The organism is Mesorhizobium sp. B2-4-18, from assembly GCF_006441385.1.
GTDB lineage: Bacteria > Pseudomonadota > Alphaproteobacteria > Rhizobiales > Rhizobiaceae > Mesorhizobium > Mesorhizobium australicum.
Genome location: NZ_VFUW01000002.1, coordinates 55,921 through 171,263, shown reverse-complemented (window position 1 = coordinate 171,263; position 115,343 = coordinate 55,921). Strand labels below are relative to the sequence as shown.

The 115,343-nt window shown below is 63.2% G+C and carries 98 protein-coding genes and 1 riboswitch (2 of these 99 only partly in view); of the genes, 57 read left to right on the top strand and 41 right to left on the bottom strand.

Annotated elements, in window-relative coordinates; all coding sequences use genetic code 11:
- Together FJ527_RS04325 and parE are read right to left on the bottom strand one after the other, a co-directional pair.
- Positions 1 to 1,372, bottom strand: partial view of an FUSC family protein gene (locus FJ527_RS04325; RefSeq protein WP_140821877.1) — the 5' portion only. The gene continues 698 nt to the left of window position 1, outside the view; only the first 1,372 of its 2,070 coding nucleotides appear in the window; it begins with the start codon at positions 1,370 to 1,372; its stop codon lies off the left edge, out of view.
- Between the two features lie 44 nt (positions 1,373 to 1,416).
- Positions 1,417 to 3,474, bottom strand: coding sequence for a DNA topoisomerase IV subunit B (parE, locus tag FJ527_RS04320; RefSeq protein ID WP_023770024.1), 2,058 nt, complete (start codon positions 3,472 to 3,474; stop codon positions 1,417 to 1,419).
- Positions 3,475 to 3,712: 238 nt separating this feature from the next.
- Between parE and cpaB the strand changes: the two genes are divergently transcribed.
- The 9 genes from cpaB (at position 3,713) to FJ527_RS04275 (ending at position 12,954) form a co-directional block, all read left to right on the top strand.
- Positions 3,713 to 4,639: a Flp pilus assembly protein CpaB gene (gene cpaB / locus FJ527_RS04315; protein ID WP_246677680.1), complete on the top strand. Its 927-nt coding sequence runs from the start codon at positions 3,713 to 3,715 to the stop codon at positions 4,637 to 4,639.
- Between the two features lie 30 nt (positions 4,640 to 4,669).
- Positions 4,670 to 6,115, top strand: coding sequence for a type II and III secretion system protein family protein (locus tag FJ527_RS04310; protein WP_140821875.1), 1,446 nt, complete (start codon positions 4,670 to 4,672; stop codon positions 6,113 to 6,115).
- A gap of 3 nt (positions 6,116 to 6,118) precedes the next feature.
- The gene (locus FJ527_RS04305) at positions 6,119 to 6,388 is read left to right on the top strand and encodes a hypothetical protein (RefSeq protein ID WP_140821873.1); all 270 of its coding nucleotides are present in this window, start codon (positions 6,119 to 6,121) and stop codon (positions 6,386 to 6,388) included.
- Between the two features lie 33 nt (positions 6,389 to 6,421).
- Positions 6,422 to 7,630 (top strand): response regulator, encoded by a 1,209-nt coding sequence (locus tag FJ527_RS04300; protein WP_140791003.1) that lies wholly within the window; start codon positions 6,422 to 6,424, stop codon positions 7,628 to 7,630.
- A complete protein-coding gene (locus FJ527_RS04295) occupies positions 7,627 to 9,045 on the top strand; it encodes a CpaF family protein (RefSeq protein WP_140661161.1) in 1,419 nt (472 codons plus the stop codon). The genes FJ527_RS04300 and FJ527_RS04295 overlap by 4 nt, the downstream gene beginning before the upstream one ends.
- Positions 9,046 to 9,050: 5 nt before the next feature.
- On the top strand, positions 9,051 to 10,016 hold the full coding sequence (locus tag FJ527_RS04290) for a type II secretion system F family protein (RefSeq protein ID WP_140616157.1): 966 nt from the start codon (positions 9,051 to 9,053) through the stop codon (positions 10,014 to 10,016).
- Position 10,017: 1 nt separating this feature from the next.
- A complete protein-coding gene (locus FJ527_RS04285) occupies positions 10,018 to 10,980 on the top strand; it encodes a type II secretion system F family protein (protein WP_140616159.1) in 963 nt (320 codons plus the stop codon).
- A 151-nt stretch (positions 10,981 to 11,131) separates the two neighbouring features.
- Complete coding sequence (locus tag FJ527_RS04280; protein WP_140821871.1) at positions 11,132 to 11,605, top strand: tetratricopeptide repeat protein; 474 nt, start codon at positions 11,132 to 11,134, stop codon at positions 11,603 to 11,605.
- A gap of 173 nt (positions 11,606 to 11,778) precedes the next feature.
- A complete protein-coding gene (locus tag FJ527_RS04275; protein WP_140661164.1) occupies positions 11,779 to 12,954 on the top strand; it encodes a GGDEF domain-containing protein in 1,176 nt (391 codons plus the stop codon).
- Here the strand turns inward: FJ527_RS04275 and gcvP are convergent, their stop codons facing one another.
- Genes gcvP through gcvT form a run of 3 tightly spaced genes read right to left on the bottom strand, consistent with a single transcriptional unit; the run spans position 12,955 to position 17,258 of the window.
- Positions 12,955 to 15,765 carry an aminomethyl-transferring glycine dehydrogenase gene (gcvP, locus tag FJ527_RS04270; protein WP_140821869.1) on the bottom strand — a complete coding sequence of 937 codons (2,811 nt, stop codon included), beginning with the start codon at positions 15,763 to 15,765 and terminating at the stop codon, positions 12,955 to 12,957.
- Positions 15,766 to 15,783: 18 nt separating this feature from the next.
- Positions 15,784 to 16,152, bottom strand: a complete 369-nt coding sequence (gene gcvH / locus FJ527_RS04265) for a glycine cleavage system protein GcvH (RefSeq protein ID WP_140821867.1) — start codon at positions 16,150 to 16,152, stop codon at positions 15,784 to 15,786.
- 5 nt (positions 16,153 to 16,157) lie between these two features.
- Positions 16,158 to 17,258: a glycine cleavage system aminomethyltransferase GcvT gene (gcvT, locus tag FJ527_RS04260; protein ID WP_140821865.1), complete on the bottom strand. Its 1,101-nt coding sequence runs from the start codon at positions 17,256 to 17,258 to the stop codon at positions 16,158 to 16,160.
- Positions 17,259 to 17,407: 149 nt separating this feature from the next.
- Positions 17,408 to 17,494: riboswitch (glycine riboswitch) on the bottom strand.
- A 174-nt stretch (positions 17,495 to 17,668) separates the two neighbouring features.
- Between gcvT and FJ527_RS04255 the strand changes: the two genes are divergently transcribed.
- The gene (locus FJ527_RS04255; protein WP_140821863.1) at positions 17,669 to 18,670 is read left to right on the top strand and encodes a hypothetical protein; all 1,002 of its coding nucleotides are present in this window, start codon (positions 17,669 to 17,671) and stop codon (positions 18,668 to 18,670) included.
- Here the strand turns inward: FJ527_RS04255 and FJ527_RS04250 are convergent.
- From FJ527_RS04250 to FJ527_RS04220, 7 genes are all read right to left on the bottom strand, one after another.
- Positions 18,667 to 19,065, bottom strand: coding sequence for a GNAT family N-acetyltransferase (locus FJ527_RS04250; protein WP_140821861.1), 399 nt, complete (start codon positions 19,063 to 19,065; stop codon positions 18,667 to 18,669). The two genes, FJ527_RS04255 and FJ527_RS04250, sit on opposite strands and share 4 nt — an antisense overlap.
- A 38-nt stretch (positions 19,066 to 19,103) precedes the next feature.
- Positions 19,104 to 19,895 carry a molybdopterin-binding protein gene (locus FJ527_RS04245; protein WP_140821859.1) on the bottom strand — a complete coding sequence of 264 codons (792 nt, stop codon included), beginning with the start codon at positions 19,893 to 19,895 and terminating at the stop codon, positions 19,104 to 19,106.
- A 1-nt stretch (position 19,896) separates the two neighbouring features.
- On the bottom strand, positions 19,897 to 20,778 hold the full coding sequence (locus FJ527_RS04240) for a cytochrome b/b6 domain-containing protein (RefSeq protein ID WP_140821857.1): 882 nt from the start codon (positions 20,776 to 20,778) through the stop codon (positions 19,897 to 19,899).
- A 97-nt stretch (positions 20,779 to 20,875) separates the two neighbouring features.
- Positions 20,876 to 21,553, bottom strand: coding sequence for a DUF1345 domain-containing protein (locus FJ527_RS04235; RefSeq protein WP_140723599.1), 678 nt, complete (start codon positions 21,551 to 21,553; stop codon positions 20,876 to 20,878).
- Positions 21,554 to 21,583: 30 nt separating this feature from the next.
- On the bottom strand, positions 21,584 to 22,051 hold the full coding sequence (locus tag FJ527_RS04230) for a YaiI/YqxD family protein (protein ID WP_015317609.1): 468 nt from the start codon (positions 22,049 to 22,051) through the stop codon (positions 21,584 to 21,586).
- A 64-nt stretch (positions 22,052 to 22,115) separates the two neighbouring features.
- Complete coding sequence (gene gfa / locus FJ527_RS04225; protein ID WP_015317610.1) at positions 22,116 to 22,685, bottom strand: S-(hydroxymethyl)glutathione synthase; 570 nt, start codon at positions 22,683 to 22,685, stop codon at positions 22,116 to 22,118.
- A 68-nt stretch (positions 22,686 to 22,753) separates the two neighbouring features.
- Positions 22,754 to 23,881 (bottom strand): S-(hydroxymethyl)glutathione dehydrogenase/class III alcohol dehydrogenase, encoded by a 1,128-nt coding sequence (locus FJ527_RS04220; RefSeq protein ID WP_140821855.1) that lies wholly within the window; start codon positions 23,879 to 23,881, stop codon positions 22,754 to 22,756.
- A gap of 249 nt (positions 23,882 to 24,130) precedes the next feature.
- Here FJ527_RS04220 and FJ527_RS04215 point away from each other — a divergent pair, with 249 nt between their 5' ends.
- From FJ527_RS04215 to FJ527_RS04205, 3 genes are all read left to right on the top strand, one after another.
- Positions 24,131 to 26,143 carry an acetyl/propionyl/methylcrotonyl-CoA carboxylase subunit alpha gene (locus FJ527_RS04215; protein ID WP_140821853.1) on the top strand — a complete coding sequence of 671 codons (2,013 nt, stop codon included), beginning with the start codon at positions 24,131 to 24,133 and terminating at the stop codon, positions 26,141 to 26,143.
- A 107-nt stretch (positions 26,144 to 26,250) separates the two neighbouring features.
- Positions 26,251 to 29,778, top strand: a complete 3,528-nt coding sequence (dnaE, locus tag FJ527_RS04210) for a DNA polymerase III subunit alpha (RefSeq protein ID WP_140821850.1) — start codon at positions 26,251 to 26,253, stop codon at positions 29,776 to 29,778.
- 55 nt (positions 29,779 to 29,833) lie between these two features.
- Positions 29,834 to 30,637, top strand: a complete 804-nt coding sequence (locus tag FJ527_RS04205; RefSeq protein WP_140723585.1) for a potassium channel family protein — start codon at positions 29,834 to 29,836, stop codon at positions 30,635 to 30,637.
- Positions 30,638 to 30,646: 9 nt separating this feature from the next.
- On the opposite strand, the gene FJ527_RS04200 is transcribed toward FJ527_RS04205, so the two are convergent.
- Positions 30,647 to 31,528 (bottom strand): DMT family transporter, encoded by an 882-nt coding sequence (locus FJ527_RS04200; protein ID WP_140821848.1) that lies wholly within the window; start codon positions 31,526 to 31,528, stop codon positions 30,647 to 30,649.
- Between the two features lie 191 nt (positions 31,529 to 31,719).
- On the opposite strand from FJ527_RS04200, the gene FJ527_RS04195 reads away from it, so the two are divergent.
- A complete protein-coding gene (locus FJ527_RS04195) occupies positions 31,720 to 32,226 on the top strand; it encodes a hypothetical protein (RefSeq protein WP_140821846.1) in 507 nt (168 codons plus the stop codon).
- Between the two features lie 6 nt (positions 32,227 to 32,232).
- Here FJ527_RS04195 and FJ527_RS04190 read toward each other — a convergent pair whose 3' ends face one another.
- Positions 32,233 to 33,561: a DNA polymerase IV gene (locus tag FJ527_RS04190; RefSeq protein WP_041163442.1), complete on the bottom strand. Its 1,329-nt coding sequence runs from the start codon at positions 33,559 to 33,561 to the stop codon at positions 32,233 to 32,235.
- 65 nt (positions 33,562 to 33,626) lie between these two features.
- Here FJ527_RS04190 and FJ527_RS04185 point away from each other — a divergent pair, with 65 nt between their 5' ends.
- A complete protein-coding gene (locus FJ527_RS04185; RefSeq protein WP_015317617.1) occupies positions 33,627 to 34,214 on the top strand; it encodes a GNAT family N-acetyltransferase in 588 nt (195 codons plus the stop codon).
- A gap of 93 nt (positions 34,215 to 34,307) precedes the next feature.
- Positions 34,308 to 35,867 (top strand): hypothetical protein, encoded by a 1,560-nt coding sequence (locus tag FJ527_RS04180; protein ID WP_140822380.1) that lies wholly within the window; start codon positions 34,308 to 34,310, stop codon positions 35,865 to 35,867.
- Positions 35,868 to 35,941: 74 nt separating this feature from the next.
- On the opposite strand, the gene FJ527_RS04175 is transcribed toward FJ527_RS04180, so the two are convergent.
- Together FJ527_RS04175 and FJ527_RS04170 are read right to left on the bottom strand one after the other, a co-directional pair.
- A complete protein-coding gene (locus FJ527_RS04175) occupies positions 35,942 to 36,595 on the bottom strand; it encodes a hypothetical protein (RefSeq protein ID WP_140661176.1) in 654 nt (217 codons plus the stop codon).
- Positions 36,592 to 36,891 carry a DUF3572 domain-containing protein gene (locus tag FJ527_RS04170; protein ID WP_140661177.1) on the bottom strand — a complete coding sequence of 100 codons (300 nt, stop codon included), beginning with the start codon at positions 36,889 to 36,891 and terminating at the stop codon, positions 36,592 to 36,594. Before FJ527_RS04170 ends, FJ527_RS04175 begins: the two co-directional genes overlap by 4 nt.
- Positions 36,892 to 37,153: 262 nt before the next feature.
- Between FJ527_RS04170 and FJ527_RS04165 the strand changes: the two genes are divergently transcribed.
- From FJ527_RS04165 to ugpC, 9 genes are all read left to right on the top strand, one after another.
- Positions 37,154 to 37,510, top strand: coding sequence for a response regulator (locus FJ527_RS04165; RefSeq protein WP_280110242.1), 357 nt, complete (start codon positions 37,154 to 37,156; stop codon positions 37,508 to 37,510).
- Between the two features lie 33 nt (positions 37,511 to 37,543).
- Positions 37,544 to 38,917 carry a PleD family two-component system response regulator gene (locus FJ527_RS04160; RefSeq protein ID WP_015317622.1) on the top strand — a complete coding sequence of 458 codons (1,374 nt, stop codon included), beginning with the start codon at positions 37,544 to 37,546 and terminating at the stop codon, positions 38,915 to 38,917.
- Between the two features lie 550 nt (positions 38,918 to 39,467).
- Positions 39,468 to 41,003 (top strand): FAD-dependent monooxygenase, encoded by a 1,536-nt coding sequence (locus FJ527_RS04150; protein WP_181166276.1) that lies wholly within the window; start codon positions 39,468 to 39,470, stop codon positions 41,001 to 41,003.
- 85 nt (positions 41,004 to 41,088) lie between these two features.
- The gene (locus tag FJ527_RS04145; RefSeq protein ID WP_140661178.1) at positions 41,089 to 41,823 is read left to right on the top strand and encodes a FadR/GntR family transcriptional regulator; all 735 of its coding nucleotides are present in this window, start codon (positions 41,089 to 41,091) and stop codon (positions 41,821 to 41,823) included.
- Positions 41,820 to 43,007, top strand: coding sequence for a PLP-dependent transferase (locus FJ527_RS04140; protein WP_140821844.1), 1,188 nt, complete (start codon positions 41,820 to 41,822; stop codon positions 43,005 to 43,007). Before FJ527_RS04145 ends, FJ527_RS04140 begins: the two co-directional genes overlap by 4 nt.
- 29 nt (positions 43,008 to 43,036) lie before the next feature.
- Positions 43,037 to 44,314 (top strand): sugar ABC transporter substrate-binding protein, encoded by a 1,278-nt coding sequence (locus FJ527_RS04135; protein WP_140821842.1) that lies wholly within the window; start codon positions 43,037 to 43,039, stop codon positions 44,312 to 44,314.
- Between the two features lie 183 nt (positions 44,315 to 44,497).
- Positions 44,498 to 45,421: a sugar ABC transporter permease gene (locus FJ527_RS04130; protein WP_140821840.1), complete on the top strand. Its 924-nt coding sequence runs from the start codon at positions 44,498 to 44,500 to the stop codon at positions 45,419 to 45,421.
- Positions 45,421 to 46,269 carry a carbohydrate ABC transporter permease gene (locus tag FJ527_RS04125; RefSeq protein ID WP_015317628.1) on the top strand — a complete coding sequence of 283 codons (849 nt, stop codon included), beginning with the start codon at positions 45,421 to 45,423 and terminating at the stop codon, positions 46,267 to 46,269. Before FJ527_RS04130 ends, FJ527_RS04125 begins: the two co-directional genes overlap by 1 nt.
- A 4-nt stretch (positions 46,270 to 46,273) precedes the next feature.
- Entirely contained in the window at positions 46,274 to 47,341 is a 1,068-nt protein-coding gene (ugpC, locus tag FJ527_RS04120; RefSeq protein ID WP_140821838.1) for a sn-glycerol-3-phosphate ABC transporter ATP-binding protein UgpC, read from the top strand.
- 207 nt (positions 47,342 to 47,548) lie between these two features.
- Here ugpC and rpmG read toward each other — a convergent pair whose 3' ends face one another.
- The 8 genes from rpmG to FJ527_RS04080 form a co-directional block, all read right to left on the bottom strand.
- Positions 47,549 to 47,716 carry a 50S ribosomal protein L33 gene (rpmG, locus tag FJ527_RS04115; protein ID WP_006201775.1) on the bottom strand — a complete coding sequence of 56 codons (168 nt, stop codon included), beginning with the start codon at positions 47,714 to 47,716 and terminating at the stop codon, positions 47,549 to 47,551.
- A gap of 154 nt (positions 47,717 to 47,870) precedes the next feature.
- Entirely contained in the window at positions 47,871 to 48,329 is a 459-nt protein-coding gene (locus FJ527_RS04110) for a hypothetical protein (RefSeq protein WP_140821837.1), read from the bottom strand.
- Between the two features lie 113 nt (positions 48,330 to 48,442).
- The gene (locus FJ527_RS04105; RefSeq protein ID WP_140616205.1) at positions 48,443 to 49,621 is read right to left on the bottom strand and encodes an MFS transporter; all 1,179 of its coding nucleotides are present in this window, start codon (positions 49,619 to 49,621) and stop codon (positions 48,443 to 48,445) included.
- Positions 49,622 to 49,698: 77 nt separating this feature from the next.
- Positions 49,699 to 50,439 (bottom strand): NUDIX hydrolase, encoded by a 741-nt coding sequence (locus FJ527_RS04100; protein WP_140821835.1) that lies wholly within the window; start codon positions 50,437 to 50,439, stop codon positions 49,699 to 49,701.
- 73 nt (positions 50,440 to 50,512) lie between these two features.
- On the bottom strand, positions 50,513 to 50,947 hold the full coding sequence (locus tag FJ527_RS04095) for a DUF983 domain-containing protein (protein WP_181166275.1): 435 nt from the start codon (positions 50,945 to 50,947) through the stop codon (positions 50,513 to 50,515).
- Complete coding sequence (rnr, locus tag FJ527_RS04090; protein ID WP_140821831.1) at positions 50,947 to 53,253, bottom strand: ribonuclease R; 2,307 nt, start codon at positions 53,251 to 53,253, stop codon at positions 50,947 to 50,949. The genes FJ527_RS04095 and rnr overlap by 1 nt, the downstream gene beginning before the upstream one ends.
- Before the next feature lie 6 nt (positions 53,254 to 53,259).
- The gene (gene topA, locus FJ527_RS04085; RefSeq protein ID WP_140716782.1) at positions 53,260 to 55,881 is read right to left on the bottom strand and encodes a type I DNA topoisomerase; all 2,622 of its coding nucleotides are present in this window, start codon (positions 55,879 to 55,881) and stop codon (positions 53,260 to 53,262) included.
- Between the two features lie 344 nt (positions 55,882 to 56,225).
- The gene (locus FJ527_RS04080) at positions 56,226 to 56,603 is read right to left on the bottom strand and encodes a hypothetical protein (RefSeq protein ID WP_140716784.1); all 378 of its coding nucleotides are present in this window, start codon (positions 56,601 to 56,603) and stop codon (positions 56,226 to 56,228) included.
- A 168-nt stretch (positions 56,604 to 56,771) separates the two neighbouring features.
- Between FJ527_RS04080 and FJ527_RS04075 the strand changes: the two genes are divergently transcribed.
- The 4 genes from FJ527_RS04075 to FJ527_RS04060 all read left to right on the top strand — a co-directional run bounded on the left by FJ527_RS04075 (position 56,772) and on the right by FJ527_RS04060 (position 61,923).
- Complete coding sequence (locus FJ527_RS04075) at positions 56,772 to 57,518, top strand: cytochrome c biogenesis CcdA family protein (protein WP_140726755.1); 747 nt, start codon at positions 56,772 to 56,774, stop codon at positions 57,516 to 57,518.
- Positions 57,519 to 57,676: 158 nt separating this feature from the next.
- On the top strand, positions 57,677 to 59,053 hold the full coding sequence (gene glmU, locus FJ527_RS04070; RefSeq protein WP_140821829.1) for a bifunctional UDP-N-acetylglucosamine diphosphorylase/glucosamine-1-phosphate N-acetyltransferase GlmU: 1,377 nt from the start codon (positions 57,677 to 57,679) through the stop codon (positions 59,051 to 59,053).
- Positions 59,054 to 59,254: 201 nt separating this feature from the next.
- A complete protein-coding gene (gene glmS / locus FJ527_RS04065) occupies positions 59,255 to 61,078 on the top strand; it encodes a glutamine--fructose-6-phosphate transaminase (isomerizing) (protein ID WP_140821827.1) in 1,824 nt (607 codons plus the stop codon).
- Between the two features lie 92 nt (positions 61,079 to 61,170).
- A complete protein-coding gene (locus tag FJ527_RS04060) occupies positions 61,171 to 61,923 on the top strand; it encodes a DUF502 domain-containing protein (protein ID WP_031240956.1) in 753 nt (250 codons plus the stop codon).
- Here FJ527_RS04060 and recG read toward each other — a convergent pair.
- Entirely contained in the window at positions 61,875 to 63,983 is a 2,109-nt protein-coding gene (gene recG, locus FJ527_RS04055) for an ATP-dependent DNA helicase RecG (protein ID WP_140821825.1), read from the bottom strand. The genes FJ527_RS04060 and recG overlap by 49 nt on opposite strands.
- A gap of 92 nt (positions 63,984 to 64,075) precedes the next feature.
- Between recG and FJ527_RS04050 the strand changes: the two genes are divergently transcribed.
- The 3 genes from FJ527_RS04050 to FJ527_RS04040 all read left to right on the top strand — a co-directional run bounded on the left by FJ527_RS04050 (position 64,076) and on the right by FJ527_RS04040 (position 69,464).
- Positions 64,076 to 64,363: a succinate dehydrogenase assembly factor 2 gene (locus FJ527_RS04050; protein WP_023783257.1), complete on the top strand. Its 288-nt coding sequence runs from the start codon at positions 64,076 to 64,078 to the stop codon at positions 64,361 to 64,363.
- A gap of 71 nt (positions 64,364 to 64,434) precedes the next feature.
- Entirely contained in the window at positions 64,435 to 67,932 is a 3,498-nt protein-coding gene (gene mfd / locus FJ527_RS04045; protein ID WP_140821823.1) for a transcription-repair coupling factor, read from the top strand.
- 158 nt (positions 67,933 to 68,090) lie between these two features.
- A complete protein-coding gene (locus FJ527_RS04040; protein ID WP_140616228.1) occupies positions 68,091 to 69,464 on the top strand; it encodes a 3-deoxy-7-phosphoheptulonate synthase class II in 1,374 nt (457 codons plus the stop codon).
- A gap of 114 nt (positions 69,465 to 69,578) precedes the next feature.
- On the opposite strand, the gene FJ527_RS04035 is transcribed toward FJ527_RS04040, so the two are convergent.
- The gene (locus FJ527_RS04035) at positions 69,579 to 70,649 is read right to left on the bottom strand and encodes a diguanylate cyclase (RefSeq protein WP_140821821.1); all 1,071 of its coding nucleotides are present in this window, start codon (positions 70,647 to 70,649) and stop codon (positions 69,579 to 69,581) included.
- Between the two features lie 397 nt (positions 70,650 to 71,046).
- On the opposite strand from FJ527_RS04035, the gene FJ527_RS04030 reads away from it, so the two are divergent.
- The 3 genes from FJ527_RS04030 to FJ527_RS04020 all read left to right on the top strand — a co-directional run bounded on the left by FJ527_RS04030 (position 71,047) and on the right by FJ527_RS04020 (position 72,529).
- Positions 71,047 to 71,463 (top strand): GFA family protein, encoded by a 417-nt coding sequence (locus FJ527_RS04030; RefSeq protein ID WP_015317647.1) that lies wholly within the window; start codon positions 71,047 to 71,049, stop codon positions 71,461 to 71,463.
- Between the two features lie 78 nt (positions 71,464 to 71,541).
- Positions 71,542 to 71,901: a diacylglycerol kinase gene (locus FJ527_RS04025; RefSeq protein ID WP_015317648.1), complete on the top strand. Its 360-nt coding sequence runs from the start codon at positions 71,542 to 71,544 to the stop codon at positions 71,899 to 71,901.
- A 40-nt stretch (positions 71,902 to 71,941) separates the two neighbouring features.
- Positions 71,942 to 72,529 carry a hemerythrin domain-containing protein gene (locus tag FJ527_RS04020; protein ID WP_140716800.1) on the top strand — a complete coding sequence of 196 codons (588 nt, stop codon included), beginning with the start codon at positions 71,942 to 71,944 and terminating at the stop codon, positions 72,527 to 72,529.
- 3 nt (positions 72,530 to 72,532) lie between these two features.
- Here FJ527_RS04020 and FJ527_RS04015 read toward each other — a convergent pair whose 3' ends face one another.
- Positions 72,533 to 73,120 carry a DedA family protein gene (locus tag FJ527_RS04015; RefSeq protein WP_140821819.1) on the bottom strand — a complete coding sequence of 196 codons (588 nt, stop codon included), beginning with the start codon at positions 73,118 to 73,120 and terminating at the stop codon, positions 72,533 to 72,535.
- Entirely contained in the window at positions 73,117 to 73,677 is a 561-nt protein-coding gene (locus tag FJ527_RS04010; RefSeq protein ID WP_015317651.1) for a DUF1003 domain-containing protein, read from the bottom strand. Before FJ527_RS04010 ends, FJ527_RS04015 begins: the two co-directional genes overlap by 4 nt.
- Positions 73,678 to 73,868: 191 nt before the next feature.
- Between FJ527_RS04010 and FJ527_RS04005 the strand changes: the two genes are divergently transcribed.
- From FJ527_RS04005 to FJ527_RS03980, 6 genes are all read left to right on the top strand, one after another.
- The gene (locus tag FJ527_RS04005; protein ID WP_140821817.1) at positions 73,869 to 74,585 is read left to right on the top strand and encodes a DNA-3-methyladenine glycosylase I; all 717 of its coding nucleotides are present in this window, start codon (positions 73,869 to 73,871) and stop codon (positions 74,583 to 74,585) included.
- A 63-nt stretch (positions 74,586 to 74,648) separates the two neighbouring features.
- Positions 74,649 to 76,325 (top strand): NAD+ synthase, encoded by a 1,677-nt coding sequence (locus FJ527_RS04000; RefSeq protein ID WP_015317653.1) that lies wholly within the window; start codon positions 74,649 to 74,651, stop codon positions 76,323 to 76,325.
- Positions 76,326 to 76,380: 55 nt separating this feature from the next.
- Positions 76,381 to 76,797 (top strand): GNAT family N-acetyltransferase, encoded by a 417-nt coding sequence (locus FJ527_RS03995; protein WP_015317654.1) that lies wholly within the window; start codon positions 76,381 to 76,383, stop codon positions 76,795 to 76,797.
- A 386-nt stretch (positions 76,798 to 77,183) separates the two neighbouring features.
- Entirely contained in the window at positions 77,184 to 78,989 is a 1,806-nt protein-coding gene (locus FJ527_RS03990) for an ABC transporter ATP-binding protein (RefSeq protein WP_140821815.1), read from the top strand.
- Between the two features lie 63 nt (positions 78,990 to 79,052).
- Entirely contained in the window at positions 79,053 to 80,363 is a 1,311-nt protein-coding gene (locus FJ527_RS03985; RefSeq protein WP_245262880.1) for a hypothetical protein, read from the top strand.
- 177 nt (positions 80,364 to 80,540) lie between these two features.
- On the top strand, positions 80,541 to 81,914 hold the full coding sequence (locus FJ527_RS03980; protein WP_015317657.1) for a glutamate--tRNA ligase: 1,374 nt from the start codon (positions 80,541 to 80,543) through the stop codon (positions 81,912 to 81,914).
- Here FJ527_RS03980 and FJ527_RS03975 read toward each other — a convergent pair.
- From FJ527_RS03975 to FJ527_RS03960, 4 genes are all read right to left on the bottom strand, one after another.
- Positions 81,832 to 83,031: a DUF2865 domain-containing protein gene (locus FJ527_RS03975; RefSeq protein WP_015317658.1), complete on the bottom strand. Its 1,200-nt coding sequence runs from the start codon at positions 83,029 to 83,031 to the stop codon at positions 81,832 to 81,834. The two genes, FJ527_RS03980 and FJ527_RS03975, sit on opposite strands and share 83 nt — an antisense overlap.
- A 140-nt stretch (positions 83,032 to 83,171) precedes the next feature.
- A complete protein-coding gene (locus FJ527_RS03970; protein ID WP_140716816.1) occupies positions 83,172 to 83,849 on the bottom strand; it encodes an outer membrane protein in 678 nt (225 codons plus the stop codon).
- Between the two features lie 193 nt (positions 83,850 to 84,042).
- Positions 84,043 to 86,367, bottom strand: a complete 2,325-nt coding sequence (locus tag FJ527_RS03965) for an NADP-dependent malic enzyme (protein WP_015317660.1) — start codon at positions 86,365 to 86,367, stop codon at positions 84,043 to 84,045.
- A gap of 175 nt (positions 86,368 to 86,542) precedes the next feature.
- Entirely contained in the window at positions 86,543 to 87,322 is a 780-nt protein-coding gene (locus FJ527_RS03960) for an SDR family oxidoreductase (protein WP_140664287.1), read from the bottom strand.
- A gap of 120 nt (positions 87,323 to 87,442) precedes the next feature.
- Here FJ527_RS03960 and FJ527_RS03955 point away from each other — a divergent pair, with 120 nt between their 5' ends.
- Together FJ527_RS03955 and FJ527_RS03950 are read left to right on the top strand one after the other, a co-directional pair.
- Complete coding sequence (locus FJ527_RS03955) at positions 87,443 to 88,258, top strand: UDP-2,3-diacylglucosamine diphosphatase (protein WP_140821813.1); 816 nt, start codon at positions 87,443 to 87,445, stop codon at positions 88,256 to 88,258.
- Positions 88,259 to 88,388: 130 nt separating this feature from the next.
- On the top strand, positions 88,389 to 89,603 hold the full coding sequence (locus FJ527_RS03950; RefSeq protein WP_140716820.1) for an MFS transporter: 1,215 nt from the start codon (positions 88,389 to 88,391) through the stop codon (positions 89,601 to 89,603).
- Here the strand turns inward: FJ527_RS03950 and dgcA are convergent.
- On the bottom strand, positions 89,574 to 90,557 hold the full coding sequence (gene dgcA / locus FJ527_RS03945) for an N-acetyl-D-Glu racemase DgcA (protein ID WP_140716822.1): 984 nt from the start codon (positions 90,555 to 90,557) through the stop codon (positions 89,574 to 89,576). The genes FJ527_RS03950 and dgcA overlap by 30 nt on opposite strands.
- 77 nt (positions 90,558 to 90,634) lie before the next feature.
- Here dgcA and FJ527_RS03940 point away from each other — a divergent pair, with 77 nt between their 5' ends.
- The 5 genes from FJ527_RS03940 (at position 90,635) to FJ527_RS03920 (ending at position 95,095) form a co-directional block, all read left to right on the top strand.
- Positions 90,635 to 91,822 (top strand): ABC transporter permease, encoded by a 1,188-nt coding sequence (locus FJ527_RS03940; protein WP_140716824.1) that lies wholly within the window; start codon positions 90,635 to 90,637, stop codon positions 91,820 to 91,822.
- A gap of 4 nt (positions 91,823 to 91,826) precedes the next feature.
- On the top strand, positions 91,827 to 92,636 hold the full coding sequence (locus FJ527_RS03935; RefSeq protein WP_015317666.1) for an ABC transporter ATP-binding protein: 810 nt from the start codon (positions 91,827 to 91,829) through the stop codon (positions 92,634 to 92,636).
- Positions 92,637 to 92,650: 14 nt separating this feature from the next.
- Positions 92,651 to 94,024, top strand: a complete 1,374-nt coding sequence (locus FJ527_RS03930; RefSeq protein WP_140716826.1) for an MlaD family protein — start codon at positions 92,651 to 92,653, stop codon at positions 94,022 to 94,024.
- Positions 94,025 to 94,133: 109 nt separating this feature from the next.
- Positions 94,134 to 94,712 carry an ABC-type transport auxiliary lipoprotein family protein gene (locus FJ527_RS03925; protein WP_181166274.1) on the top strand — a complete coding sequence of 193 codons (579 nt, stop codon included), beginning with the start codon at positions 94,134 to 94,136 and terminating at the stop codon, positions 94,710 to 94,712.
- A gap of 53 nt (positions 94,713 to 94,765) precedes the next feature.
- A complete protein-coding gene (locus FJ527_RS03920) occupies positions 94,766 to 95,095 on the top strand; it encodes a hypothetical protein (RefSeq protein ID WP_140716830.1) in 330 nt (109 codons plus the stop codon).
- Positions 95,096 to 95,197: 102 nt separating this feature from the next.
- On the opposite strand, the gene FJ527_RS03915 is transcribed toward FJ527_RS03920, so the two are convergent.
- Entirely contained in the window at positions 95,198 to 101,551 is a 6,354-nt protein-coding gene (locus FJ527_RS03915; protein ID WP_140821811.1) for a kinesin, read from the bottom strand.
- A 274-nt stretch (positions 101,552 to 101,825) separates the two neighbouring features.
- Here FJ527_RS03915 and FJ527_RS03910 point away from each other — a divergent pair, with 274 nt between their 5' ends.
- The 3 genes from FJ527_RS03910 (at position 101,826) to FJ527_RS03900 (ending at position 103,778) form a co-directional block, all read left to right on the top strand.
- The gene (locus FJ527_RS03910; RefSeq protein ID WP_015317671.1) at positions 101,826 to 102,194 is read left to right on the top strand and encodes an Hpt domain-containing protein; all 369 of its coding nucleotides are present in this window, start codon (positions 101,826 to 101,828) and stop codon (positions 102,192 to 102,194) included.
- A gap of 143 nt (positions 102,195 to 102,337) precedes the next feature.
- Positions 102,338 to 102,658: a 2Fe-2S iron-sulfur cluster-binding protein gene (locus tag FJ527_RS03905; protein ID WP_015317672.1), complete on the top strand. Its 321-nt coding sequence runs from the start codon at positions 102,338 to 102,340 to the stop codon at positions 102,656 to 102,658.
- A gap of 88 nt (positions 102,659 to 102,746) precedes the next feature.
- Positions 102,747 to 103,778 carry an NAD(P)/FAD-dependent oxidoreductase gene (locus tag FJ527_RS03900; protein WP_140616266.1) on the top strand — a complete coding sequence of 344 codons (1,032 nt, stop codon included), beginning with the start codon at positions 102,747 to 102,749 and terminating at the stop codon, positions 103,776 to 103,778.
- Here the strand turns inward: FJ527_RS03900 and FJ527_RS03895 are convergent, their stop codons facing one another.
- Entirely contained in the window at positions 103,779 to 105,260 is a 1,482-nt protein-coding gene (locus tag FJ527_RS03895; protein WP_140726807.1) for an MDR family MFS transporter, read from the bottom strand.
- 230 nt (positions 105,261 to 105,490) lie between these two features.
- Positions 105,491 to 106,111: a DUF922 domain-containing protein gene (locus FJ527_RS03890; protein ID WP_140821809.1), complete on the bottom strand. Its 621-nt coding sequence runs from the start codon at positions 106,109 to 106,111 to the stop codon at positions 105,491 to 105,493.
- A gap of 114 nt (positions 106,112 to 106,225) precedes the next feature.
- Between FJ527_RS03890 and folP the strand changes: the two genes are divergently transcribed.
- From folP to folK, 3 genes are read left to right on the top strand one after another with little or no spacing between them, the layout of a single operon-like run.
- Positions 106,226 to 107,074, top strand: a complete 849-nt coding sequence (folP, locus tag FJ527_RS03885; RefSeq protein ID WP_140821807.1) for a dihydropteroate synthase — start codon at positions 106,226 to 106,228, stop codon at positions 107,072 to 107,074.
- A gap of 3 nt (positions 107,075 to 107,077) precedes the next feature.
- Positions 107,078 to 107,437, top strand: coding sequence for a dihydroneopterin aldolase (folB, locus tag FJ527_RS03880; protein ID WP_140821805.1), 360 nt, complete (start codon positions 107,078 to 107,080; stop codon positions 107,435 to 107,437).
- Positions 107,421 to 107,933 carry a 2-amino-4-hydroxy-6-hydroxymethyldihydropteridine diphosphokinase gene (gene folK / locus FJ527_RS03875; protein WP_015317678.1) on the top strand — a complete coding sequence of 171 codons (513 nt, stop codon included), beginning with the start codon at positions 107,421 to 107,423 and terminating at the stop codon, positions 107,931 to 107,933. The genes folB and folK overlap by 17 nt, the downstream gene beginning before the upstream one ends.
- An 8-nt stretch (positions 107,934 to 107,941) precedes the next feature.
- On the opposite strand, the gene FJ527_RS03870 is transcribed toward folK, so the two are convergent.
- Together FJ527_RS03870 and FJ527_RS03865 are read right to left on the bottom strand one after the other, a co-directional pair.
- On the bottom strand, positions 107,942 to 108,487 hold the full coding sequence (locus tag FJ527_RS03870) for a DUF924 family protein (protein ID WP_015317679.1): 546 nt from the start codon (positions 108,485 to 108,487) through the stop codon (positions 107,942 to 107,944).
- 11 nt (positions 108,488 to 108,498) lie between these two features.
- Complete coding sequence (locus FJ527_RS03865) at positions 108,499 to 110,334, bottom strand: monovalent cation:proton antiporter-2 (CPA2) family protein (RefSeq protein ID WP_015317680.1); 1,836 nt, start codon at positions 110,332 to 110,334, stop codon at positions 108,499 to 108,501.
- A 159-nt stretch (positions 110,335 to 110,493) separates the two neighbouring features.
- Between FJ527_RS03865 and FJ527_RS03860 the strand changes: the two genes are divergently transcribed.
- The 3 genes from FJ527_RS03860 (at position 110,494) to FJ527_RS03850 (ending at position 113,190) form a co-directional block, all read left to right on the top strand.
- On the top strand, positions 110,494 to 111,483 hold the full coding sequence (locus tag FJ527_RS03860; protein ID WP_015317681.1) for an AraC family transcriptional regulator: 990 nt from the start codon (positions 110,494 to 110,496) through the stop codon (positions 111,481 to 111,483).
- A 59-nt stretch (positions 111,484 to 111,542) separates the two neighbouring features.
- Positions 111,543 to 112,751 carry an MFS transporter gene (locus FJ527_RS03855; protein WP_140821801.1) on the top strand — a complete coding sequence of 403 codons (1,209 nt, stop codon included), beginning with the start codon at positions 111,543 to 111,545 and terminating at the stop codon, positions 112,749 to 112,751.
- Positions 112,752 to 112,923: 172 nt separating this feature from the next.
- Positions 112,924 to 113,190 carry a hypothetical protein gene (locus FJ527_RS03850; RefSeq protein WP_015317683.1) on the top strand — a complete coding sequence of 89 codons (267 nt, stop codon included), beginning with the start codon at positions 112,924 to 112,926 and terminating at the stop codon, positions 113,188 to 113,190.
- A gap of 135 nt (positions 113,191 to 113,325) precedes the next feature.
- On the opposite strand, the gene FJ527_RS03845 is transcribed toward FJ527_RS03850, so the two are convergent.
- The 3 genes from FJ527_RS03845 to FJ527_RS03835 all read right to left on the bottom strand — a co-directional run.
- Complete coding sequence (locus FJ527_RS03845) at positions 113,326 to 113,877, bottom strand: hypothetical protein (protein WP_140821799.1); 552 nt, start codon at positions 113,875 to 113,877, stop codon at positions 113,326 to 113,328.
- A 123-nt stretch (positions 113,878 to 114,000) separates the two neighbouring features.
- Positions 114,001 to 115,086, bottom strand: coding sequence for a TIGR01620 family protein (locus tag FJ527_RS03840; RefSeq protein WP_140821797.1), 1,086 nt, complete (start codon positions 115,084 to 115,086; stop codon positions 114,001 to 114,003).
- Positions 115,083 to 115,343 carry the 3' portion of a YcjX family protein gene (locus FJ527_RS03835; protein ID WP_140821796.1) on the bottom strand. Its footprint extends 1,218 nt past the window's final position, so only the last 261 of its 1,479 coding nucleotides appear in the window; the start codon falls outside the window, past its right edge; the stop codon is at positions 115,083 to 115,085. Before FJ527_RS03835 ends, FJ527_RS03840 begins: the two co-directional genes overlap by 4 nt.

Genomic DNA, 115,343 nt, shown 5'->3' with positions numbered 1-115,343 from the left:
TGAACCAGCCGAAGCCGGGCAGAGCGGGGAGCGCAACCTGGCCGACGAGAAAGGCAAAAGGCAAAGCGAGCAGCGTTCCCTTGAAGAACCCCCAGGATACCTGCACGGGGTCGGGGCGAGCGGCAAACAGGCTCGACACGACGGCAACGAGGATGACGGTGCCGGCCGCCTCCGACCACTTCGTCGTCAGCCAGAAAGCCGCCACCAGCAGCGTGGCAACGGCCGCGCGGATGGCGTTGCGCGCTGCACCGGGATAATCGCGATGCACCACCAGGGCCGGCTGCTGGCTGCCGGGACCTGGACGGCGCGTGACCGGCGCGCGCAAGGCGTCGAGGCCACGCAGCACCTGTTTCAGCGCCTCGGCGAAATCGGCCGCTATGGTAAGGCGGGTAATGGTGCCGACCCTGTCCTCACCCGGCTCTATCGAGGCGTCGGGCATTTGCCTGGCCCTGATCGAGATCGCGTCGAGCCGCGCCACCCAGGATGAGGTATCGTCCAGCGCTCCCGGCTTGGCTGCCAGTTCGCTGACAAGGGCCTGCAGTTCCGAGCGCACCGGGATGAGGGCGGCGTTTTTGGGAGCGGCATGCGAATAGAGCGCGCGCGCCGCCGAAAGTGCCGAAAGCAGTTGTCCGATAGTGCGCCGCACCGGATGCGCGCGCGGCGCGAAGCTCGGCGCTTCGAGCCTGGCATAGGCGCGCATCTCGCCAAGCGTCTGGGTATCGGCGACAAGCTTCCGGTGCAGGCCGATCAGCGTTGCCCGGTCGCCGCCTGAAAACGCACCGCCGGCATAGGTGGCGAGGTCGAGAATGCAGCGTTTCAGCCGCGAGACGATGGCGTCGCTGGCCAGTTTTGGCAGGATCAGCCGGCTGGTGAGGCCGGCGCAGACGATGCCGAGCACGATCTCGGCACAACGCGCGACCGCGAGGTCTACGACCAGATGCGGTTGTCCGAAAGCGGGCAGGCCGATGATCATTGCGGTGTAGCCTGCAAGAGCCGCGCCATAGGCTTCGGGATTGCGCAGCAGCGACGAGACGAAGGTGCAAATGCCAATCCAGATAGCAAGCACCGTCACCAGAATCCACGGGCCGGTGCCGAATGCCGTGGTGATGCCGATTGCCGCGACACCGCCGGCCAGCGTGCCGAGCAGGCGGTAGAAGCCTTTCGCCAGCACCATGCCGGCAACCGGCTGGGCGACGATGAACACCGTCATCATCGCCCATTGCGGATGGTCGAGCTTCAGCGCGTAAGCGGCCAGCAATGCGATCATGCCGGCCGAAACGGTGCGCAGCGCGAAAATCCAGTCCGAGCGTGTCGGTTGCGTCAGCCCGGCCAGGCTCGTCTCGAAATAGGTTTTCAGCCGCGCCCAGGTCACATGCTGGTCTCCATGTCAGGAACGCAAGCTAAACGCGCCAGCGGCTAGATATCCAGCACTTCCGTCTCGGCGAACTCGGCGCGTTCCTGGATGAAGCGGAAGCGGGCTTCGGGTTTGGTGCCCATCAGCTCGTCGACCCTGTCCTTGGTGGCGGAATCGATTTCGTTCACATCGACCCTGAGCAAGGTGCGCTTCCTTGGATCCATGGTGGTTTCCTTGAGCTGCGCGGCCATCATTTCGCCCAGGCCCTTGAAGCGGCCAAGCTCGACCTTGCCGCGCCCGGTGAATTCGGTGCGCAGAAGCTCGTCCTTGTGGGCGTCGTCGCGGGCATAGGCGACCTTGCCGCCTTGCCTGATCGAGTAAAGCGGCGGCACCGCCAGATAGAGATGGCCGCCGCGCACCAGCGCCGGCATCTCCTGGTAGAAGAAGGTGATCAGCAGCGAAGCGATGTGTGCGCCGTCGACGTCGGCGTCGGTCATGATGATGACGCGGTCGTAGCGCAAATCCTCGTCACGGTATTTTGACCGCGTGCCGCAGCCGAGCGCCTGGATCAGGTCCGATATCTGCTGGTTGGCGGCCAGCTTGTCATTGCCGGCGCTGGCGACGTTGAGGATTTTTCCGCGCAGCGGCAAGACGGCCTGGCTGGCACGATCGCGCGCCTGCTTGGCCGAGCCGCCGGCGGAATCGCCTTCGACGATGAAGAGTTCGGCACCCGCCGCCGCGTTCTGCGTGCAGTCGGCGAGCTTGCCCGGCAAGCGCAGCTTGCGCACCGCGCTCTTGCGCGACACTTCCTTTTCCTGGCGGCGGCGCACCCGTTCGTCGGCGCGCGCGATCACCCAGTCGAGCAGCTTCGAGGCTTCCTGCGGATTGTCGGCCAGCCAATGGTCGAACGGGTCGCGGATCGCGGTCTCGACGATGCGTATCGCTTCGATCGTCGCCAGCCTGTCCTTGGTCTGGCCGACGAATTCCGGCTCGCGGATGAACACCGACAGCATGCCGGCGGCCGAAATCATGACGTCTTCCGAGGTGACGATCGAGGCGCGCTTGTTGCCGACGAGGTCGGCATAGGCGCGCAGACCGCGCGTCAGCACGTTTCGGAAGCCGGCTTCGTGGGTGCCGCCTTCACCGGTCGGGATGGTGTTGCAGTAGGAATTGATGAAGCCGTCGCCACCGAACCAGGTGACCGCCCATTCGAGCGAGCCATGGCCGCCTTGCTTGTCGCTCTTGCCGGCGAAGATTTCGCGCGTCACCTGGAAATCGTCGCCGAGCGACGCCTTCAGATAATCCTTGAGGCCGCCTGGGAAATGGAATTCCGCCTTGGCCGGTGTCTGATCCTTTTCCTTGATGAGGGAGGGATCGCAGGTCCAGCGGATCTCGACGCCGCCAAACAGGTACGCCTTCGAACGCGTCATGCGGTAGAGACGCGCCGGCTCGAAGGCCGCGCCCTTGCCGAAAATCTGCTCGTCGGGATGGAAGCGGATTTTTGTGCCGCGCCGGTTGTGGACTTCGCCGAGCTGCTCCAGTCCGGTCACCGGGACGCCGCGCGAAAAGCGCTGGCGATAGAGCTGGCGCCCACGTGCCACCTCGACCTCAAGATGATCCGACAGGGCGTTGACGACGGAGACGCCAACGCCGTGCAGGCCGCCTGATGTCTCGTAGACCTTGGAGTCGAACTTGCCGCCCGAATGCAGCGTCGTCATGATGACTTCGAGCGCCGGCTTCTTGAATTTTGGGTGCATGTCGACCGGAATGCCGCGGCCATTGTCGGTAACCGTGAGATGGCCGTCGGCGGAGAGTTCGACATCGATGAAGGTGGCGTGGCCGGCAACCGCTTCGTCCATCGAATTGTCGATGACCTCGGCGAACAGATGGTGCATCGCCTTGTCGTCGGTGCCGCCAATATACATGCCTGGCCGGCGGCGCACCGGCTCAAGGCCCTCAAGCACCTCGATGTCGGCGGCGCTGTAGCCCTCGCTGCCATCCTTGGTTGCGGCTGGACGCCTGGCGGCCGCCTGTACCAGCGGATCCGCCGGGCGCGCCGGCGTGCGAACCGGCTGCGGCTGTTTTTCCAGATTGCCGAAAAGATCGTTGTTGTCGTCCATGCCTGCCATAGAGTCCAAGCTGCGAATCACCCCGTCGATACTGCCACGCTTTTCAGCGCCAAGCGACGGAGGTTCCTGTTACGTTCGGGGATTTAACTGCTCTTACCCTAAAACCATTCGATAACCAAGCGGGCGGAAATAGGTCAAATGCCGCCGCGCAATATTCCTGATTCTTTAACAATGCCGCCTAGCCTGAGCCCAACATAACAAGAAACGACGGGCATCAGGGGTTTTCGGCGTGAGGGGCAAGGCCATAACGATGATCGGCATCGCCGCCGTTTTCGGCGCGATCTCGATCTTTGCCGCGGATTTCTGGGTCAAGAGCCAAGCGAAGGCCGATGCCCAGGAGAAAACGGCCTCGATCGCCGCTCCGGCCGCGCCCAGGATCGAGTTCAAGACCATCGTGGTGGCGAACGCGCCGTTGCGCTACGGCATGGAGCTCGACCGCGCCAAGCTCAGCGAAATCCCGTGGCCGCAGGATTCCCTTCCGCAGGGCGCCTTTGCCACCATCAATGGATTGCTCGGCGAAGGCGGCCGGGTCGCGCTGTCGCCGATCGAGATCAACGAGCCGGTGCTGCTTACCAAGCTGTCGGGACCGAACGGCCGCGCAACGCTGTCCAACATGCTGACGCCCGGAATGCGGGCGGTCACCATCCGCACCGACGAGATCGCCGGCGTCGGTGGCTTCGTGACGCCGGGCGACCGGGTCGATGTCGTGCTGACGCGCGATGCCGGCGAAATCCAGGAAGTCGCCAAGAACGCGCAAGGGGCTGCCGGTTCGACCATCACCTCGGAGATCGTCGTTGCCGACGCCAAGGTGCTCAGCGTCGGGCAGGGCGCCGACGAGCGCCAGACGACGCCGCAGGTGGCCAATTCCGTGACCCTCGAGGTGACGAGCGACGGCGCGCAGAAAGTGGCGCTTGCCCGCACCGTCGGAACGCTGTCGCTGTCGCTTCGCTCCGCCAGCGAAGGCGGCGATGGCAAGAACGGCGTCACCACCATCTCTTCCTTCGGCGGATCCGTCGCTTCCAAGACGCAGGCCGTGGCCGGCTCCTTGTTCGATGCCATAGCGAAGGAGCCGGAGAAGCCGAAATTCAAGACGATCATCGTGACGCGCGGCACGCAGGCCGAGGAATATCAGGTTCCAACGCGGGACCAGAAGTAAAGACCGGTGGGGACCGGGCGGGACGGGACAATGTTGATGCGTACCCTATATCGAATGACGGCTCGGTCGCGCTTGGTGCGCGCCCTGGCGATGGCGTTTACCCTGGCTGCGAGCGGCGTGCTTGCCTTGCCCGGAGCGGCGAAGGCGGACAACGACATCGTCTATGTCTCGTCGACCAAGAATGCGTCGATCAAGGTTGCCAAGGGCAAGCCCAAGACGATCATGACGAGCGCGGCCTTCTACCAGATCGTCATCGGTGATCCGGAGATCGCCAACGTCAACCCGCTGACCGACAAATCCTTCTATGTGCTGGGCAACAATCTCGGCACCACCGGCATTGCGCTGTTCGACCAGAACAAGCAGCTCGTCGGCACCGTGGACATCGAGGTGACGCTCGACACCGACCAATTGGCGAACACTATCCGTGCCAGTGTGCCGGACGCCAAGATCAAGGTCGGCTCGGCCAACGGCCGTGTCGTGCTGTCGGGTGAGGCGGATGACGCGGTTGCAGCGGATAAGGCAAGCAAGATCGCCAGCCGCTTTTCCGGCAATGAGGAAGTGATCAACTCGGTCAATATCTCTTCGTCGCAGCAGGTTCAGCTCAATGTCCGGTTCGTCGAGATCAACCGCCAGGCAGGGCAGGACCTGGGCGCGAAATACAGCGCCAATTTCGCCTACGGCTTCGGCGGTCGCGACATTTCACTGGATCCGGGCACGGTCCCAGCGGCGGGGACCGGCGAGATCATCGGCCGACTGCTGTCGAACGGCGTCTCGATCGACATTGCCATCAAGGCGCTGGAAGAGCGCGGCCTTGCCCGTCGGCTGGCTGAGCCGAACCTGATCGCGCGTTCAGGGGAGACAGCGAGCTTCCTGGCCGGCGGCGAATTTCCGATCCCGGTTTCGGAGGACAACGGCAAGATTTCGGTCAGCTACAAGAAATATGGCGTTAGCCTGGATTTCAAGCCGACCGTACTCAAGGACGGGCTGGTCAGCCTCGACATCGCGCCGGAAGTCTCCTCGATCGATGCGTCGGCGTCCTACAATATCGGCAACATTTCCGTGCCCGGCTTCATCGTGCGCCGCGCCAAGACCTCGGTCGACCTGAAGAACGGCCAGAGCTTCATGATCGCCGGGCTTTTGCAGTCCCAGAACGACATCACCACGTCTCGCATTCCCGGCCTTGGCAAGATGCCGGTGCTTGGAGCGCTGTTTTCGTCGAAATCCTATCAGCGGCGCGAGACCGACCTGGTCATCATCGTCACGCCCTACCTGGTCAAGCCGGTCGATCCGTCGAAGAAAATGGTTGAGCCGACCGATGGCACGCAGCCAGCCAGCAATGTCGACTATTTCCTCAACAACACCGAGGAGGTGAAGGCGCCGGATACGGGCCGCGCGCTGGCGCTGGCCGACGGCAGTGCCGCACGGGCCGCTCCTGCCACCAAAGTCGGTCATTTCCTCGACCTGCCGAAGGACTGAGCCATGCGTCTGATCCTGAGATCGTGCATCGCCCTGCTTCTTGCCGGTCTGGCAAGCGGCTGCACCAGCGACGACTATGTGCGCAGCGAGGGGGTGACGTCCGGCGCCGGCGAGGCGCAGGCCGCCAACACCGTCATGCAGATGGTCGACCCGTGGAAGTACGGCGTCCAGAACACGAGACTTCTCGTGCCTGCCAAGCGTGGCAGTGCCGGACCCGTCACGCCCGATCAGGCGGCCGGTGCCAAGGCAGCGCAAACGACCACCGACAACTGATCCAGACGGCGATCGACCTCACAGGCGGCGAGAATGGCAAACAGCACCAAGAAAATCCTGCTCGTGTCGACAGACCGGGCCTTCGCGCAGGACACGAAGACGGCCTTTGCCGCCTCCGAGATCATCCAGCTCATGACGGTGGAGAAGAACGTTACCGAGCTGCGCGGCGAGGTCCAGGAGGCCGAGTTCGGCGTCGTCATCGTCGACATGGATGCAGCGAAACTCGAGGAGATCGAGTCCCTGCAGCGCGTCATGCGCCGGCTCGAGGGCAAGGCACCGGTGGTCGTGGTCACCCAGGAGTTCAACGCCGCGGCCGTGCGCATCCTGGTGCAGCTCAAGGTCGCCGATTTCCTGGTCAAGCCAATCACCACGGCCGATCTGGTGCGTTCGGTCGTGCGGGCTCTACAGGGGCCCGGGCGCGAGGAAAACACCGAGTCGCAGATCTATACCTTCATGCCCGCCGCCGGCGGCGTCGGCACCACGACGTTGGCACTGCAGACCGCGTTCCAGCTGCATCATTCGGTGACGCGCGGCGCCTCGACCTGCGTGGTCGACCTCAATTTCCAGCAAGGTGCCTGCGCCGAATATCTCGATCTCGAGCCGCGTTTCGACATCACCGAAATCGAGAACCAGCCTGAGCGCCTCGACCGGCAACTGCTCGATGTGATGCTGTCCAAGCACGCCAGCGGACTGTGTGTGCTGGCGGCGCCGACGCATCCGTCCGAAATGCGCTCATTCAAGACCGATGTCGTGGTGCGCATGCTGGACCTCGTTTCGGCCTATTTCGACAATGTCGTCATCGACATGCCGCGCACCTGGTTTCCGTGGACGGAAACTGTGCTGCTCGGTTCCAACAAGCTTTACATCGTTGCCGAAATGACGGTGCCGTGCCTGCGCCATACGCAGCGGCTGATCCAGGCCGTCTACGAGACCGCCGGCAAGGAAGTGAAGCCGAACGTGATCGTCAACCGTTTCGAGCAGAAGATGTTCGACAACGGCATCAAGCAGGCGGACGTCCAGGAAATCCTTGGCGAGCATTTTGTCGGCGGGATCGCCAACAACTACCGGCTGGTGCGCGAGGCGGTCGACCGCGGCGTGCCGCTGCACGAGATCGATCCCAATGCCAATGTCGTCAACGACCTGAAGAAGATCATCCTTCCGGAAGAGGCGGTGGCAACCGCGGGCAAGTCGAAGTCGCTGTTCGGCTTCGGCAGGGGCCTCTTGAAAAGGAAAGCTGGATGACCAGCCGTTTTTCCACCCTGCAGAATCGTGACGCGCGTCCGCGCCCGGCTGAATCGACGCCGGTCGCGCATCATGCAGTCGTCATCCCGACCAGCCGGAAGGCTTTGCCGGCGAAGGCGGAGGCGGCGCCGGCAAAGAATGCCAACAAGGTGCTCGATGCCCGCGTGCGCATCCACCGGATGCTGCTCGAGGAGATCAATCTCGTCGCGCTGGAGCGCTTGCCCAAGGAGGAGATGCGCCGGCAAGTGCATGATTTCGTATCGGAAAAGACCCGCCAGGAGCGGATGGCGATCAACACCGCCGAACTCGACGCGCTGGTTGACGACATCGTCGACGAGATGGTCGGCCTCGGCCCGCTCGAGCCGCTGCTCAAGGATCCCGATATCAACGATATCCTGATCAACGGCCATCAGAACTGCTTCGTCGAAAAGAAGGGCAAGCTGCAGCAGGTCCATATCCCGTTCAAGGACGAGGCGCATCTGCTCAGAATCGTCAACAAGATCGTGGCCGCCGTCGGCCGCCGCGTCGATGAATCGCAACCGATGGTCGACGCTCGCATGCTGGACGGCTCGCGGTTCAACGCAGCCATCCGCCCGGTGGCCGTCGACGGCCCGCTGGTGTCGATCCGCAAGTTCTCCAAGAACAAGCTTGGCCTGCACAGGCTCGTCGAATTCGGCGCCATCACACAGAACATGGCCGAAGTGCTGGCCGCGGCCGTCCACGCCCGCAAGACGACGATCATTTCGGGCGGCACCGGCACAGGCAAGACGACGATGCTCAACGCGCTGTCGGCGTTCATTCCCGAAGACGAGCGACTGATCACCATCGAGGACGCGGCGGAACTTCAATTGCAGCAGCCGCATGTCGCACGCATGGAGACGCGTCCCGCCAACATCGAAGGCCATGGCGAGCTCAAACAGCGCGACCTGGTCAAGAACGCGCTGCGCATGCGTCCCGACCGCGTCATCCTCGGCGAGTGCCGCGGCGAGGAAGCCTTCGACATGCTGCAGGCCATGAACACCGGCCACGAAGGCTCGATGGCGACCATCCACGCCAATACGCCGCGCGACTGCATTTCGCGCCTCGAGCAGATGCTGGGCATGACCGGCATGCCGATGACGGTGCAGTCGATCCGCAGCCAGATCGCCAGCGCCATCGACATCATCGTCCAGCTGACCCGACTTTCCGACGGCAAGCGCAAGGTGACGAGCGTCGCCGAGGTGACCGGCATGGAAGGCGATGTCATCCAGATGCAGGAGATCTTCCGCTTCGTGCGCACCGGCATGGAGGCCGATGGCAAGATCCTTGGCTACTACGAGGCGACCGGCATTCGGCCGCGTTTCCTGGAAGACCTGCGCGCCATGGGCATCGACTTTCCCGGACGTTATTTCGAACCCGGCCGGCCGCAGGAGTAGCCGGCGTGTTCGACGGGTTCAGCGCGATATACGTCGTCTATGCCGGAGCCGCACTGACCGGCATCATGGTGGCCGAGGCGATCTACCTGCTCTATGCCGGACGCAGCGACAAGCGCACCGCAATCAACCGGCGCATGAAACTGCAGGAAAACAAGATCAGCCAGGAGCAGGTGCTGATCCAGCTGCGCAAGGAGCGCGGTCTCGACGCGGGAACGTCGCTGTTTTCTCCCGACCGGTTCCGTGCCCTGCGCACGCAGTCGGGCATGGTGATGCCGCTTTCGAAATTCCTGACGATCACCTGCGGTGTGGCGACGGCCGTTGCCCTGGCCGCGATCTGGCGCGGGCTGCCGCTGCTGATGGGGCTCATCCTGTTCGTCGTGCTGGTGCCGTTGCTGCCGGTCATGGCGATGCGCTCCATGCGCAAGCGCCGGCTGAAGCGTTTCGGCATGCAACTGCCGGAAGCGCTGGAGCTGATCACGCGCGGCCTCAAGGCCGGTCATCCGGTGCCGGTGGCCATCGCCATGGTGTCGCGCGAGATGCCCGATCCGATCGGCACGGAATTCGGCGTCATTGCCGACGAAGTCACTTATGGTTCCGACCTGGTCACGGCGCTGAATGCACTGTTCGACCGGGTCGGCCACGAGGATCTGCCGCTGTTCATCACCGCCGTGTCGATCCAGACCAGTTCGGGCGGCAATCTGCGCGAGATCCTTGATGGGTTGTCGACGACGATCCGCGAACGCGGCAAGCTGCGACGCAAGGTGCGCGCCATTTCGACGGAAGGCCGCCTCTCGGCCTACATTTTGACGGCCGTACCGGCGCTGCTGTTCACCGCCATCATGGCCATGATGCCGGGATATTACAGCGACGTCTGGGGCGTGCCGAAGACATGGTACATGATCGGCGGCTCGGTCAGCTGGCTGATGCTGGGCAATCTGATCATGTTCAAAATGTCGAATTTCAAGTTCTGACATGCAAAGCGTCATTGAATTCCTCGCTTCCCTCGCGCCGACCTCGCTGATGCCGGTGGCCGTCCTCCTGCTTGCCGCGGGAGCGGCCGCTGTCGCCTGGCCGATGCTGGTGGCGAAGGGCGACCGCAACGACGTCAAGCGCCGGCTCAAGGTCGACCAGGGTCCCGTGGCCGCCAGGCCCGAACCTGTGCAGAAGAAGAATAGCGGCGTCGTGCGCGAGCAAGCGGTGAAGAGGGCGCAGGAATTCTATGCCAAGAGCGACCCGGAAAATGTCGCTCGGCTGCGCCTGAAGCTCATCCAGGCGGGCTACATGGAGCCGCGCGCCGTCGGCATGTTCTTCCTCATCCGGTTCACGGCAATGATCGGCACGACGTTCGCGGTCTTCGTGCTCAACCGGTGGATGGCCAGTCCCGACGCGACCATGACCAGCCGGTGGACCTTCATCATCCTGTCGGGGGCCGCAGGCTATTTTTTGCCGGGCCTGGTGCTGACCCAGAAGGTGCGCGAGAAGATGCGCGAATACCGCAACGGCTTCCCCGATTTCATGGACCTGATGATCGTCTGTTCGGACGCCGGCATGAGCATGGAAGCCGGCGTCGAGCGCGTTTCGAAAGAACTCGCCAAGAGCTATCCGTCGCTCAGCCAGAACCTGCAGCTCGTGTGCTTGGAACTTCGGGCGGGGCGCAGCTTGGACGACGCGCTGAAGGCGCTCGCCGATCGCCTCAGCCTGGACGAGGTACGCTCCTTCGCCACGCTCCTGCAGCAGTCGAAGGAACTCGGCACCAGCCTGTCGGGCGCGCTCAGGGTGTTTTCAGACGAAATGCGCCACAAGCGCATGTCGCTGGCCGAGGAGAAGGCCCATGCCTTGCCGGCCAAGATGTCCGTGCCGGTCGTGGTCTGCATCCTGCCGGTGGTGCTGATGATCGCGGTCATTCCCATCATCGTCAAAATGACGGCCCATTAGCTCTACTTTGGAGTGAGATGGCACGCCCGGTGGTTAATGATCGGTATTCCGGAAACTGAAAGTTAGCTGCATTTCGGCACCGAAGCTTAATCGCTGTCTTGTAGTCTCTTTCCCGAAGAACGACCCGGCAAATCGGGCGACGGGGCAGGGCATGCGTCAGATAAAATTTGCGGCGATGGCCATGATGGCAGCCGTCCTAATGATCAGCGGGTGTACGACGAACAATAACGTCGACACGACCAAGACCACTGCGATCAAGCCTGCAGGGAAGGATGTCGCCACATCCGACCTGGCGGAAGGCAAGGCACAGTTTCGCGATGCCAATTATGGTCTTGCCGAAGCGCATTTCCGCAAGGCCGTCGAGCTGAAGGCCGACAATGCCGAGGCCTGGATGGGGCTTGCGGCTTCCTATGACGAACTTGGCCGCTTCGACTTCGCCGACCGCGCCTACGGCCAGCTCCTGAAGGTTGCCGGCCGCAAGCCGCAGATCGTCAACAATATGGGTTATTCGCAGTTGTTGCGCGGCAACAAGAAGAAGGCCCGGGCGCTGCTGCTCGAGGCGAAGGCCGGCATGAACGATCCCACCGTTGTCGACGCCAACCTCGCCTTGCTGAACAAGGGCTGATGCCGGTTGATGGTCGCCCCGTCAAGGGGTGCGATTTTGGTACAGGTGGCATCGACGCTTTGTAAACCCTATCCGCAGCTTGGGTCGAGAGATCGCCCGAAAACCATGTCCGAGGGCTGCCGCTGACCTAGAATGCGGCGCAACCGCCGACGCTCGAGAGGCCTCCGCCTGATATGCTGGATTTCAGTTCGCTCCTGCTCGCAGCCGCGCTGTCGGGTACCTGTCTAGCCGCTACCATGGTTGCGATCTGGCTCACGGCGCCGCGGGCGGGCTTCGTGCTGACAGTGGCGTGCGGCATTATCGTGCTCGTCGCGCATGTGATCCTGTTCTGGCGCTATACCAGGGAGCCCGATCCGCTGCTTTGCCAGATCGCGCTGGCGCTACTCAGCCTGGGTTTTCTCATCATCTGCATTTCGGCCATGCAGTATCTCGGCGTGCGCGAGCACAGGCGTGCGATCGCGCCGACATTTGCCGCCATGGCTGTCTGCGCGGCCGTGACCTTCATGGGCCTTGACGGGGTCGGCTTCGTGATCACCTACGCGACGGTTACCGCGCTGCTCTCGACGATCGGGGCCATGTTCTGGATCAATGGCAGTCACGATCGCCGTATTCTCCTGGTGGTATCGGTCCTGAGCGGCACCTGTGCGCTGTCGTTTGCCCTTTGCGGCGTGGTTCTGATGGCCAAAGGCCAGTGGACGCTCGGCGTCGCGCCCGACAATTGGGCCGAACGCCTTAACTCGGTCGTGGCGGTGGCCTGTATGACAGGCCTTGGCGCGTTGACGCTTTCGCTCCACCATCTGCAGGCGCAGATCGAGCTCAAGGCCGAGACCATGACCGACCCGTTGACCGGACTGATGAACCGTCGGGGGCTAGCGTCGCTTTATGGCGAGCGCACCTTCGGCCCGTTCATGGCGATCGTCATGTTCGATCTCGATCATTTCAAGCGGACGAACGACATCTATGGACACCCGGTCGGGGACCAGGTCCTGTGCCGCTTCGCCGCCGTCATCAGGAGATATGCCAGAACCGGGGTCGACGCCTTTCGCCTGGGCGGCGAGGAGTTCGCAATCGTCATGTCGCGCGTGACGGAAGAGCGGGCCTATGACCTCGCCAGCAAGATCGGCGTCGCTTTCGGCACGGAAGTCGTGCCCACCGCGCTCGGGCCCTTGCGCAGCACGGTCAGCGGCGGGATTGGCTTCGGCGAGGCCGACGGCAGCACCCTCGATGAGGTGCTGGCCAGGGCCGACGCCACGCTCTATGCCGCCAAGCGTGCGGGGCGAAATTGCGTCATCGGCCGCAAAAAGACGGGCAGGGCCGACGCGGTCGAGCCGGCCTTGCGTTCCGCGTAGCTATTCGGCCGCGCCCAGGTAATCCGACAGCGGCGGGCAGGAGCAGACCAGATTACGGTCGCCGGCGACATTGTCGATGCGCGACACCGGCGGCCAGTACTTCGTCGCCGTGTCGGCATCGCCGGCGGGATAGGCCGCCTCCAGACGCGAATACGGATGGGTCCATTGACCGGCCAGCGCCTCGGCCGATGTGTGCGGTGCGTTGACCAGCGGATTGTCGGCCAAGGGCCATTCGCCTTTGGCCACTTTCGCCGCTTCGTCGGCAATGGCGATCATGGCCTCGCAGAAGCGATCCAACTCGCGCTTGGGTTCGGACTCGGTCGGCTCCACCATCAGCGTGCCGGCGACCGGAAACGACATCGTCGGCGCGTGGAAACCGTAGTCGATCAGGCGCTTGGCGATGTCCTCGACACCGATGCCGGCGCTCTCCTTGAGCACGCGGGTGTCGAGGATGCATTCGTGGGCGACGCGATCGCTCCTGCCCTTGTAAAGTAGCGGGAAATGCGGGGCGAGCCGCGTCGCCACATAGTTGGCCGAAACGATCGCTGTCTCGGTCGCCTGCTTCAGGCCGGAAGCGCCCATCATGCGGATGTACATCCAGGTGATCGGCAGGATGGAAGCGCTGCCGAAGGGAGCGGCGGCCACGGCATGAGCCGAGCCTTCGCTGACATGGCCGGGCAGATAGGGCTTCAGATGCGCCCCGACACCGATCGGACCGACACCCGGGCCACCGCCGCCATGCGGGATGCAGAAGGTCTTGTGCAGGTTCATGTGACAGACGTCGGCGCCGATGTCGCCTGGCCGGGCGAGGCCGACCAGCGCGTTGAGGTTGGCGCCATCGAAATAGACCTGGCCGCCATGCTCGTGGATGAGGGCGCAGAGGTGGCGCGCGCCTTCCTCGTAAACGCCATGGGTGGAGGGATAGGTGAACATCAGCGCCGCGAGATTCTTGGAATGCTCGTTGGCCTTGGCGCGCATATCGTCCATGTCGATGTTGCCGTCTTCCAGGCAGCGCACGACGACGACGCTCATGCCGGCCATCGCGGCACTCGCCGGATTGGTGCCATGCGCGGAAGACGGGATCAGGCAGACGGTACGATGGCCCTCGCCGCGCGAGCGGTGATAGGCGCGAATGGCGAGCAGCCCGGCATATTCGCCCTGGCTGCCGGCATTGGGCTGCAAGGTCACGGCGTCGAAACCGGTGATCTCCGACAGCCAGCCTTCCAGTTCGCCGATCATGGCGCGGTAGCCGGCCGAATGGCTTGCCGGCGCGAAGGGATGCAAATTGGCGATGCTTGGCCAACTCACCGGCATCATTTCCGCCGCGGCGTTGAGCTTCATGGTGCAGGAGCCCAGCGGGATCATGGCGCGGTCGAGCGCCAGGTCCTTGTCGGCCAACCGGCGCAGAAAGCGCATCATCTCGGTTTCCGACTTGTTCTCGTGAAAGACCGGCTGGGTCAAAAACTCCTTGCCACGCGGCTTGCCGGGCACCGTGCTGTCGGCGGAAGCGGCAGCCTTGGCATCGAACAAGGCCGCGATCGCGTCGAGATCGGTGTCGGTCGAGGTCTCGTCGAAACTGATGCCGACATGGTCGGCATCGAGCACACGCAGCAGCCGGCCGGTCTTTTCGGCGGCGACCGCGATCTGGGCCGCCTTGCCGTTGGTCTCCACCGTCACCGTGTCGAAGCGGCTGGAGCCGAGCACCGATACGCCCGCCGCCTCGAGGCCGCTTGCCAAGCGGTTGGCCAGCGCGTGTATGCGCCCGGCGATCGCCTGCAGGCCGACCGGGCCGTGCCAGATGGCGTAGGCGGTGGCCATGTTGGCAAGCAGGGCCTGTGCGGTGCAGATATTGGACGTCGCCTTGTCGCGGCGGATATGCTGCTCGCGCGTCTGCAGGGCGAGGCGGTAGCCGGGGCGGCCCTTGCTGTCGGTCGACTGACCGACCAGGCGACCGGGCATCAGCCGCGTCAGCTTGTCGGAGACCGCGCAATAGGCCGCATGCGGGCCGCCAAAGCCCATCGGCACGCCAAAGCGCTGCATCGGGCCGACCGCGATGTCGGCGCCGAGTTTCGCCGGCGCGTCGGTCAGCGTCAGACCAAGCGGGTCGGCGATGAAGACGACAATGGCGCCAGTGGCGCGCGCTTTTTCGATCGCCGCCTTGTGGTCGCCATAGACGCCGAAGGTGTCCGGCCAGGAGACGAGCAGGGCGGCGGTGTTGTCGTCGATCGTTTCGCCGTCGATCTCGATGCCGAGCGGCTCGGCGCGGGTGCGAACGACGTCCAGCGTCTGCGGGTGCGGCGTGCCCGCAAGCGCCACCTTGGTGCGCTTGTCGCGGTGGTGGCGCAGCGCAATGCCGACCGCTTCGGCGACGGCGGTCGCCTCGTCGAGCAGTGAAGCCGATGCCACCGGCAGGCCGGTCAGTTCGGTGACCAGCGTCTGGAAGTTGAACAGCATTTCGAGCCGGCCCTGGCTGATCTCGGCCTGATAGGGCGTGTAGGCGGTGTACCAGGCCGGATTCTCGAACAGATTGCGCTGGATGACCGGCGGCACGTGGACGCCGTGGTAACCGGCGCCGATAAAGCTTTTCAGCACCGTATTCCTCGCCATGGTCACCGACAATTCGGCGAGAGCTTCGGCTTCGCTGGCCGGCGCGGGGAGGTCCAGCGGCTGGTCGAGGCGGATCGATCTCGGCACGGCCTGGCTGATCAGTGTCTCGACCGAGGGAACACCGATGACGGTGAGCATGGCTCTGACGTCGGTAAGGCCGGGTCCAATGTGGCGGGCCGAGAAGGGGTAGGGAGCAGCGGTCATGTCGATAAGTTCCCGATGTCAGGCGATATGGGCTTTGTAGGCGGCCTCATCCATGAGGCTGGCGAGCTGACTTTCGTCGGCGAGCTTCATCTTCCACAGCCATCCGGCCCCGATTGCCGCCGAGTTGACCAGCGAGGGGTCGGACGACAGCGTGCCATTGGCTTCGGTGATCTCGCCATCGACCGGCGCATAAACGTCCGAGGCTGCCTTGACGGATTCGACCACGACGGCGGTGTCGCCCTTGGCGAGCTTCTTTCCCGTTTCCGGCAGTTCCACGAAGACGAGGTCGCCGAGCTGCTCCTGCGCGTAGTCGGTGATGCCGACGGTGGCGATGCCGCCCTCAACGCTGAGCCACTCGTGATCCGATGTGAAATAGGTTGTTGCCATGGAATTCATCCTTTGCGGTAGCGATGAGGGGTGAAGGGCAGAGAACTGACATCGACTGGGATCTTCGTGCCGCGCACGTCGGCGAAAATCCGCGTTCCGGGCTTTGCCAGCGGCGTGGAGACATAACCCATGGCGACCGGATGGCCGGCGGAAGGGCCGAAGCCGCCCGATGTGACATGGCCGGCAGGATTGCCGTCGGTTTCGAACAGCGCGGCACCGGCGCGCACCGGCTGGCGACCCTCCGGTTTCAGCCCGACGCGCTTCTGCGCCGGACCACGTTCCACGGCGGCGCGCAAGGCGTCGGCGCCAATGAAGGTGCCGGAGGCACGGATTTCTTTCGGGATCGCCCACATCAGCGCCGCCGCGGCCGGGTCGGTCTCGGGCGTGATGTCCTGGCCGTGCAGGCAGAGGCCGGCCTCCAGCCGCAGGCTGTCGCGCGCGGCAAGGCCGATCCAAAGCACGCGTTCATCCTCCAGCAGCTTGGTGACAAGGTCACGCGCATCGGCTTCCGGCAGGCCGATCTCGAAACCGTCCTCGCCGGTGTAGCCGGACCGGCTCATGAAACAGTTTTTTCGCGGCTCGACCCCATGCATGAACAGCAGCGAGCCGGTCTCGATGCCGGCGCGGGAGAGTGCAGCCCAGGCTTCGGGACCCTGGATCGCCAGGAAGACGCGGTCGAGCGGCTCGACCTTCACCTCGAAATCGGTCGCCAGGGCGCGCAAATGCTTTTCGTCGGCGACGGCATTGCCGGCATTGGCGACCACCATGAACCTGGTGTCGCCGAGCCGGGTGACGATCAGGTCGTCGAGAATGCCGCCTGCTTCGTTCAGGAAAAAGGATAGCTTTGACTGCGAGATTTCGAGCGCGCCGGCGTCCAGCGGGCAGGCGCGGTTCAACAGCGCAACCGCTTCCGGGCCACTGACCTCGAACAGTTTCATATGCGAGATGTCGAACAACCCCGCATGCTCGCGGGTGTGAAGATGCTCTTTCATGACGCCGGCCGGATAGGTCAGCGGCATCGACCAGCCGGCAAAGGCGCCGAAGCGCGCTCCGGCAGCCGCATGAATATCTTCGAGGGGAAGGTGTTTGTCGTCGTCGCCCGTCATGTCGCCTCCAGAGTCGCACGCAATCGGCCGCTGATGGCGACCAGTCCGTGCCCCTCTGTCTGAAGCCTGAGAGACTCGCGCAGCCGGAACTCTGTCAGCGGCGCTTACACCTTCGGCGCGGGGGCAAGCCCCGACTTTCCAGAGTGTCTTTCCCGTCCACGGTTCTTTTGCCTGAGAGATTTCGGGCGATTTCCCCTTCGGCGGCAGCTCTCGCTGCTCTCTCCCGCAAACAGGTAGGACTCAGAACCCTGAGCCCTCGACGCGCCATCCATAGCCCGTCGACGACACCTTGTCACCTCCCAGCGACATTGTTCTGACAAGTCTTCGCTAACCACGCCGTTTGCCGGTTTTTCAAGACACTCCTGATAAAGCTGACCGATGTGACGCGTTGGGGCGGACGGGGACGACAGATGGGCGAGTTGATCATGAGTGCTCCGGTGGCGGGGCTGACTTCGAAGAACCGCATTGCTTCAGAGGACGTCGTGATGCTGCGCCGCGACGTGTTCGCCGACGGCGTGGTGAGCCGGGGCGAAGCCGAGGCCTTGTTCGCGCTCAACCAGACGGCGCGGGACAAATGCGCGGAATGGGCGCCGTTCTTCGTCGAGGCGGTCACCGACTACATCGTTCATCAGGAAAAGCCCTTGGGCTACATTTCGGGGGAGAATGCCGACTGGCTGGTCCGCACGATTTCGCGCGACGGCATGGTCGACAGCCGGACCGAACTCGAATTGCTGGTCCATGTGCTGGAAGAGGCGAAATCCTCGCCGAGCCGGCTTTGCGTCTACGCGCTGGAGCAGGTCGCCCACGCCGTCGTCGACGGTAAGGGACCGCTGATGCTCGGCGGGGCGCTGGTGCCCGGACTGATCGCCGGGGCCGAAGTCGAGCTTTTGCGCCGCATCCTCCATGCCCATGGTGGCGACGGCAACATCGCCATCACCCAGGCCGAGGCCGAGGTGCTGTTCAGGATCAACGAGCGGACCGCCCAGGCGAATAACGATCCATCGTGGAACGACCTGTTCGTCAAGGCGATCGCCAATTTCGTCATGTGCTCGGCCGGTTATGAGGCGCCCACCCGCGAGGTGGCGCTGCGCCAGGAGACTTTCCTCGATCATGCCGATCCGGAAATCGGCGGCTTCTTCAGCCGCATGATCTCCGGTGGTCTTGCCGGTGTCATCGAGGCCTACCGCTCTCCTGACGACATAGAGACCGAATGGGAGGCCAAGAACAGGGCCGCCGAGGCGCTGGCCCGCCGTGCCGAGACGATCGATGCCTGTGAGGCAAAGTGGCTGGTCGGACATATCGGGGTGAACCGGCCTCTTTACGAGAATGAGCGTACGCTGCTGACCCTGATCAAGCATGCCTCGCCGGAAATTCATCCGGCGCTGAAGCCGTTGCTTGACAAGGTTGCCTAAGCCCCGCCGTCCGCTGCTATCGTTTTGCAAAGAATGATATCGGAATGGCCTTCGGGCCATCCCGAGAATTCGGCCATACGCTCGAAGCCAGCCTTTTCATAGAGATCTGGTGCCTGGAAGTCGTGGCTGGAGACCCAGATTTTCCTGACACCGCGATCGGCGGCCTCCGCAATAAAGGCGTCGAGCAACTGCCTTGCGTAGCCGCGACCTCGGTGAGCCTCGTCTATCCACATCAAGGTCAGTTCGGACGTGCCCGCCCAGGAATAGCCGGCGGCTACTCCGACCGCGTGTCCCGCACCATCGCGGATGACAAAGGTCAGCCCTCGGTCATCATCGCGGTCGATCATACGTCGGTTATCGCGGTTGAGACGATCCTCGAGCGAACTCAATTCCACGGGGGACAAGTCGTGCTCGGCCCGTATGCGAGGGACCGTCAAATCCCGCCATACCAGTCATAGCCGTTGTCTTCCCAATAGCCGCCCCGGCCGCCGCCGATAGTGGCGAAGCCGTCGACCAGTTCGATCTTGTAGAGATATTTCGGCATTTTGTAGCCGAGCTGGCGCTCGACCCGGACACGCAGCGGCGCGCCGTTCTCGACCGGCAGCGGCTTGCCGTTCAGGCCGTAGGCAAGGATCGTTTGCGGATGGCGGGCATCGATGAGGTCGATCGTGCCGTAATATTTGATGTCGCCTGACAGGCTGCGGTCGATCGTGTCGAGGCAATGGAACATGACATAGCGCGCCTGTGGCTTGACCACCGCCTGGTCGAGCAGCAGCGCCAGCGGCGTGCCGGTCCATTTGGCGATGCAGCTCCAGCCTTCGACGCAGTCGTGGCGGGTGATCTGGGTGCGGCTCGGCATGTTCATGAGCTGCTGGCGGGTGAGTGACAGCGGCTTTTCCACGAGGCCTGACACCTCCAGGCGCCAATCGGCGAAGTTGTTGGCGAGCAGGGCCTTGTAAGCGTCGTCGTCCGGCGCGGTCACGCCGTTCGGCCGCATTGGCTGACGGATGTCAGCCTCGGTGAATTCGGGCGCCAGCGAATTGCCGCCGCCGAGCAACCGTTGTGCCTTGTGGGTCAGGCCATTGGCGTTTTCGAGGAAACTGCGCAGGCCGCTGCCGATGTTGAGCTGGCTGTCGAAGGCGTCGCAGCCCGACAGCATGATGCCGGACGCGCCGAGGCCGGCGGCGGTGAGGAACTTTCGGCGGCTTATCTCAAATTTCGCCATCTCAGGCACTCCTCTCGGACGTTTTGTCGTCATGCACGGGAGGATCAGTGCGGTACCAGCCGGTAATGATCGAGCGCAGTTCGTTGATCGGGCCGGCGGCGAGGATCATCAGGATGTGAATGACGAAGAAGGCGACCAGCAGCAGCATGACGGTGAAATGGATGGTGCGTGCCGTCTGCCGGCCACCCGTCAATTCATTGAGGAAGGGCAGCACCGAATTCATGCTCGGCGACATTGCAAGGCCGGTGATGATCATCAGTGGCAAGAGCACGAACAGCACGCCGCCATAGGCCATCTTCTGCAGCGTGTTGTATTCGCGCGTGTGGTGGAATTTCAGCCTGGCGTGGTTGGCGATGTCCCGGGGCAAGCGTTTGAGGTCATCCAGGCGAGGCGCCAGATCGCGGCGGATGTGGCCGTTGATCAGGCTGGCGACGAGCCAGACGATCAAGGTCGTCGTCAATATCCAGGCGAAGAAGAAATGGATCACGCGGGCGGTGCCGAGGTCATAGTAGGACGGGATCGTCGCCCAGGACGGGAAACCGCGCGCCGTCTCGTTACCGGTCGGGCCCGACCAGCCAAGGACGCCTGTCGTGTCGAAGCGGTGGCCGAAGATTTCGGTGTAGCCGCGCGGCCCGGCATTGGTGTTTTCGGCGCCTATGGCGAAAATGGTGTTGTTGTAGTCGAAGCCGGATTGCTTGCCGATGTAGAGCTGCGGCCGGGCATTGAAGATCTGCAGGCCGGACAGCAGCATGAAAAACAACGAGATGGCCCAGAGCCAGTGTGTCAGCCGCGTCCAGCGCGACTGCCGGTAGATCAATGTTTTCTCTTTTGACGCGGGGGCGCCCGGTCCAATTTCGGATTGGCTTCTGGCAACCGATTCCATGTTGTCTGGTCTCCCGGCCTTGCGGCTTGTCCTAAGCGTTCATTGTCCTCTTGATACGTCGCGATCCAAACCGATGTTTCATGCGATCACGGATTTATTACGGACCGCCCAGGCTGACGGCGAGATTGACGGCGGCGGCGACGATGACCGTGTTGAAGAAGAACGACAGGACCGAGTGGACAAGCACGACGCAGCGCATGTGCGTCGTCGAGATGTTGGTGTCGGCGGTCTGCGCCGTCATGCCGATGACGGTCGAGAAATAGAGGAAATCCCAGCCTTCGGGGCGTTTGTCGCCCGGGAACAGCAGGCCGCCGACGGGAATCTTCTTATTGGTGCCGGCGTCGACCGCGTCGCCGTCCATCCAGTAGACATGGGCATAGTGGAGCGCAGCCATGGCATGGATGGTGAACCAGCCGAGCGGGATCGACAGCAGTGCGAAGCCGAGTTCGATCGGGTGATCCCCATCCTTGCGATTGATCAGCAGGAACAGGGAGACAAGGGCAACGCCGACGACAACGAGCGTGACCGCGAAGATCACCAGCACCGGCTGATCGGTGGCGCGTGCATTCTTGCTCAGGTACTTGCCGGTGAATTTGGGCATCTGGCTGACGACAAGAAGGACGTAAGCGGCAAAAAATATGTTGGCGCCGATCGAATAGGCGAGTGGGGCGTGCAGCAGCAGCGCCACAAGCAGCGCAAACGCACCGATACAGGCCGACACCGCGAACAGCATGTGGCGCTGCATCGGTTTCTCGATCGGGGTTTCGGCGGCCATGGCGGTCTCCACCTGGATGGCGCTTTGTTGCTAGCCCGGTGTGGCGGATTTCAGCGCGCGTCGCAAGATGCGGTCAAGTTCACCCAGGAACCGGGAACGATCCTGCGGCGCGAAGCTGGCATTGTAGCCCTTGCTCTCGCCGGTTTCGCGCAAATGCTGTTTGAGGTCCCGCATCGCCACCGCCATGCCGATCGTCTCGGGCGTGAACGGCCGCCCGGTCGGTCCAAGCACATGCGCGCCGAGCGCCACCGTGCGGGCGGCGAGCGGAATGTCCGCCGTCACCACGATGTCGTTGGGCTTGGTGTTCTCGACGATCCAGTCGTCGGCGGCATCGGCACTCTTGGAGACCACGACATTGCGGATCATCGGGTCGCGGGAGGGGCGCAGACCGCCATTGGAAACATAGGTGACGACGACGCCATGGCGCTCGGCGACCTTTTCTACCTCCGCCTTGACCGGGCAGGCGTCGGCGTCGACGTAGATGGCGGGTGCGGGCATTGTCTCTCCGGAAACGAGCAAGGGCCGGAAACATATCCGGCCCTTGCCTGAAATCTCTCGGTGGTCAGGCCGGCAGGGCGCCGGACTTCTTGGCCGTCCAGGTGGCGATATAGTCCATCAGGCCCGGATTGAGGCAGTCATAGGGTTCCAGCCCGATCGTCCTCAGCCTGCCGCGAATGCCGTCCATGCGGCTTGGGTCGACACCGGATTCAATGATCGAGGAGACGAAGGCGGTGAAGCCCGGAGGCGACCAGCCGTCTTCCTCGAAGCGCTCGGGATGGATGAAGGACAGGCCCTTGAACGGATGGTCACGCTCGACCGGTCCGTGCATGTGGACGCCGCATTGGGTGCAGGCATGACGCTGGATCAGCGCCGAGGGGTCGACCACCTTGAGCTTGTCGCCATTCTCGGTGACGGTGACATCGCCGGTGCCGGCAACGGCCACCACCGAGAACACAGCACCGTCCGGCTTCCAGCATTTGGTGCAGCCGCAGGCGTGGTTGTGGGCGATCTGGCCCTTGACCTTCACCTTGACCGGCTTGCTGGTGCAGGCGCAGACCAGCGTGCCGCCGGCAAAGCTGGCGCTCTCCTTGGGCAGCCCATTGTCGATCTTTGGATGCAGTTTCTCCGCCATTGTTTCTCTCCTCCCATGTTTCACCACAGGGGTCGCTGGCCGGATGGCCGGCGGCGTGTGGCTGTCTTTTAGTAAACCACGACACTCCGGATCGATTTGCCCTCATGCATGAGGTCGAATCCCCTGTTGATGTCCTCGAGCTTCAGCGTGTGGGTGATCATCGGGTCAATCTGGATCTTGCCGTCCATGTACCAGTCGACGATCCTGGGCACGTCGGTGCGGCCGCGCGCGCCGCCGAAGGCGGTGCCCATCCAGCTGCGGCCGGTGACCAGCTGGAACGGCCGGGTCGAAATCTCCTGGCCAGCACCGGCGACGCCGATGACGACCGACTTGCCCCAGCCGCGATGCGAGGCCTCCAGCGCCTGGCGCATGACCTTGGTGTTGCCGGTGCAGTCGAATGTGTAGTCGGCGCCGCCGATCTGGTCGGCACCGCGCTTGGTCATGTTGACGAGATAAGGCACGATGTCGCCGTCGATCTCCTTCGGATTGACGAAATGCGTCATGCCGAATCGCTCGCCCCATTCCTTCTTGTCGTTGTTCAGGTCGACACCGATGATCATGTCGGCGCCGGCAAGCTTCAGGCCCTGGATGACGTTGAGGCCGATGCCGCCGAGGCCGAAGACCACCGCTGTCGCGCCTTGCTCGACCTTGGCGGTGTTGATGACCGCACCAATACCGGTGGTGACCCCGCAGCCGATGTAGCAGATCTTGTCGAAGGGCGCGTCGGGGTTGACCTTGGCCACCGCGATCTCCGGCAGCACGGTGAAGTTGGAGAAGGTCGAGCAGCCCATGTAGTGGAAGATCTTGTCGTTGCCGATCGAAAAGCGCGACGAGCCGTCCGGCATCAACCCTTGCCCCTGGGTGGCACGGATGGCGGTGCACAGATTGGTCTTCCTCGACAAACACGACGGGCACTGACGGCATTCGGGCGTATAGAGCGGGATGACATGGTCGCCCTTCCTGACCGAGGTGACGCCCTTCCCGACATCGACGACGATGCCGGCGCCCTCATGGCCGAGGATGGCGGGAAACAGGCCTTCGGGATCGGCGCCCGACAGCGTGAATTCGTCGGTGTGGCAGATGCCGGTCGCCTTGATCTCGACCAGCACCTCGCCATCGCGCGGTCCATCAAGGTCGACCTCCATGATCTCCAGCGGCTTTCCGGCGGCGACAGCGACAGCGGCGCGGGTTTTCATCGGGCAATTCCTCCAAAGGCGATTTTGAGCCAAGGTTTCAGGTTTTGAGCTGCTCATCAACTCTCAGATGAGACGAAATCTTGGCTTTCTTGACGCAGATAGCACACCGTCGACAACCAGCCCGGCTCGGCAGGGGAGTGCGACGGAAGCATTGGGAGGGACGCCCGCCATGTCGTCCGCTGCGGCACTTGAGACCTGGCGACATAGTCCATAGAACTGAACCATCTGCCGGAGGGGAATTCTGCCCGCATGTTCACCAAAATCCTGATCGCCAATCGTGGTGAGATCGCCTGCCGCGTCATCAGGACGGCGCGCAAGATGGGCATTTCCACGGTCGCCGTCTATTCCGACGCCGATCGCGATGCCGTGCATGTCGAAATGGCCGACGAAGCGGTGCATATCGGGCCGTCGCCTGCCGCGCAGAGCTACCTCGTTCCTGAAAAGATCATCGCGGCCTGCAAGGCGACGGGCGCTCAGGCCGTGCACCCCGGCTATGGCTTCCTGTCCGAGCGAGCCGCGTTCTGCGAAGCCCTGGAAGCGGAAGGCATCGTCTTCATCGGGCCGAAACCCAGGGCAATCAAGGCGATGGGCGACAAGATCGAGTCGAAGAAATTCGCCAACGCCGCCGAGGTTTCGACGGTTCCGGGTTGGCTCGGCGTCATCGAGAATGCCGATCACGCCGAAAAGATCGCCGGCGAGATCGGCTATCCCGTGATGATCAAGGCCTCGGCCGGTGGCGGCGGCAAAGGCATGCGCATCGCCTGGGACCAGTCGGAAGTACGTGACGGATTCGACCGGGCGCGCTCGGAAGCCAAGAGTTCGTTCGGCGACGACCGTGTCTTCATCGAAAAGTTCGTGGTCGACCCGCGTCACATCGAAATCCAGGTGCTGGCCGACAGGCATGGCAACGCGCTCTATCTTGGCGAACGCGAATGCTCGATCCAGCGCCGCAATCAGAAGGTGGCGGAAGAGGCGCCATCGCCCTTCCTCGATGCCAAGACGCGCAAGGCGATGGGCGAGCAGTCGGTGGCGTTGGCCAGGGCTGTCGACTACCAGAGCGCCGGCACCGTCGAGTTCATTGTCGACAAGGACAAGAACTTCTATTTCCTTGAAATGAATACACGATTGCAGGTCGAGCATCCGGTGACCGAACTCGTCACCGGCATCGATCTGGTCGAGCAGATGATCCGCGTCGCCGCCGGCGAAAAGCTCGCCATCAAGCAGAGCGACATCAAGCTGAATGGCTGGGCGGTGGAAAGCCGGCTCTACGCCGAGGATCCCTATCGCAATTTCCTGCCGTCGATCGGCCGGCTGACACGCTACCGGCCACCCGAGGAAGGCCGCTTCGGCGAGGTCGTCATCCGCAACGACACCGGTGTCACCGAAGGCTCGGAAATCTCCATGTTCTACGATCCGATGCTGGCCAAGCTGTGCACCTGGGCGCCGACGCGGCTCGAGGCCATCGACGCCATGTCGGAAGCGCTGGACAGCTTTGTCGTCGACGGCATCGAGCACAACATACCGTTCCTGGCGGCGCTGATGCAGCATCCACGCTGGCGGGAAGGGGCGATATCGACCGGCTTCATCGCGGAGGAATATCCCGACGGTTTTGCCCCCGTCGTGCCGAACAGCGAGGAAAAAGCCGTTCTGGCATCGATCGTCACGGCCGTGGAACTGCTGCGCCGCGACCGTCTCGACCGGCTGGGCGGGCGGCTGGCGCCGCATTCGGGAGCGCTCAAGCGCGACTGGGTGGTGAAGATCGGCGAAGAGTATTTGTCGGCGTCGATCCTCGAAGGCATGATTTCCATCCCGATGGAAATGGACCTGTCCATCGATGGCGGGAAGGCGCTGACAGTTTCGTCCGATTGGCGGCCCGGCGATCTCATCTGGCGCGGCACGGTCGGCAAGCGCAGGGTTGCCGCCCAGATCCGTCCTGTCGCCAATGGCCTCCGCATCGCCTGGAAAGGCATGTCGGTGACCGCGCGCGCCATGCTGCCGCGCACCGCCGAATTGGAACGGCTGATGCCGGAGAAAATAGCGCCGGACACGTCGAAACTGCTGCTCTGCCCGATGCCGGGCCTCGTGGTGTCGATCGCCGTTGTCGAAGGCCAGGAGGTCAAGGCGGGCGAGACGCTGGCGGTGGTCGAGGCGATGAAGATGGAAAACGTTCTGCGCGCCGAGCGCGACCTCGTCGTCTCGAAACTCAACGCCAAGCCGGGCGACAGCCTGGCCGTCGACGCGGTGATCATGGAATTCGCCTGAACGGCTGGAAGCCTGTGGGTCGGTAGTCGTTTGTGCTGGACTGGTATCGCCCGGTCCCGGACAATACATCTCCATCGACTCAAGTCTTACGGACAGCGCGAGAAACCATGGCGGATGAGAGACTTCCACGCGATCCCCTGAAGCGCGAGGCCGCGATCGCAGCCGCGCGGCCGGAGGTGCCGGCGCGGCCGTTCGTCCATCTTCGCGTGCATTCGGCCTATTCGCTGCTGGAAGGCGCGCTTCAGCTTGGCAAGATCGTTGGCCATGCCGTCAAGGACGAAGCGCCGGCGATCGCGGTGACCGACACCAACAATTTGTTCGGCGCCTTGGAGTTCGCCCAGAAGGCGGTGAAGGACGGCATCCAGCCGATCATCGGCTGCCAGATCGCGCTCGCGTTTTCCGGCGAAAACAGCGACGGCCAGCGTGACCGCCGTCGGCTAGGTCCCGATATGCGGCCGGTCGTGCTGATCGCGGCGACCGAAACCGGCTATTCCAATCTGGTCCGGCTGGTCAGCCGCGTTTACCTTGAAACACCGCCCGGCGAAGCGGTGCACCTGACCACCGAAATGATGGACGGCCAATGTGACGGCCTGATTTGTCTCAGTGGCGGGCCGCGCGGCCCGATCGGCATGGCCCTGAAGGAAGATCGCCGCGATCTTGCCGAAGCGAGGCTGGTAACGCTCAAGGCGATGTTCGGCGACCGCCTCTATGTCGAGCTGGACCGGGTTTCGGGCTACGACCGGATGATCGAGAAATCCTCGATCGATCTCGCTTATGCCCATGAATTGCCGCTGGTTGCCACCAACGAGGCCTTCTTCTCGTCGCGCGACGAGTATGAGGCGCATGATGCGTTGATCGCCATCGCCGAGGGGTCGGTTGTCGCCGTCGACACCCGCCGCCGGCTGTCGCCGGACAATTTCCTGCGCAGTCAGGCCGATATGGCGAAATTGTTCGCCGACCTGCCTGAAGCCATCGACAACACTGTCGAGATCGCGCTGCGCTGCTCCTACTATCCAAAAACCCGCAGTCCGATCCTGCCGCGTTTCACGGGCGGCGATGCCTCCGACAAGGACGCCGCCGAAAAGGCCGAGGCCGAGGAACTGGCCCGTCAGGCGCGCGAGGGGCTCGATGCACGGCTCGCCCTGCACGGACCGACACCGGGCTACACGGTCGAGCAGTATCGAGAGCGGCTCGAATTCGAGCTTGGCATCATCGAGAAGATGAAATTCCCGGGCTACTTCCTGATCGTTGCCGACTTCATCAAATGGGCCAAGGCGCAAGGCATTCCGGTCGGGCCGGGGCGTGGTTCGGGCGCTGGTTCGCTGGTTGCCTATTCGACCACCATCACCGACATCGATCCGCTGCGTTTCTCGCTGCTGTTCGAACGCTTCCTCAATCCGGACCGCGTTTCGATGCCCGATTTCGACATCGATTTCTGCCAGGACCGTCGCGAAGAGGTGATCCGCTACGTCCAGCAGAAATACGGCCGCGACCAGGTCGGCCAGATCATCACTTTCGGTACGCTGCAGGCGCGCGCCGTGCTGCGCGACGTCGGCCGCGTGCTGCAGATGCCGTACGGCCAGGTCGACAAGCTGTCGAAAATGGTGCCGCAGAACCCGGCCAATCCGGTCAAGCTCGCCGACGCCATCGCCAACGAGCCGCGCTTTGCGGAGGAGGCCGAGAAAGAGCCGATCGTGCAGACGCTGCTCGACATGGCGCAGAAGCTGGAGGGCCTCTACCGCCACGCCTCGACGCACGCCGCCGGCATCGTCATTGGCGACCGACCGTTGTCGGAACTGGTGCCGATGTACCGCGATCCGCGCTCGGACATGCCTGTCACCCAGTTCAACATGAAATATGTCGAGCAGGCGGGGTTGGTGAAGTTCGACTTCCTCGGCCTGAAGACGCTGACGGTGCTGGAGACGGCCGTCAAGTTGATCCGCCGGCGCGGCATCGATATCGACCTGGCGACCATCCCGCTCGACGATCCCGAGACCTATGCGATGCTGTCGCGCGGCGAGGTGGTCGGCGTGTTCCAGGTGGAAAGTGCCGGCATGCGCAAGGCGCTGATCGGCATGCGGCCCGACTGCATCGAGGACATCATCGCGCTGGTTGCCCTCTACCGGCCGGGACCGATGGAGAACATCCCGACCTACAACGCCAGAAAGCATGGCGAGGAGGAGATGGCCTCGATCCATCCCAAGATCGACCATCTGGTGAAGGAGACGCAAGGCGTCATCGTCTACCAGGAACAGGTGATGCAGATCGCGCAGGAGCTGTCCGGCTATTCGCTTGGCGAAGCCGACCTTCTGCGGCGCGCCATGGGCAAGAAGATCCGCGCCGAGATGGACAAGCAGCGCGAACGCTTTGTCTCCGGCGCGGTCGAGCGCGGCGTCGCAAAGCCGCAAGCCGACTTCATTTTCGACCTGCTGGCAAAGTTCGCCGACTACGGTTTCAACAAGTCTCATGCGGCCGCCTACGCTGTCGTCTCCTACCAGACCGCCTATCTCAAGGCGCATTATCCGGTCGAGTTCCTGGCAGCGTCGATGACGCTAGACATGGGCAACACCGACAAGCTCGCCGACTTCCGCCAGGATGCGCTGCGCCTTGGCATCGAAGTCCTGGCGCCGTCGGTGATGACGAGTTTCCGTGCCTTCGAGGTCGGGGAGAACCGGATCTATTATTCGATGGCCGCGCTGAAGGGCGTCGGCGATGCCGCGGTGGAGCACATCGTCGCCGTTCGCGGCGAAAAGCCGTTCAAGAGCCTGGCCGATTTCTGCGAGAGGGTCGACCCGAAGATCGTCGGCAAACGGGTTTTCGAAAGCCTGATCATGGCCGGCGCGCTCGACTGCTTCGGCCACGACCGCGCCCAGATGTTGGCCGGCGTCGAGCGGATGATGGGGTTGGCGTCGCTCGCCCAGCAGAACGCCGTTTCGGGTCAGGCCGACATCTTCGGCGCCTCGCTCGGCGCACAGTCGCAGGCGCTCAATCTGCCGGCGACCGATCCGTGGCTCGCTGCCGACCGCCTGCACCGCGAGTTCCAGGTCGTCGGCTTCTATCTCTCGGCGCATCCGCTCGACGAGTACAAGGCGGCGCTGCAGAAGATGCGGGTGCAGAACTGGGCGGAGTTCTCCGCCGCCGTCAAGCGCGGTGCTTCCGCCGGCCGGCTTGCCGGCACCGTTACCAGCAAGCAGGAGCGCAAGACGCGCACCGGCAACAAGATGGGCGTGGTGGCCTTTTCGGACACCTCCGGCCAATACGAGGCCGTATTGTTTTCAGAAGGTTTGGCCCAGTATCGCGACCTCCTCGAAGCCGGCCGCTCGGTTGTCATCACTGTCGCGGCGGAGGACAGGCCCGAGGGCGTCAACCTGCGCATCAACTCCGTGCAATCGCTGGAGGACGAGGCAAGCCGCATCCAGAAGGCGCTGCGCATCTTCGTCAGGAACGATGGACCTGCCTCGATGATCCAATCCCAACTCACGCAGCGGGGTGAAAGCCAGGTGAGCATTATCGTGATCAAGGAAGAGGCGCAGGGCGAGGTCGAGATCGCTCTGCAAGGCGGCTATCGCGTCTCGCCACAGATCGCCTCGGCAATGCGCGCCGTGCCGGGCGTGATTGAAGTGGAACTGGTGTGATCTGCGCGCTTACCAGGCGGCACTCCGCGGGCCGGCACCGGCTGCTCATGCCAGCATGAAGGCCAAGGAGAGGCGCCCATCGCAGAACCTTTCCGCGACGGCGCGATTACGCGACAGGCTGCGCAGGCTCTATCACGGACGCTCGCCGGCCGCGTTCCGGTTCCAACTGGTGGCTGTCATCATCGACCTCGCCATCATCGCTTTTTTCATCGCCACCCCGGTCATCCAGCAGTCGCCCTCGTTTCTGTGGCTAGACTATGCCGTGGCGGCTCTCGTCGCCGCCGATCTGATTGCCAGGCTGCTCGCCTCCAACGACATGCTGCGCCTGATGAAGCAGCCGACCTTTTGGGTGGATGCCTTCATCCTTCTGACGCTGCTGATGCCGACGGCTCTCGCGAGCCTCGGCTTTCTGCGCATCCTGCGGCTATGGTCGCTGTCGCGCAGCGGTTCGATCTGGCGGCATTTCGAGATGCGTGGCCTGCGGCCCTGGCGCGAGGCAAGCCACGCGGTGATCAACCTTTTGACCTTTCTCTTTGTCATCACGGGCTTCGTTTACACGTTCTTTTTTCGCAACGGAGCCGGACTGGAAAACTACATCGACGCGCTTTACTTCACCGTCGCGACCGTGACGACGACAGGCTTCGGAGACATCGTGCTGCCGGGCATCGCCGGCAAGCTGACGGCGATCGTAACCATGATCATCGGCATATCGCTGTTCGTCAGGCTGGCGCAGGCGATCTTTCGGCCGGCCAAGGTGTTCTTTCCCTGTCCGCAATGCGGGTTGCAGCGTCACGAGCCGGACGCCGTACACTGCAAGGCGTGCGGACACGTGCTCAACATTCCAGACGAAGGGAACTGACTGGCAACGCTATGACGCCGCGACTTCTGCCGGCTTGACTGCCTTGCGCTGCAAGTTGAGCAGATTGCCCATCAGGATCAGCAATGCACCGCCAGCGGTGAAGGCGTCGATCTGCTCGCTGTAAAGCAGCCAGCCGATGAGCGCCGACAACGGTACACGCAGGAAATCCATCGGCGAAATGACGGTGGCGTCGGCATAGCCAAGCGCACGGGCCATGCAAAAATGCGAGGACATGCCGGTGAAGGCGATCAGCACGATCCATGGCCACAGTTCCAGCGGCGGGTTGCGCCACTCGTAAAGGGCTGGAACGAGGCCGACCACCGACTGGATGATCAGCATCCAGAAGATGATGCGCACGACGCTGTCCGTCCGCGTCAGCGACTTGACCAGGACCACCGAGATGCCGAAGCAAACCGCGGCGCCGAGCACGATGAGATGGCCCGGATCGACCGAGTCCACACCGGGACGAACGATGATCACCACCCCGATCAGGCCCAGTACGATCGCGGCAAGCTTTGGCCGGGACAACCTTTCACCAAGAAAGCTCACCGCCAAGATAGCCGTCCAGATCGGTGTGGTGAATTCGATCGAAATCAGCACGGCCAACGGAATCAAGGTCAATGCGTAGAGCCATGCCGCCTGCCCGGTATAGTGGATGACGTTTCTGGCGATATGAGCGACGGGCCGCTGCGTGCGCATCGCCGCGAAGCCGCCGCTCATCATCACCAGCGGCAGCAGAATGAAGAACCCGATGACCGAGCGCAGTTCCAGCACCTGGAAGACGTTGAGCTCGGCGGTCGTGGCGCGGCCGGCGACCGACATCGCCAGGAACGAGGCGATCGACAGCGCCATCCAGAAAGCGGCCTTGGGGATCGAGGGGGTAGGTGCCATGTCAGCTATCTCGCAAGCCGGGGTTTTTGCCGCAACCACTAGCCGCCGCATTTGACTGGGCCAGAGATATTGACGCGACGTTGCAAAACGGCCCTGTCGCGGGCGGAACCTGACATGGCAAGCCGCGTTGAGTCGCGATGTCCGCCTGAGCATCACCGATCGCCGTTCCACCCGTCACAAGGAGACCTTCGATGACATTACTCACGCGGTTTGTGCTTGCCGGGTGCCTGGCTGTCGCGGCCACAGCCGCGCATGCGGACGAGAGCAAATTTCTCCAATCCTTCAAGGGCAATTTCGCCGGCAAGGGAACCGTTCAGGTGACGACGCAGGCGCCAACGGTCAGCGTTTCCTGCACGTTCAAATCGAATGCGACATCGTCTTCGCTGTCCCTCGACGGCAATTGCCGCGGCCTGATCCTGGTGACACGCGCCATCAGTGCTCGCCTGAAGACCAGCGGCGCCAAATACAGCGGTGTCTATGTGGGATCGCGCACCGGACCGGCGCAGTTGAACGGAAGCCGTTCCGGCAATGCGATAAACCTCGCCATCCGCTGGGCCAAGGAGGTCAATGGCGACCGCGCCGCGCAGCTTACCGTGCAGAAAAACGGTGCGGAGGGCATAGTCTTGACCGTGGTCGACCGCGATCCCAAGACCGGCAAGAGCGTGGTGACCAGCCGCATCGATCTTCGACGCAGCTGATCGGGTTCAATCTTCCAGCGGCTCCGGCGGATGGGCGTCGCGGCCCTTGCCGAAGGTGTAGCCGGTTTGCACCGCCTTGCGGCCGAACTTGTCGCGTAGTGCATCGATGGCGCCTTCGGCCATGGCGCGCTTGCGCGACTGCACATCGACCAAATCCGGCGGATCGGCCTTGTCGTCGTCGGAGAGGTCGCTGACGCCGATGCCGAGCAATCGGAATTTCGTTCCGTCGGTCTCCTTGCGAAGAAGTTCCACGCCGGTCGAAAAGATGCGGTCGGCGAGGCGGGTCGGGTCGCCGAGCTGACGGTTGCGCGTGCGCAGCCTGAAGTCCTGGGTCTTCAGCTTCAGCACCACGGTGCGCCCCGCAATGCCTGATTTCTTCAGCCTCGCCGAGACTTTTTCCGAAAGGCCCCTCAGCACCGAGACAAGCTCGTCCAGTGAGGCGATATCGGTGTCGAAAGTGGTTTCGGCCGATACGCTCTTGGCGTCCTGGTCTGGGTCGACGCGGCGGACATCCTCACCGCGCGAAAGCCGGTAGAGCCGTTCGCCCATCACCCCATAGCGGCGCATCAGGTCGCCACGCTCCATCTTCTGGAGCTGGCCGATCGTGCGGATGCCATCCTGTTCCAGCGTGGCGTTGAACGCCTTGCCGACGCCCCAGATCATGGTCACCGGCTGCGTGGCCAGAAAGCCGACCGCCTCCGCCTCGCCGATGACGGAAAAGCCGCGCGGTTTGCGGAAATCGGACGCTATCTTGGCGAGGAATTTGCAATAGGACAGGCCTGATGAAACGGTGATGCCGATCTCCTTCTCCACCGCCAGCGAAAAGCGCGCCAGCACCACGGCCGGTGGCAGTCCGTGCAGGCGCTCGGTGCCGGCGAGGTCGAGGAAGGCCTCATCGATCGACAACGGCTCGACCAGCGGTGTCAAAGCCTGCATCATGGCGCGCACCTCGCGGCCGACGGCCACGTACTTTTCCATGTTGGGCGCGATCACGACCGCCTCCGGGCAGGCCTCGAGCGCCTTGAACATCGGCATGGCGGAGCGCACGCCGCGGATGCGAGCGATGTAGCAGGCGGTGGAGACGACACCGCGCTTGCCGCCGCCGATGATCAGCGGCTTGTCCTTGAGCGCAGGGTTGTCGCGCTTCTCGATGGCCGCGTAGAAGGCGTCGCAATCGATATGGGCAAGGTGCAGCCGGTAAAGCTCGGGATGGCGGGCAAGACGAGGGCTGCCGCAGCGTTCGCAACGGCGCGTTTCACTGCGCTGAAAGGTCAGGCAGTCACGACAAAAACCGTGGTCGGGATTGTTGACAGGGGTCGCCATCGCTGCGAACATAAAGAGAACAGAGCCAATGGTACGACAGCGCAAGGCCAGCGACAAGCCTGGCCTGGGGAGAACGCATGAGCACGACCGTAGTGCCGCTGGCGCCAGAGCTCTGGCCTGAATTCGAGGACCTTTTCGGCAAGCAGGGCGCCTGCTACGGCTGCTGGTGTACGCATTTCCGGCTGGCGCCGGCGGCGCGGCGCGAGAGCAGCCGTGAACGCAACAAGGATCACATCAAGGCGCGCATCGAAGCCGGCCCGCCGCCCGGCCTGCTGGCTTTCGAGGACGGCAAGGCGGTCGGCTGGATGCAGATCGGGCCACGCGCCGACGTGCCCGAATGGAACAACAAGGGCAGGGGCTCGGCGCCGATCGATCCCGCCGACGCGTCCGATCCGGCCGTTTGGGCGATCTCGTGCTTTTTCATCCGCGCCAAGGCGCGCGGCAGGGGCATCACGCACCGCCTCGTCGAAGGCGGCATCGAGTTCGCCCGCAGGAACGGGGCGCGGCTCGTAGAGGCCTGCCCGATCGACCTGTCGCGCGATTCGCGTTCGATCGGCCTGTTTGTCGGGTCATCGGGAGTGTTCGAGAAAGCCGGGTTCGAAAGGCTTGTGGAGCGCAAGGCCGGTCGGCCGCTGATGCGGCTGGTGTTGAAGCCGATTGCCTGACTGTCATCGTCTTGCAGTCGCGATGGTATTTCCCTACCAGAGATACGAAACCATTTTTGCCTTTTCGACGAACGGAGAATTCCCGTGAACCGTATGCTGCCTATTGCCTTTACCGCGTTCCTGCTGAGCGCGCCTGCTTTCGGCCAGACCGTCGACAGTCAGGGCGCCAAGCAATTGTCCGATGACCTGTCGCGCTATGTCGGCAAACAGGCGCTCGACAAGGGCATCCTGAAGGTTTCGGCCGAAGGCGCCGCCTACAAGATCCTGGTTGATTTCAAGGCGCTGGCCAGCAGCTTTCCCGACCAGAAGCTGGTGAAATTCGACTTCGCGCCCTACGCCCTGCTGGTCAAGCCGCGCAGCGACGGGTCCTGGGATGTCTCGATGGATTTTTCGCAGAGCGCCTCCTTTGAATTCAACGGCCCTCAGGGAAAGCAGAGCACGCAGTTCTCGATCAAGGACGGCAAGGGCAACGGCGTCTACGATCCCAAGCTGGCGGCCTTCACCAGCGCCACGAGCTCGATGGCCGGAATGACGATGTCGTCGCAGGACGCCAAGCAAAAGATGGATGTGACCGCCGGTGCCGGCACCGTGACGCTTTCCGCGACCAAGGCGACCAATGGCGGCGTTGATTTCACGACGTCGCAAAAGATTTCGAACTTCGTCGAAGCGATAAAATTCAACGACGCCGAGAGCGGGCTGAATTTTCCCGTCACCGTGAAGTCGCCGGAATTTTCCGTGGAGGCCAGCGGCAAGGGCGTGCAGACCAAGCCTCTGCTCGATCTCCTGGCGTTTGCCGTGGCCAATGAGGACGAGAAGACGCTGAAGGCAAACCAGGCGCAGCTCAAGTCGCTTCTGCTTGCAGCGCTTCCGGTGTGGGAGCGTATCGACGGAACCTATGGCTTCAAGGACTTCGCGGTCGACAGCCCTATCGGCACGTTCGGAGCAACCCAGTTCGGCATAGCGTTCGGTTCCGACGGCGTCGCCCAGAACGGAAAGGTCAGCTATGGCATCAAGGCTTCGGGGCTGACCGTGCCGCAGCAGCTTTTGCCGAGCTGGAGCGTGGCGCTGCTGCCCACCGATATCGACCTGAATTTCGGCGGCGCCAACATCGATCTCGACAGCATGGCGAAGAAGGCCATCGAAGCCTTTGATCTCAACCAGGATCCGCCGCTGCCGGCCGAGTTCGGCGACCAGCTCAAAGCCGAATTCCTGGCCAAGACGCCGAAGGTCGTCATCGGCCACAGTACCGTGAAGAACAAGGACATGGAGATCGCGCTGGAAGGTGAGATGACAAGCTTCGGCCAGAAACCCGACGCAAATCTCACTGTCGACGTCGCCGGCTTCGACAAGATCATGGAGCATCTGCAGGAAGCGGCGAAGGCGGAGCCGGAAGTCGGGCAGTACGTGCCTGTCGCTCTCATGGCGAAGGGTTTTGCCAAGACGCTGCCGGATGGCAAGCTGGAATGGGCTATCAACACCAAGGCCGACGGCTCGGTCACCGTCAACGGCGTCATGCTGAAGCCCGCCGACCCGGCGGTGGACGATAGCGTCGACGACGGTGACGGTTCGGACGATGAGAGCGGCGGCGATAATGGCGGTAGCGATAATGGCGGCGGCGCTAACGGCGGGGCAGGGGCGAAGCTCAATCCTTGAGTGTTCTGCCCTTGAGCAAATCCGGAACAGTGCGAACCGGTTTTTTCGTCCGGGATCGCACCAAAACGCCTGGATTAGAACCCCAGCGCGCCAGCGATCTTAGGCGCGGCTTCGTGCCAATCCTGGACGACGATGACATCGTCCGGGACCGATGGCAGGAACGTACGCAGCGAATTGTCGGCCATCAGATGGAATAGGTTTGCGTCGGCGACCGAGTCACGCACCGACGCCAGATTGGCTGGCTGATCGTCGACGAAGACCACCGGCCTGCCGCTCTTGCCGCGCAGTTTGGCTACCGCCGGGCCCTTGGCCATTTCGGTGGTCAGCAGCGGATAGGCTAGCCCCAGTGCATCGAGATGGGCGCGTCGCACGGCGCGATGCCGGTGCGGCATGGCTGTCAGCAATATGATTTCGGCACGGTCTCCAAGCCCGGTCAGGGCTTCCGCGGCGCCATCGGTGATGCTTTGCCAATCGGCTTGCGCGTCGAAGAAATCGCCGAGGAGTGCGGTGACTTCAGGTTGTCCGATCAGGCGGCCGCTGGCTGTCTCGGCAATGTTGCCGGTCAGCCGGAAGGACGCCAGCGTCAGGCCATAGCCGCGCGCCTTGAGGAAATGCGGGAAGGGCCGGATGAATTCGAGCACCACGTCATCGACATCGAGCACCAGCAGCGGTCGGTCGTCAGCCGCCAGTTCCTCGATCTGGCGCGCGGTTTCGGGATCATCGCTCATGTGGAGTGCTCGTGATTGTCATCGCCAAGCGGCAAGACGCGCAACGCCTTGCCGACAGCCGCTGGTGGCGTGCCGGTTTCCTCGGCGAAGCGCATTAAGGTCGGCTCGTGGGCGAGAATGAACTGCAGGACGCCGGCCATGAAACCCGGCTCGCCGGCCGCCCGGCGGATCGAATGCGCCTCTATTCCCGTGATTGCCAGAAAGCGCGGTAAAAGCTCCGGATCGGTGGCAACGAAGCCCAGTGCCTTGACGGCAATGGTTTCCGCCTCTTCGCGCATTGACGCTGCGTTTGCCATCACTACCTTCGGTGCGTGGAATGAGTCTCTCCCGCAGTAATGGCAAGAATTGCTTGCGGCAAGCCATTAGCGTGTGGCGCGCCTTTTGGACGCGCAGGGAGGCGAGGCGGAATTCGTGCTGCTTTGCAGGCTTCGGGTTTCCGTTTCGTCAATCATATTGCCGTATAGTGAAGCAGGGTTTGGTGCGTTCAAGGAAAGAGCGCATGACGGCCACCTCCGGGTGGAGGACGGCCGGGACGGGATGCCGATGCCTAAGAAGGTCATGATCGTCGAGGACAATGAGCTCAACATGAAGCTCTTTCGGGACCTCATCGAAGCAAGCGGTTACGAGACGGTGCGCACCCGCAACGGTCTGGAGGCGCTCGACCTGGCGCGCCAGCACCGGCCGGACCTCATCCTGATGGACATCCAACTGCCCGAAGTGTCGGGACTGGAAGTGACCAAATGGCTGAAAGAGGACGACGATCTGCACGTCATCCCGGTGATTGCGGTGACTGCCTTTGCGATGAAAGGCGACGAGGAACGCATCCGCCAAGGCGGCTGCGAGGCGTATATTTCGAAGCCGATCTCGGTGCCGCGTTTCATCGAAACCATCAAATCTTATCTGGGCGATGCCTGATGTACCCTTCCAGCCGAGCCGGAGCGTTGTGAAATGACTGCGCGGATCCTCGTCGTCGACGACATCCCTGCCAATGTGAGGCTGCTGGAAGTCCGGCTGCTGGCCGAGTATTTCGAGGTTCTGACCGCCACCAATGGGGCCGATGCGATCGAGACCTGCGAGAACGGCAAGGTCGATGTCGTGCTGCTCGACGTAATGATGCCCGACATGGACGGGTTCGAGGTCTGCCGGCGATTGAAGAGCGATCCGGCGACGTCGCACATTCCGGTGGTGATGATCACCGCGCTCGATCAGGTCACCGACCGCGTGCGCGGGCTCGAGGCCGGCGCCGACGATTTCCTGACCAAGCCGGTCAACGACTTGCAGCTGATGACGCGCGTCAAGAGCCTGGTCCGCCTGAAGTCGTTGACCGACGAGCTTCGGCTGCGCGCCTCGACCACGCGCAACATCGGCATCGAAGAACTTTTGAGCCGCAATTTCGCGTCCGAGGACACGACGCCGAAGGTGCTTTTGATCGACGAGCGCAAATCGTCGGTCGAGCGCATCCAGAAGATGCTGCGCGATCGTGCCGACCTCGACGTCACGGGCGATCCGCATGCCGGGTTCTTCCAGGCCGCGGAGACGCCCTATGAATGCGTGATGATCTCGACGGCCTTCGCCGATTTCGATCCGCTCAGGCTCTGCTCGCAACTGCGCTCGCTCGACCGCACCCGTTTCGTGCCGATCATTCTGCTGGCGGAGGAGGGCGAGGAGGAGCGCATCATCCGAGGGCTCGAACTCGGCATCAACGACTATCTGATGCGGCCGATCGACCAGCAGGAACTGACGGCGCGGCTGCGTACCCAGGTGCGCCGCAAGCGCTACAATGACCAATTGCGCGCCAGTGTCACCCAGACCATCGAAATGGCCGTGACCGACGGCCTCACCGGGCTGCACAATCGCCGCTATCTAGACAGCCATCTGCAGACGCTGTTCGATCGCGCCGTGGCGCGGCGCCGGCCGCTGTCGGTGATGATCACCGATCTCGACCGCTTCAAGTCCATCAATGATGCGCATGGGCATGACGGCGGCGACGAGGTGCTGCGCGAATTCGCGCGGCGGCTGCGCAAGAACGTCCGGGGTATCGACCTTGCCTGCCGGTTCGGCGGCGAGGAGTTCGTGGTGGTAATGCCCGATACCGACGGCGCAGTGGCCGAGAAGGTGGCCGAGCGCATTCGTGCCGAAATCGCCCAGATGCCGTTCGCCATCGGCGCCGAGGGCAAGACGATCGAGGTCACCGTCAGTGTTGGCGTGTCATCGGTGCTGAAGGGCGTGGACACGGTGGCGGCATTGATGAAACGCGCCGATCTCGCGCTCTACGAAGCCAAGAGCGGCGGCCGCAACCGCGTCGTTGCCAAGGCAGCTTGACGCTCCGGCCCCGATAATCCGGTCAACCCCAACAGGGTTACCCATTTACCTTAATCCAAGCGATTCGCGAGCCTTGGTTAAGAAACTGTTGATTTCCATAAGCTCTTGCGCAAATGTGAAGGCCAAGACGAAGCCGGCACGAGGTAGACAGCCGGCTCGATCCTCGAATACCCCATGATGCTCAGGTCCGCCGCATCTCCTGGGTCCGTGGGGTCGGCCGGCCGGCGCTGGCACATAGTGGCCTCCTCGTACCGCTGCCAAACGCCGACCGGCCCCCTTTGCCCGATATGATATCAGGAATCTGCGTCAAGCCCCGGAAGAACCGGGGCTTTTTTGCGGCAGGTCCCGCTTTTCTGGACTGTAACGGCTTCGGTTGCACCCTCGCGTGCTATTGCTTGGCAACACCGCGACTTTTCGCCGCCATATGCATAAGGGGAAGAAGAGGAGCCAGCCCCTCCATTTCATACATATGGCGTGCAAGGGGCTTGCGGCAAGACCCGGCTGTTCCCGTAGAACCACGACCCAGGTTAACGGAAACGGGAGTGGCGAAATGCCGGAATTGTTGCCAGGAGACCGAGTGCGTCGGGATCATGCCGTGGTGATCGCCGGAGGTGGTCCGACCGGGTTGATGCTGGCCGGCGAACTCGCATTGGCGGGCGTCGATGTGGCCATTGTCGAGCGGCGGCCAAACCAGGAACTCATCGGTTTGCGCGCGGGCGGCCTGCACGCACGCACCATCGAGGTGCTCGACCAGCGCGGAATTGCCGACCGGTTCCTCTCGCAGGGACAGACATCGCCGTCGGTGGGCTTCCACATGATCCGATTGGACATCAGCGACTTTCCCACGCGGCACAACTATCTGCTGGCGTTGCGGCAAAACCATATCGAGCGGATATTGGCCGACTGGATCAGCGAGTTCGGCGTGCCGATCTATCGCCGGCAGGACGTCACGGGCTTCGCACAGGATAATGGTGGCGTCGACATCGATCTGTCTGGCGGCCAGCGGTTGCGGACGCAGTATCTCGTCGGCTGCGACGGAGGACGCAGCATGATCCGCAAGGCCGCGGGGATTGCGTTCGATGGATGGGATCCGACGATGAGCTGGATAATCGCCGAGGTGGAGACGGCGGAGGAACCAGCATTGGGCTTTCGCAGTGACGCCCATGGTATCCATGCGATCGGCAAGATTGAGGAAGACGGCCGGGTGGGTATCGTGCTGACCGAGCGACAACTAACCATTGGTGGCGAACCGACACTGCGCGATCTCAGCGACGCGCTTGTCGGTGTCTACGGCACCGATTACGGGGTCCACAGTCCGACCTGGATTTCCCGGTTCACCGACATGACGCGGCAGGCTGCCGCTTACCGCGACAGACGTGTTCTGCTGGCCGGTGACGCCGCGCATATCCATCCCCCAATGGGCGGACAGGGCCTCAATATCGGCGTGCAGGACGCGGTGAACCTGGGGTGGAAGCTGGCCCAGGTGGTCAAGCGGATGTCACTGGAAGGCCTGCTCGACAGCTACCATGCCGAACGCTATCCGGTCGCCGCCCGCGTGCTGCGCAACGCGATGGCGCAGGTCGCGCTTCGCCGGATGGATGCTCGCACCAAGGCCTTGAGCGACACATTCGCCGAACTGCTCGCCATGGATGGGCCACGCAAACGGATCGCCGCGGAGATGTCTGGCCTGGGTGTCCACTACGATCTCGGGGAGGGGCACGCGCTGCTTGGGCGACGAATACCCGACCTCGATCTCTCCACCGCTGATGGGCCGTTGCGACTGTTCACGTTGCTCCACGACGCGCGGCCGCTGCTCCTCAATTTCGGTGAGCCAGGCAGGCTGGACATTGCGCCTTGGGCCGACCGGATCCGGCAGATCGACGCATCGTATGCCGGTGCCTGGGAGCTTCCCGTACTCGGAACGGTCGCCGCACCCGACGCGGTCTTGATCCGGCCCGATGGATACGTGGCCTGGGTTGGCGTTGAGGATGGACAGGGATTGGCCGATGCGCAGACCAGATGGTTCGGACCGGATGCCGGAGCCGGGCGCCCCTCCGAACGCAGCGCGTCATCTTCCACAGGCTGATGGCCAGCTGTCTCCTGACAAGCAATTGACAGGAGGCTCCATCCGTGCAGAAATTGGTTGGACCATTGGACCACTTGGAGGAAATGTGGACCAGAACAGCCTGCCACCCATCCAGACGACGGCGCGTGACGACGCCGTGCTGAAGGCATTGGTGGGCTTCGTCCGCGCCGAGGCCTTGCGGCCTGGCGAGCGACTGCCGACCGAGCGCATTCTAGCCGAACGGCTCAAGGTCAGCCGCAACACGGTGCGCGAGGCGCTGACGCGGTGGGAAGGATTGGGCCTGGTCGAACGCCGGCAAGGCAGCGGCACTTTTCTCAAGGCCGCCGTCTCGCCCGACATGCTGCATTTGCCGCTGACGCTGGCGGGCGGCAATGACTTCACCAGCCTGATGCAGACGCTGGAAATACGCCGCGCGCTGGAGGCGGAAGCAGCGGCACTGTGCGCCGAGCGGGCAAGCCCGGCCGACATTGCCGAGATCGAGGGCAAGCTCGATATCATGGAGCAGGCGTTTCGCACCCTTGATGGCATGTCGTCGGAAGAGGACTGGGAATTCCACCAGGCGATCTACCGGGTCTCCGGCAATCCACTGTTCGAACAGATCATCGCGGCCATGCACGAACTGTTCCATCGCTTCTGGGAGCATCCGCTCGGTGTGCGCGATTTCGGCCATGCCAGCTTTCCCTATCACCGCACCATCTACGAACGTATCGCCGCGCGGGATCCGCAGGGCGCCCGCGACGAGGCGCTCAAGCTCATCGCCACCGTCGAGGACGACCTCAAGCGCGGTGCGGCCAAACTCAAACTTTCGGACCTGAAATGAACGGGCATCCAGACGGTTTCGACCACGATTATCTCGCCGAGGCGGCGACGCTTTTGGCGCATGACGAACCGTTTCCCGGCGGCGCCGTCGTGCCGCCGATCTACCAGACCTCGTTGTTCACTTTCGCCAATTATGCGGAAATGGCCGATACATTTGCCGGCAAACGAAAGCAGCCGATCTATTCCCGCGGCGACAATCCGACGGTCATGGAGTTCGAGGCTCGTGTCGCCGCGCTCGAGGGTGCAGAAGCCGCACGCGGCTTCTCCAGCGGCATGGCGGCGATCAGCGCCACCGTGCTTGCCTTCGTCGGGGCGGGCGAGCGCATTGTTGCTGTACGCAACTGCTATGGCGATGCCTACCGGCTGTTCGAGCGGCTCCTGCCGCGGCTCAACATCAAGGTCGACTATGTCGATGGCTCCGACCCGGATGCTGTTGTGGCGGCGCTTCCCGGCGCCAAGCTGCTCTATCTGGAAAGCCCGACCTCGATGGTGTTCGAACTCCAGGACCTGCCGCATCTGACCCGGCTGGCCAAAGAGCAGGGTATCGTCACCACGATCGACAATTCCTGGGCGACGCCAGTGTTCCAGAAGCCGATCTCGCATGGCGTCGACCTCGTGCTGCACTCGGCCTCGAAATATCTTGGCGGCCACAGCGACACCGTTGCCGGCGTGGTGGCTGGTTCGGCAGCGCATATCAAGCATATCAACGAGCAGACCTATTCCTATCTCGGCGGCAAGCTGTCGCCGTTCGAGGCCTGGCTTTTGCTGCGCGGCCTGCGCACGCTGCCGCTGCGCCTGCCGCACCATATGAAGAGCGGGCTTGCCATCGCCGAGCGGCTGAAGGCGCATGGCGATGTCGAGCGGGTCAACCATCCGGCCTATTCGAACCATCCGGGCAAGGCGACGCTTGCCGGCTATGGCGGGTTGTTCTCGTTCGAGGTTACCGAGGACATCGACATTCCCGCCTTCGTCGACGCGCTGAAATATTTCCGCATCGGCGTCAGCTGGGGTGGGCATGAGAGCCTGGTCGTACCGGCCAAGGCGTCGCTGGAGCAGACGCCAGGACTGAATTCGATGGCGCGCTTCGGCGTCAGCCCCCGAACCATCCGCTTCAATGTCGGATTGGAAAGTGTCGAGGATCTCTGGGCGGATGTCGCCCAGGCCCTCGAAAAAGCCAGAAAATAACAAGCGGGTTCAAAATGGGAGTCTTGAACATGAAAAAACTGACCGTCATGCTTGCCACCGTCGCGGGGCTGGCGATTTCCGCCGGTGGCGCGCTCGCCGATTCAACCCTGAAAATGGTCGAGGTGATCACCAGCCCGCCACGCACCGAATTCCTCAAGAAGCAGATCGCCGAGTTCGAGGCGGCCAATCCAGGCGTCAAGGTCGAACTGGTCTCGCTGCCCTGGGGCCAGGCTTTCGAGAAATTCCTGACCATGGTGCAGGCCGGTGACACGCCCGATGTGGTCGAGATGCCGGAACGCTGGATGGGGCTTTACGCCAACAATGACCAGCTCGAGGATCTCGGCCCCTATATGGCCAAGTGGGACGACGCCAAGACGCTCGGCGACCGCGCCAAACAGTTCGGCTCGACGGTCAACAACACCCAGTTCATGATCCCCTATGGCTACTATGTGAACGCGCTGTTTTGGAACAAGAAGCTGTTCAAGGAGGCTGGTCTTGACGGCCCGCCAGCGACGCTCGACGAGTTTGTCGCCGATTCCAAGAAGATCTCGGCCATTCCCGGAAAATACGGCTACTGCCTGCGCGGCGGGCCGGGCGCCTTCAACGGCATGCACATGTTCATGAACATCGCTCAGGGCAAGGGCGGCTATTTCAACGAGGACGGCACCTCGACCATCAATGAAGAAGGCTCGGTCAAGGGCCTGCAGATGCTGGCCGACATGTACAAGAATGGTCTCGCGCCGAAGGATTCCGTAAGCTGGGGCTTCAACGAAACCGTCACCGGTTTCTACTCCGGCACTTGCGCCATGCTCAATCAGGATCCGGACGCGCTTCTCGGCATCGCCGACAAGATGAGCGCCGACGACTTCGCCGTGGCGCCGCTGCCGGTCGGACCAAGCGGAAAGTCCTATCCGACGCTCGGCTATGCCGGCTGGGCGATGTTCGCCAACTCGCAGCACAAGGATGATGCCTGGAATTTGATGGCGACGCTTCTGTCGCCGAAGGACAATCTGGAATGGGCCAAGGAAGTCGGCGTCGTGCCGATCCACAACGGTGCCGACCAGGATCCCCATTTCAAGACCGAGCAGTTCAAGGGCTGGTTCACGGAACTCAGCGACAGCTCAAAATATGAAATGGTGACGCCGCCGACGCATCTGGAAAACCTCGGCAATTTCGTCGACCAGGTCGCGATCAAGAACTTCCAGGAAGTGCTGCTCGGCCAGAAGACGGCCAAGGAGGTCGCCGACCAGTGGGCCGCCTTCCTGACCAAGGAACAGCAGGACTGGCTGGCGAAGAACAAGAAGTAGCTTTTCTTCCCTTCTCCCCGTTCACGGGGAGAAGGTGGCCCGATAGGGCCGGATGAGGGGCTGCGCCAAGTTCTGAAAAGCTGGCGCCGCCCCTCATCTGCCTGCCGGCATCTTCTCCCCGTGAACGGGAAGAAGGACGCTCATTGTCCATCCCGCCGCTCCAGGGAGCCATTTCTCAGCCAAATGACCTATGCCGTATCCGAAATTCCGTCCGAAGCGGCGCCGCGAAAAAAGCGGCTCTCCTACGCGACGGTCGAGCCTTGGCTCTACCTCAGCCCGGCGATCATCCTGCTGGTCGTGGTGCTGCTCGTGCCGCTGGTCATCGGCATCAGCTATTCCTTCCGCAAATTTTCGGCCTTCAAGTCCGAGTATGTCGGGCTCGGGCAGTATCAGGCGATGCTGTCGGACCAGGTGCTGGGCCAGGCGCTGATCAACACGTTGTGGTGGACGGTGGCCAGCCTGTTCTTCCAGTTCTTCCTCGGCCTTGGCCTGGCGCTGCTGCTCGACAGGCCTTTCCCAGGCCGCAAGGCGGTGCAGGCGCTGGTCTTCCTGCCCTGGGCGGTGCCCTCCTTCCTGTCGGGCCTGACTTGGGCCTGGCTGTTCAATCCGATCGTCGGTCCGCTGCCGCACTGGCTGTTCGCCTTGGGGCTGAAAGCCGAACCGACCAACGTCCTGTCCGATCCCTCCACCGCCATGTGGGGGCCGATCATCGCCAATGTCTGGTTCGGCATTCCGTTCTTCGCCATAACGCTGCTGGCGGCGCTGAAGTCTATACCCTCGGAACTGCATGAAGCGGCGGCGATCGACGGCGCTTCGCCGTGGCAACGTTTCACCAAGGTGACGCTGCCTTTCCTGGCCCCGACCATCGCCATCACGGTGATGTTGCGCACCATCTGGATCGCCACTTTCGCCGACCTGATCTTCGTCATGACCGAGGGCGGACCGGCCGGCTCGACCAACACGGTGCCGGTCTACATCTATGTCAGCGCCTTCAAGTCGCTGGACAAAGGCTATGCCTCGGCTGTGGCCGTGCTGCTGCTGGTGCTGCTCATCGCCTACGCGATCGTGCTCATCGCCATCCGCCGCTCGCTGGTGAGGCACGTCTGATGATTGCCGGACGCTCAGCTTCACAGCGCTTCTTCGGTGGCATCGGCCTTTACGCCGCGATCGCCGCCTACGTCGTCTTCGCTCTGTTCCCGATCTACTGGACGCTGAAGATCTCGGTCACGCCGGAGCGGCTGCTCTATTCCGAAGGCATCACCTTCTGGCCGTCGCACATGACATTGCAGAATTTCGTGACCGTGCTCGAAGCCACCGATTTTCCGCGCTATTTCCTCAACAGCGTCATCGTCTCGGTGTCGACAGCGGCTCTGGTCACCGTCATCGCCACGCTTGCCGGTTACGCCATGTCGCGTTTCACCTTTCGCGGCAAGGCCGCACTGGCTCTCATGTTGCTGCTGACCCAGACCTTTCCGCTGGTGATGGTCATTCCGCCTATCTACCGCGTGATGGGGCAGATCGGCCTGATCAACAGCCTGACCGGGTTGATCATCATCTACACCGCCTTCAACACCGCCTTCGCCACCTTCCTGATGCAGTCCTTCTTCGACGGCATCCCCAAGGACCTGGAGGAGGCGGCGATGATCGACGGCTGCACGCGCGCGCAGGCGATGCGCAAGGTGATCGTGCCGCTGACGCTGCCCGGCATGGGCGCGACGCTGGGCTTCGTCTTTACCGCCGCCTGGAGCGAGCTGCTGTTCGCGCTGATGCTGATTTCCAGCGACGACCAGAAGACCTTCGCCGTCGGCCTGCTCACCTTCATCGGCAAGTTCGCCGTCGACTGGGGACAGATGATGGCGGCGTCGATCCTGGCGCTGATCCCGGTCTGCATCTTCTTCGCTTTCCTGCAACGCTATCTCGTCACCGGCCTGACCGCCGGCGCCGTCAAAGGATAGACCGATGGCCTCTGTCACGCTCGAAAAGGTCCGCAAGGATTATGGCGCCGTGCGCGTCCTCCACGCGGTCGATCTCGAAATCGCCGATGGCGAGTTCGTCGTGCTGGTCGGACCGTCCGGCTGCGGCAAGTCCACGCTGTTGCGCATGATCGCCGGGCTCGAGGAAGCCTCGGGCGGCGAGATCCGCATCGGCGAGCGGCTGGTCAATGACGTGGCGCCCAAGGACCGCGACATCGCCATGGTGTTCCAGTCCTATGCGCTCTATCCGCATATGGACGTCTCGAAGAACATGGGCTTCAGCCTGATGCTGCGAAAGGCCGAGAAGCCGGCGATCGATGCGCGCGTCGATGGTGCCGCCAAGCGGCTGGGGCTCGATACGTTCCTGCAACGCCTGCCCAGGCAATTGTCTGGTGGCCAGCGCCAGCGCGTCGCCATGGGCCGCGCCATCGTACGCGATCCCAAGGTTTTTCTCTTCGACGAGCCGCTGTCGAACCTCGATGCCAAGCTGCGCGTTCATATGCGCGCCGAGATCAAGGCGCTGCACCAGCAGTTGAAGACCACTTCGGTCTACGTCACCCACGACCAGATCGAGGCGATGACCATGGCCGACCGCATCGTCGTCATGCATGACGGGCTGATCCAGCAGGTGGGGGCGCCGCTCGATCTCTATGACCGGCCGGCCAATATGTTCGTCGCCGGCTTCATTGGCTCGCCTGGAATGAATTTCCTGCCGGCCACGGTAGAGAAGGGCGGCAAGGTGGACGCCGTGTTGTCCGATGGCCAGAAGCTTCGGCTGCCGGACGGCCTGCCGCTCAGGGACGGTGACGTCATCACCGTCGGCCTGCGGCCCGAGCATATCCGGCTGGCTGACGACGGCACGCTGCAAGGCGAAGTGGGAGTGGTGGAGCCGCTCGGCCTGTCGACGCAGTTCTACGTCAAGCTGGCCGGCCAGCAGCTTTGCGTCTTTGCGATGGGGCGCGCGGCCGTGAAGCCCGGCGACATGGTGCGCATGTCGGCCGATCCGGCATCGCTGCATTTGTTCGACGAGAAGAGCGGCGACCGCATCGGCTAGAGCATGATGCCGAAAAGTGTGAAGCGGTTTTCGGACGACATCATACTCTATCTCTTTGATTTAGAGACGGATTTAGATTTCAGGTCGACTCGACCTGAAATCATCCGGCTCTAAGGCGCTCAGCCGGGCTGACGGACTTCGCCCGCCCGACCAAACGAAAAACGCCGCCCGATGGGCGGCGTTTGGCATTCCAGAGGAAAAACCAGATTACTTGATCTTGGTTTCCTTGAATTCGACGTGCTTCTTGGCGACCGGGTCGTACTTGCGGAACGACAGCTTGTCGGTCTTGGTACGGCTGTTCTTGCTGGTGACGTAGAAGAAACCGGTGTCGGCGGTCGACAGAAGCTTGATCTTGATGTTTGCGGCTTTGGCCATGATCTCAGTCCGTTATGTTCGTGGGGTTTTGGCCGCTGGAGCACGGGAAAACACCCGGACGCGGGAAACTTGGCGCGACACATAAAGAACGTGCCTGGAAAGTCAAGCCCGGCCAACCTGATGTGGCCAGCCCAAGCTGCCCAGAATGCATAAATCAGGCGGTTTCCGCCTCGGATACCGCAACCTTCTTCCAGTCTCCCGTCGTGTTCCACCAGCGATTCGGATTGGCACGGTCGTCCAGCCCCTTGGAGCGGCTGGCAAGGATCGGCTGGATGCGGATCACCGGCTCCTGATAGGAATGCGCCTGGAAAATCGCTTCGACGACGCGGGCCGCCAGCGTCTGGTCGTCGGGCAGTTCGAACGAAACCTCGACCGTGCCCGGGCGGTGGCGCAATTCGGTCTCGGCGCCGGCGGCAGCCCCTTCAAGCGGCCTGTAGCGCTCGATGCCGTGTGCCGACTGATACGCGTTGCGGTCATATTTGCCCATGGCCAGCGGTGCGATCGCAACCACCGCATCCATGATCCGGTCCACGTCCGGGGCCGGAGCCTGGAAGGTTACAAGCAGCAGAAGCGTCATTCGCAGTGATGTGGTCTCAAAGCCGCTGTCGATCATGGCAGTGTCCTCAACTTCGGGAATCAGGGACACTCTTTTAACCGGACGCTCCTGACACGGTTCTGTCAGCATCTGCCGCGGTGCGGCGGATAAGGGCACTCGACGGCGCAGTGTTACAGCAGGAGCTTGCGCACGAGCCTGAAGCAGACCAGGGCGATGTAGGCGCCGAAGAACAGGCCGAGTGACCAGCCGAATCCGGAGGGCCCGAAACTGTCCATTCCGATGCCGATCGCCTGCGGGCCAAGCACCATGCCGACGCCGTAGCACAGCACGAAAGCGGCGTTGGCGGAGGCCAGTTCGTGGCCGGAGAGCTGCGAGCCGAGATGGGCGAGGCCGATCGTGTACATGGCGGCGACGACACCGCCCCAGACGAAGAGTAGCGCGGCCATCAAATGCCAGTTCGCGGCAAAGAACGGCATGAATATCGTGCCGACGAGGCCGACCGTGGCGCAGGCGAGCAAGAGATAACGCCGGTCGGAGACGCGGTCGCTGATCATGCCGATCGGAATCTGCAGCAGCACATTGCCGAGGCCGATCATGGTCAGCAGCAGCGCCGCGTCGGCCTCGGAATAACCGATGCGGTTGCCGTAGACCGGGAACAGCGCGAAGCCGCCTGTCTCAACCGCGCCGAACACGAGCACGGCGAAAGTCGCGGTCGGCACCAGCCAGATATAACGCAGGAAGTGGCTGGTTTCGCTGTCGGCCACGATGGTCGGGCTTTCGTTGCGCGCGGCGAGCACCGGTATGGCAGCCAGCGTCACCAGGGCAATGATGACGCCGAACGGCCTGAAGCCGGAGCTGCCGAGATGGGCGAACAGCCACGGCCCGGCGGCAAAGCCGAGCGACAGGACGGTGGCATAGATGCCAAGCACAAGGCCGCGCCGGTGTGGCGGCGCCGACGTGCTGATCCAGAATTCCGACAGGATGAACAGCACGGTCAGCGCGATGTGCAGAACGACGCGCAGCGGAAACCACATCCAGAAATCGGGCGCGAAATGGAAGCCGACGAAGGCGAGCGCGCCGGTGGCAATCATGGCGATCATGGTCCAGGCCACGCCGAAGCGCATGGCGAGCGGCGTGGCCAGCGGCGCCCCGGCGATCGAGGCCAGGCCGGCGACAGCCGTGTTCAGGCCGATCATCGAGGCCGAATGACCGCGTGTTTCCAGGATGACGCTGAGCAAGGGCATGCCGAGGCCAATGGCGATGCCGACGACGCTGATCGACGAAATCGCCGCCACCATCGGCAGCCAGTGTACGCGTTCGTCGCCCTGTGGTTGGGTATCGACCGTCATGGGATGCTGAATACTCTGTCTTTTTGATCTTGCGCAATTCCCGTGGGAAAACCGCGGCACAGTGTTCCTGGAATTGCTTAGAGAAGTTCGCGGGTGAAGTGGTTGCGGACAAGCCGGTAGAAAGGGACAGGTCCGCCCGGACGCAGCAGCGGATCGTCGGCGAGCCGCTTTTCCAGCTCGTCCAGGATCATTCGGGTGATGTCGGGTATGTCGGCCTGCTTGGCCTTGGCGAGCGGCAGCCAGACCAGTTCCTCCAATTCATTGGTCGGGCCGCCATCGGGCAGTTCGACGGCGATATCGCCACGCCAGGCGCTGAAGAAGCGGGTATCGAAGCGGCGTACCCGGTTCGGCGGCGTGATGGCGCGCGCGACGAAGCGCAATGCTTCCAGCGACGGTGCCACGCCATGTTCGACGAAACCCTGCCAATCGCGCCTGGTCGTGGCGAAGGCGCCTTTGCGGCCGATCAGCAGGCCGGCTTCCTCGTAGGTCTCGCGGACCGCCGACAAGGCAATGGCGCGGGCGCGGGCGCGGCTGGTGCGGCCGGGGCCGGCCGTCAGCTTGGCTTCTTCGTGCTGGTCAAGTGCCGTCGCTGTCGGTATGCGGCTGTCGGCAGGGTCGGTTCGGCCGCCGGGGAACACGAACTTGCCTGGCATGAAAGCGTGTGCGGCGTGGCGGCGCCCCATCAACACCAGGACGTCGTCGCCCTTGCGGTCGAGCAGGATGAGCGTCGCGGCGTCACGCGGACGCAGGCGCCCGCCGCCATGCGTGGCAAGACCCTTGTCGAGCTTGTCGGCATCCGCCTTGGTCAATGCTTCCATGCGCAGGGACCTAGCGGAAACTTCTTGCATGCGAAAGTGGCCTTACCGATTGGCGTGTTGCGCCAGCGGCGCCTCAGGCGCCGTGGTGGGACTCCGTCCCATCCTTTTGGCCACCGAACCCGTGCATATAGAACGCCCATTGCAGTCCGATGACGGCACCCTTGACCGGTTGCAGCAGCGCGATGGAGAGCAGGATGGTCAAAGGCACCCATATGGCAATGTGCTGCCAGGTGGAGAGCGTCGAGGTCGCTTCCACGCCCATGAAGGCACCGAGAACGATATGGCCGACGATGACGATGACCAGGTAGGCCGGCAGATCGTCGGCGCGATGGTGATGGATCTCCTCGCCGCAGACGCTGCAGGTTTCGACAGTCTTGGTGAAGCCGCGGAACAGCTTGCCTTCGCCACAGTTGGGGCAGCGGCCCAAGAAGCCCCGCCTCATCGCCGTCCACAATGGGCGGGCAACCCGGCCAGAGTGATGTTCGCCGCCAAAAATCTGTTGTTCCATCATCGTCTCCTGCCGCGCGGCCCCGGTCGCGTTTGCGACGCACGGGCGCGGCCCTTAGCCTTGTGAAACGACCTGCTGGAGCCTGGCAGGGGCTTTGGGTCGGTCAACATCTCGAAGCGCATCGCGCCGGCCATTGGCGCCACCTCGACGAGCCGGACCTCGACGCGGTCCGCGAGCTGGTAGCCTTTGCCGGAGCGTTCTCCGAACAGGGAGCGTGCCGTTTCGTCGTATATATAGTAATCGCCGCCCAAAGTTGACACCGGGATGAAACCATCGGCGCCATACTGCGGCAATTGGACAAAAAGTCCTGATTTGGTGACGCCGGAGATGCGGGCGTCGAAGCGGTCGTCGATGCGCTCGGCAAGGTAGGCCGAGATCAGCCGGTCGACCGTGTCGCGCTCGGCAGCCATCGCGCGCCGCTCGGTGCCGGAGATCAGCACCGCAACATCTTCGAGGCGGGCCTCCTCATCCTGCGTCAGCCCGCCGGGGCCGAGACCGAGCGCGGCAATAAGTCCGCGATGCACGATCAGGTCGGCGTAGCGGCGGATCGGCGAGGTAAAATGGGCGTAACGGCTGAGGTTGAGGCCGAAGTGGCCGATGTTCTTGGGCGAATATTCGGCCTGGCTCTGCGAGCGCAGCACCACTTCGTTGACCAGCGCCTCATTGTCGGCGCCGCGCACACGCTCAAGAATGCCGTTGAACTGGCTGGGCCGCATCTGGGCGCCGCGTGCCAATGACAGGCTAAGCGTCTGCAGGAATTCGCGCAGCGATTCCTGCTTGGCCAGCGACGGCGCGTCATGGACTCGATAGACCAGCGCCTGCTTCTTGCCTTCCAGCGTTTCGGCCGCGGCGACATTGGCCTGGATCATGAACTCTTCGATCAACTTGTGGGCGTCGAGCCGCTCCGGCACGATGACGCGGTCGACCGTGCCATCCGGCTTGAGCAGGATCTTGCGCTCCGGCAGGTCGAGTTCCAGCGGCTGGCGGCCGTCGCGGCCGCGCTTGAGGATCGCATAGGCCTCCCACAGCGGCCTCAGCACAGTGTCGAGGATCGGGCCGGTCTTGTCGTCCGGAACACCGTCGATCGCGGCCTGGGCCTGGCTATAGGCCAGCTTGGCCGCCGACTTCATCATGACGCGGTGGAAGGAGTGCCTGATCTTTCTGCCCTCGGCGGAGAAAGTCATGCGCACCGCGAGTGCCGGGCGATCCTGACCCTCGCGCAGCGAACAGAGATCGTTGGAGATGCGCTCGGGCAGCATCGGCACGACGCGATCTGGGAAATAAACCGAATTGCCGCGCTTCAGCGCTTCGCGGTCGAGCGCCGTGCCATGGCGGACATAGGCCGCGACATCCGCGATGGCGACCGTCGCGATGACGCCGCCGGGGTTCTTCTCGTCGAGATCAGGGGTGGCGAAGACCGCGTCGTCATGGTCCTTGGCGTCGGCCGGATCGATGGTAACCAGCGGCAGGTCGCGCCAGTCCTCGCGATGGTCAAGCGTCGCGGGCTTCACCGCCTCGGATTCGGCAATGACGTCGGCCGGGAAAATGTGGGGAATGTCGTGCGCGTGGATGGCGATCATCGAAACCGCCTTTTCGCTGGTCAGCGAACCCAGCACATTCAGCACCTTGGCGCGGGGCAACCCAAAGCGGGAGGCTCGCGCTGGCTCGACTTCGACAAGATCGCCGTTTTTGGCGCCGTTCTGGAATTCCTTGTCGACGATCAGCTCGGGCTGGCGCCGTTCCACCGGCTCGATGCGGAAGCTGCCGTCCTGAAGCACGCGAAAGACGCCGAGGACAGCGTCCGTGCGCTTCTCGAAGATCTTGATCACCCGGCCGGTATAGGCAGGCCCTGACGGATCGTCGGTCGGGAAGGTTTTGGCCAGCACGCGGTCGCCGATGCCTGGCGCGGGACCGTTGCCGCTGCGCGAAACGCGGATCGAGACCACGGGAGGCTCGCCCGGACCGACTGCCTCGGCCGGGTGCGCCAGCAAGATGCCATCGCCGTCGCGGCCAAAGATGTCAAGCACGGCGACATGGGGTAGGGCGCCGACCCGGGCTAACCGCTTGCGCTCCTTGGTCAGAACGCCTTCGTCCTGCAGGTCGCGCAGGAGATCCTTCAGCCAGATGCGGTCGTCGCCGCGCAGCGCGAACGCCTTGGCGATGTCGCGCTTTCCGGCGCGATCTGGGTTTTCGGCGATATAGCGCAGGATTTCGTCGCGCGAGGGCCGATAATCGTCCTTGACCTTGGCCCGGGTGTCGGCGGTGCGGGGATCGCCGTGACTTCTTCCGGTGATCCTGCGCGCCACGCCGTTCTAACCTTTTTTCTTCGCGGCCGGCTTCTTGGCCGCTGTTTTCTTGGCGGCGGGGGCTTTGGTTGCCGCCGCCTTGCGGAACGGCTTCTTGCCACCGCCGCCCTTAGCTTCCTTTTCGGCGATCAGCGCCAGCGCATCCTCGATCGTCACCGATTGCGGATCCTTGCCCTTGGGCAGCGTGGCGTTGACCTTGCCGAAATTGACGTAGGGGCCGTACTTGCCGTCGCGCACGACGATCTTGCCGCCGCCATCCGGATGGTCGCCAAGCTCCTTCAGAGCCGCAGCCGTGCCACCATTGCGGCCACCCTTGCCCTTGGACTGCTTCTCGGCAATCACCGTGACGGCACGGTTGAGGCCAATGGAAAACACATCCTCGATGCTGTCGAGATTGGCGTAGGTGCCATCGTGCAGCACGAACGGCCCGTAACGGCCGAGGCCGGCCGAGATCATCTTGCCGGATTCGGGATGTTTGCCCACGTCGCGCGGCAGCCCCAGCAAGGCGAGCGCCTTCTCATGGTCGATGGAATCAGGCGTCCAGCCCTTGGGCAGGCTCGAACGCTTTGCCTCCTTGCCGTCGCCGCGCTGGATGTAGGGGCCGAAGCGGCCCGAGCGCAGCGTGATTTCCTCGGCCGTATAAGGATCCTTGCCCAGCACCTTGGTGCCGTCCTCGCCGCCGCCATTCTCGCCATTGGGATTGGCGGCGTCGCCGAGCTGGCGGGTGAAGGAGCATTCGGGATAATTCGAGCAGCCGACGAAAGCGCCGAACTTGCCGAGCTTCAGCGACAGATTACCGGTGCCGCATTTCGGGCAGATGCGCGGGTTGGAACCGTCCTCGCGGGCGGGAAAAACCAGCGGCGCCAGTTCCTCGTTCAGCGCATCGAGCACATCGGTGACGCGCAGCTCCTTGATGTCGGCGACGGCGCCCGAAAAATCCTTCCAGAAATCACGCAGCACGTCCTTCCAGGCGAGCTTTCCGTCGGAGATCTCGTCGAGCTTTTCTTCCAGCGATGCCGTGAAGTCATACTCTACATAGCGCTCGAAGAAGCTTTCCAGGAAGGCCGACAGCAGGCGGCCCTTGGCCTGCGGCACCAGCCGGCGCTTGTCGATGGTGACGTAGTCTCGGTCCTCGAGCGTCTTCAGGATCGCGGTGTAGGTCGAGGGGCGGCCGATGCCGAGTTCTTCCAGCTTCTTGATCAGCGACGCCTCGGAGTAGCGCGGCGGCGGCTCGGTCGTGTGCTGGGTGGCATTGATCGCGCGGCGGGCAAGCTGCTCGCCGGAGCGGATCTCCGGCAGACGGCGGTTTTCCTCGTCTTCGGCGTCGTCGTCCTTCTGATCGGTGTAGGCGGCGATGAAGCCGTCGAAGCGAACGACCGAACCGACAGCGCGAAGTTCAGCGGTGCGGGCGCCATTCAGCGCCTCGATCTCGACAGTGGTGCGCTCGATCTCGGCCGACTGCATCTGGCTGGCGATGGCGCGCTTCCAGATCAGTTCGTAAAGCCGCATCTGGTCGGAATCGAGATATTGCCTGACCGATGCGGGGGTGCGCATGAAATCCGTCGGCCGGATGGCCTCGTGCGCTTCCTGCGCGTTCTTGGCCTTGGCGGTGTATTGGCGCGGCTTCTCCGGCAGGTACTTCGGGCCGAATTCCTTTGCGATGGCATCGCGCGCGGCGTCGATCGCCTCGGGGGCCATCTGCACGCCGTCGGTTCGCATATAGGTGATCAGGCCGGTGGTCTCGCCGCCGATCTCCATGCCCTCATAGAGCCGCTGGGCCACCTGCATCGTGCGCGTGGCCGAGAAGCCGAGGCCCGATGAGGCAGCCTGCTGCAATGTCGAGGTGGTGAAGGGCGGGCCGGGGTTGCGCTTGGTCGGCTTGGCTTCGACGGACAGCGCCTTGAAGGTGGCGCCTTCGAGCATCGCCTTGATGTCGTCGGCTTGTGCCTTGTTGGCAATGTCGAGCTTTTGCAGCTTCTTGCGCTCGAAGGCGGTGAGGCGGGCTTCGAAGGTCTCGTTGCGCGGCGTGCCGAGGAGAGCTGATATCTGCCAGTATTCCTCGCGGATGAAGCGCTCGATCTCGGATTCGCGGTCGCAGACCAGGCGCAGCGCCACCGACTGGACGCGGCCGGCGGAGCGGGCGCCCGGCAATTTGCGCCACAGGACAGGCGACAGGGTGAAGCCGACGAGATAGTCGAGCGCGCGGCGGGCCAGATAAGCGTCGACCAGCGGCGCATCGATCTGGCGCGGATTGGCCATCGCCTCCAGCACCGACGATTTGGTGATGGCGTTGAAGACGACGCGGCTGACCGGCTTGTCCTTCAGCGCGCGCTTCTGCTTGAGCACTTCCAGAACGTGCCAGGAGATGGCTTCACCTTCACGATCCGGGTCGGTGGCGAGGATCAGGCCGTCGGCGTCCTTGACTGCCTTGGCGATGTCGGCGAGCCGCTTGCCGGAGGCGGTGTCGACCGCCCAGGACATGGCAAAATCCTCATCCGGGCGCACCGAGCCATCCTTGGCCGGCAAATCGCGGACATGGCCGAACGAGGCCAGAACCTTGTAGTTCCTGCCCAGATATTTGTTGATTGTTTTTGCCTTGGCCGGCGATTCGACGACGACGACGTCCATGAGGTCTCATATCAGCTGTGATGCGGCAGAAGAATTCCGCTGCGCGCGACGAAATCTCGGTTCTGTTCGTCGCTCACATGGCCGCGCTTTTGCATCCGGTCAAGGGCAAGCGCCCAAATTGCGGGGCCGCCGACAGCAATACACACTAAGAGTGTATGGAGAACATCACATATTTTAGAATGAGTGGGCGCAAGCCTCGGAAGATTGGGAGAGGTTCAATTTGTTGCTGGTCCAATCGGCCTGGAATGGGTCAAGTCGAGTCCGTGACGGCCCGGCCGCCGGACTTGGAGGGATGCCCGGCGGCCGGTGAGAAGTCCCGTTTGGCGGAACTCCCGATGGGGAAATCAGTCCGCCTTGACAACGTGCCAGACGCCGGCGACGCCATCACCGGTCACGTCGCCGGCCTTCTTGTCCTTGATGAAGGTGTAAACCGGCTTGCCGTCATAGGCCCACATCTTGGTGCCGTCGGTACGGTCGACGACGCTCCATTCATCGTCCGCCTTGGCGCCCGCCTCCGCCTTCAGCGGCGGCCAGTTGGTGGCGCACTTGTCGTAGCAGTTGGTCTTGCCCTTCTCGTCCTTGTCATAGGTGTAGAGCGTCATGCCATTGGCGTCGGTGTAGATCTTGGTGCCGTTGACCTCGGCTTCCTTCCACGCTTCGGCGGCAAAGGATGCGGCGGTGCTGAGCAGGAGCGCGGCCAGCGCCGCGGTTATCGTTTTCATGGAAATCTCCGTGGCTGATATTCGAAGGCGCGCGGCAAATCGCGGCCTCGTCGTGTCACCGCCTTGCGCCGATGCTTTCTTCCCCGCCCGCGATGACTTGCCACACGATGGTGATTGGCGGACAAACCGGCGTGCCGCTATATCGGACGCCAAAGGTGGAGTTTTGGAATGGCAGTGGATATCGGCTATGTCAGCGCGGTCGGGGCGGGGGCCATCTCGTTCCTGTCGCCATGCGTGCTGCCGCTCGTGCCGCCTTATCTCTGCTACATGGCCGGCGTCTCCGTCGACGATTTCCGCGGCAATGCAGGTGCGACGGCACGCGAGGGCGCGCGCGGCGCGCTGCTCTATTCCTCGATCGCCTTCGTGCTCGGTTTTTCCACCGTGTTCGTCGCGCTAGGCGCCGGCGCGTCGACCATCGGCCGGCTGCTGCGCGTCTGGCAGGAGCCGCTGGCGATGGGCGCCGGCGTGCTGATCATCCTGATGGGCCTGAACTTTTTGGGCATCCTGCGCATCCCGCTTCTGTCACGCGAGGCGCGCTTCCAGTCGCAGGGCAAGCCGGCCAGTGCCGTCGCCGCCTATGTCATGGGCCTTGCCTTCGCCTTCGGTTGGACGCCCTGCATCGGCCCGGTGCTGGGGCCGATCCTGACGCTGGCCGGTGGCCGCGAGACGGTCGGCGAGGGGGCCCTTCTGCTCGCCGCCTATTCGCTCGGCCTCGGCATCCCGTTCCTGATCGCGGCGCTGTTCTCCGGCGCCTTCATGCGCTTCCTGGGCAAATTCCGCGTCCATCTCGGCCGCGTCGAAAAGGCGATCGGCGCGTTGCTGGTGGTCGCCGGCGTATTTTTCCTCACCGGCGGCGTGCAGACGGTGTCGTACTGGCTGCTGGAGAATTTCCCGGTGCTGGGGCGGCTGGGCTGACGATTGTCGACTTGGGGCGAGCTATGGGACTCAACTGAGGACCCGTTGATTAAGAGTCAGCTGCTCTATCATCTCACCGGAATTTAACCGCATTGGTGCAGCATGGCGCCACTGCTATCCTGTATCGATTCCCAACCCTTTCATACGGTTGCCCGTCCATGAGCCAGAGATCCTGCCTGTCCGTCATCCTCGCAGCCGGCGAAGGCACGCGCATGAAGAGCGCGCAGCCGAAGGTGCTGCATCAGATCGCCGGGTTGCCGATGGTGGCCCATGTGGTCAAGGCGGCCGAAGCCGCGGGTGCGAGCGGGCTGGCGCTGGTGATTGGCCATGGCGCCGACGAGATGCGCAAGGCGGCGGCGAAGTTTGCACCGAAGGCGGAAACCTTCGAGCAGGAAAAGCGCTTGGGTACGGCGCATGCCGTTATCGCTGCCCGCGCAGCAATATCAAAGGGTTATGACGACGTCCTTGTGATGTTTGGCGACACGCCACTGATCGATGCGGATGCGCTCACGCTGGCGCGGCGGAGATTGGCGGAAGGTGCTGCCGTCGTGGTGATCGGATTCCGCCCACCCAATCCGACCGGCTATGGCCGGTTGATCGAAAAGGATGGCAAGCTCACAGCTATCCGCGAGGAAAAAGACTGCTCCGAAGAGGAGAAGAAAATCGGCTTCTGCAATGCCGGCATGATGGCGGTGGCCGGCGCGCACGCGCTGAAACTGCTCGACGCGGTCGGCAACGAGAATGCCAAGGGCGAGTATTATCTGACCGATATCGTCGAGATCGCCAGTGCACAAAATCTCGATGTCGTTGCCACCGAAGCCAGCTTCGAAAGCGCGCTCGGCATCAACAATCGCGCCGAATTGGCGCAAGCCGAAGCCATCTGGCAACAGCGCCGGCGCCATGACGCGATGCTGTCGGGCGTGACTCTGATCGCCCCGGAAACCGTGTTTTTCTCGCACGACACCGAAATTGGCGCCGACACCATCGTCGAACCCAACGTCTGGTTTGGTCCGGGCGTGAGGATCGCCAGCGGCGCCAAAATCCACGCCTTCAGCCACATCGAGGGCGCCACCATCGCTTCCAATTGCGATGTCGGGCCGTTCGCCCGGCTGCGGCCAGGCGCCGATCTCAGGAACAAGGCCAAGGTCGGCAATTTCTGCGAGGTCAAGCAAGCCGTTATCGAGGACGGCGCCAAGGTCAACCATTTGACCTATATTGGCGACGCGCGTGTCGGCGCGGGCGCCAATATCGGGGCGGGCACCATCACCTGCAACTACGACGGCTACTCAAAGTTCTTCACGGACATCGGCGAGGGCGCCTTCATCGGCTCCAATTCCTCGCTCGTGGCGCCGGTCACCATCGGCAATGGCGGCTATATCGCCTCGGGCAGTGTCATCACCGAAAGCGTGCCCGACGATGCGCTGGCCTTCGGCCGGGCCCGCCAGAAGACGATCCCCGGCAAGGGCAAGGAATTGCGCGAACGCTTTGCTTCCGCGGCGGCCGCGAAGAAGAAAGCGGCTGGCGCCGACCACTAGCGATTGGTCGACGGTCTGCTTTCTCGCCGAAGCAATCGAAAAAACCGAACGATTGCCGTAACCGGATTGCAAGAGCGGGCTGTCATGGTGCATGCCTGCTGAAGCGTCCGTTACAGCGGACGAAATGCAATGTGACTTTCGCGGCAGGCCGGCCACGCCTAAATATCGCTGGTTTTCCGTGGGCAATCGGGGACTGTCTGCATGTGCGGTATCGTTGGAATCGTCGGCCACTCGCAGGTTGCGCCGCTCATCGTCGACGCACTGAAGCGGCTCGAATATCGCGGCTATGACTCCGCCGGCGTCGCCACCATTGAGAAGGGCGAGCTGGGCCGCCGCCGTGCCGAGGGCAAGCTGGTCAACCTCGAACGCCGGCTCAAGGATGAGCCGCTCGACGGCAGGATCGGTATCGGCCATACGCGCTGGGCAACCCACGGCGTGCCTAACGAGACCAATGCGCACCCGCATTTTTCGGACGGCGTCGCCATCGTCCACAACGGCATCATCGAGAATTTCGCCGAACTGCGCGAGGAGCTGATCCGCGACGGCTATTCCTTCTCGTCGCAGACCGACACCGAGGTCGTGGCGCATCTGGTGGCGCGCGAACTCGCCAGGGGGCTAAAGCCGGTCGAAGCCGCGCATAAGGCGCTGAAGCGGCTGGAAGGCGCCTTTGCGCTAGCCATCATGTTCAAGGGTGACGAGGACCTGATCGTCGGCGCGCGCAATGGCCCGCCTTTGGCCGTTGGCCATGGCGACGGCGAGATGTTTTTGGGGTCCGACGCCATCGCGCTCGCTCCGTTCACCAATTCGATCACCTATCTCGAGGACGGCGACTGGGCGGTGGTGCGCCGCGACGGCGTCGCCATCTTCGACATCGACGGCAAAAAGGTCGACCGCAAGCGCCAGCAGTCGCTCTCGACCAGCTTCATGGTCGACAAGGGCAACCGCCGCCATTTCATGGAGAAGGAGATCCATGAGCAGCCCGAGGTGATCTCGCACACGCTGGCTCATTATGTGGATTTCGTCTCCGGCGTTTCCAAGCCGCTTGATCTGCCATTCGACTTCGCCAAGATCGGCCGGCTGGCGATCTCCGCCTGTGGCACCGCCTATCTCGCCGGCCTGATCGGCAAATACTGGTTCGAGCGCTATGCGCGGCTCCCGGTCGATATCGATGTCGCGTCGGAATTCCGTTACCGCGAGATGCCGTTGTCGGCCAACGACGCCGCCTTCTTCATCTCGCAATCGGGCGAGACCGCCGATACACTGGCCTCGTTGCGCTATTGCCGCAAGGCCGGGATGAAGATCGGCGCCGTCGTCAACGTGCGGGAATCGACCATGGCGCGGGAATCCGACGTCGTGCTGCCGACGCTGGCCGGGCCAGAGATTGGCGTCGCTTCGACCAAGGCTTTCACCTGCCAGCTGTCCGTGCTCGCGTCGCTTGCCGTGCGCGCCGGCGTGGCGCGCGGAGCGATCTCGAAGGAGCAAGAGAAAACGCTGGTGCGAGCGCTTTCGGAAGCGCCGCGCTATGCCAACCAGGTGCTGAAGCTCGAAGAGCAGATCGAACGGATCGCGCGGGAACTGTCGCGTTACAAGGACGTGCTCTATCTCGGACGGGACACCAATTTCCCGCTCGCCATGGAAGGCGCGCTGAAGCTCAAGGAAATTTCCTATATCCACGCCGAAGGCTATGCCGCCGGCGAGCTGAAGCATGGGCCGATCGCGCTGATTGACGAGAACATGCCGGTGATCGTGATCGCGCCGCACGATCGCATCTTCGAAAAGACCGTGTCCAACATGCAGGAAGTGGCGGCGCGTGGCGGCAAGATCATCCTGATCACCGACGCCAAGGGCGCGGCACAGGTGAGCGTGAAGACGATGGAGACGATCGTGCTTCCGGATGTGCCGGAAATCATCTCGCCCATCATCTATGCGCTGCCGATCCAGATGCTCGCCTACTTCGCCGCCGTGTTCATGGGCACCGACGTCGACCAGCCGCGCAATCTGGCGAAGTCGGTGACGGTGGAATAGGCGCTTGTAAACAGGCGCCTTTAAAAACTTCGCAGTTCCAAAGCGCCTTTCGGTTCACTAATGTCGCGTCGCAATAGCGCCTCCGGTGAACCATGTCAGACGCTCCCAAGACTTCCGGCATGACGCGGCTGAGGAACTATTTCCTCACGGGCTTCATCGTCTGCGCGCCGCTGGCGATCACCGCCTATATCGCCTGGTCGTTCATCGGCTGGGTCGATTCCTGGGTGAAGCCGTATATTCCGGCGCGCTACAGCCCCGACACCTATCTGCCGTTCCCAGTTCCGGGGTTCGGGCTCATCGTTGCGCTCATCCTGATCACACTGATCGGTTTTCTCACCGCTAACATTGTCGGCCGCGCCATAGTCGGCTTTGGCGAGCGCTTGCTTGGCCGCATGCCGCTGGTGCGCGGCATATACGGCTCGCTGAAGCAGATTTTCGAGACCGTGCTGTCGAACAAGGGCGACATGTTCCGCCAGGTTGGGCTGGTCGAATATCCACGCAAGGGCGTGTGGTCGCTGGTGTTCGTCGCCAGCGAAAAGGAAACCGAGATCAACCAGAAGCTCGACCAGGAAGGCGATCCGCTGATCGCCGTGTTCATGCCGTGCACGCCGAACCCGACGACCGGTTTTCTGATGTATGTGCTGAAGTCGGACATCGTGCCGCTCGACATGACGATCGAGGACGGCGCCAAGCTGATTGTATCAGCCGGGTTGGTGGCTCCCGAGGTGAAGACGAAACTGGTGACGCTGAACGGCGAGCCGATCAACGGAACCCTGGCCAATCCGCCGTTAGGGCCTCACCCGGCGCGCAGGAGCCGCACGGCCTCGTCGCGGCCGAACAAGTAGAGCAGGAGCCGCAGCGCCTCGCCGCGGTCCGATTGCAGTTCTGGGTCGCGCGACAGGATCAGCCTGGCGTCGTCACGGGCGGCCTCCAGTAGGTCGGCATGCACCTCGATGCGCGCCACCTGGAAACCCGGCGTGCCGGACTGGCGGGTGCCCAGCAGTTCGCCTTCGCCGCGCAATTTCAGGTCCTCCTCGGCGATCAGGAAACCGTCCTCGGTCTCGCGCATCACCGACAGCCGGCTTTTTGCGGTCTCGCCAAGCGGATCCTTGTACAGCAGCACGCAGGACGAGGGCTTGTCGCCGCGTCCGACCCGGCCGCGCAGCTGGTGCAACTGCGCGAGGCCGAAGCGCTCGGCATGCTCGATGACCATGATCGTGGCGTCAGGAACGTCGACGCCGACCTCGATGACCGTGGTGGCGATCAGGATGCGCGTCTCGCCTTGCTTGAAGGCGCGCATCGCCTCGTCCTTCTCGACACCCTTCATGCGGCCGTGGACAAGGCCGATGCGATCGCCGAACAGCGGCTTCAGCGAGGCAAAGCGATCCTCGGCCGACATCAGCTTGATCTCTTCGGATTCCTCGACCAGCGGGCAAATCCAGTAGATCTTCTGGCCGTCAGCGACGGCATCGAGCATGCGGCCGACCAGCTCGTCGAGCCGCTCCAGCGGCAGCGTGACGGTGCGGATTGGCTGGCGGCCGGCGGGTTTTTCCGTCAGCTTCGACACGTCCATGTCGCCGAAGGCGGTCAGCACCAGCGTGCGCGGGATGGGGGTCGCGGTCATCACCAGCATGTCGGGCGCGTCGCCCTTGGCGGTGATGGCAAGCCGCTGGTGGACGCCGAAGCGATGCTGCTCATCGATGACGGCCAGGACCAGGTCGTGGAAGCTGACCGTTTCCTGAAACAGCGCATGGGTGCCGACGACGATGTCGATCTCGCCGCTGGCAAGACCCGCCAGCGTTTCGGCTCGCTCGCGGCCCTTTTCACGGCCGGTCAGGATGGCGATGCGCAAGCCGACCTTGGCGGCAAGCGGGGTGATCGTCGCCAGATGCTGGCGCGCGAGGATTTCGGTCGGCGCCATCAGCGCCGCCTGGCCGCCGGCCTCGACAGCGCGTGCCATGGCAAGCAGCGCCACCACCGTCTTGCCCGAGCCGACATCACCTTGCAGCAGCCGCAGCATGCGCTCCGGATCGGCGAGATCAGCGTTGATTTCGGCGAGCGCGAATTCCTGCGAGGGCGTCAGCGAATAGGGAAGGGTTGTACGCAGCTTCTCGACGATGCGCCCATCGCCAACGAGAGGGCGGCCTGACAGGCGCCGCACCTTTGCCCGCACCAGGGCCAGCGAGACCTGGCCGGCGAGCAATTCATCATAGGCGAGGCGGCGCCATGCAGCCCCTTCGACCGCGACATCGATCGGATCAGCGGGATAATGGATGCGGGTCAGCGCGTCGCCGAAGGACGCAAAGCTCTGGCGGCGCATGAAGGCATCATCCTGCCATTCCGGCAGCTCCGGCAGGCGGCCGAGCGCCTGGCCGATCGCCCGGCGCAGCACCTTGCCCGAGAGGCCGGCGGTCAGCGGATAGACCGGTTCGACCAGCGGCAGGTTTTCCGCTTCGCTGGCGAGCGCGATATGGTCGGGATGGACCATGGTTGGGCGGCCGTTGAACCATTCCATCCGGCCTGACACCACGACATGCTCGCCCACAGGCATTGCGTTTTCGAGATAGGCGGCATGGGCATGGAAGAAGGTCAGGCCGATTTCGCCCGTGTCGTCATGGGCGTAGACCCGGTAGGGCACCGACCTGTTGCCGCGCGGTGGCGGCTGGTGACGGTCTATGCGCAGCTCAAGCGTGACGATGGCGCCTTCGGCCGCGAGTGCGATGCCCGGCCGGTTTCGGCGGTCGATGACGGTGTGCGGCAGCACGAACAGGAGGTCGCCGGCGCGTGCGGCGCGGTCGCCGAGATCGGCGGCAACGACCTTCTCGATCAGCGCGCCAACTTTCGGCCCGACGCCGGCAAGCGAGGTGATCGGGACAAACAGGGGATCGAGGATGGAAGGACGCATGATGTCAGCTTATGTCGCGACGGCCGCAGCGCAAGGCTGACAGCGCCCACTATCCACGCTATATGCGCCGCTTGAAGCGAGGATGCGGCACAATGACCGGAACGAAACGATCAAGCGAGGGGCTGGACGCCCATCGCCGCAAGCTGTTGTTCCGTTCCTGGCATCGCGGCATGCGCGAGATGGATCTCATTCTCGGCACCTTCGCCGATGCCGAGATCGGCACCTTGACCGCCGAGGAAATCGACCAATATGAGAGGCTCCTCGATATTGTCGACACGGAATTTCTGCCGCTGGTCACGGGCGAACGCCCGGTGCCGGCGGAGATCGACTGTGCCGTCCTGCAAAAAATCCTGGCGTCCCGCCGGACCATGACTTTCTGAACACAAGCAATTCCAGGAAAAGTGCGAAGCGGTTTTCCCATGGGAATTGCGACAAACAAGACCGTGATTTGATGGCTCTCATTCCCACCATTGGCTTGCCGAAGGGCCGCGCCGGCCAGTTCATCGTCGACGGTGTCGCCGACGGCTACGAGGCTTTCGCACTGGTGCAGACGGCGCTCGAGATCGCGCCCGACAAGCCGGTGCTGTTCGTGGCCCGCGACGGCCAGCGCCTGCCTTCGATCATCGAGGCGCTGTCCTTCGTCGCGCCGGGCCTGCCTGTGCTGGAACTGCCTGCCTGGGACTGCCTGCCATACGACCGTGTCTCGCCTGGTTCGGATGCCGCCGCCAAGCGCCTCGATGCGCTGACCGCCATGATCGCACTGGCGAAGAAGCCGCACCGTGCCGTCATTCTCACCACCGCAAATGCGCTGCTGCAGCGCATTCCGCCCGCGGAGCTTGTCGAAGCCCAAACCTTCCACGCCAGGCCCGGCAACCAGATCGACATGAATGCGCTGATCGCGCGGCTGGAGACGTCGGGATTCGAGCGGGTGCCGACCGTGCGCGGCATCGGTGAATTCGCGGTGCGCGGCGGCATTCTCGACCTCTTTGCGCCCGGCTGGAGCGAGGCGCTGAGGCTTGATTTCTTCGGCGACACGCTGGAATCGATCCGCGTCTTCGATGCCGCCACGCAGCGCACCACCGGCCAGCGCAAGTCGATGGCGCTTCAGGCGATGAGCGAGGTGGCGCTGACGCCCGAAACCATCAGCCGCTTCCGCCGCTCCTATATCGAGGCTTTCGGCGCACCCCAGCGTGACGACGGACTCTATGCGGCGGTCAGCGAAGGCCGGCGCTTCGCGGGCATGGAGCATTGGCTGCCGTTCTTCTACGAGCGGCTGGAGACGGTGTTCGACTACCTGCCCGACGCACCCGTGGTTTTCGACCATCTGGCACATGAGGCGCTGGCCGAGCGCCATACGCTGATCCTCGATCACTACGAGGCGCGCAAAAAGCAGGCTGACGCGGCGCTCAAGGATGCGGTCCCCTACAAGCCGGTGGCGCCGGATCTGCTCTATCTCTCGCCGGAGAATCTGAAGGCTTCGCTTGGCGAGCGCGAAGACATCGACTTTACCGTGTTCGACGCGCCGGACCTGGGGAGCAAGAAAGTCTTCCACGCCGGCTCGCGCCATGGCCGCAGCTTCGTCGAGGAGCGAGCCGATCCGAACGTCAATGTCTTCGATGTGGTCGTCCGGCACATAGCCGACGAGCGCGCGGCGCGCCGCCGGGTCGTCATCGCTGGCTGGACCGAGGGCTCGCTCGACCGCCTTGGCCAGATCCTGGCCGAGCACCATCTCGGCAATCTCAAGCAGGTTGAGACGTTGGCGGAGGCCGAACAACTCGAGCCGGGACAGGCCGCATTGGCGGTTTTGCCGCTGGAATCCGGTTTTGAGACTGAAAAGCTGGTCGTCGTCGCCGAACAGGACATTTTGGGCGACCGGCTGATCCGCCGTTCGAAGCGCAAGAAGCGCGCGTCCGACTTCATCGCCGAAGCCTCGGCCTTGTCGGCCGGCGATATTGTCGTCCATGCCGACCATGGCATTGGCCGTTTCATCGGTCTGCGCACCATCGAAGCGGTTGGCGCGCCGCATGACTGCCTGGAAATCCACTATGCCGGCGACGACCGGCTGTTCCTGCCGGTGGAAAACATCGAGCTGCTGTCGCGCTATGGCTCCGACACGGCCGAAGCGACGCTGGACAAGCTGGGCGGCGGCGCCTGGCAGTCGCGCAAGGCGAAGCTGAAGCGGCGCCTGCTTGACATGGCCGGACAACTGATCCGCATCGCCGCCGAGCGGCAGATGCGGGCCGCACCGGCCCTGGTGCCGGCCGGAGGCCTCTATGACGAGTTCGCCGCCCGGTTTCCCTACGAGGAAACCGACGACCAGCAGACGGCCATCGACTCGGTACGTGACGATCTCGGCGCGGGTAGGCCAATGGACCGGCTGATCTGCGGCGATGTCGGCTTCGGCAAGACCGAAGTGGCGCTGCGCGCCGCCTTTATCGCGGCGATGGAAGGGTTTCAGGTCGCGGTGGTGGTGCCGACGACCCTGTTGTCGCGTCAGCATTTCAAGACATTCTCGCAGCGCTTTTCCGGACTGCCGATCCGTGTCGCACAGGCGTCGCGGCTGGTGGGCTCAAAGGAATTAGCCGAGACCAAGAAGGGCATTGCCGAAGGGCAGGTCGATATCGTTATCGGCACCCATGCGCTGCTGGGCTCCGCGATTTCGTTCAAGAATCTCGGCCTGCTGATCATCGACGAGGAGCAGCATTTTGGCGTCAAGCATAAGGAACGGCTGAAGGACCTGAAGACCGACGTCCATGTTCTGACCCTGTCGGCGACGCCGATCCCGCGCACGCTGCAACTGGCGCTGACGGGCGTGCGCGAACTGTCGCTGATCGCCACGCCACCGGTCGACCGCATGGCGGTGCGCACCTTCATCTCGCCCTTCGACCCGCTGGTCATTCGCGAGACGTTATTGCGCGAGCGCTACCGAGGCGGCCATTCCTTCTATGTCGTTCCGCGTATCAGCGATCTGGTGGAAATCCATGATTTCCTGAAGGAATCTGTTCCTGAGCTGAAGGTAGCGGTGGCGCATGGGCAGATGCCACCGGGCGAACTCGACGACATCATGAACGCGTTCTATGACGGCCAGTATGATGTGCTTTTGTCGACGACCATCGTCGAATCCGGACTCGACATCCCGACCGCAAACACGCTGATCATCCACCGCGCCGACATGTTCGGCCTGTCGCAGCTCTACCAGTTGCGCGGCCGCGTCGGGCGCTCGAAGGTGCGCGCCTATGCGCTGTTCACACTGCCGGCCAACCGCAAGCTCACCGACACTGCCGAGCGCCGTCTGAAGGTACTGCAGTCGCTCGACACGCTCGGCGCCGGCTTCCAGCTCGCCAGCCATGACCTGGATATCAGGGGCGCCGGCAACCTGCTGGGGGAGGAGCAGTCCGGGCACATCAAGGAGGTCGGTTTCGAGCTCTACCAGCAGATGCTGGAGGAAGCGGTCGCCGAGGTGAAGGATTCCGGCGAGGTGCAGGATGGCGGATGGTCGCCGCAGATCGCCGTCGGCACGGCGGTGATGATCCCGGAAGGCTACGTGCCGGACCTGCAGCTCAGGCTGGCGCTGTACCGCCGTCTCGGCGATCTCGAAAACACCGAGGAGATCGACGCCTTCGGCGCCGAACTGATCGACCGTTTCGGCCCGTTGCCGGAGGAAGTGAAACATCTCCTCAAGATCGTCTTCATCAAGGCGCTGTGCCGCAAGGCCAATGTTGAGAAGCTCGATGCCGGGCCGAAGGGTATCGTCATCCATTTCCGCAAGCGCGAGTTCTCGAACCCGGTCGGGCTGGTCAAGTATATTGGCGAGCAGGGTTCGCTGGCCAAGATCAGGGCCGACCATAGCGTGGTCTTCATCCGCGACTGGCCGACGGCGGAGAAGCGTCTGGCGGGCTCGGCTGTGGTCATGACGCAACTGGCGCGACTGGTGGATAAGGCAGCCTGATCTCGCCTTTCGGGCCGTCCTGGGCGCGTCAGCCATTCGCCAGCACCGAAATTCCGGTCTAGAATAGGAAATCGGCTTCGTGTATGGAGCCGCCACCCCAGTTTGGGGCGGGAAATGGCGGGCGAGGGTGTCCGCCGGAAAGAGCGTTGGGTGCAGCGATGACGAAATGGTCGCCGAATTCGTGGAGAGCAAAGCCGATCAAGCAAGTTCCCGCCTATCCGGACCTTGCCGCGCTGAAGAATACGGAAGCCCAACTCGCCACCTTCCCGCCGCTGGTCTTTGCCGGCGAAGCGCGCAAGCTGAAGAAGCAGTTGGCGGCGGTTGCCGCCGGCGAAGCCTTCCTGCTCCAGGGTGGTGATTGCGCGGAGAGTTTTGCCGAGCATGGCGCCGACAACATACGCGACTTCTTCCGCGTCTTCCTGCAGATGTCCGTGGTGCTGACCTTCGCCGGTGCGCAGCCCGTGGTGAAGGTTGGCCGTGTCGCCGGCCAGTTCGCCAAGCCGCGCTCGTCCGACAACGAGACCAAGGGCGAGGTGACGCTGCCGAGCTATCGCGGCGACATCATCAACGGCATCGAGTTCGACCAGAAGTCGCGCATTCCCGATCCCGCCCGCCAGGAAATGGCCTACCGCCAGTCGGCGGCCACGCTCAACCTCCTGCGTGCCTTCGCGCAGGGCGGTTATGCCAGCCTGGAGAATGTGCATCGCTGGATGCTCGGCTTCGTCTCCGACAGCCCGCAGGGCGAGAAATACGAGTCGCTTGCCAACCGCATCACCGAGACGATGGATTTCATGCGCGCGGTCGGCATTACGTCCGAAACCAATTTCGCGCTGCGCGAAACCGACTTCTACACCAGCCACGAGGCCCTGCTGCTCGGCTACGAGGAGGCGCTGACCCGTGTCGATTCGACCTCGGGCGACTGGTACGCCACGTCGGGTCACATGATCTGGATCGGCGACCGCACGCGTCAACCCGACCACGCCCATGTCGAATATTGCCGCGGCATCAAGAACCCGCTCGGCCTGAAATGCGGTCCGTCGCTGACGCCGGACGGCCTCCTGGAACTGATCGACCTGCTGAACCCCGAGAACGAGCCGGGGCGGCTGACGCTGATCGCCCGCTTCGGTTCGGACAAGGTTGCCGACCATTTGCCGAAGCTGGTGCGCGCTGTGCAGAAGGAGGGCCGCAGCGTGGTCTGGTCGTCGGATCCGATGCATGGCAACACGATCGAGGCGGCCGGCTACAAGACACGGCCCTTCGACCGCATCCTGAAGGAGGTGCAGACCTTCTTCGAGGTGCACCGCGCCGAAGGCACGCATCCGGGCGGCATCCATGTCGAGATGACCGGCAAGAACGTCACCGAATGCACCGGTGGCGCCCGTGCCATCACCGCCGAGGAGTTGCAGGACCGCTATCACACCCATTGCGATCCGCGTCTCAACGCCGACCAGGCGATCGAACTGGCCTTCCTGGTCTCGGACCTGTTGAAGAAGAGCCATCCGGTGCAGCACAAGCAAGCGGTCAACGGCTGATCTCGGCCAATTGGAACCGATAAAGGAAAGGCGCCTGGGAAACCGGCGCCTTTTTTATTGCAACTTCGGTTTGTGCTTCCGACCGTGTCGGCGCAACCGGCAAAAGCGAAAGCCTCAGTCTTTCTTGTAAAGCAGCCAGCTTTTGCTGGCGCGCCCTGCCATGGCTGAATGCCTGGTGACGCGGTTGCGCCCGCTGACCTTGGAGCGGTAGAGCGCCCGATCCGCCTTGGTGTAGAGGTCTTCGGGGCCTTCGGCCTCTGATGCCATGCAGATGCCCATCGATACCGTCACGGTGCCGTAATTCATGCCGGTCTGGCTGCTGGTGAACGGCGTCTGCTCGATCAGGGCGCGAATGCGTTCCGCGATCTCGTAGGTTGCGTCCTCGCTGGCGCCCTCGATGATCAGCGCGAACTCCTCGCCGCCGGTTCGGGCGACGAACATGTCGCTGCGGATGCTGGTCTGGAAAATCTCGGCGATGATCTGGATGATCTTGTCGCCGACAGGATGGCCATAGCGGTCATTAATGTCCTTGAACCGGTCGATGTCGACAAGGACAAGGGCATTGAACAGAATACCCTTGTTGCTGTTGTAGATCCTGGTGATTTCCTTGTCGAAAGCGCGACGATTCCAGATCTGGGTCAACGGATCCGTATCGGCCAGCCGCTTGTATTCCTCGAGCTTCGACTTGACGCTCTCAAGCTCCGCCGTCTTGTCGCTGAGCGTCGAGGCGACCTGCCGGCCGTGGTCGATCGTCGAATTGGTTGCGATCGTCATTGCGTTGGCGATCTTTTGCAGAAGATCCTGGGAGAGAAGGCTGCGGTTGCTCAGGCCACTGGATGTCTCGTCGAGGATCCTGCCGTATTTTTCGATATGGCTGCGCTCGCTGCGCAGGAGCGACGCGACCTCCTCAAGCTCCTTGGCGATGACGTCCCGGGCATGCTCGATGATGCCCGGGCCATGATTATGGGCAAAGAAAGCGCGCCCGATCTGATCCAGCTCATCCTGCGTCGGCCGGCTGCTCAGCGACAACACGGCAAGACCGAGCTCGCGGTTGGTGCCGCTCAGGGCCTCATAGAAGATCTCGTAGTTGCGCGGCAGGCCGAGCACGCCAAGCTGGCGCATGGTGGCCACGACTGTGCTTGCGATCTCAGTGTTTCGTTCGGTCAGGGTGGCCGCCGGCTGCATGGTTGTTCGCTCTTCCCTTGGGAACGCGCCTGAACTTGGCGCATATCCATCATCGCTGACGCGGGGACGCCACCCATTCGAAGCCGACACACGAAAAGGCGCGTCCCCACACGCGACCTTCGATGGAGACCACCATAGATGCAGTAGCGCTAAAGTTTCCTTAATCGGCAGAACTCACGCCTTTTCGCTACATCAGGCTGCATGCGTCCAACCAAACTATCAACCTCCAGGCAGCGCTGATTGGCGGCGTTGCATGCAAATTCGCGTACCGATCTGGCTGAGCGAAACTGAACTTCGGATTTTCCACAACAACAGATGTCGCAATTGCTTACGCATGACGGCCGCAAAGCTGGAATGCTGGTGCCTTCGTCAGACTACAGTTTAGGGGAGAAACCCAGTGCGGGAGAGTCACCAGGGATCATGCCTGTGCGGAGCGGTCCGCTTCCGGACAAGTGGGGCACTGCGTGGCGTCGTCTACTGCCATTGTTCGCAATGCCGCAAACAGAGCGGGCATTTCTATGCCGCGACCAATGTTGCCGATACCGACATCGTGATCGAAGGCACGGAAAGCATCACCTGGTATGAAGCGTCCGGCTTCGCCAGGCGCGGCTTTTGCAAGACATGCGGGTCGCTGCTGTTCTGGAAGGCAATGGACCAAGACCATATCTCGGTCATGGCGGGATCGTTCGACAAGCCGACAGCGCTCGAGGGCGAATGTCATATCTTCGTCGGCGACAAGGGCGACTATTATTCGATCGACGATGGGCTGCCGCAGTTTGAAAAGTCGACACCGGCCATACCGGTCGCCGAATGAAATTTGGACGATCCGCCTTATTCCATTGATCGGGGCATTGCTTTATCCCGGGCCGGTGATTCCGAGAGGGGCCTTGGCATGCAGCGGCTGATCGATGCTTTTATCAATTCGGTGCGGGCATTTCGCAAGCTTGCGGTTAGCGAGAAGGCTTTCCAGCAGGAACTGATGCTGCTGGTGCTGGCCTTGCCCGCTGGCTGGTTCGTTTCGGTGTCTTGGCGCGGTTACGCGCTGCTGATCGGCGCGGTGCTCCTCTTGATCATGGTCGAAGTGCTGAACACGGGCATCGAGGCGGCGTGCGACGCAATTTCTCGTGAATTCCATATCGATATCCAGCTCGCCAAGGATTGCGGCTCGCTGGCGGTGCTGATTTCTGTGGTGATTGCCGGTGGCGTCTGGGGCATCGCTCTCATCGAGCGCATAACGGGGGTGCCGATCTGAAGCTTTGATGCCTATATGACGGTCACCAAAGGAGACCGTCATGGCAGAGGTCACGAATTCATCGCTTCTCGAACGCCTGGGCCTGCCGGACGACCTGCGCTGGCTGGCCGACAAATATCCCCGCGAAAACTGGCAGGCTCACGCCAACATTCACGGCATGGCCAATATGTGGCTGCAGCGGCACGACATGTTCCGCGAACTCGGCGGCATGCTCACCGGCGGCATTGGCAACTATCGCGAAGGCAGACTGACGGCCCCCGATTTCGCGCGCTGGTTCGCGCCGCGCCTCAACCATTTTCTCGGGCATCTCGACGGCCACCACAATGTCGAGGACTACCAGTATTTCCCGGCCTTCACCAAGGCGGAGCCCCGTCTGAAGCGCGGGTTCGAGATTCTCGATGCCGACCACCACACCATCCATGAAGGATTGGAGCGCAACGCCGAGGCGGCGAACGCCTTCATCCGCACACTTCAGGAGAGTGAGGACAAGCAGCGCTTCGCCGCCGATGCCTATGCCGACGAAAACAACCGTCTGATCGCGATGCTGACCCGGCATCTGGCCGATGAGGAGGACCTGATCATCCCGCTCATCCTCGATCGGGGGGACCAGGCGCTCGGCATCGACTGACGGTCAAAACTCCTTGTCGCGCTCCCGCTCGGCGACATGGCGGGCGACAAACCAGGCAAGCACGGCCAGGGCAAGGCCGATGCCGAGCCCGACGAACAGCCGCTCGTGCTGCATCAGCGCCTGGCCAATCAACTGTTCGGCTCCCAATCCGAAGACATAGCCGATCGTGCTGAACAGGACCGCCCAGATGACCGAGGAAATGGCGTTGAGGATGACGAAGCGCGGCGCCGCTATGGTCGAAAGGCCGGCCGCGATGCCGCCGACCAGGCGCATGCCGTAGACATAGCGGTTCGACAGCACGAAGATGTTGGGATGGGTGTTGAGCAGGCGGTAGGCGCGGCGAAAGCCGGGCCGCCGGCGCAGCCTGACGACATGGCGATTATCGGCGAAACTTCTGCCGAGGATGAAGAAAAAGGTGTCGCCAGCGAAGGCGCCCAGCGCTGCCGCGACAAAGGCATGCCACAGCACGAAAACATGCTGGTGGGCGAAGAAGCCTCCCAGGATCGCGGCACTTTCGCCTTCGGCCACGCAGCCGAGAAAAACCGCCAGCAACCCGTATTGCTCGATGAAATGGTGGATCGCTTCGGTCATGAGGCCGACTGCTGTGACAGTCTTTCGTCGATCCGCTTGACCAGTTCGGCCAGCCGCACGATTTCGTCGCGCATGCCGATGATCTGGCTGTGGCGCAGTTCGTCCAGCTTCTCATGCAGCGCCATGATCTCGATCTCGGCCTTCAGATTGACCTCGTAATCATGGGCGGCATCGATGCGGTCGCGTTCGGTCTGGCGGTTCTGCGCCATCATGATCACCGGCGCCTGCAATGCGGCGACCATCGACAGGACGAGGTTGAGGAAGATGAAGGGGTACGGGTCGAATGCATCGCGCGACAACAGCCAGACATTGGCTGATGTCCACACGATCAGGAAGGCGATGAAGGTCAGGATGAACGACCAGGAGCCGCCGATGCGGGCGATCGTATCGGCAAGGCGGTCGCCAAAAGTCTGGTGGAAAGCGACGGCCTTGTTGGTGTCCCTGGTGATGGTGGTACGCTCGATGGTGCTTTGCAGCACCCGGTTTTCCAACTGGCTCAGCCCATCCGGCTTCCGCTTCAGCCAACGGTTCGCCAGGTCGTCGATGGTCTTGTTCATGGCCGTCTCCAAGCGCTTTGCTGCGCTAAAGCGCGTCGCGTCGAAGCGGATTGAGGCGACGCGCTTTAGGTTTTTGCTTTTATGCATGTCGTCTTCCCAAAACCGAGGTCACTTTTGGGCGACATGTATTAGAGGTAGAGGCTGCCGGCCGGGGCGGGAAGTGCTAGATTGAGGCGAACCGAGGGGGACCGATGGCCGACTTCAAGAAAATTCGGGCTCGCGCGGCAAATCGCAAGGGCGGTCAGGCGGAACTGACCTCGCTGTTGGGTCCGATACCCGACAATGCGGCGGTGGCCAACGTCACCGACGACCGTATCCTCTCGACCATGGCCGAGCGCGTCTTTGCCGCCGGTTTCGTCTGGCGCGTCATCGAGCAGAAATGGCCCGGTTTCGAGGAAGCGTTCCTGCGCTTCGAGCCGAAGCGGCTTTTGTTCCAGCCCGACGATTTCTGGCACGATCTGGCCTCGGACCAGCGCATCGTGCGCAATCCGCAGAAGATCAGGTCCGTTCGCGACAACGCCGCCTTCGTCGAGCGCGTGTCCCGGGAACATGGCGGCTTCGGCAATTTTCTCGCCGAATGGCCCGCCGATGACCAGGTCGGGCTGATGGCCTATCTCGGCAAGCATGGCAGCCGGCTCGGCGGCAACACCGGCCAGTATTTTTTGCGCTGGCTGGGCTGGGATGCTTTCGTCATTTCGGCCGACATGGCGGCAGCCCTTCGCGACGCGGGCCTCGACATCGCGGACAACCCGACATCGAAGAAGGACCTCGACAAGATCCAGGTCCAGATCAACCGATGGGCCGACGAGACAGGGCTGCCGCGCCGGCATCTCTCGCGCATCCTGGCCATGTCGATCGGCGAAAACCACTCTCCGCAATCGCTGCGCGCGTATATGGGCGACGATTGACGGGCTGAATTGGTCCAAACGAACGCCATTGCGAGGTGAATTCCGCCGCGCTAAGTCAGCAGCATGACCAAGAAGCTCGACATACTGCGTATCGCCATCGCCCAGCTCAACCCGACTGTCGGCGACGTCGCCGGCAACCTCGCCAAGGCGCGCGAGGCGAGGGCGGATGCCGCCCGCCAGGGCGCCGATCTCGTGCTCTATACCGAGCTTTTCCTCGCCGGCTATCCGCCGGAGGATCTGGTGCTCAAGCCGGCCTTCCTCAAGGCATGCGAGCGGGCAGCACAGGATTTTGCCGCAGACACCGCCGATGGCGGTCCCGGCGTCATCATCGGCACGCCGCTGAAGCGCAAGAGCGGCACGCATAATTCCATCGTCTTCGCCGATGGCGGCAAGATCATCGCCGAACGCTACAAGCTCGACCTGCCCAATTACGGCGAATTCGACGAGAAGCGCGTCTTCCAGGCCGGGCCCGAGATCCAGGGACCGGTCAACTTCCGCGGCGTGCGCATCGGCATACCGATCTGCGAGGACATCTGGGGCGACGTCGCGGTCTGCGAGACGCTGGCCGAAAGCGGCGCGGAAATCCTGCTGGTGCCGAACGGGTCGCCCTATTATCGCGCCAAGATCGACGTTCGCCACCAGGTCGTGATCAAGCAAGTCATCGAATGCGGCCTGCCGATGATCTATGCCAACCAGCTCGGCGGCCAGGACGAGCTGATCTTCGACGGCGCCTCCTTCGCCATCGGGGCGGACAAGACGCTCGCCTTCCAGATGAGTCAGTTCGAGGATGCGGTCGACGTCACCACCTGGAAACGTACCGATGATGGCTGGGTCTGTTCGGAAGGACCGATGTCGAAAATCCCGGACAAGGAGGAGGCCGACTACCGCGCCTGCATGCTCGGCCTGCGCGATTACGTCAACAAGAACGGCTTCAAGAATGTGGTGCTTGGCCTTTCCGGCGGCATCGATTCCGCGATCTGTGCCGCATTGGCCGTCGATGCGCTGGGCGAGGAACGGCTGCGTGCCGTCATGATGCCTTATCGCTACACTTCGAAGGATTCCCTCAAGGACGCCGAGGACTGCGCCCGCGCCCTCGGCTGCCGCTATGACATCGTGCCGATCTTCGAGCCCGTCGAAGGCTTTTTGCATGCGCTGACGCAATTGTTCGAAGGCACCAAGGAAGGCATCACCGAGGAGAATTTGCAGAGCCGCGCGCGCGGCACCATCCTGATGGCGATCTCCAACAAATTCGGCTCGATGGTCGTCACTACGGGCAACAAGAGCGAGATGTCGGTCGGCTACGCCACGCTCTACGGCGACATGAATGGCGGCTTCAATCCGATCAAGGACCTTTACAAGATGCAGGTCTACGCGCTCTCGCGCTGGCGCAACAGCCATGTGCCGCCGGGTGCGCTCGGGCCTTCGGGCGAGGTGATCCCGAAGAACATCATCGACAAGGCGCCATCGGCCGAATTGCGCGAGAACCAGACCGACCAGGATTCGCTGCCGCCCTATCCGGTGCTGGACGACATCCTCGAATGCCTGGTCGAGAACGAGATGGGCGTCGACGACATCGTCTCGCGCGGCCATGACCGGGCGACGGTGGCGCGCATCGAACATCTGCTCTACATCGCCGAGTACAAGCGCAGGCAGGCGGCACCGGGTGTGAAGATCACCAGGAAGAATTTTGGCCGCGACCGCCGCTATCCCATCACCAATCGTTTCAGGGATCGTGGCTGAAGCGCAGTTCGTCTGCTGGACGAAATACGCGGCATGGCGGGATAGGGATACCAGCATGCCCGACTGTGAAATCAGCTTCGACCTCTCACGGATCGACTTTCGTGCGACCTCCGACCTGTTGATGGAAAGCTACTGGGGAGCTGGACGCAGCGACGAGTTCCATCGGCGGGCCTTTGCCAACTCGTTCTGCGCCGCCGCCTACATCGCTGGCAAACAGGTCGGTTTCGGCAGGGCGATCACCGACCGCACGGTATTCGCCTATCTCGCGGATATCATCGTCTGGCCCGTGCATCGCGGGCAGGGCGTCGGCTTGCGGCTGGTGCGGGCACTCATCGACCATCCTGAACTCAGCACCGTCTCGCATTGGAGCCTGTCGACCAGCGACGCGCATGGGGTCTATGAAAAGCTGGGTTTCAAGGCATCGATGGATGGGCGATACATGCGCCTCGATCGTGCGCCGCATGCCGGGTGAACGACGTGCGACGGCGATAGGCAGGGATAGCGACTGTTGCAAAATCGCCTCATCGGCTGGGCCAGAGATGCTTTTGGCCATGGCTTGCCTTGGCGCGCAATCGAAGCACCCCTATAAGAGCCTTTCCGCGATTCCCTTCAGGGAGGACCGAATGCCAGGATTTGACATCGTTATGCGAGGCCGCGAGGCCTAGGTCTGCGCCGGTGTTCCGAAGTATCGGAACCATACCGGGCGTAGAAAAGGCATTTGCCGCTGCCGGTCGCCGCCCATGGGCAGGCGACCAACCATAGCCGAACCTCCGCATTCATGGGCAATTCGCCCCGGCGCGGTTTTTCAACCTTCGACCTTTATTTGGGATCGGGCTCGTTTTGCGCCCGAATGACATCATGGCTCGTTTCAAGATCGATTTGCGCGCGAGCGCCTTTCGCAGCGTTCTTGGCTTCACACTTACCCATTGGCGGCGTCAGCCTTGGCGGCTCTCGCTCATCATGGGCGGTTTCCTGCTGTCGACGCTGGCCGACGTGCTGACGCCGCTCTACTCCGGTCGGCTGGTCGATGCTGTCGCCAGCAGCGCCGGAGCGGATGCCATTGCCTGGAACGCCGCGATGACGGCATTTTTCTTCTTGATGGCGCTGGCGCTGACTGGCGTCGTGTTGCGCAATCTTGCCTTCATGGGCATCGTGGAGCTGACACTCAAGATGATGGCCGACATCGCGGCCGACGCCTTCCATCGCGTTCAGCGCTTTTCGACCGACTGGCATGCCAACTCGTTTGCCGGCTCGACGGTGCGCAAGGTGACGCGCGGCATGTGGGCGCTCGACCTGCTCAACGACACGATCCTGATCGCGCTGCTGCCGTCGGTGGTCATGCTCGCCGGCTCGACGCTGCTGCTCGGCTGGTTCTGGCCGCTGATGGGCGTGGTCGTCGCGGCCGGCTCCCTGCTGTTCATCACGGTGACGGCCATGTTGTCGCTTGGCTATGTCGCGCCCGCGGCAAGGCTTGCGAACACCTGGGACACGCGCCTCGGCGGCTCGCTGGCCGACGCGGTCAGCTGCAATGCCGTGGTCAAGGGCTTTGGCGCCGAGGCGCGCGAAGAGCGCCGCCTCGCCAGGGTGGTCGCCAAATGGCGCGACCGCACGCGGCGCACCTGGGTGCGCGGCACCATCAACGGCACCACGCAAGGGGCGCTGCTGCTGGTCATGCGGGCCGCCGTAATCGGCCTGGCGCTGATGCTGTGGTCGTGGGGGCAGGCGAGCGCCGGCGATGTCGCTTTCGTGCTGACCTCGTTCTTCGTGCTGCAAGGCTATTTGCGCGATATCGGCACGCATATCCGCAATCTGCAGCGTTCGATCAACGACATGGAGGAACTGGTCGATTTCCAGTCCGAACCGCTCGGCATCGAAGACAGGCCCGGCGCCGAACCGATTGCCATCACGCAGGGCCACATCGCCTTCGACAAGGTCACCTTTCACTACGGCAATCACCGGTCGCCGCTCTACCGTGACTTTTCGGTGGATATCGCGCCGGGCGAGCGTGTCGGGCTCGTCGGTCACTCGGGTTCGGGCAAGACCACATTCGTCAAGCTCATCCAGCGGCTCTATGACGTGAATGCGGGAAAGATCGTGATCGATGGCCAGGATATCTCACAGGTCGCCCAGTCGTCGCTGCGCGCCCAGATCGCCATCGTTCAGCAGGAACCGATCCTGTTCCACCGGTCGCTGGCCGAAAACATTGCCTATGCCAGGCCAAGCGCGACGCAGGGGGAGATCGAGCATGCCGCCAGGCTGGCGAGCGCGCACGACTTCATCACCAGCCTGCCGAAGGGCTATGGCACGCTGGTCGGCGAACGTGGCGTGAAACTGTCGGGCGGCGAGCGCCAGCGGGTGGCGATCGCCCGCGCTTTCCTGGCCGATGCGCGGATCCTGATCCTGGACGAGGCGACGTCGAGCCTCGATTCGGAATCGGAGGTGCTCATCCAGCAGGCGATGGAACGGCTGATGGTCGGCCGCACGACACTGGTCATCGCGCATCGGCTTTCGACGGTGCGGGCGCTCGACAGGCTGCTGGTCTTCGATCGCGGCAAGATCGTCGAGGAAGGCTCGCATGACGAGTTGATCCGGCTGAAGGGCGGTATCTACCGCCGCCTGTTCGAGCGCCAGGCGCTGGAACTTACCAAGGGCCTCGTGATGTGATCCGAGGTGGCCTCCGGCTCCTGCCGGGGGCCACCTCTATCGGTTGCCATAAGCCGGCGAGCCATGTGGCGCTCGCAATCGCAGCGCGAAGCCAAAGTCCCGAGTGCGGGACGTCTGTTTACGTTACCGGCCGAGATTCGTTGTTTCCACTTTTGGTTGCTGTACTCTGTAAAAGCAACCTGTTCGGTGTTTACGATGCATCTCGTTTCCGCAAATGCCGGCGCGCAAAAGGTGACGGCCCCGTCGGTGCTGGATTCCCAGCACGGCTCGGTTCGGCCACTCGCCGCCGAAGATCTCGAGCGCGTCGCGGCACTCTTCCTGACGAAGTTTCGCCGCCGCCGGCGTCACCTCCTCGATCGCGCTATCGAGGAGACGGCCGAATACATGAGAAAGATCTATCTTGACCCCGCCGGCCAGCCCGGTGCGAGCGCTCTTGTCCAGATCAACCGGCAGGGGGATCTGGGCGGGTTCCTCGGCGTCCTGAAAGCCCGTTACGAGTTCAACGGCGCTGGATTGAATGCGGCGATCATCGGTCCGTTCATGGCCGACACTGGCGCCGACGATGGCTCGGCAGGACCGCAATTGCTGCGCGCCTTGCACCAAGGCGAATTCGATCTGCAACTGACGGATTCGGCCAACCGGGTCTCCCTGGCCTTCGCGCGACCGATGAAATACCAGCTCCTGCCGGTCCATTGCCTGGGATGGACCTGCATCTTCCGGCCAGCCGCGATGGCCGCCGCCGCGCTGCACCGTAAATGGCCCGGCCTGCCTCGCTTGGCACTCGATCCCTGTGCGAGAGCATTCGACGCTGTCGCGAAGCGAAGGTTCGGATCGCCTTTCCAGGCTTCATCGTCGCATCGGGTCCATGCCGAGCCGATCAATGCCGCGCAGTTTGCCGAGCGGTTGCCGACCCTTCTCTCCGATTACGCTCTTCGGCCGAGTTGGAAGGACGGCGAACTGCCGCGGCTGCTCGCGCTGGCGGCCGAGAAGCGGGCCGACGGACCACTTCATTTCGGCGGGACTTACGATGAGACAGGCAAAATGCTCGGTTGCTATGCCTTTTACGGCCGGGTCGGAGACATGGCGGTCCTGCTGCAAATCCAGGCTTCCGGACACCACTGGGGCGCGACGCTGGACGGCCTCGTCGCGGCAGCGCGGGATATGGGCTGCGCAGGCATCACCGGGCAGACCCAGGACAAGTTCATGCCTCACCTCTTCGGCTACAGGAATGTCTTCTTCCGCTATGCCGGCGGAACGATGGTCCGCTCGCGAATCGCCGAGGTCACGCAAGCGGTCCGCTCCGGCGACATCGCTATCGGCGGCTTGATGGGCGACCGCTGGACCCGCCTGAGTTCAGACGACTTCGGCCGCTGATCGTCGTCAACCACCTGTTCGTCGGCTCCGCTGGCCGCTTGCCCTCTCACGGCGGGGTCTTGCGCCAGCTGAGGCGTGCCGGCCCGGTCTTTTCATTCCAGCCGCCATGTTCTATGTCTGCGGCACGGCGCGGGGGCGCATCTTGTCAATCATAAAGGCATCCGGTACGCCCCGCTCATGACAGTTACCGTTCGTTTCGCCCCGTCACCGACCGGCCGCATCCACATCGGCAATGCGCGCACCGCTCTGTTCAACTGGCTGTTTGCCCTCAACAACAAGGGCCGCTTCATCCAGCGCTTCGACGACACCGACATCGCCCGCTCGAAGCAGGAATTCGCCGACGCCATCCTTTACGACCTGCACTGGCTGGGCATTTTCCCGGATGCCACCGAGTATCAGTCGCGGCGCTTCGAAATCTATGACGCGGCGGTGGAGCGGCTGAAGGCGGCGGGTGTTCTTTACGCCTGCTACGAAACGCCGGAAGAACTCGATCTCAGGCGCAAGGTGCGCCGCACGCGGGGCCTGCCGCCGGTCTATGGCCGCGAAGCATTGGCGCTGACGACAGAGCAGGTGGCCGAATATCAGGCCGATGGACGCCGGCCCCACTGGCGTTTCCTGCTGCCCAATTTCTCCGGCGATCCGCTGCAGCCGGAGCGCACCGAGATCCGCTGGGACGATTTGGTGCGTGGCGAGGAGATGGTGGATCTGGCCTCGCTGTCCGATCCGGTGCTGGTGCGTGAGGACGGCACCTATCTCTACACGCTGCCCTCCGTCGTCGACGACATGGAGATGGGTGTCAGCCATGTCATCCGCGGCGACGATCATGTCACGAATACCGGCGTGCAAATCGCCCTGTTCAAGGCGCTGGGTGCCGAGCCGCCCGTCTTCGGCCACCACAATCTCCTGACCACCGTCTCGGGCGAGGGGCTGTCGAAGCGCACCGGCGCACTTTCCATCGAGAGCCTGCGTGAAGACGGCATCGAGCCGATGGCCGTCGCTTCGCTGGCCGTACTGGTCGGCACGTCGGAGAATGTCGCGGCCGCGCATGACCTGACCGAACTCGCCGGCCATTTCGACCCGGCCGCGACCTCGAAATCGTCCTCCAAGTTCGATCCGGCCGAATTGTTCGTGCTCAACCGGGTGCTGCTGCATCACATGCCGTTCGACGAGGCGCGGGACCGGCTGATGGTGCTGGGCATTTCCGGCGAACAGGCCGAACCATTCTGGCTGGCGGTGCGCGGCAATCTCGACCGACTAGCCGATGCGGTTGCCTGGTGGCGCGTCCTGCGCGAAGGGCCGCGGGAGAAGCCCGACTTTTCCGACGACGACCGCGATTTTCTGCACCAGGCGCTCGATCTCCTGCCTGAGGAGCCGTGGAACGGGACGGTCTGGAAGGATTGGACCGGCAAGATCAGGGAAGCGACCGGCCGCAAGGGCAAGGCGCTGTTCATGCCGCTCAGGCTTGCCCTTACTGGACTGCCTTCGGGGCCGGAGCTTGCAGATCTATTGCCCCTGATGGGTCGGGAAGGAACGTTGGCCCGACGACCCTGACCTTGCGCTGGTCCGGAGGCACGGCAGAAACCGGCGATGTCACAGGCTTGGCCGAGAGGCGCTTGATGGCCTCACGGTCGAGCCCGCCGTCCCTGTTGGCCAGGGTCTCCGGGTCGGCACCCGGATCGGGCTTTAAGGCCGGCACCGGAACGAGCGGTGCCGCTTCCGGTTCGGGCTGTGACTGTTGGGGGCTTGGCGAGTTGCCGCCAATGATCTGGAAATTCTGCGCGGCGTTGCAGCCGCACGCGGGCGGCCGCGACATGTCGGGCTGCTTGTAGAGATAGGCGGTCGGCAATTCGCCGTAGGGCCTGCCGGTGACCGATGACATCATCGATGCCGAATCATCGTCCATGCCGCGCGAATAGAAGACCTGCATCTCGGTGCCGGGGCAGGCTGATTCGCAATTCTTCTGGTCGCGCTCGAAATCGCCGGCCGAGGCGGCGTTCGACATGGGGAAGAAATAGCCGTCGCAAGTGCGCACGCAACTGGTGTGGAATTCGCCGCCGCTGCTCGCAACGTCCGGACTGCCGGGCTGGTTCAGGACGCGGCCGACATCGCGTTCCTCCCCGGAATCGTCAGGCTGGTCCAATGTATCGATCTGGCGGTCGTCGCCGCCGAAAAGCTGGTCGAAGAGATTGGCATTGCCTCCATCTTCACGATTCGCTTCCAGCGGAGGCTCGCGGCGCGGCGCAACCGCATCGTCACGACAGTCATTGGCATCGAGCGCCGCCAGGATACGGCCCCGGTCGCGGCGTGAACTGCCGCCGGCGAGTTGGGCGCGCTTGGCTTGCAGACTGTCGAGATTGGCGCTCATGCGCTCGATGGTGGCGTTGAGCCCGGCACACCGGTTGATGTTGCGGGAAAATAGTGAAAACCCGCAACCGGCATTGTCCGCCTGGCTGCGGGCCTTGGAGATCTGTTCGCGCTGCCGGTAGATGGCCGCATCGTATTTGCGGATCATTGCCGGACCGCCGCCGCCACGCGAAGCCGCGGCGAGCTCGGCCTCCAGTTGACGGCAGACCCGCGAAGCGGCCTGCGGCTCGCTGACCACGGCGCCGGACAGCAGAAGGCCAAGCAGCACGGCAGCATGCGCCTGCTTCAAACCTCCGCTCGCCATCCGCCTCGATCCCGCTTGCCTGTGGTCGCCAAGGCTACCCCGTTCGCGGTTAATCGTCCATTTCGGAAGTTGCTTAGTTGCCGGCTGAAAGCCGCGCGCATTCTATGTGCCAATCAGTCCGGCAATGGCAGGGTGGGCCATCAGAACTTGTAGTTCATCCCGATCCTGACCGTACTGAACGTGTTGTCGAAAGTCGTATTGGAGTTGGGCGCGTAATTGATCGTCTGATCCCGCAGGTCGACATATCGGTATTCGGCATTTGCCGACCAATGATCGGTGATTGCCTGCTCCAGCCCGGCGCCAATCGTCCAGCCAATTTTGGTGTTCTTTTCGGAATAGCTGTCGGCCGGGCCATCGAGATACTGGTTCTCGACACCTCCGATAGCGAGGCCCCCGGTCCCGTAGACAAGGGTGCTGCCGAACGCATAGCCTGCCCTGGCGCGCATCGATCCGAACCAATCCACCTTGGTGTCGTAGACATCGCCTCCGCCGACATTGACCTCGTCGGAATGCCCCTTGATGTCTGCGCCCGAAATATCGGCCTCGATCCCCAGAACCGCGGAATTGACCTGGTAATCGTAGCCGATCTGGACACCGCCCAGAAAGCCGTCGACGTCGTAGTCCTGCGTGCCCCGGATCGCTGGCGTGTTTGGCACGTTGTAAGTCGCGTCGGTGCTGCCAAAACCATAGCCAAGATGCCCGCCGACATACACGCCGGACCAGTCATGCGCGGCCGACTCCAGCCCGACGGCGTCGGCGGCGAACGCCTGTCCGCCAATCACAGTCAGCATTGCCGAAGCGAGCAACAGGGCTCTCATGACATTTTCACCGCCCGATCAGACGGTGTGACCATATCAAATTGACCCGGTCCGAGAAATCCGCATTCGTCCGATGCCGGATTACTCGGTTAAGAGTTGTCGGTTCGCAACACTCGATCCCGCCAATGCGGTCCGTGGCGCGTCGCCACCACACCTCAATCGGGGCCGGATCAATCCGATCGCGACCGCCGGTTCAGTCCAGATTGGCGATCGCCTGGGCCTTATGCGCGGCTTCGACCACCGCCAGCGCCGTCATGTTGACCACACCGCGCGAGGTCACCGAGGGAGTCAATATGTGCGCCGGCTTGTCGGTGCCGAGCAGGATGGGGCCGACATGCAAGGCATCCATCATGGCCCGCAGCGCCGTCAGCGTGATGTTGGCCGAATCGAGGTTCGGGAACACCAGGAGATTGGCTTCGCCCTTCAGGCGCGAATGCGGATAGACGCGCTGGCGCAGATGCTCCGACAAAGCGGAATCGGCGTGCATTTCGCCGTCGCATTGCAGCTCCGGCGCGATGCGCGCCAGGATCGCCGCGGCCTGACGCATCTTCAGGGCGCTCGGCGAATCGCGCGAGCCGAAATCCGAATGCGACAAGAGCGCCGCCTTCGGCTCGATGCCGAAACGCTGGATTTCTTCCGCCGCCAGCACGGTCATCTCGGCGATCTCGTCGGCCGTCGGGTCGACGGAGACGTGGGTGTCGGTGAGGAAGATGATGCCGCGTTGCGAGATCAGCATGGATAGCGTCGACAGGTCTCGGTCCTTGATGCCGGTGCGCGGCCCAATGATCAGCGTCACATTGCGCAGATGCCGCTCGAAACGGCCTTCGAGGCCGCAGACCATGGCGTCGGCATCGCCGCGCTTCAGCGCAAGTGCGGCGATCACCGTGTTGTCGGTGCGCACCATGGTGCGTGCGGCCTCCGTCGTCACGCCGCGGCGGCCGGCGAGTTCGATCAGGAGGTCGACATAGTGGCGGTAGCGCGGATCGTCCTCCGGGTTGATCAGGCCGAAATCGACCCCGGGCTTGATACGCAGGCCATAGCGCTTCAGCCTGACCTCGATGACGTGCGGCCGGCCGATCAGGATCGGCTCGGCGATGCCTTCCTCAAGCACAACCTGGGCGGCACGCAGTACGCGCTCGTCCTCGCCGTCGGCGTAGATGACGCGCTTGGCGCTGGAGGCCTTGGCGGAAGAGAACACCGGCTTCATCACCAGGCCGGAGCGGAAGACGAAGCGGTTGAGCTTGTCGATATAGGCGGCGAAGTCGGTGATCGGCCGTGTCGCCACACCGGTGTCGCAGGCTGCCTTGGCCACCGCCGGCGCAATGCGCAGGATGAGGCGCGGATCGAAGGGCGAGGGGATCAGGAATTCGGGTCCGAAGACCGGCGTCTCGCTGGAATAGGCGCGCGCGGCGACATCGGAAGGCTCTTCGCGGGCAAGGGCGGCGATGGCCCGCACCGCCGCCATCTTCATCTCCTCGTTGATGGCGCTGGCGCCGCAGTCGAGCGCACCCCTGAAGATGTAGGGGAAGCAAAGCACGTTGTTGACCTGATTGGGAAAATCGGACCGTCCGGTGCAGATCATAGCGTCCGGACGGGCCGCGCGCGCCACTTCCGGCATGATCTCCGGATTGGGATTGGCCAGCGCCAGGATCAGCGGCTTCGGTGCCATGTGTTGCAGCAGTTCCGGCTTCAGCACGCCGGCGGCGGAGAGACCGAGGAAAACATCGGCGCCCGTTATGACGTCGGCCAGGGTGCGCGCGTCGGTGTCCTTCACATAAGGGTCTTTCCAACGGTCCATCTCGTCGACACGGCCCTTGTAAGCGACGCCGAACCGGTCGGTGACCCAGATGTTTTCGACGCGCACGCCGAGGGAAACGAGAAGATTGAGACAGGCTAGTGCGGCAGCACCCGCGCCGGAGGTGACGACCTTGATGTCCGAAATGGTCTTGCCGGCGAATTCCAGCCCGTTGAGCACGGCGGCAGCGACGATGATGGCGGTCCCGTGCTGATCGTCATGGAACACCGGTATGCTCATGCGAGCCTTCAGGCGTTCCTCGACCTCGAAACACTCCGGCGCCTTGATGTCCTCGAGGTTGATGCCGCCGAAGGTCGGCTCCAGAGCGGCAACGGTTTCGACCATGCGCTCGATTTCCGGCGCGTCGATCTCGATGTCGAAGACGTCGATGCCGGCGAACTTCTTGAACAGGACCGCCTTGCCCTCCATCACCGGCTTGGAGGCGAGGGGCCCGATATTGCCGAGGCCGAGCACGGCCGAGCCGTTCGATACGACACCGACGAGGTTGGCGCGCGCCGTGTAGTCGGCGGCGGTTGCCGGATTGTCGCGGATCTCAAGACAAGGCGCCGCCACGCCGGGCGAATAAGCGAGCGCCAGGTCGCGCTGGTTGCCGAGCGGCTTGGTCGCCTGGATCTCGAGCTTTCCCGGCGTCGGGTGCTTGTGGAAATAGAGCGCGGCTTCGTCGAGGTCCGAACGTGCCGTTTTCTTGTTCTCGCCTTCCATGCGGCCGCTCCTCGAAACCTGCTTCGGGAGTCCTTTTAGCATGAGGCCAAGGTTTTTCGCGACGCTAATTGACGCGCCGGCAGCTTTAAGCGCCAGCGCGTCGAAGATCTCTAGATGTCAGGCACTTACGGCTGTTGCATGCCGGATGTTTCCCGCCGCTTTGCCGACATTTCGGTCAGAAAGCGCTGACGTAGAGACCGCCATCGACGGGTATATTCTGCCCGGTCAGGTAGCCGGCATGGACCGAGCAGAGGAAGGCGCAGATCTGGCCGAATTCCTCCGGCGTGCCGAGCCGTTTGGCCGGCACGTCGGCACTGATGCGGGTCTTGCGCGCCGCGGCCGCCTTGGGATCCTCTGGCGTGCCAGCCTCATGCGGGCCGCGCAGTCGGTCAGTGTCGAGCTTGCCGGGCAAGAGACTGTTGATGGTCACGTTGCGCTCGATCACCGTGCGCGCCACGCCGGCGAGAAACGAGGTCAGGCCGGCGCGCGCGCCCGATGACAGGTCGAGGCCGGGTATGGGGACGTAGACCGATAGCGAGGTGATGTTGACGATGCGCCCGAAGCCGCGCGCAGCCATGCCGTCAATGACCGCCTGAACCAGTTCGATCGGCGTCACCATGTTCTGGGTCACGCCTTCGAGGATTTTTCCGCGATCGAGTTCGCGGAAATCGCGCAATGGCGGTCCGCCATTGTTGTTGACGAGGATGTCGGGTTCCGGACAGGCGGCGAGCAGCGCTTTCTGTATCTCCGGCTTAGAAACGTCGCCGACCACTTCCGTCACCGTCACGCCATGGCGCTGGCGCAGTTCCGCGGCGGTTTTCGCGACCAGCTCCGCATTGCGCCCATTGACGACGATGTCGCAGCCCGCCTCGGCCAGCGCCATGGCGCAGCCACGGCCAAGCCCCTTGCTCGAAGCGCAGACGATGGCCTTCTTTCCGCGGATACCGAGATCCATGACGATTTTCTCCTTTGATTTGCCCGGCAGGCTAGCGCCAGCGCTGGACCAATCGCAACCGTCATACGGTTGTTGCATGAATCGGGGCATAGGCTGCTCGAAAGCAAGGGTGAATCCGCGATGTCAGGCCAAGAGCCCCGCACTTTCCGCAGCATGTTCATTTCCGATGTCCATCTGGGCTCGAAGGCGGCGAAGGCCGATTTCCTGATCGACTTCCTGCGCCACCACGATGCCGACATCATCTATCTGGTCGGCGATATCGTCGACGGCTGGCGCCTGAGGCGCAGCTGGCATTGGCCGCAAAGCCACAATGACGTCGTGCAGAAACTGCTGCGCAAGGCGCGCAAGGGCGCCTCGATCACCTATATCGCCGGCAATCACGACGAATTCGCCCGCCAGTTCCAGGGCGTGCATTTCGGCGGCATCGTCGTTACCGACCGCGCCATCCATGAAACCGCCGATGGCCGGCGGCTGCTGGTCATCCATGGCGACCAGTTCGACACCGTAGTCCACAACCAGCGTTGGCTCGCTTATCTCGGCGACCATGCTTATGACGCCGCCATGCAAGTCAACCGGGTGATCACGCGGTTGCGCCAGCTGCTCGGCCTGCCTTACTGGTCGTTTTCGTCCTGGGCCAAGGTCAAGGTCAAGAAGGCGGTGAACTTCATCGGCTCGTTCCAGACAGTGCTCAGCGAGGAAGCGCGACGCTCGCATGTCGACGGCGTCATCTGCGGGCATATCCACCATGCCGCCATCGAAAGCTATGGCGACGTACAATATATCAACACCGGCGACTGGGTGGAGAGCTGCACCGCCGTGGTCGAGCATTTCGACGGCCGCATGGAAATCCTGACCTGGGCGCATGTATTGCCTGAAGCGCTTGACGAGCCCTTCATCCCGCTGCTGATCGAGGACAGGGTGGTGCAGGCGGCCTGAGGCGGAAGCCGGCCCTGCAATTTCTGGTGTTAATCGACTGGTCCAGCCGGTTTCGTCCGGTTTTTGCTCATGTTAAGGATCGGCTTGCGCTGCTCGCCGGTCGTTGAGCGCAGCGTCATTGGATCGATTCATGCCGCTGCCACCGCTTTCACCCGAACAACTCGTGAAGCCGAGCCGTTTTGAACTGCGCATGAGCCTGATCTTCGGCACGTTGTTCATATCGCTTGGCACCCATTTGCCCTATTTCCCGCTTTGGTTGCAGGCCAAGGGGTTTCATGCCGAGCAGATCGCCGTCATCCTGGCGGCGCCGATGTTCCTGCGCGTCGTAACGACGCCGCTGCTGACCACACTTGCCGATCGAGCCAGGGACCGCGCCGATGTCTATGTCGTGCTCGTCGCCGCATCGCTGCTGCTGTCCGCGGGATACTTCCTGACCCCGACATACGCGACGGTGCTGGCGGTGTCGCTGGTGCTGACCATTGTCTGGACGCCACATTCGCCGATCGCCGATTCGCTGGCGCTCTCGGGCGTGCGCCGCTTCGGGGCCAATTATGCGAGCATGCGCAAATGGGGGTCGATCTGTTATCTCCTGGCCAATGTCGCCGGCGGTTTCATCCTGGCGGCCAGTGGCCCTGGAGCCGTCCCGGTGATCATATTCCTTGCCCTTGGCGCGGCACTCATCGCAGGCCTGCTGGCACCGCGCATGGGACGGCCGCGAAAGGCCTCGCCGCTGTCGGCAGTGGAAATCCAGCATGCGGCGCCAAGCCTGTTCAACGCTTATTTCCTCTCCTTCACCCTTGGCGTCGGCATCATTACAGCCAGCCACGCCTTCCTCTACGGTTTCGTTTCCATTTACTGGAAATCAATCGGCATCAGCGATTCCGTTGTCGGCCTGCTGTGGGCGTGGGGCGTGGTGTCGGAAGTCTGCATGTTTTTGTTTTTCAATCGCATTTTCGCCTCCGTGTCTGTCGTCAAGGTGATGGTGATTGCTGGCGTCGGCTCCGTCGTGCGCTGGATCATCTTTCCACTGATATGGCCGCTCGGCCTTGGCATCGCCGGCTTCTTTGCCGTGCAGTCGCTGCATTCGGTGTCTGTCGCAATGGTGCTGATCGGCCTGCAGAAAATGATCGGCGAGACCGTCTCCGAAGAGCGCACGGGTGCCGCGCAAGGCATCGCCTATTTCTTCAACGGCTTCTTCATGGCCGCGGTTACGCTTGTTTCCGGCCCGCTCTATGACCGTCTCGGTGTCGATGGATTCCTGGCGATGATCCCGATCGCGATCGTCGGCCTTATGCTGATCGGGTTTGCCGCGCGCTCAGCCCCACAGAGCCGGGTCCGGGGGTGAGACGAGCGATCCCTGGTAAACGAGACCCGGCACACGATCCCGGGCAAGCAGCAGCGGGCCGTCGAGGTCGACGAAATCCGCTCCTTGCGCGAGCAGCACCGCCGGCGCCATTGCCAGCGACGTGCCGACCATGCAGCCGACCATGATGCCAAAACCCAGCTCACGGGCGCGGTCGCGCAAGGTGAGCGCCGCCGTCAGCCCGCCGGACTTGTCGAGCTTGATGTTGACAGCGTCGTAGAGGCCGACAAGCGCCTCGAGGTTTCCTGCTTCATGGACGCTCTCGTCAGCGCAGATCGGCACCGGATGGGCTATGTGGCGCAGGATGCCGTCACGGCCCGCCGGCAGCGGCTGCTCGATCAAGGCGATATCTTGCTTCGCGGCAAAAGCGAGATTCGCGACGATGTTGTCGTCGGTCCAGCCTTCATTCGCATCGAGGATCAATCGGCTCCCGGGCGCCGCCTGCCTCACCGCCTGGATGCGGGCGGCGTCGTTGTCGCCGCCGATCTTGACCTTCAGCAGCGGCCTGCCGGCATTGGCGCGGGCCTGCGCAGCCATCGCCTCCGGTTCGCCGAGCGACAGCGTGTAGGCGGTTTCGAGCTGATGCAAAGGGGCCGGCCAGATTGCGTTCGCCACCGGATTGCCGCTGATCTTGGCTTCAAGGTCCCACAGGGCACAGTCTACAGCGTTACGCGCCGCTCCGGCAGGCATTGCGTCGAGCAGGGCGGCACGGTCCATCCCGCCGGCGATCCGGTCGCGCATCGCCGCGATCGCGCCGCTCACGCCGTCCATGGTCTCGCCATAGCGCTTGTAGGGAACGCATTCGCCGCGACCGACATGGCCGTTGTCGCTGATCGTGCAGGTGATGACCTCGGCCTCAGTCTTGGAGCCGCGCGAAATGGTGAAGGTCCCGGCGATCGGAAAACGTTCGGCCTCGACCGAAATGACACGCGCCATATTTTTCTGCTCCGGCTATGCGAGAAGGGTTGTCGGCAAATCGACAAGGTCGGACCCATCAGGCTAAACAGGACGCCATGTTGACCATCGGCAAACGCGACGCAAGCGGCACGACCGCCTCGGGGGCTGACCACGACCCGCGCGTCGCGGTCGGCGAGGAGGATAGGGTCCTCGGCTGTGCGTTCTCCGGGATCTGGACGACGCGGACGGTGGCGCTGATCGACGCCGAGATGCGCAAGATCGAGAAACGAAGCGGTTTCAAAATGTTGGCGCTCGATCTTTCGAAAATCGAGAAGATCGACACCGCCGGCGCCTGGCTGATCGACCGCTTGGTCAGCGTCTTCGAGAAGAAGAATGTCGAGGTAAGGCTGCAAGGCCAAAGTGACGTCGCTTCCATCCTGCTCGAAGCGGTGAGCGAGGCCGTCCGGCGCGAACCCGAAGCCGGACCGGCGGGACCGCCCAACATTGTCATTCGGGCACTGGAGGCGGTGGGCCGGCGCGTCTACGAGATGCGCGACGATTTCCTCGCCTCGATGAACATATTGGGCGCCACCATCCGCGGCGCGCAGATGAAGCTCGGCCGTGGCCATGCCGTGAACCCGGCGGCGATTTTCAACCAGATCGATCGCATGGGCGTCGGCGCTATCCCCGTGGTGGTCCTTATGTCGGCGATCGTCGGCGCCATCGTCGCCCAGCAGGGTGCCTATCAGCTCAGCTATTTCGGCGCCGACATCTTCGTCGTCGACCTGGTCGGCGTGCTGATCCTGCGCGAACTCGGCGTGCTGATGACGGCAATCATGATCGCCGGCCGCTCCGGCAGCGCGATCACCGCCGAAATCGGCTCGATGAAGATGCGCGAGGAGGTCGACGCGCTGAAGGTCATCGGCCTCAATCCGATCGGCGTCCTGGTCTTTCCACGTCTGGTTGCCCTGGTGATCGCCTTGCCCTGTCTGACGATCATCGCTAATTTCGCCGCGCTCGGCGGCGGCATTGTCGCGGCCTGGCTCTACTCCGATATCCCCCCCGCTGCCTTCATCGACCGGTTGCGTGTCGCAATCGATCTCAGCACGATTTTCGCCGGGCTGATCAAGGCGCCGTTCATGGCCATGATCATCGGCACGATCGCTTCAGTCGAGGGCATGAAGGTCGGCGGCAGTGCCGAATCGCTCGGGCAGCACGTGACCGCTTCGGTGGTGAAGTCGATCTTCGTCGTCATCATTCTCGACGGACTTTTCGCCATGTTCTACGCAGCGATCCAGTTCTAGTAACATGGCAAAGGGAAACGGAATCACGACTGAGGCGCCGCACGAGAGCGAAATCGTGCTTTCGGTGCACGACGTCACCGTTGCCATCGACGACAAGCTGATCCTCGACAAACTGTCGCTCGACATCAAGCGCGGCGAGATACTGGGGTTCGTCGGTGCCTCGGGCGCCGGCAAGTCCGTGCTGTTGCGAACCATTCTCGGACTGATGCCCAAGCAGTCGGGAACAATCAAACTGTTTGGCGTCGACGTCGACAAGGCAAGCGATCTCGAGCGGCTGCGCATCGACATGCGTCTTGGCGTTCTGTTCCAGCATGGGGCGCTGTTTTCGGCGCTGACCGTGATGGAGAACGTGCAGGTGCCGATGCGCGAATATCTCGATCTGCCAAGAAAGCTGATGGACGAACTGGCGCTGCTGAAAATCGAGCTGGTCGGACTGCCGCCGGATGCGGCGCAGAAGTTTCCCTCCGAACTCTCCGGCGGCATGATCAAGCGTGCGGCACTTGCCCGCGCCCTGGCGCTCGATCCCGACATCGTTTTTCTCGACGAGCCGACGTCAGGTCTCGATCCGATCAGCGCGGCCGAGTTCGACGAACTGGTGGTCAAGCTGCGCGACACCATGGACCTGACCGTCTACATGGTGACCCACGACCTCGACACGCTGTTTACCGCCTGCGACCACGTGGCGGTGCTCGGCAAGAAAAAGGTGCTGGTCGAAGGCACGATCGACGACATGCTGAAGAGCGAGGAGCCGTGGGTAAAATCCTATTTCCGCGGAAAACGCGCACGGCAACTTGATCTTGCCGCACGTGCATAGCCATAAGTGAAGCAATGGAAACCAGAGCCAACTACGTCATTGTCGGCATTTTCACGCTGGTTGCGATCCTGGCGGCGTTCGCCTTCGTCTATTGGACGGCGGCGATCGGCGACAGGGGCGAGACGACGCTGCTGCGGGTGCGCATTCCGGGCTCGGCCTCTGGTCTCGGCCGCGGCAGCTTCGTGCTGTTCAACGGCGTCAAGGTCGGCGACGTCAAGCGCGTCTATATCGACGTCGACAATCCGACTGTCGCCATCGCCGACACCGAGATCGACCGGATGACGCCGATCACCAAGTCGACGCAGGCCGATATCGGCCTCGCCGGCCTCACCGGGCAGGCCAATATCGAACTCAAGGGCGCCGACCCCAAGGAAGTCAAGCTGCTCGACCAGGCCGAGAAGGAAGGCAAGGTCGCCGAGATCGTCGCCAATCCTTCCGCCGTGACCAATCTGCTGCAGACGGCGCAAAACATCTTCACCCGCGCCGACAAGGTGCTGTCGGAGCTGGAAGGCTTCACCAAGGACGTACGCGGGCCGCTGACGCAGACCGTGCACAACGTGCAGACGTTTTCCGATGCATTGGCCAGGAATTCCGACGGCATCGACAAATTCCTGTCCGCCGTCAGCGCGCTGTCCGATGAGCTGAAAGGCGTTTCAGGCAAGCTCGACGGCACGTTGAAGGCAGCGGAAGGCCTGCTCAATGCCGTCGACAAGGACAAGATCAAGAGCATCGTTGCCAATGTCGATGCGGTAACGGGGAACCTCAAGGAAACCTCGCAGCAGCTGGACGGTGTGATCAGGAACGTCGATACGGCGGTGGGATCGGTCAACGATTTCGCCAAGCAGACGCAAGGCACGCTGGCCAAGGTGGACGGCGTGCTCGACGGCATCGATCCGGCGCAGGTGCGCCAAGCGCTCGCCAACATCCAGAAGGCCAGCGACAGCGCCAACAAGGCGGCTGCCGATATCGCGGAGGTGACCGGCAAGATCGCCAATCGGGCTGACGACATCGACCAGACGATCAAGGACGCCAGGCAGCTGGCGCAACGGCTCAACGACGCCTCGGTGCGGGTCGACGGCATTCTCGCCAAGGTCGACAAGCTGCTCGGCTCGGGCCAGGCCGACGGCGTGATGGCCGACGCCAGGGATACGCTGAAATCGTTCAAGCAGGTCGCCGATACGCTGAATGCCCGGCTTGGGGTCATCACCGACAATCTGGCGCGCTTCTCGGGCCAGGGACTGCAGAATGTCGAGGCGCTGGTGCAGGATAGCCGCCGCTCGATCAACCGCATCGAGGAGGCGGTGACCGATCTCAGCCGCAATCCGCAGCGCATCCTTTCGGGCGGCGACGGCGAGGTTCGGCAGTTCGACGGCAGGGCGCGGCGTTGACTTCGGCATCGGCCCGCCGCAAGAACAGTGCTCGTGAATGCGGGTTGATCTTGCGATCAGGGGATAACGGGGATCACGCGTGAGATTGAGTAGGCTTGGAACGGGCGGGTTGAAATCGGCTGCGGCGCTGCTTGTCCTGGCGGTTGCCGGCTGCGCGGCGCTCGGCGGCAAGCCGGCACCGCTCGACACGTTCGAATTGTCGGCGCCCTCGGTCGACGCGCATGGCCACAGCCGCAAGCAAATCCTGATCGCCCAGCCTTCGGCGCTGAAGGCACTGGACAGCCAGAACATCGTCATCAAACCCTCCGACGGCTCGATCCAGTATCTGAAGGGCGCGCAATGGGCCGACCGCCTGCCGCTGATCGTGCAGGCGCGGCTGGCCGAGACGTTCCAGCGCTCGGGCAGCTTTGCCGGCGTCGGCAAGCCGGGCGAGGGGCTGGCGATCGACTATCAGGTGATCGTCGAGGTTCGCTCCTTCGAAGTGCGCGTCAATGGCGGCGAACATGCCGAGGTCAACCTGTTCGTGCGCTTGCTCAACGACCGCAACGGCGAAGTTAAGGCGTCGAAGAGCTTCACCGCATCGGCACCCGTTTCGGGCAGCGGCAACCCGGCCTATGTCGGCGCGCTCGACGCGGCCTTCGGCGATGCGGCCAAGCAGATCGTTCGCTGGACCGATTCGGTGATCTGAGCGCCAGGCGCGACGCCCCAGAAAAGCCGCCGCTGTTCTGAGGAGTTTATGGCATGGCTGCTGTCGATTTTGTCCGAAGACTGTTCCTGGTAGACGGTAGGGAGGTACCGTGCTGTTTCTTCCGGCCAGAACCCGAGCAGGGTGGCGACTTCCAATGCCGATATGAAATAGGGTGGACGGAAGGTCTGCGCTCCCGGAAAGCCTACGGGATTGATGAGGTGCAGGCGCTGTTGCTCGCGATGCAAATGGCGCATGCCGAACTGTTGTCAGCTCGCGAAAACGGACGCCAAGTTTCGTGGCTCGACCAGCGAGGCCTTGGATTGCCCCTAGCCAATTTAACCCGTGATTCGCATCCCGAAGCGGCTTCCGAACACGGCCGTTGATTGCGGGCTCTCACTACCGCCGCGTGGCAGCTACGCAATGTGATGGTTGAAAAAGGCGGGAAACCTCCCGCCTTTCACTTCGTCTTTGATCTTACCGACCGCCTAATGCAGGCGGCCACTGGCATGGGCCAGCATGGTGTAGACCTTGCCGGTGTCCGACGTGAGATAGGTCTGCGCCATGATGTTGTCACGGTCGTTGCGCGAGACATCTTTCAGCAGCTTCTCGAAATCGTCGCAATAGCGGTCGACGGCGGTGCGGAATTCGGCCTCCGCTTGGTACTTGCGGCGGATTTCGTCGAACGTCTGCTGGCCCTTGAGCGTGTAGAGCCTGCGCGTGAACACGTCACGCTCGCCGCGGCGGTAGCGGTTCCACAGCTCGATCGAGGCATCGTGGTCGATGGCCCGCGCGATATCGACGGACAGCGAGTTCAGCGATTCCACGACATGTGCCGGCGAACGCTGGGCAGGGGCCGCGCGCGGGGCTTCCGCTGGCGCCTGGGGAGCCGCCGGCCTGAGCTCGGCATCGTTCGACGCCGCGGTCAAGAGATCGCGCACCCAGCCGCCTTGCGGCGCGCGGGCAGTGGCGTCGGTGGCACGCTGGCGCGGTGCTGCCTCAGCCGGGCGCTCCAGATCGAGCGTGCCGCGCAGTCCCGCGCCGCCCAGTGGGGCCTGTGGCGGGCGCAGGTCCGCCTGCGGTGCCGGGGCGCGACGGGGCGGCTCGGCGGCGCGTGCGGCCGGCGCCTGCGGCGCAGGACGCAAGGGGCGCGGTTCTGAAGTGTCGCCGCCACGACCGGACTTCGCCACGATGTCCGAAAGCTCCTTCAAGGCGTTGATCTGCTCGGAAACCGCGCGGCGGATGGCCGATGTCGACTCCTTTGCCTCTTCCGGCATCTCGATGACGCCCTTCTTGAGCTCGGCGCGGGTGAGGTCGAGTTCACTCTTGATCGAGCCCGCGGTGCGCCGCATCTCCTCGGTCGCATCGGCGAAACGCTTGGTTGCCGAATCGACGACGTCGGTGATGGCGTTGCGGATCTTGTCGGCGGACTCCATCGTCTTGCCCTCGGCGTTCTGCAGGGTCTGGCCGACGAGATTTTCGAACGAGCGCATGACCCGTTCGAGATCTTCCGACTTCTTGACCAGGCCGACGGCGAGGTCCTCAAGTGAGGACTGCCTTTCCAGCGTGTGTTCGAGGTTGCTCTGGGCCGAGCTCAACAGGTCCGAGGCGCTGGCCAGCAAGCGGCTGTGTTCATCGAACTTAGTGGCGATCGAGGCGACTTCGCGCAAGGTCGACGACGACAGTTCCGTCAGCCTCGTCGTGTTCGAATCGACCAGACGCGCCGAGCTGGCAAAGGTCTGCGCCGCCTTTTCGGTGGTCGCCGCGAAGCTTTGCGTGCTGCCGGTCAGACGTTCGTCGACCTCGCCGAGGTTGACCGCGGCCTGCTCGATCAGCTGACCGAGCTGCGAGCTGGACTTGGTCATGCGGCCGATCAGATCGGCGACGCTGTCGGACAGCGACGAGCGGGCGCCTTCGACCGCCGACAAGGTTTCGGCGGTGCGGCTGGCCAGTGCGTTGACCAGGGCTGCATTCTCGCTGCGCAGCTTCTCGGTCGCGCGTTCCGTGACCTCTTCCATGCTCTTCTGCAGTTCCGAGCCGCCCTGGGCGAAGCGCTCGACCAAAGGCCGCGCGGTTTCGTCGAGGATCTTCGACATCTCGGCCGACCGCGCCGCGAGCATGGTGTTGAGCTCGCGGGTGTTGGCGCCGATCGTCTTGGCCGCGTCATTGGTGCTCTGGCCGATATGTTGTCCGACCGCGGTGAAGGTTTCCGCGATCACATTGGCACGCGATACGAGTTGTGCCTCGGCACTCGACACCTGCTCATTGAGCTTCTGGCCCATCGTCTCGGTGGTGTAGGCGAGCCGGTTTTCGACCCCAGCGATCTGTTCTTCGACACGGGCGGCCGCTGCCGCCGCGCTCGATGCAAGACGCTCGTCGGCGCCGGCAAGCGCCTGCTCGATTTCGCGGGCGTGCACGGCCAGCTCCTGACCGGTCTGGCGGGCGCGATCGGCGACCCGCTGCTCGGTGCTTGCAAAGGCGCCGACAATGGTCTGCGCATGCTCGCCGATCGTCGAGGTGCTGTCGGCGATGCGCGAAACCAGGCGCTGGTCGGCGTCGTCGAAGATGCGGGCGATTTCGGATGCCCGGCTGGACAGCGCGTCCGAACCCTCGGCGATGCGCGAGACCAAATGCTGGTCGGCGGCATCGAAGATACGACCGAGGTCCGACGCGCGGGCGGCGAGCGCCTCGGCGGATTCGCCGATGCGCATGCCGAGCCGCTGGTCGGCGCTTTCGAAGTTCCGCAGGATGTCGCCGGCGCGGGCGGCCAGCGACTGCGCCGTTTCCACGGCACGGGCGACCAGCTTCTGGTCGGCCGCGTCGAACGTGCCGGCAATCTCGCTTGCGCGGGCGGCCAGCTGATCGGCGGTTTCCTGGGCGCGGGCGGCAAGCTTCTGGTCGGCCATGTCGAAGGTGCCGGCGATCTCGCCGGCGCGGGCAGCGAGTTGATCGGCGGTTTCGTGGGCACGGGCCAGCAGCGAGCTGGAGGTGTCATCGGCGCGGGCGAGCAGGGCGTTCGACGTATCCTCCGCACGGGCGTGGAGGCGACGATCGGCCTCCTCGAAGGTGCGGGCGATGTCTTCGGCCCGGGCCAGCAGGGCGGCGGACGTCTGCTCGGCGCGCTCGGCGATCTTGCGATCGGCGTCGCTGAAAGCCGCACCGGCCTGTTCGTGCAGCGTGCTGGTGACTTCCAACACCTTTTCGCGCAATGCGCCGGCGACGAAGACAGCGCTCTTCTCGAGCACGTTGCGGACGTTGTCGACACCAGTCGAGAGCGCGCGCTCCATGGTGCCGGCGCGTTCCTCGATGATGCCGGTCTGGCGGCTGAACGCCTGCTCGATCTTGTCGACATCGGCGGCGATCGCGGCGGAAATGTCCGTGCTCCTGGCCGCGATCTGGTCGATGTGGCCGGACAGCGAACGATCGACCTCCTTGCGGCTTTCGGCGAGCTTGCCGAGATCATCTTCCAGCGCGCGGCTGAGCATGTTGCGGCCTTCGGACAACTTGCCGACATGTCCGGCGATGATATCGTCGATATCGCCGCGGCTTTCGGTCAGCTTCTGGAGGTCGGCTTCGAGAGCACGCTTGAGAATGTCGCGGCCTTCGGCGAGCTTCTCGACCTGGCCGGCGACCAGACCGTCGATGCTGGAGCGACTTTCAGCCAGCTTGGCAAGGTCTGCCTCCAGCGCACGCTTGAGGACATCGCGCCCTTCGGCAAGCTTCTCGACCTGGCCGGCGACCAGACCGTCGATGCTGGAGCGGCTTTCGGCCAGCTTGGCAAGATCGTCCTCGAGAGCCTTCGACAAGGTCGAACGCTCCTGCACAAGCCGTTCCGCATGATTGTTGACGTGGGTGCCGACAGTCTCAAGGTCGGCCTCAAGTGCCTTCGACAAGGTCGAACGCTCCTGCACAAGCCGTTCCGCGTGACTGCTGACGTGGCTGCCGACAGCCTCGAGATCGGCCTCAAGCGCCTTTGACAGTGTCGATCGCTCTTGGGCAAGTCGGTCCGAGTGGCTGTTGACAAGTCTGTTGACAGTTTCGAGATCGGCCTCCAGCGCGCGGGCGAACTGGGCGCGGTCGTCGACCAGCTTCTGGGACTGATCGGCAACGGTGTTTCTGACCGTGCTGAGGTCGGCTTCCAATGCGCGGCGCAGGATGTCGCGACCCTCGGCGAGCTTCTCGACCTGGCCGGCGACCAGACCGTCGATGCCGGAGCGGCTTTCGGCCAGCTTGGCGAGATCGTCCTCCAGCGCCTTCGACAAGGTCGAGCGATCCTGAACCAGCCTGTTCATGTGGTCGGCGATGACGCTGTTCACATTCTGCAGATCGGCTTCCAGAACACGTGAGAGCTGCCCGCGATCCTCGGCCAGCCTGTCCGACTGGCTTGATATGACGTTCTTGATCGTATTGAGGTCGGATTCCAGCGCACGCTTGAGGATGTCGCGGCCCTCGGCGAGCTTCTCGACCTGGCCGGCGACCAGACCGTCGATGCTGGAGCGGCTTTCGGCCAGCTTGGCAAGGTCGGCTTCGAGCGTCTGCGACAGCAGGCCGCGGTCTTCCGCCAGGCGTCCCGAATGGCTGTCGATCAGCCCGCGTATCCCCGACAGGTCGCTTTCGAGCGAACGGCCAAGCTGCGTGCGGTCCTCGGCCAGTTTCGCCGAATGCGCCTCGATGAGGTTCTTGATACCAGCAATGTCGTTTTCCAGCGCCTTGGCGAGCACCGCGCGGCCCTCGGCGATTTTCTCGACCTGGCCGGCGACAAGGCCGTCAATGTCGGCGCGGCTCTCGGACAATTTGCCGAGATCGGCCTCCAAGGCGCGCGACAAAATGTTGCGGCCTTCGGCCAGTTTTCCAACATGCCCGGCCACCATTTCATCAATGATGGTACGAGCTTGCACCAATTTTCCGGAGTCTTCATTGAGAGCCAGTGAGAGCCGGTTGCGGCCTTCTTCCAGCCTTTCGAGGTGGCTGCCGAGCGACGCATCGATGGCGGCACGCGATTCGTTGACCTTACGCAGGTCTTCTTCGAGCGCACGCGCTATCAGGCTGCGGCCTTCGGCCAGCCTCTGCACCTGGTTGGTCACCGCCGCATCGATGCCGGCGCGGCCTTCGTCGAATTTCTCCAGGTCCGCCTGCATGGCTGCCGCCATGCGCTCGCGGCTCTCGGAGAGCTTGCGGCTATGGTTTTCGACGGCTTCTTCGATACCGACGCGCGCGTCGGCGAGCCGCTGGATGTCGGCATCGAAGGAGCGCGACACGACGTGGCGGGCTGCCTCCATGCGGCCGGCGAAATCGCTGGCGCGCGCTTCGAGCATGGAAGAGGTCGAGGTGACGATGTCGGCCATGTCGGCGCCGATCTGGGTCTTGCCCTGATCGATCATGGCCGACAGCGTGTCCTTGCTCTCGGCGAAGGTGTGGGCGATTTCGCGCGCGCGCTCGACCAGCGTTTCGTTGATCTGGCGGGCGCGGGCTTCCAGCGCGGCATTGAGCTTCTGGGTGCCGGTGTCCAGCGCTTCGGCGCGGGTCTGAAATTCGCTGATCAGCGCCTGGCCGCGTTCGGCCAAGGTGCGTTCGATGCCGTTGAGGCTGGCCTCGAACTCGGAATTGAGGGTGCGCGCGGCGCCGCCGAGCAGCGACACCATGCCGGTGGTGCGATCGTCGAGCAGGTCCGTCAACGAACGGGTCAAACCGTCCGTGGTGTCCGTCAGCTTGGCGATACGGGTGTCGAGCAGGCTGGCGAAAGCCTCGCCGGAGGTCGAAAGCCGGTCGGTGATGTTGTCGAGGCGGCCTTCCACCGAATCGAAGATCGACATCGAGCTTTCGTTGATGCGGTCGATCAGCGTGTCGCCGGAATTGGTGATCGTCATCGACAGTTTGGTCGACGCGTTGAGGATGCTGTCACGGATGATGTCGCTTGCCGCGCCGATTTCATCGCGCAGCGTCTCGTGCGCGCCGGAGATCGAGGCGCGGACGCGTTCGGCATGGGTGACCACTGCTTCGCGTTCGCTGCCCAATCCGTCGACCAGCGACCTGATGCGGGTTTCGTTTTCCGAATAGGAGCGCTCGATCTGGTTGACCTCGCTGTGGACCAGCGTCTCCAGTTCGACGGCACGGGCAAGGGTGCGTTCGATGCCTTCGCCCATGGCAGCCACCTCGCGGCGGACGGCCTGGCCGATCATCATGACGCGATCCTGGGCCATATTTTCCGGCTCGGTCAGGCGGAAGGCCACTTCCGTCATCGATTGCGCGGCGATGCGCATGTCCTGAGCGCGGCGAATCATCGTCGCGAAGGCCCAGAACAGGATGACAGGCACGATAGCCGCGACGGCAAGGCCGATCAGTTCGGGGCGGGCAAAGAACTGGTCCAGCGTGCGGATCCGCCAGATGCCCGGTCCAAAAAGCAGGTTCGCCAGTCCGCCGGCGCCCGCGATCCAAGCAAGCGAGACAAAGGCGATGACCCAGTAAATGGTGTTGGAGGCGCGCCTGTTCAGGCTGTGCAGAAGGGTCTTGTAATCTTTCTGACGATCGTCGTTGGCTGGCGCGAAGCCGGCGGGCTGGCCACCATTGCGCGTCTCGACCGGGCGAAGTTCGGCCGGCTTGGCGTTTGTCGCGGGCTTCGCGGCCTGGGGCTGATCGACGACGGGCGCCGGCTGCTGATTGCGTCCCTCGCGTGCCAGTTCGTCGGCGGCCTGTGATATCTGCGCTTCCAGATCTTCCATCGAGGCCGCGATATCGAGGTCGCCGCTATCGGTATCGCCGCTCAGGTCGAGATCGAGCGCTTTTTCGAGTTCCCTGGCTACGTCGCTGTCGAGAGTTCTGGTCGTTGTTGGTTTCTTCGCCATGCCTTCGCTACCCTGTACTAGCTGCCGCGGGGGCTTATAATTGTGCTTGTCTTACCCCCGCGCAGGAGGCTGAAAATGGACCCTCGTATCGTAATGACACAGGGGGGTAAAGAAAACATGCATTCCGCGGGATACGTAAAACTTTAAATATAAGGTTAACGGAAGCGTGATTTGGGCGCCGCTTTCGCAACATTTTTCCGGGCCATCCATTAACCCGTTGTCCACTGGATTCGCCTAGGTTTTCAGGCGACCGAAGAAAATGGAGTTCGAGTTCATGCGTGGCGAAAGCGGCATTGCCTTCTCAATGCCGGGGGGCGACGTATCGGGAACGAGGCAGTCCCGACCGGTCGATTTGGCACACCTTGCCCGGCAAACGATGGGCGACCGCGCCCTCGAGCAAGAGGTGCTGGCGCTGTTTGTACAGCAGGCACTGTCGGTACGCGACAAAATAGTCGATGCCGACATCAAGGACCGGCTCCTGCTGGCTCATGGATTGAAAGGGTCGGCCCGTGGCGTGGGTGCCTTCGCCATCGCCGATTGCGTCACCGATATCGAGCATCGCCCGGAGGACGCCCAGACGCTCAAGCGGCTCGGCAGGCTGATCGACGAAGTGCGCGACTTCATCGCCGCCATCAATCGCTGATCCAGGTTTGCGACAAAAACGTCACGGAGCGCCGCTTTCGCACGGCAGTTGACTTGTTTGCCGGAGTGATTATCTCGGGCGAAACTCGCTTTCCCCTCGGGCGAACTCCCTTCGTCCGGGGCGAAACTCCCTTCAGGTGACAAATGACCAAACTGACCTTCATCGCCCATGACGGCACACATTTCGACGTGGACGCCGAAAACGGCTCGACGGTCATGGAGAACGCCATCCGCAACGCTGTCCCGGGCATCGAGGCGGAGTGCGGCGGCGCCTGCGCCTGCGCGACCTGCCATGTCTATGTCGATGAGGCATGGACGGCCGAAGTCGGCGAGCCCGAGGCGATGGAGGAAGACATGCTGGACTTCGCCTACGACGTCCAGCCGAACTCGCGCCTGTCCTGCCAGATCAAGGTACGCGACGCGCTCGACGGCCTGATCGTCCGGGTGCCCGAGCGTCAGGGCTGAAGCCAGCACGGGCGATTTTTGCCGCTGACGCTTGGCAGCGGGCCGCTGGTCATGCAGTCTCGCCCGGACTTTCGCAGCGAGGCGCATCATGACCGGCATCATCAGCACAGACGTCCTCATTGTCGGGGCGGGGCCGGTCGGCCTGTTCGCCGTGTTCGAGCTCGGCCTGCTGGACCTGAAATGCCACCTGATCGACATCCTCGACAAGCCCGGCGGCCAATGCGCGGAACTCTATCCGGAAAAGCCGATCTACGACATTCCCGGCTGGCCCTCGATCTCGGCGCAAGGGCTCGTCGACAAGCTGCTTGAGCAGGTCGCGCCGTTCCAGCCTGAATTCACCTATAACCGCATGGTCTCCAGCCTTGAGAAGCTGGAAGACGGCGGCTTTCGCGTCACCACGGACGAGAACGAGGTATTCGAGGCCAAGGTGGTGGTCATCGCCGCCGGCGGCGGCTCATTCCAGCCGAAGCGCCCGCCGATCCCGGGCATCGAACCCTATGAGGGCAAGAGCGTCTTCTATTCGGTGCGCCGGATGGAGGACTTCCGCGGCCATGACCTTGTCATCGTCGGCGGCGGCGACTCGGCGCTCGACTGGACGCTGAACCTGCAGTCGATGGCAAAGAGCGTGACACTGGTTCACCGGCGGGCCGAGTTTCGCGCGGCGCCCGACAGCGTCAACAAGATGTACGCCATGCAGGAGATGAAGCAGCTGGAATTCAGGGTCGGTCAGGTGACCGGGCTCACCGGAGCCGATGGCCAGTTGTCATCGGCCACCATCAAGGGCGGCCCGGATGGCGACATCGAGGTGCCTTGCACCCGCATGCTGCCGTTCTTCGGACTGACCATGAAGCTCGGCCCGATCGCGGAATGGGGGCTCAATCTCCATGAGAACCTGATCCCGGTCGATACCGAGAAGTTCCAGACCTCGGTGCCCGGCATTTTCGCGGTGGGCGACATCAACTGGTACCCGGGCAAGCTGAAGCTGATCCTGTCGGGCTTTCACGAGGTGGCGCTGATGGCGCAGGCCGCCAAGCGCATCGTCAGCCCCGGCGAGCGTATCGTGTTCCAGTACACGACCTCGTCCACCAGCCTGCAAAAGAAGCTCGGCGTTTCCGGCTAGTTATTCCGCCAGGATCGGCGCCGGATCATCGACGTGGCCCCGAAGTTCTTTCTCGGGCATCAGCGTCAGCGTGACGAGGCCCAATCCCAGAGTGCCGGCCGCGACGAGAAAGATCATCACGAAGGGTTGGGCCGATACGACATGTCCAGCCACCTGAACGCCTTCGCCGGCCAGCGGCAACCCAAAGCCAAGGGCGACCGCGCCGAGCATCGCCACCCCCAATGCACTGCCCAGCGAACGCAGAAAGGTAAGCACCCCCGTCGCCACGCCAAGATGCATGCGGTCGACGGCGTTCTGCACGGACACGGTGGTTACCGGAAATGTCGTGCCGGTTCCCAGCCCGATACAGATGGTCAGGGCTTCGACGACAAGCAGCGATGCATGGCCGGCGACAAAAGCCAGCAGGCCCGTGCACAGGATGGCGAAGACGACGCCGACCATGGCGATGCGCTTGTAGTGGGTGAAGCGTGGTATCAGGCGGCCGCTGGAAGCGGCGCCGCCCACGGTTCCAAGCAGAAGACCAAGCATTGCAATGCCCGACTCGCTGGCCGTGAGGCCGAGTATCGACTGCAGATAGACCGGCAGATACACGGCAAGGCCGACGCTGGAGGCCTGGAGCAGGAACATCGACAGGGTGCCGGCCAGGACGATCGGGTTGCCCAGCACCTCGAGCGAGATGAGCGGTTCGGCCGCCCGCATCAGCCGCAAGGCAAAGGCGCCCCAGAACAGCGCGGAGCACGCCAGGACGCCGATGACTTCCGGCGATAACCAGGGATAGGCACTGCCGCCCCAGTTCAGTGCCAGCAGCAACAGCGCCGTTGCCACGATCAGCAGCAATGCGCCGAGGCCATCGATGCTGTGGTTCTTGGCCGCGATGGGCAGCTTCTTGAGCGGCTTGTTGATGATCGCCATGGCAAGAAAGCCCAGCGGGATATTGATCCAGAAAATGAGAGACCAGTGCAGATGCTCAGCGAAGGTGCCGCCCAGCAGCGGCCCGGCGACGCTGGCAACGGCCCAGGTACCGGAAAACCACGCCGCATAGCGCGCCCGCTCGCGCGGCGGGACGAGGTCTCCGACCACGGTCTGCGTCAGCGCGAAAAGACCGCCGCCACCGGCCCCCTGGATCGCGCGACCCAGGATGAGGACGAACATGTTGGGGGCCAGTGCGCTGACCAGCGATCCAGCAAGGAAGATGAGGATTGCCGCGTAGACGGTTGGCCGACGCCCATAGACGTCGGAAATCTTGCCGTAGAGCGGTGCCACGGCGGTTGCGGTCAAGAGGTAGCCGGTGACGATCCATGGCAGGTATTCGGCACGGCCGAGCAAGCGCCCGATGGTCGGCATGGCGGGCGCGACGATGGTCTGGTCGAGGGCTGCCAGCAGCATCGACAGGAGAACGCCGCCAATAATGGCGTTCTTTTCGCTTTCGCTCAGCGGCGCGCTCACGGCCGCCACGGCCTGCTTGTCGACAGCCTGGTCCATAAATCTTCTCGTCCATGCGCTTTGCGCTGCCGCATCACCATTGGGCTTGTCTGGTGCATCTGCGGCGTGATCGATCGTGATGCCCGTGCTTCTGGATTGTGCCCTTGGCAACCCTGGATATGTCGTTCCGTATAGGCCGATTTCGACGGTTGCTCGAAAAAAATTCCAAGCTGGCACTACGCTTCCGCCCGGCTGGCTTGCATCCAGGCGAACGGAGGCGGCGAGGAGGTTCAGGCCGGCGGCCGCAACTGGCCGCTCTCGATGCGCTCCATCCGGTAACGCAGCAGCCGCAGGATGCGGCTTTCGAAATTGGCGCCTTCGACACGGTCGAACCGCACCTGGTCCCTGTCGTGTTTGGCAAGCTCGGCCGCAGTGATCGCGGCGGCCTTGGCCTTTGCGGCATCGCAATCCTTCTGCGGATAAGCTGCCTTCAGGGCGTCTTCCAGCGCGCGGCCGTGGTTCTGGGCGATCTCGACATGGCGGTCTTCATGGCGCTTGATGTCGGCGGACAAGGTATCCCAGAACAGCCGCACATCGGCGTCGGCTTTGCGCGGGCGGCGCCATTCCGGAAGGATCACCTTGACCTTGACGGTGACGATCGCGTCGGCGATCCGGCAGGAGCCCGGCTGGCTGGCGTAGCTGATGCGTGTCGTGAAAGCCATCTGGGTGGCGCCAGGGTGGCGCGACCCCGTGCTTTTGACCTGGGGCCCGTGTTTGGCAAGTTGCTGCTCGATATCCTCCAGCGTTCTGCCGCCAATGGCGAAATAGCTGTATGTCTTCACCAGATTGGCCGCATTCGCCGGAACGGCGGCGGTAAGCAGCAGTGCGCAGAGCAGGGATCGTATCATCATGTTGCCTCTTCAATCACCTTGCTTTACGGCCTTCGCCGGCGCAACGGAATTGATCCAATGCGGATCACACATCGTTGATGACATCTTGGTTGATGAGCCCATGGTTGAAGCGCAATGACGGCCGGGCGATGGCAATTGGCGCATGGGCGCCATCTCGAGCTTGGCGGCAAGGCCGTGGTCGTCGGCATCCTCAATGTCACACCCGACAGCTTCTCCGATGGTGGCTTGTTTGATGCTCCTGAACCCGCGCTCGCCCAGGCGCGCCGCATGATCGGGGAAGGAGCCGCCGTCATCGATGTCGGCGGAGAATCGACCCGCCCGGGCGCGGCCGCGATATCGGCCAGCGAGGAGCAGGCCCGTATCCTGCCCGTGATCGAGGCGTTGGCGCAGGTCGGCGACGTGCTGATTTCCGTCGACACCTATCGTGCCGACACCGCGCGGCTCGCCGTCAAGGCCGGTGCGCATATCGTCAACGACGTCTGGGGTCTGCAGCGTGAGCCCGACATTGCGCGAGTGGCGGCCGAAACCGGCGCCGGGCTCGTCATCATGCATACCGGACGGGATCGCGACAAGCTGCCCGATGTGATCGCCGACCAGCTGGCGTTCCTGGGAAAATCGCTTGAAATCGGGCGCGGGCAAGGTGTCGCCGACGACCATATCGTGCTCGACCCCGGCTTCGGCTTCGCCAAGGAGACGGCGGAGGAAAACCTCGATCTGATGGCACGGTTTGCCGAGCTTGGCGCGCTCGGCTTCCCGCTGATGGCCGGTACCTCGCGAAAGCGTTTCATCGGCACCGTCACCGGCCGTGACGCCGCCGACCGGGCGGCCGGCACGGCGGCGACCAGCGTCATTCTCCGGCTCAAGGGCGCGCATCTGTTTCGCGTCCATGATGTCGCAATCAACGTGGACGCGCTGGCGGTGGCGGATGCTATGCTGGCGCGGGAAACCGGATCGGAACGCTGAGCCATGTATGTCATCCGCATGAAGAATTGCGCCTTCTTTGCCCGGCATGGCGTGCTGGACGAGGAAGAAGCGCTGGGGCAGCGCTTCTATGTCGATGCCTCGCTCACCGTCGAGCCGGGACGCGCGCTCGTCGATGACGCCATCGGGGAAACGGTGAATTACGGCGTCGCCTTCACCGTCATCGAGGAGATCATCACCGGACACCGGCGCTTCCTGATCGAGGCGCTGGCCCTGGAAGTCGCGAAGGCTCTCACCGGGCGCTTTCCCCAGATGCGGAAAGCCGAGGTCACCGTTCGCAAGCCCAATGCGCCGGTGCCTGGCGTGCTCGATTACGTCGAGGTGACCGTTGTCTGGCCCGAATAACACCGTCTATCTGAGCCTCGGCGGCAATCTGGGCGATCCGGCGGCGTCGATGGGAGCCGCATTGCGCCTGCTCGACGCCGATCCCGATACCGACATGGCCGCCGTCTCCTCGCTCTACCGGACGCCGCCCTGGGGCAAGCTCGACCAGCCGGATTTCCTCAACGCGGCCGCCGAATTATCGACGCGGCTGTCGCCGCGGGCATTGCTCGACCTCTGCCTCGATGCCGAGCGAAAGCTCAAACGCGTGCGTGAGGAGAGGTGGGGGCCGCGCCTCATCGACATCGACATCCTGGTGTTCGGCGACCGCATCATCCATGAAACGGGCCTGGAAGTGCCGCACCCGCGCATGCTGGAGCGCGCCTTCGTGCTGGCGCCGCTGGCCGAAATCGCGCCGGATCTTGCCGTCGGCGGCAAACGCGTGGCTGATCGCCTGAGCGCGGTCGATGCGGCCGGCATCGAGCGGCTGCCGTCGGGCCGCGACTGGTGGCGGCGCTAAATCGCGGATCAGCCGGAGAAACCACCGTCATCCAGGAATGCTTTTTCCTCGGCCGTGGTCTCGCGGCCAAACATCCGGTTGCGGTGCGGAAAGCGGCCGAAGCGCTGGATGATGTCGCGGTGCTCCAGCGCGTATTTCAGATTGAACGCGGCCCTGGCGGTATGAAGTTCGACCGACCGCTCCTGGTCCGCAAGATTTTCCGAATGTTCGAACGGCAAATAGAGGAACACACGCACTTCCGGTTCCAATGCCAGATCGTGGCCGGCATCGACCGCTTTTTGCGCAAAATGCTTTGCCAGTGGGTCGGTCGCAAACATGTGGCCGGTGCCGCGAAAGCAATTGCGCGGGAACTGGTCGAGCAGGATCATCAGCGCCAGCGAGCCCTCGGCATGGCTTGACCAGACATCGCATTCACGGCGCGCTGCGGCGTAGTGGAGATCGAGGAAGCGGTCGCGGAAATCGGCATCGAAAGCGTCGTTCTTCTCGAACCAGGCATCCTCGCCGGCGTCGCGCCAGAATTTGGTGATCGACAGGGCTCTGCTGTCCAATTCCATGCCTAACTCCCTCAATCCGCCGATTCGGATTTATGCAGGACGCCGGCCGTTTCCTCGTTGAGCGCCTGGCCAGGACGGCGGGGCGTGGAGAGTGGGGTCGGGATCGGCGTACCGATATTGCCTTTCAGGAAACGCTGTCCCGAGCGGATGCCTTCGGCGAGCTGGGTCTCGAACCGGGCCGTGTCGCGGCGCCTGACGTCCTCGATCGTTTCGGCGACGTCCTCGGGATCGACGCCCAGCGCCTCGAGGGTCGAGCCACCAAAGACGAGCGCCGATTCGAAGGTTTCGCGCAGCTGATAATCGACGCCGGCGCGGATGAGCTGCAGCGCCGTGCCGCGGTCGAACGCACGGGCCAGCACCGTAAGCAAGGGGAACTCAGCCTTGACGAGTTCGGCGATGCGGATGGCGGCGTCGGGCTTGTCGACACAAATGAGCACGGCCCGCGCCCGGCCGGCCCCGGCCGCGTGCAGGATGTCCAGCCGCGTGCCGTCGCCATAATAGACCTTGAAGCCGAAATCGGCGGCCGCCTGGATCATCTCGACATCGTTGTCGATGATCGAGACGTCGATGCCGCGCAAGAGCAGGGGTTGGCTGGCGATCTGGCCGAAGCGGCCAAAGCCGATGATCAGCACGCTGCCGGACAGGCCGTCGGCGACTTCGACGCCGTCCAGCGACTGCTCGTCCCGTGGCGTGAAATAGCGCAAGGCGATGATCGCCAGCGGCGTCAGCACCATGGAGATGATGACTATCGCGGTCAGCGTTGCGTTTGCCTGGCCGTCGATGATGCCGACGGCGGCGGCCGCGGAATAGAGCACAAAGGCGAATTCACCGCCTTGCGCCATGAAGACCGCGCGCTCCAGTGCCTCGCGGTGGCCTGATTTCAGGATGCGGGCGACAATGTAGATGCCGAAAGCCTTCATCACCATGTAGGCCACGACGTAGACGGCGATCAGCTTCCAGTTCGCGGCCACCACGTGCAGATCGAGCGACATGCCGACCGCCAGGAAGAACAGGCCGAGCAGGATGCCGCGGAACGGCTCGATGTCAGCTTCAAGCTGATGGCGGAAGGTCGATTCCGAGAGCAGCACGCCGGCCAGGAACGCGCCCATCGCCATCGACAGGCCGCTGAGCTGCATGGCAAGCGCCGATCCGAGCACGACCAGCAGAGCCGCAGCCGTCATCACTTCGCGCGCACGGGCATCCGCCAGGATGCGGAAGAAGGGGTTGAGGAGGTAGCGTCCCGCCACCACCAGGCCGATGATCGCGGCGAGGCCGATGCCGACCTCGGTCAGCCGCTCCGACAGGCTGGTACCGGCACCGCCCGGCGCCAGGAAGGCGATCAAGGCGAGCAGCGGCACGATGGCCAGGTCCTCCAGCAGCAGGATGGAGACGATGCGCTGGCCCTTGGGCGCGGCGATTTCGCCGCGTTCTTCCAGAAGCTGCATGACGATGGCCGTCGAGGTCAGCACGAAACCGGCGCCGGCGACGAAGGATTGCGCGATCGGAAACCCTCCGGCCATGCCAACACCAGTCAAGAGCACCGCGCAGACGCCGACTTGAAGGGCGCCCAGCCCAAAGATCTCGCGGCGCAGGCCCCAAAGCCGCGACGGCTGCATTTCCAGGCCGATGATGAACAGGAACATGACCACGCCGAGTTCGGCGACATGGAGGATGGCTCCCGATTCGGAAAAGACGCCGAGGCCGAACGGACCGATCACCACGCCGGCGGCCAGGTAACCGAGAATCGAACCGAGACCCATGCGCTTGAAGATCGGGACGGCCACCACGCCCGCCGCCAGCAATGCCACCACCTGAATGAGATCGCTGCCCGCTGCCTCTGCCGCCATGATCTGTCCCTTTGTCGTATAGCACTCCTTGCATGCAGTGGGAGCGGGAGGCAAGGGCGGGAAGCCTGCCAGGAAAGGTAGGGTGCTGTCGGTGCGACTCCCCCGGAGGAACAACGGTCTCCCCTTGTCTGCGGGACGTTCGGCGTATATATCGGCTACATGCTTGACCGTTCGTCCCAGCCGTCTTCGCCGTCCCATATCCCGATGGATGCGCTCAGCGAAGTCCTGCAAGACTTTCGCCTGAGTGGCGTGAACTATGGCCGCTGCGAGCTCCGACATCCATGGAGCATAGAATTTCCGCGACAATCGCTGCTTCGTTTTCACTTTGTCGGCCAGGGTCCGTGCTGGATTCACACCGAAGCGCAGGGCTGGCAAGAGTTGCGCGATGGCGATCTGGTGCTGCTGCCGCAGGGCATCGCCCATCGGCTGGCGAGTGCGCCGGACGTGGTGGGCGACTCGCTCGAGGGCTGCCAGGTGATCAAGTTAGGGGGCAATGTCTGCGAAGTGGTGCGGGAAGGAACGGGCGCGACAAGCACCCTTTTCTGCGGCTCCATGGCCTTGGACTCCTGTGCGCTCAATCCATTGATCACGTTGATGCCGGCTGTCATCAAGGGTTGCGACGTGGCCGGCAATGACCCGGTCGTTGGTCCTTTGCTGGCTGCCATGACGATGGAGGCCGCGCAACCGCAGATGGGCAGCGCCACCATCTTGTCGCGTATGGCGGATTTGCTGACAGCCCGGCTCATCCGCTGTTGGGTCAATTGCAACGGAGCCTCGACCACAGGTTGGCTCGCAGCCATCCGCGATCCCCATATCGGCCGCGCCCTGGCAGCCATGCATCGAGACCCCGGCCACGACTGGACGCTGGGAAGCCTTGCGAGCGTGGCAGGCCAATCGCGATCGATTTTCGCCGCGCGTTTCAGCGCTGTATTGGGCGAGGGTGCCGCGCGCTATCTCGCCCGCCTGCGCATGCAGCTTGCCCGCGAGTTGTTGGGGCAGAGCGGCTTGTCGGTTGCCGAGGTCGCTACCCGTTTGGGCTATGATTCCGAGGCATCCTTCGCTCGCGCGTTCAAGCGCATCACCAATGTCTCGCCGGGAATTGTGCGTCGCACAAATCCCGGACGAATAGACATGAATTTCGGATTTTAAGACACATATCATCCGACAGAACTCGTCTATCAAGATCTCCAAACTTTGGAGATCTTTCCGTGACAGACACAACATTACAGCTTGAAGACGCCGCGATTGGCCTTGATGCCGACACGCCGGCCGCGTGGAATGCAGCCACCTGGTTTGCGGTCATTTCACTGGCGGCCACCAGCTTTGCCCTGGTGTCAGCCGAATTCCTGCCGGCAGGCCTGCTGACGCCAATGGCGCGCGATCTCGGTATCAGTGAGGGAACGGCCGGACAGGTCGTCACCGCCACCGCTTCCGTCGGCGCCGTGACGGCCATGTTGAGCAATGTTCTTATCGGCCGACTGAACCGCAAGACGGTGCTGGTCGGTCTCATGGCTTTGGCGGTGGCTTCCAATATTCTTGCGGCGCTGGCACCCAATTTCTGGCTGTTGTTGTTGGGCCGGGCCGGGCTGGGGATCGCTCTCAGCGCTTTCTGGGCACTTTCGGTTGCCGTCGTGGCGAGGCTGGTCGGCGCCAATGCGACAGGCCGGGGCATGGCTATCGTTACCCTCGGCGTCTCGCTCGCCACCATTGCCGCGCCGTCCTTGGGGACGTTGATCAGCGACTGGCTGGGATGGCGCAGCGCCATGGCCATGACAGCGGGGCTGGCCGTATTGGCCATGTTGGCGCAGTTGCTCAGCCTGCCGACCTTGCCGGCGACAACAAGCAACAGTCTTGCAGACGTGTTTCGACTTACACGGCGGCGCGGCATTCAAATCGGCATGCTGGCCATTGTCTTGCTGATGACGGGGCATTTTGCTGGTTCTGTCTATGTGCGCCCCTTCCTCGAACACGTCACGCTGCTTGCAACCGGTCCAATCGCCCTGGCTCTGCTTGGGTTTGGCATCGCCGCTGTGATCGGCAACATTGCCGGCGGCCGCATGGCCGATGCCAATATTCACATGGCTCTCGTGGTCACCGCGGCGTTAATGGCGGTTGCGGCGCTGGCCTTGGTGCTTTGGGGCGTGCACATTGGCGTTGCCTTCGGGTTCGTCACGCTTTGGGGCTTCGCCTTCGGCATGGGGCCGGTGGTGCTGCCAACCAATCTCTCGCGTGCGGCACCTGACGCGCTGGAAGCAGCGGGCAGCCTGATGGTCGTCTCTTTCCAGGTTGCCATCACGATCGGCGCGGTTGTCGGTGGCTATGTCGTGGACACCTATGGTGCCACGGCGCCGTTGACCGTTACGGCCATCCTTGCCGCGTCGACAGCTGTGCTCGCTCTGCTGCAGCCTCGCGGCTGAACTTTGCTCCAGCTGACATCGAACTCGAACCGCCGCAATGTTGCAGGCTCTTTACACAAGTTTACGCCATGGGCGCGTTGCTTGTTGCCGCAATCGAAGGCTAAGCACGCTCGGCTTCGGCCATTGGGGGTGAGCGGCGATCAAGTCGCACCCTTTTGAGGAGATGACTGACATGAAGAAGTTTTTGCTCGTTGCCGCCGGGCTGGCGGTGCTTGCCGGCTCGGCCTGTTCGAAGGCGCCGGAATGCACGACCGAGATCGCGACCAAGAAGGCGCAGGACATGGCCGCGGCGCTGCAGGAGGCGATCACCAAGGATCCGTCCAAGGCGGCTGACCTGACCGCCAAGGTTCAGGCGGTGACGACCAAGTATCAGGGTTCCACGACCCTGGCCGATGCCTGCAAGGCGTATGACGAGCTGACCAAGGCGATCAAGGGCTGACGCCTGGTTCGTCCGTTTCCAAGGAGGCGGTGGCGATGGGCCGCCGCCTCTTTGTTTCGTGGGGTGTATTCGCGCAATCCCAGGAGAAGTGTTTTTCCGTCCGGAATTCGTAAAAGAATAGAGGCGAGGGTGCGCTCAGTTCGGCGCGATGGAGCCGACTTCGACGGCATCGACGCGCTTCAGGCTCATGCCGATGACGGGCACCAACTGGTCCTGAACCCGCACGGCAACCGTTACGGTCATGGAATTGTCGTCGGGAATGCGGGCCTGCATGACACCGCGCAATTGGTTGCGGTTGATGGTGAAGACCACCTTGTGGGCGTCGACGACGTTGCCGCCGATGATATCGAGGCCGGCGCCGGCAGCGCCACCCATGAAGGAACCCTTGTAGTCGCGGCCCTTGCGCTCGATCTTGGCCGACATGGGCTGGGTGAACATGCCGACCCGGCAACCGCCGTCCAGTGTCATGCCCATCTTGCCGTCCGGCCTGGAGCCGGTGAAGCTGCAGTTGAATTTCGTGCCCTTGTATTTGCCGGCGACGATTTCGCCCGGGCCAACCCATTTGCCTTCGGCCGACTGGAAAAACTGCTTGTCCGGTTCCGTGGCAGAGGCCGCCGAGGCAATGCCGACGACAGCTGTGATCACCGTCGCCAGGGGCAGGACGCTGGACAGAATTACGCTTTTCATCGACGACACCCGGCAACAACGAGGCTGTTTGAAACCGGTTCGACCATGAAGAAGATTGGTTAATGCTTCGTCACCGCGGGCCCTCGAAACAGCAGTCCGATCATCGTCCCGAAGAGCTGGACGCTATTTGCCGGAGCCGGCTGTTTCGGCGTCTTTCTTGGCTGCGAACGACGTCAATGCTGCGAGGAAATCGCCCAGCCCCGGGCGCCTGGCAGCGCTGAAGGGCAGGGGACGCGCCGTCTCCATCGCGGCGATACCGATGCGCGCCGTCATCATGCCGTTGACGACGCCTTCGCCCAGCTTTGCCGAGAGGCGGGCCGCCAGGCCGTGGCCGACGATCTGCTGGACGAAACTGTCGCCGATGGCGATCGAACCGGTGACCGCCAGATGCGCCAGTACGCTGCGCGCCAGGCGGAAGAAACCCAGCGTTCCGGGCCGTCCGCCATAGAGTTCGGAAAGCCGGCGGATGAGGCGCCCGGCCTCGAACACCACATAACCGACATCGACCAGCGCGCGAGGGCTCACGGCCGTCACCAGCGAAACCCGCTTGGCGGCCTCGAGAATTATCACCTTGGCCCTGACATCAAGGGGGCCGAGGATTTCCGCCTCCGCCAGGCGCACCAGATTGGCGCCGTCGATAATCTCGCCGCGCAATTCAGCCAGCGCGCGCCGGCCGGCAGCGGTCTCGGGTTTGGCCGCGACAAAGGCCGACAACTCGTCGACCACCGCGCGTGCCGCTTTCGGATCGTCGCGCGCGATGGCATCGAGCGCGCGCTTCTGCAGCTTTTCGACCTCGGCGAGGCGGGCGATGGCCAGGAACTCGCGAATCAGGATTACCAGCAGCGCCAGCAGCGCAATCGCCGCCATCCCGGCGGCCAGCCAGCCCAGCCATTCGGCGCGGGCAAAGAGATCGCGTATCAACTGGTCGGTCCACAGGCCGACAGCCAGCGAAACCAGCACGCCGAAGGCGCCGAAGAAGATGCTGCCGAGAACCGAGCGCCTTCTGGGGGCGACCGATGGCGGCGGCTCGGCGGCAATAACGTCCGGTTCGTCGAATACGTCGACCTCCGCCGGGATGACCAGCGCCACATCGGCCTTCATGGAGCGCGGTCTGCGCGACGGTTCGGTCTGGCGTGCTTGTGGCGCGTCTTGTTTCGGCGCGGCTTCCGGCTCGATGCGGAATGCCGCCGGTTTGCGGGGCGCGGTCATGCCAGATGGTCTCCGATCAGGAACTGCAAGGCGCGGTCTAGCCTGATATGGGGCAGCGACAGCGTGACACCTTCGGCCGTGCGTTCGAGTTTCGGCGGACGGAACCGGACGAAGCGGATTGCCGGGTCCGTGGAGTCCTGTCTGTGATCCGGCCCCGAAAGGTCGAAAACAGCATCAATGTTCTCCGGCAAATCACCAGGAAATATAGCTGTTTCCGTCTTTCCGTCGAATGTTTCACCATCGATCTTCTCGCCGGC

Bases quoted from the DNA above. Each gene is read 5' to 3' on its own strand.
- parE (WP_023770024.1), bottom strand. From the start codon at position 3,474: ATGGACGACAACAACGATCTTTTCGGCAATCTGGAAAAACAGCCGCAG.
- FJ527_RS04310 (WP_140821875.1), top strand. From the start codon at position 4,670: ATGTTGATGCGTACCCTATATCGAATGACGGCTCGGTCGCGCTTGGTG.
- FJ527_RS04305 (WP_140821873.1), top strand. From the start codon at position 6,119: ATGCGTCTGATCCTGAGATCGTGCATCGCCCTGCTTCTTGCCGGTCTG.
- FJ527_RS04300 (WP_140791003.1), top strand. From the start codon at position 6,422: ATGGCAAACAGCACCAAGAAAATCCTGCTCGTGTCGACAGACCGGGCC.
- FJ527_RS04295 (WP_140661161.1), top strand. From the start codon at position 7,627: ATGACCAGCCGTTTTTCCACCCTGCAGAATCGTGACGCGCGTCCGCGC.
- FJ527_RS04285 (WP_140616159.1), top strand. From the start codon at position 10,018: ATGCAAAGCGTCATTGAATTCCTCGCTTCCCTCGCGCCGACCTCGCTG.
- FJ527_RS04280 (WP_140821871.1), top strand. From the start codon at position 11,132: ATGCGTCAGATAAAATTTGCGGCGATGGCCATGATGGCAGCCGTCCTA.
- FJ527_RS04275 (WP_140661164.1), top strand. From the start codon at position 11,779: ATGCTGGATTTCAGTTCGCTCCTGCTCGCAGCCGCGCTGTCGGGTACC.
- gcvP (WP_140821869.1), bottom strand. From the start codon at position 15,765: ATGACCGCTGCTCCCTACCCCTTCTCGGCCCGCCACATTGGACCCGGC.
- gcvH (WP_140821867.1), bottom strand. From the start codon at position 16,152: ATGGCAACAACCTATTTCACATCGGATCACGAGTGGCTCAGCGTTGAG.
- gcvT (WP_140821865.1), bottom strand. From the start codon at position 17,258: ATGACGGGCGACGACGACAAACACCTTCCCCTCGAAGATATTCATGCG.
- FJ527_RS04255 (WP_140821863.1), top strand. From the start codon at position 17,669: ATGGGCGAGTTGATCATGAGTGCTCCGGTGGCGGGGCTGACTTCGAAG.
- FJ527_RS04245 (WP_140821859.1), bottom strand. From the start codon at position 19,895: ATGGCGAAATTTGAGATAAGCCGCCGAAAGTTCCTCACCGCCGCCGGC.
- FJ527_RS04240 (WP_140821857.1), bottom strand. From the start codon at position 20,778: ATGGAATCGGTTGCCAGAAGCCAATCCGAAATTGGACCGGGCGCCCCC.
- FJ527_RS04235 (WP_140723599.1), bottom strand. From the start codon at position 21,553: ATGGCCGCCGAAACCCCGATCGAGAAACCGATGCAGCGCCACATGCTG.
- FJ527_RS04230 (WP_015317609.1), bottom strand. From the start codon at position 22,051: ATGCCCGCACCCGCCATCTACGTCGACGCCGACGCCTGCCCGGTCAAG.
- gfa (WP_015317610.1), bottom strand. From the start codon at position 22,685: ATGGCGGAGAAACTGCATCCAAAGATCGACAATGGGCTGCCCAAGGAG.
- FJ527_RS04220 (WP_140821855.1), bottom strand. From the start codon at position 23,881: ATGAAAACCCGCGCCGCTGTCGCTGTCGCCGCCGGAAAGCCGCTGGAG.
- FJ527_RS04215 (WP_140821853.1), top strand. From the start codon at position 24,131: ATGTTCACCAAAATCCTGATCGCCAATCGTGGTGAGATCGCCTGCCGC.
- dnaE (WP_140821850.1), top strand. From the start codon at position 26,251: ATGGCGGATGAGAGACTTCCACGCGATCCCCTGAAGCGCGAGGCCGCG.
- FJ527_RS04205 (WP_140723585.1), top strand. From the start codon at position 29,834: ATGAAGGCCAAGGAGAGGCGCCCATCGCAGAACCTTTCCGCGACGGCG.
- FJ527_RS04200 (WP_140821848.1), bottom strand. From the start codon at position 31,528: ATGGCACCTACCCCCTCGATCCCCAAGGCCGCTTTCTGGATGGCGCTG.
- FJ527_RS04195 (WP_140821846.1), top strand. From the start codon at position 31,720: ATGACATTACTCACGCGGTTTGTGCTTGCCGGGTGCCTGGCTGTCGCG.
- FJ527_RS04190 (WP_041163442.1), bottom strand. From the start codon at position 33,561: ATGTTCGCAGCGATGGCGACCCCTGTCAACAATCCCGACCACGGTTTT.
- FJ527_RS04185 (WP_015317617.1), top strand. From the start codon at position 33,627: ATGAGCACGACCGTAGTGCCGCTGGCGCCAGAGCTCTGGCCTGAATTC.
- FJ527_RS04180 (WP_140822380.1), top strand. From the start codon at position 34,308: ATGCTGCCTATTGCCTTTACCGCGTTCCTGCTGAGCGCGCCTGCTTTC.
- FJ527_RS04175 (WP_140661176.1), bottom strand. From the start codon at position 36,595: ATGAGCGATGATCCCGAAACCGCGCGCCAGATCGAGGAACTGGCGGCT.
- FJ527_RS04170 (WP_140661177.1), bottom strand. From the start codon at position 36,891: ATGGCAAACGCAGCGTCAATGCGCGAAGAGGCGGAAACCATTGCCGTC.
- FJ527_RS04165 (WP_280110242.1), top strand. From the start codon at position 37,154: ATGATCGTCGAGGACAATGAGCTCAACATGAAGCTCTTTCGGGACCTC.
- FJ527_RS04160 (WP_015317622.1), top strand. From the start codon at position 37,544: ATGACTGCGCGGATCCTCGTCGTCGACGACATCCCTGCCAATGTGAGG.
- FJ527_RS04150 (WP_181166276.1), top strand. From the start codon at position 39,468: ATGCCGGAATTGTTGCCAGGAGACCGAGTGCGTCGGGATCATGCCGTG.
- FJ527_RS04140 (WP_140821844.1), top strand. From the start codon at position 41,820: ATGAACGGGCATCCAGACGGTTTCGACCACGATTATCTCGCCGAGGCG.
- FJ527_RS04135 (WP_140821842.1), top strand. From the start codon at position 43,037: ATGAAAAAACTGACCGTCATGCTTGCCACCGTCGCGGGGCTGGCGATT.
- FJ527_RS04130 (WP_140821840.1), top strand. From the start codon at position 44,498: ATGACCTATGCCGTATCCGAAATTCCGTCCGAAGCGGCGCCGCGAAAA.
- FJ527_RS04125 (WP_015317628.1), top strand. From the start codon at position 45,421: ATGATTGCCGGACGCTCAGCTTCACAGCGCTTCTTCGGTGGCATCGGC.
- ugpC (WP_140821838.1), top strand. From the start codon at position 46,274: ATGGCCTCTGTCACGCTCGAAAAGGTCCGCAAGGATTATGGCGCCGTG.
- rpmG (WP_006201775.1), bottom strand. From the start codon at position 47,716: ATGGCCAAAGCCGCAAACATCAAGATCAAGCTTCTGTCGACCGCCGAC.
- FJ527_RS04110 (WP_140821837.1), bottom strand. From the start codon at position 48,329: ATGATCGACAGCGGCTTTGAGACCACATCACTGCGAATGACGCTTCTG.
- FJ527_RS04105 (WP_140616205.1), bottom strand. From the start codon at position 49,621: ATGACGGTCGATACCCAACCACAGGGCGACGAACGCGTACACTGGCTG.
- FJ527_RS04100 (WP_140821835.1), bottom strand. From the start codon at position 50,439: ATGGAAGCATTGACCAAGGCGGATGCCGACAAGCTCGACAAGGGTCTT.
- FJ527_RS04095 (WP_181166275.1), bottom strand. From the start codon at position 50,947: ATGGAACAACAGATTTTTGGCGGCGAACATCACTCTGGCCGGGTTGCC.
- topA (WP_140716782.1), bottom strand. From the start codon at position 55,881: ATGGACGTCGTCGTCGTCGAATCGCCGGCCAAGGCAAAAACAATCAAC.
- FJ527_RS04080 (WP_140716784.1), bottom strand. From the start codon at position 56,603: ATGAAAACGATAACCGCGGCGCTGGCCGCGCTCCTGCTCAGCACCGCC.
- FJ527_RS04075 (WP_140726755.1), top strand. From the start codon at position 56,772: ATGGCAGTGGATATCGGCTATGTCAGCGCGGTCGGGGCGGGGGCCATC.
- glmU (WP_140821829.1), top strand. From the start codon at position 57,677: ATGAGCCAGAGATCCTGCCTGTCCGTCATCCTCGCAGCCGGCGAAGGC.
- glmS (WP_140821827.1), top strand. From the start codon at position 59,255: ATGTGCGGTATCGTTGGAATCGTCGGCCACTCGCAGGTTGCGCCGCTC.
- FJ527_RS04060 (WP_031240956.1), top strand. From the start codon at position 61,171: ATGTCAGACGCTCCCAAGACTTCCGGCATGACGCGGCTGAGGAACTAT.
- recG (WP_140821825.1), bottom strand. From the start codon at position 63,983: ATGCGTCCTTCCATCCTCGATCCCCTGTTTGTCCCGATCACCTCGCTT.
- FJ527_RS04050 (WP_023783257.1), top strand. From the start codon at position 64,076: ATGACCGGAACGAAACGATCAAGCGAGGGGCTGGACGCCCATCGCCGC.
- mfd (WP_140821823.1), top strand. From the start codon at position 64,435: ATGGCTCTCATTCCCACCATTGGCTTGCCGAAGGGCCGCGCCGGCCAG.
- FJ527_RS04040 (WP_140616228.1), top strand. From the start codon at position 68,091: ATGACGAAATGGTCGCCGAATTCGTGGAGAGCAAAGCCGATCAAGCAA.
- FJ527_RS04035 (WP_140821821.1), bottom strand. From the start codon at position 70,649: ATGCAGCCGGCGGCCACCCTGACCGAACGAAACACTGAGATCGCAAGC.
- FJ527_RS04025 (WP_015317648.1), top strand. From the start codon at position 71,542: ATGCAGCGGCTGATCGATGCTTTTATCAATTCGGTGCGGGCATTTCGC.
- FJ527_RS04020 (WP_140716800.1), top strand. From the start codon at position 71,942: ATGGCAGAGGTCACGAATTCATCGCTTCTCGAACGCCTGGGCCTGCCG.
- FJ527_RS04015 (WP_140821819.1), bottom strand. From the start codon at position 73,120: ATGACCGAAGCGATCCACCATTTCATCGAGCAATACGGGTTGCTGGCG.
- FJ527_RS04010 (WP_015317651.1), bottom strand. From the start codon at position 73,677: ATGAACAAGACCATCGACGACCTGGCGAACCGTTGGCTGAAGCGGAAG.
- FJ527_RS04005 (WP_140821817.1), top strand. From the start codon at position 73,869: ATGGCCGACTTCAAGAAAATTCGGGCTCGCGCGGCAAATCGCAAGGGC.
- FJ527_RS04000 (WP_015317653.1), top strand. From the start codon at position 74,649: ATGACCAAGAAGCTCGACATACTGCGTATCGCCATCGCCCAGCTCAAC.
- FJ527_RS03995 (WP_015317654.1), top strand. From the start codon at position 76,381: ATGCCCGACTGTGAAATCAGCTTCGACCTCTCACGGATCGACTTTCGT.
- FJ527_RS03990 (WP_140821815.1), top strand. From the start codon at position 77,184: ATGGCTCGTTTCAAGATCGATTTGCGCGCGAGCGCCTTTCGCAGCGTT.
- FJ527_RS03985 (WP_245262880.1), top strand. From the start codon at position 79,053: ATGTGGCGCTCGCAATCGCAGCGCGAAGCCAAAGTCCCGAGTGCGGGA.
- FJ527_RS03980 (WP_015317657.1), top strand. From the start codon at position 80,541: ATGACAGTTACCGTTCGTTTCGCCCCGTCACCGACCGGCCGCATCCAC.
- FJ527_RS03975 (WP_015317658.1), bottom strand. From the start codon at position 83,031: ATGGCGAGCGGAGGTTTGAAGCAGGCGCATGCTGCCGTGCTGCTTGGC.
- FJ527_RS03970 (WP_140716816.1), bottom strand. From the start codon at position 83,849: ATGAGAGCCCTGTTGCTCGCTTCGGCAATGCTGACTGTGATTGGCGGA.
- FJ527_RS03965 (WP_015317660.1), bottom strand. From the start codon at position 86,367: ATGGAAGGCGAGAACAAGAAAACGGCACGTTCGGACCTCGACGAAGCC.
- FJ527_RS03960 (WP_140664287.1), bottom strand. From the start codon at position 87,322: ATGGATCTCGGTATCCGCGGAAAGAAGGCCATCGTCTGCGCTTCGAGC.
- FJ527_RS03955 (WP_140821813.1), top strand. From the start codon at position 87,443: ATGTCAGGCCAAGAGCCCCGCACTTTCCGCAGCATGTTCATTTCCGAT.
- FJ527_RS03950 (WP_140716820.1), top strand. From the start codon at position 88,389: ATGCCGCTGCCACCGCTTTCACCCGAACAACTCGTGAAGCCGAGCCGT.
- dgcA (WP_140716822.1), bottom strand. From the start codon at position 90,557: ATGGCGCGTGTCATTTCGGTCGAGGCCGAACGTTTTCCGATCGCCGGG.
- FJ527_RS03940 (WP_140716824.1), top strand. From the start codon at position 90,635: ATGTTGACCATCGGCAAACGCGACGCAAGCGGCACGACCGCCTCGGGG.
- FJ527_RS03935 (WP_015317666.1), top strand. From the start codon at position 91,827: ATGGCAAAGGGAAACGGAATCACGACTGAGGCGCCGCACGAGAGCGAA.
- FJ527_RS03930 (WP_140716826.1), top strand. From the start codon at position 92,651: ATGGAAACCAGAGCCAACTACGTCATTGTCGGCATTTTCACGCTGGTT.
- FJ527_RS03920 (WP_140716830.1), top strand. From the start codon at position 94,766: ATGGCTGCTGTCGATTTTGTCCGAAGACTGTTCCTGGTAGACGGTAGG.
- FJ527_RS03915 (WP_140821811.1), bottom strand. From the start codon at position 101,551: ATGGCGAAGAAACCAACAACGACCAGAACTCTCGACAGCGACGTAGCC.
- FJ527_RS03910 (WP_015317671.1), top strand. From the start codon at position 101,826: ATGCGTGGCGAAAGCGGCATTGCCTTCTCAATGCCGGGGGGCGACGTA.
- FJ527_RS03905 (WP_015317672.1), top strand. From the start codon at position 102,338: ATGACCAAACTGACCTTCATCGCCCATGACGGCACACATTTCGACGTG.
- FJ527_RS03900 (WP_140616266.1), top strand. From the start codon at position 102,747: ATGACCGGCATCATCAGCACAGACGTCCTCATTGTCGGGGCGGGGCCG.
- FJ527_RS03895 (WP_140726807.1), bottom strand. From the start codon at position 105,260: ATGGACCAGGCTGTCGACAAGCAGGCCGTGGCGGCCGTGAGCGCGCCG.
- FJ527_RS03890 (WP_140821809.1), bottom strand. From the start codon at position 106,111: ATGATGATACGATCCCTGCTCTGCGCACTGCTGCTTACCGCCGCCGTT.
- folP (WP_140821807.1), top strand. From the start codon at position 106,226: ATGACGGCCGGGCGATGGCAATTGGCGCATGGGCGCCATCTCGAGCTT.
- folB (WP_140821805.1), top strand. From the start codon at position 107,078: ATGTATGTCATCCGCATGAAGAATTGCGCCTTCTTTGCCCGGCATGGC.
- FJ527_RS03870 (WP_015317679.1), bottom strand. From the start codon at position 108,487: ATGGAATTGGACAGCAGAGCCCTGTCGATCACCAAATTCTGGCGCGAC.
- FJ527_RS03865 (WP_015317680.1), bottom strand. From the start codon at position 110,334: ATGGCGGCAGAGGCAGCGGGCAGCGATCTCATTCAGGTGGTGGCATTG.
- FJ527_RS03860 (WP_015317681.1), top strand. From the start codon at position 110,494: ATGCTTGACCGTTCGTCCCAGCCGTCTTCGCCGTCCCATATCCCGATG.
- FJ527_RS03850 (WP_015317683.1), top strand. From the start codon at position 112,924: ATGAAGAAGTTTTTGCTCGTTGCCGCCGGGCTGGCGGTGCTTGCCGGC.
- FJ527_RS03845 (WP_140821799.1), bottom strand. From the start codon at position 113,877: ATGAAAAGCGTAATTCTGTCCAGCGTCCTGCCCCTGGCGACGGTGATC.
- FJ527_RS03840 (WP_140821797.1), bottom strand. From the start codon at position 115,086: ATGACCGCGCCCCGCAAACCGGCGGCATTCCGCATCGAGCCGGAAGCC.